We start from the raw sequence: 105,252 nt of genomic DNA on the forward strand, positions 1-105,252 counted from the left end.
AGGCGGTCCCGGAACGGTGATGGAAATAGCCGTGCCCACGGCCACTTCGTGACCGTGGCTCCGCGTTCCCGGGCTGCGGGCACCACCACCGCGCGTCAAGCCTGTCCGCTCTTCGCGAGGGCTACCCCCGCAGCCCAGCCCGGGGCCCGTCCGGGTCTGTCCGTTCCTTTGTGTATGGGGCTTCGGCTTAGTCCGGAGCGACCACCGCATCGGCCCGAGACCGGGTGGCGGCGACCCGGCGAGCATTCGCCTCGTCGGGTCCGAGCGCCCAGTCCCGGGCCGCCGCGGGCGGCTTCCCGAACCGCTCGTGGCGGGCGATCAGCCGTGCGTGCCGCAGCCCCTCGTCGACCTCGACGAACCAGCAGGCGTCCAGCAGGGTCCTCACCTGCGCGAACGGCCCGTCGTCGAGCAGCAGGTAGTTGCCCTCGGTGATCACCAGCGGCACCGAGGCCGGCACCTCGAGCGCCCCCGCGAGCGGCTGCTCGAGATCCCGCTCGAACATCGGCGCCCAGACCGGCGGATCCTGCGGTCGCGCGCTGCGCAGCCGCTGCAGCAGCGCCACGTAGCCGGCGGCGTCGAAGGTGTCCGGCGCCCCCTTGCGGTCCCGGCGCCCGAGCCGCTCGAGCGCCACGTCCGCGAGATGGAAGCCGTCCATCGGCACCAGCACCGCCTGCTCGCCGAGCTCCGCGACGAGCCGCGCGGCGAGCGTCGACTTGCCTGCCCCGGGCGCCCCGGCGAGGCCGAGCAGTCGCCGCGATCCGCTGCGCAGCGCCTCATCGAGCAGCGCTCGCGCCGCCTGCACCGGGTCGATCATGCGAGTTCGACCTCGAGCACCTCGCCGCGCAGCGGCAGGTGGATCAGCACCCGTGAAGCCGGGAGCCCGGCCGCCGCGAGCGCCCGCGCGTAGGTCGCCATCTGCCCCAGATACCGCTCGCGGACGTGCTGTTCCGGATGCTCGCCCGGATACGACTTGTGATCGACGAGCACGATCTGGCCGTCCGGCAGACGCAGCAGGGTGTCGATCCACCCCTCCATGACCTGCGCGTCCTCGTTCCACCAGCTGATCGGCTGCTCGGTGAGCTCCTCGGCGCCGGGGAACTCGGCGGCGAGGAACGCGGCCCACGCCTCCCCGGCCTCGAGCAGCACCGACGGTTCGACGGCGCGGGCGACCGACCAGCGCTCGACGAGCCGCGCCGCGGCTGCCTCCCGCTGCGCCGCGGCCATCTCCGCGAGCGGCAGCGCGAGATATGCGTGCACCGCCTCGCCGACCCGTTCCCACTGCGGGCCGCCGCTCGTCACCAGCCGACGGCCGATGCTCCGCGGCGCGCCGACGCGGCCCAGCGCGTCGTCGGAGGTGACGCCGGAGGCCTGGAAGCGGGCGGCGCGCTGCGCCGCGCTCTCCTGCTCCGGCCGCAGCGGGATGTCGGTCGCCGCGAGCGGATCCGCGACGACGGGCAGGGCGGTGATCTCCTGCCCCATCAGCTCGTCGACGTTCACCCGGGTGACCCGGGCCGGCACGGGATCCGGTGCCCCGTCGACGAGGATCGCGTCGTCGGTCCAGCGGAGCAGAGGCGCCTCGCCGTCGATCAGGGCGTTTAGCGCACTGCGCGGGCCGCCGATCGCGAGCACCGAGGTGCTCGCCGCCCGGGTCAGGGCGACGTACTGGAGCCGCCCGGCCTCATCGGCCTCCGAGGAGGCCCTCCGGCGCGCGAAGTCGGAGTCGGCCAGGCGCTCGGCCGCCTCCTCGGGGACGGCCAGCTTCGGCCAGAACAGCAGCTCGCGACCCGCGAGGGGCGCGGTCACGTCGACCTCGTCGGGGGAGCGCACGAGCACGCCCCAGGTCTGGTCCCACTCTTTTGCGTCCCGGGTCAGGTGGGTGACCACGTGCTCCCATTCGAGACCCTTGGCGGAGTGGATGGTGCCCACCCACACCGCGTCCGGCAGGCCCGACAGGTCCGGCCCCTCCTCCCAGGCGTCGAGATCCGCGCGCAGCCCGGTGAGGGTGATGGGGGAGCCCTCGGCGCGACGGCGCGTGGTCGTCTCCCGCGCGAGTGCCCTCAGCGCGTCGAGGGAACGGCGACGGGAGCCCTGCCCGCTCCAGCGCTTGATCCGCTGCGCCAGGTCGAGGGCGTCGACGAGCGCGCTGATCATCTCCTCGGGCGTGTAGGCGACGCAGGCCCGGCGCACCGCGTGCAGACCGGCGAGGGTCGGGTCCTCCCACCAGCGCGCGTACACCCCCCGACGAGCCTCCCGGTCCGGGGCGGCCGTGAGCTCCTCGAACCAGGTGCGGTGCGCCGCGTGGTCCTCCAGCAGCGTCACCAGCTCGGTGAGCGCGAGGGTGTCGGAGGCATCGAGGGTCACCGCGAGCGCGGCGCGGACCAGCTGCGCCTCCCGGGTGGCGAGCAGGGAGTGGGCCGCGCCGGCGGTCGGCACGCCGCGGGCCTGCAGCGCCGCGACCACGGCCTGCTTCTGCGTATGGGTCCGCACCAGCACCGCGGTGGTGCCGGGGGTGAAGACGCCCTCGTCGATGCGCTCCCGGATCTGCTCGCCGATCATCGCGGCATGCTTCTCGGCGGAGACCACGTGGTTGTCGTTCTTCGTCGCCTCCCACACCTCGAGCACGCCGCCGACGGCCTGCTCCCGCCGCTGCTCGGGGATCTCGAGGGTGATCTGCTCCGCGCCGGTCCCCTCCGGATCGAAGACCCGCGTGAACACCGCATTGGTGAGCTCCACGAGGCGCTCCGACGAGCGCCAGGAGTGGGAGAGGTTCCGGATCTCTCCCGTGCCGAACCCGGTGTCCCCGCGGCCGAGGGCCGCGATGATCTTCTGCATCAGCCGCGGATCGGCGTCGCGGAAGCCGTAGATCGCTTGCTTCGGGTCGCCCACCCAGATCTTGTCCTCGATCAGCTGGGACAGCTCGAGGAACAGGGCGAGCTGCACGGGGGAGGTGTCCTGGAACTCGTCGACCGCGAGCAGGCGGAAGCGGGAGGCGACGGACTCGCGGACCCGCGTCGACCCCTGCAGCAGGCGGAGCGCCCGCACCTCCTGGTCGATGAAGTCGATCAGGCCCAGGTCCCGCTTGTGCTGCTCGTACGCGTCCAGGGACTCCGCCGCGGTGTCGAGGACGAGGGCGATGAGGTCCTGCACGTCCCGCTGCCAGGCGCCGCAGGCGGTGAAGGACTCGGAGATCTCCTCGCTGAGCGGGGCGAGCGTGCGCTTGGCGACGGCGCCGAACGAGCCGGCGGCGATCTTCATCCACTCCGACCAGGGTGCCCGGTCATGGTCGGCGAGGGTGCGTCGCGACCGGCGCAGGGACTCGAGGTCGTTGCCCGTCTTGTTCAGGCTCCCCTTCGCGATCGGTCCGCCGGCGATCGGCTGCCCGTCGGGGGTGCGGGAGGCGTCGAGATCGGCGGCGAGCTCCTGGATCCGGGCGTCCAGCAGGTGCAGCCAGCGGGGTCGCTCGTCGGGGCCCGGCGCGGGCAGTCCGGCGCTGTCGCGGAACTCCTGCCAGGACGTCCCGATCGCCCCGCGCAGCGCCTCGGCGCCGAGGAGGTTCGTGCGGGCGGCGTTGGCGAGGATCCGCACCTGCCCGCGCCAGGACGGTCGGGGGCGATAGCTCGTGTCGTCCTCGTCGCCGTCGTGCTGGGTCCGGGCCAGCAGGTCGCTGTGCTCCTCGCCGCGCGCGGCGGCGGTCCGGGCGATCGCAGCGGAGAAGGCTGCCTTCTGCGTCGTGTCGTCGAGGACCTCGACCGCGGGGGAGATCCCGGCGTCCATCGCGTAGTCCGTCACGAGCCGGCCGGCCACGGAGTTCACGGTGCCGATCACGGCCGAGTCGATCCCGCGCGCCTCCTCCACCAGCGCCCGATCCAGCAGGGTGGAGCGGACCCGGGAGGTGAGCTCCTCGGCGGCCTTCACGGTGAAGGTGGTCGCGATGACCTCCGACGGATCGAGCCCGTCGGCGATGAGATCGGCCAGTCGCTGGGTGAGCGCATAGGTCTTGCCCGACCCGGCCGAGGCGTTGATCAGGGTGAAGGTCATGAGACGTCGCCTCTCATCCCGCACAGCAGCGAGAACTCGCAGTAATCGCATCGGGCGTCGACGACCAGGGAGCCCTGGGCCCGGGCCGCCGCGCGCGCGCTCGCGTAGGTCTTCGCCGCGTCCGACCTCGGGGTGGCCAGGTCCTGGCCCGCGTCGAGCAGGATCTGACCGCTGCGCGCGTCGACGCGTCCGGCGCCGATCTCGTCCAGCGCCTCGGTCATCCCGGCGGTGCCGCGGGACCAGAGGTCCTCGATGTCCAGGGTGGGGCGGCCGTGGGGGTCGAGCGCGGGATTCGCGGAGACGAACTCGCCCTGCGAGAGCAGGAAGTAGCCCACGTCCGTCCCCTCCTCGTGCAGCGAGTGCGCGTAGGCGGCGAGCTGGAGGGCCTCGCCGGCCTCGAAGAGCTCGGGGTACTTGCGGGCGGCGTAGGTCCACTTCAGGTCTATCACGGTGGGACGGCCCTCCCCGTCCTCGGCGTCCACGTCCCGGTAGCCGATGAAGGGCACCGTCACGTCCCCGCGCTGCAGGTGCAGCACGAGCGGCTCCTCGAAGCGGGACTCGACGGAGGTGATGACCAGGCCCGCCGCACCGAGCCGGTCGAAGAACTCCAAGAGCGAGCGGACGGCCCGCTCCCGCAGCCCGGCGAGCTCGACCTCGCGGCCGGGCAGCAGCAGCTCCGAGGCCAGACGCGGCACCTGGGTCTCGATCTCCTCACGGATCCGTGCGGCCGACGGGGTCCTCTCGCCGCTGCCGACCAGCTGCTCGACCACGGCGTGGACGAGCGTGCCGATCATCCGGTTCCCGGTGGGGACGGAGGCGACCGAGGCCGCGCGGATCTGCAGACCGTTCTTGTACGTCCACTTCTGCCGGCACCCCAGCAGGTCCTCGGCCTGGGAGTACGAGAGTCGCGCGGGCAGCAGATGCGGTGCGGGCGCCACGACCCGGGTGAGGTCCGACGGGAGCGGAGCGATCCGCGAAGGTGCCGGGACCGTGACCTCGCGCCGGGCCCCGGCCAGGGCGAATCCTTCCGCCCCGAGCGTCTCTGCGGGGGAGAACGTCAGCTCCTCGAGCACGTCCGCGACACCCTGCCCGGGGGCGGCGCGTCCTGCGGCGAGGTGCGCGAGCAGGGCGTGCGGTGCCGTCGGCTCCTCGGCGCGGCGCCGGGTGCGCACGACGACGATCCGCTCGGCGCCGTGCAGTCCGCGCAGCCCGGCGTCGGTGTCGAGGGCCGCGAGGCGCGCGGGCGGCAGGATCCGGGCCCCGAGACGCGTCAGCGCCCCGGCCTCCGCCGTGTCCCAGGCGATCCCCGTGGCGGCATCGTCCCGATCCGCTCCCCACCACAGCACGTCGCCGCCGACGGGCAGCAGCTGCGCCGACCGCGAGCAGGTGCGCCACCGCGAGGTCGCCTCGGGGCGGGCGAAGGGGGACCCGGCGCGCCCTCCGGCGGACGCGACGATCTGGGCCAGCTCCCGCTCGCGGAGCACGCGGGTCGGCTCGAATTCCTCGAGCACCTCGAGGAGCACCTGCAGGTGCGTCGAGGCCCTGGTCAGCGAGGGATCGCCCTGTCCCAGCGCCCGGAGCCGCGTCCCCAGCGGCGCGGTCACCTCGCGCACGCGCGCCGGGGTGAGATCCTCCGGCGCGAGCGGAGAGATGACGAGCGCGGAGAGGGCGCGGACCATCTCGAGCCCGCTCACGGAGAGCTCGTCGTCGGCCTCGAGCGCCGCCATCGCCTGCTGCCAGGCGGTCCCGCCGGTGCCGGGCTCCTGGGCGAGCGCGTCGAGCAGCACGCGGCGTGCGCGCGAGGGGACGAGACCCACCTGATCCCGGCCGTCCTCGGGCACGTCCAGCACCCGCAGGTCGAGGAAGGCGGCGAGCAGCTGCACGTCGACGGGGGCGACGGCGAGGGACAGATACAGCGGCAGGATCTGCAGCGCGGTGCGGTGCGCGGCGGAGTCCGCCACGCCGACGGCGGGCAGTCCGCGGCGGTGCAGCTCCTGGTCGAGGAGCACGGTGTCCGCCCCAGCGAGCAGCTGCAGCGGGGCGCCATCGCGTCCGGCGAGCAGTCGGGCGGCCGTCTCCGCGGCGGTCCACTCGTCCTCCGCTTCGACGAGGACCAGTTCGGGGCGGACCGCCTGCTCCGCGGCCCCGGGTCTCTCGAGCGTCACGCCGGACGCCTCGAGCAGCTGGAGCAGCCGGGGCCACAGGCCGGGCAGGGACGACGGGTCCTCGTGGCAGAGCAGGGAGTCGACGCCGAGCGGCCACGTGACCTCGTCGGCGAGGGCGTCGACGAGCTCGCGCAGGTCGTCTGCCGCCCCCGGCGCGAGGTCGGGCCCTGCGTTCTCGACCGCGCACAGCGCCGCGATCCGATCCGGGGCGCCCTCTGTCGGCTCGAGCCGTGCGCCGGCGGTGACGGCGGCGTCCCGCCACGACAGCACCGTCGAGCCCGTCGCCCACGGGTCCGCGGCGAAGGACGCGCGGAGCCAGGGATGGTCCGCCGCGGCGATCCGACGCTGGTACTGCGCCACCCGCACCGCCGGTTCGACCTCGGGTCTGGTCAGCCCGAGCCGTGCCTGCAGCAGCCGCACCAGCCCGCGCGGGCCGAGCCGCGGGCCGCCGTCGGCCCAGCTCGCGCCGTCCAGGGACCACCCGAACTCGATCTTCATGCGCTCACCCTAGGGGAGGGGGCGGACAGCCATGGCCCCGACCACCAGCTCGACGATGCGGAGCGCCGGCCCGAGGAGGAACAGGATCGTCCCCGCGAGCACTCCCAGGAAGGAGGAGGCCTCGCCCCATCCGGCATATTGCGCGCCGATGGCGGCTGCCGTCGGCAGCACCACACCCAGTCCGCCGATGCCCACCGACACGAGCGCGATCACCCCCGCCAGCTCCCGCGCCCGGGGGACGGCGAGCACGGTCGTGACCACGTCGAGCAGCAGGCCGGCTACCGCCGCGATCCCCGTGAGCACGAGCCCGAGCAGCGTGACGTTCGTGAGCCGCCGGTTGTCCTCCACCCCGGTGGGGGTGGGCGTCAGCACCTCACCGATTCCGTGCAGGACGGTGATGCCGGCGATCACCGCGGTGATCGCGGCGAGGATGGGCACCACGAGCCACACCAGGGACCCGCAGATCATCGTCACGCCCAGTGGCCTCATGGCCTCCCCCTCATCGGTTGAAGGGATCATCCCCCCGGATCCCCCAGCTGAAACCGCGATCGTAGAGCATCCTGCCGGACTCGTCCGGGGCGAGCACCAGGTCCTGGCCCTCGCCGGTGACGTGCAGCGTGCCGTCTCCCTGCTCCTCGACCGTGAGCACGAGCGTCTCACCTTCCGCCGCGAGGTACTCCTGGATCGGCTGGCCCTCCTCCCGCAGGTCCAGCAGCGTCAGCTCGATCTGCGAGCCGTCCAGCCGCCGCCAGGTGCCGGTGAGCAGGGTGCCGTCGGCCTGGCGCAGCTGGGCCCGCGCCTCGCCGCCGCTGGAGATCGACCCCAGCGCGAGGGCGCTCCACCGGGTGTCCTCGGAGAGCTGGGCGGCGGGCTCGGCGGTGTCCGACGCGACGCTCCACACGCCCGCGGGCACCGATTCGTCCACCGAGCGCGGGGCGTAGTGCCCCGAGATGCCCCACAGGCACAGCCCCGCGAGAGCCAGGGCCGCGATCGGGCCGGCGATCGACCCGACCCGTTCGGCGGGCCGCCAGGGGATCAGCCGCGGGGACGGGCCCTGGGGGATCTCGCCGCTGGTCAGGAAGGCCCGCGTGAGCCGCGGCAGCCACGGGATCAGCACGATCAGCGAGAGCACCAGGTAGATCAGCGTCGGCGTCTTCACCATCACGTCGTAGCCGAGGTTGAGCACCAGCACGAGCGACATGGAGGCCGCGCCGAGCAGCGCCCCGAGCGGGACCGAGCGCCGCCACAGCAGGGCGAGCCCGGCGCCGAACTCCGCGAGCCCGGCGAGGAACTGGAACAGCGGCGAGAAGGCGACCATCCGCCACAGCAGCCCCATGGGGCTCATCTCGCCGTGGGCGATGAGGGCGTCGCCGGTGTCGGAGAACCCGAACTGGCCGAACACCAGCTTCGCCCCGCCGTAGTAGAAGAACACCACGGCGAGCAGCAGGCGGATCGCCGCATGGGCCCACCAGGCGATGGTGATCCCGACGTTCCGGGCCAGCTTCTTCTCCGCGGTGTAGTCGCTCATGCCCCCACCTCAGCGCAGGAGCGACCCCGCGCGACTCACCCGCTGGTCGCGACCTGCTCCGACGAGAGTCGGATCTCCCGCACCCAGCTCGCCTCGGACTGCAGCGGCCGGCCGGGGACCAGCTCGCCGTCGGCGACGAAGCCTTCCTCCCGGCCCTCGAGCTCAGCGACCAGCAGCGCCCGATGCCGCGCGAGCTCCGCGGCGGCCGACGGATCGGCCGCCAGGTCGTGCTCCTCCCGTGGATCGGACCCGAGGTCGAAGAGCTGCTCGTGGCCGTCGCCCGAGAACCACAGGTACTTGTGCCGCTCCGAGCGGATCCAGTGCAGGCCGTGGTGGCCGAGCGAGCTGATCAGGTGCTCGCCGTGGAGGTGCTCCCGCACGGGCCGGCCGTGGCTCGCCGCGCGCAGGTCCTTCCCGTCGACCCCCTCGGGCACCGGCACGCCGGCCAGTCCCAGGAGGGTCGGCATCAGGTCGCGCAGCTCCGCGATCGGATCGACCTCGCCACCCTCGCCCCAGCCGTCACGGAACCTCTCGGGCACGTGCAGCAGCAACGGCACCCGCGCCGAGCCCTCGTAGCCGACGGACTTGCGGTACATGTCGTGGTCGCCGAGCATCTCGCCGTGGTCGGAGACCACCGCGATCACGGTGTCCTCGAGCAGCCCCTGGTCGGAGAGGGCCTCCCGCAGCCGGTTCAGCTGCAGGTCGATGAACTCGATGGAGCCGTAGTAGCCGGCCCGCACCTGCTCGTGGGTGCTCTCCTTCTGCGCCCCGAACTCCGACTCGGAACCGAAGTCCCGCCGGTGCTCGTCGAAGCGGGAGACCCACTCGCCGTGCGCCCGCGGCGGACCCGGCCGGTCGCGGTACTTGTCCCACAGCCAGGCCGGCGGATCGAAGGGCGCATGCGGCCGATGGAAGGACATGTACAGCAGGAACGGCTTCGTCGGATCGCGTCGCTCGAGGAAGCGCAGCGACTCGTCCGCCACCCAGCGGGTGGGGTGCAGCCGCTCCTCCCGCTCCCACGGCCGAGCGGTCATCGCATTGCAGCCGATGCCGGTGTCCTGGTAATCCGCCCGCGGATCACCGGTCTCCCGCCGCAGGAACTCGACGTAGTCGTCGCCCGGACCGCGCGCCGCGCGGCGAGCCGCGTGCAGGAAGCCGTCGTGCAGCAGCACCTCGTCGAAGCCGCAGCGCGCCCGATCGGGGAAGACGTGCATCTTCCCCACCGCGAAGGTCTGGTACCCGTGGTCGCGCAGCGTGGACTGCAGCGTCACCGGGTCGGCGTCGGGGAAGGGCACGCCCTCCCGGTAGCCGTAGCGACCGTGCAGGTCCGGCGACTTCCCGGTGAACAGCCCTGCCTCAGCCCTGCCTCAGCCCTGCTCGGCGCTGCCCGGCCGCGCCCACGGCGGCACCGAGCCGCCGGGGTAGCCGGGCACGCGCCGCTGCTGCTGCTGCGCCTCGGCCTGGGCGCGCTGCGCCTCCCGCTGGGCCTGCTCGGCCTGGGAGCGGGCCTGCTCGCGGCGCCGCTCCTCCTGGGCGCGCAGCTGCTCGGCGGAGATCCGCTGCCGCTCCTGGTGCTCGTCCGCATCCGCGTCCTGGTCGGCCTGGTGCGCGGCCTGGGCCTGCAGCATGGCGGAGCGGATCTCGTCGCCCATCGAGCCGACGGCCCCGGGGTTGCTGGGCAGGTACAGCACGTTGGAGCGGCCGTTGCGGGCCACGTCCTGCATGGTGTCGAAGTACTGGGTCATCAGCAGCAGCTGCTCGGCCGAGTTCTCGATGCCGACCTTGCGCAGCATCTCGTACTGCTCGGCGATGCCCAGGGCGATCGCCTTCCGCTGGGCGGCGACGCCCTCACCCTGCAGACGCTTGGACTCGGCCTCGGCCTCGGCCTGGGTGACGCGCTTGATCTTGTCCGCCTCCGCGAGGGACTGCGCGGCGACGCGGTCGCGCTGGGCGGCGTTGATGGAGTTCATCGAGTCGCGGACCCGCTGGTCCGGGGAGATGTCCTGCACCAGGGTGTTGATGATCCGGAAGCCGTACTCGAGCATCCGCTCGGAGAGGGTCTGCTCGACGCTGCGGGCGATGTCGTCCTTCGACTCGAAGGCCGCGTCCAGCTCGAGGCCGGAGAGGGCCGAGCGCACCGTGTCGAAGACGTACGAGCGGATCTGCGCCTCGGGGTTCGACAGCTTGTAGTACGCGTCGACGACCTGGTTCTCCTGGATCTGGTACTGCACCGCGACCGGGACGGTCACGAACACGTTGTCCTTGGTCTTGGACTCGATGTTCACCTCGAGCTGCTGGACGCGCAGCGAGATGGGGCGGGTGATCGAGTCGACGAACGGGGTCTTGAAGTTCAGACCTGCCGAGGCGACCCGCTTGAACTTGCCGAAGCTCTCCACGATCACCGCCTCGGAGGAGTGGACGGTGAACATGATCGACGTGCGCAGACCGCCGAAAAGCAGCGCGAGGATGACGATCAGCACCACCACCACGACGGCGATGACGATCAGAGTGACGACGATGCCTTCCACGAAGGCCCCCTATCTCTTCGGTGCGGACTGTGACCCACGCTACCGGAGGTCGGCTGAGAGGCGGCGGGCGATGCGCGCCGGCGGCACCGGCGGTGCGTACCGCCGCAGCACCTGGCCGTCAGGGCCGATGAGGAACTTGGTGAAGTTCCAGGAGATCCGGCCGCCCAGCACCCCGGCCCGCTGCGCGACGAGCCACTGCCACAGCGGATCGGCCGACGGCCCGTTGACCTGCACCGCGGAGAACAGCGGGAAGGTCACGCCGTAGCCCGTGGAGCAGCGCTCGGCGGTCTCCGCGTCGCTGCCGGGGTTCTGGCGGAACTGGTCCGACGGGAAGCCGAGCACCGTCAGCCCCTGCTCGTGCAGCTCCTGCAGCCCCGCCAGCTGCGGGGTGAACGCGCATTCGGTCGCGATGTTGACGACCAGGACGTGCTCGCCGCGGTGGCGGCTCATCGCGTACGGCTCGCCGTCCGCGGTGAGCGCGGTGAAGTCGTGGAAGGAGCTCACGCCAGGAACTCGTCGACCTCGGCGCGGGTGGGCGCCGACTCGGTGCCGCGGCGGGTGACGGCGATCGCGGCCGCCGCATTGGCGCGCGTCGCGGCCGACTCCCAGTCCGCCCCGAGCGCCCGCTCCGCGAGCAGCACCCCGGTGTGGGTGTCGCCGGCCCCGTTGGTGTCCACCGCCGTCTGCGGGAAGGCGGGGATCTCGGTACCGCGGCCGTGGTGGAAGACGAGGCAACCGCGATCGCCGTCGCGCACGATCACCACCGCATGGGATCCGATCCGTCGACGCAGCGCCTGTGGGGTGTCCTCGAGGGCGTCCAGCCCGGTCAGCGCCCGCGCCTCGTCCGCGTTCGAGGTCCACACCGTGGTCCGGGCCAGCACCCGGTCCTGCAGGTCACGGGGGAACTCGGCGAAGGGCGCACCCGGGTCGAGCACCACCTCGACCCCGTCCGGCAGCGACTCGAGGAACTCCAGCAGAGGCTCCCGCGTCGGCTCGAACAGCGTGTAGCCCGAGACGCAGACGAGATCGCCCGGGGCGGGCGCGAGACGGGCCAGCGACTCGGCGCTGACCTGCCGCTCCGCCCCGTAGACGGTGAGGAAGGTGCGCTCGGCGGAGGGCTCGAGCATGACGATGCAGTAGCCCGTGTCGGCGTCCTCGCGAGGCACGTCGCTGAGGGCGACCCCGTCGGCCGCGAGCCGCTCCCGCACCAGGTCGCCGTGGCGGCCGACGCCGTGAGCGCCGCCGTGCACCGCCTCCGCACCGGTCCGCGCCGCGGCCAGCAGGGTGGTCACCGCCCCGCCCGCGTACCACTGCTCGCGGCGGACGTTCGCGTTCCCGCCGCGCGGCGGCAGGGCGTCCACCTCGACGACGACGTCGACCAGGGCCTGGGCGGTGTGGAGCACGCGGGGCATGCTCCCGAGTGTAGGGGCCCGGTCACAGCGCGGAGGCGACCTCGACGGCCTGCCGGATGGCGCGCTCCGCATCGAGCTCGGCGGCGAGGTCCGCCCCGCCGACGACGTGCACCCGGGGCGAGGTGCGCGAGGCCCCGGCGCCCAGCTCGGCGGCGAGGTCGGCGACGCTCTCCTGACCGGCGCAGAGCACCACGGTGTCCACCTCGAGCACGCGCGCCTCGCCGTCCTCCACCAGGTGCAGGCCCTGCTCGTCGATGCGCTCGTAGGTGACGCCGCGATGCTGGATCACGCCGGCGCGGCGCAGCTCCGCCCGGTGCACCCAGCCGGTCGTGCGCCCGAGGCCCGCGCCGATCTTCGTCTCCTTGCGCTGCAGCAGGTGCACCTCGCGGGCGCGTCGGCCGTCGTCGGCCTCGGTGCGCTGCGGCGCGGCCGTGACGCCGCCGCGCACGGCCGAGGGGTCCGTGACGCCCCAGTGCTCGCGCCAGGCACGCGCGTCGAGGGTGGGGGAGGGGATCGCGGAGGTGAGGTACTCGGCGACGTCGACGCCGATCCCGCCCGCGCCGATGATCGCGACGCGCTCGCCGGCGACCGCCCGCTCCTCGAGCAGGTCCTGGTAGGTGACGACCTGCGGCCCCGCGGCGGGCGGCTCGGCCGACGGGGCGAAGCCCGGCAGGTCCACGGGGCGAGGGGCGACGCCGGTCGCGACGATCACGTCGTGGAAGCCCGCGAGGTCCGCGGGGGTGGGGCGCATCCCCAGCCGGATGCCGACGCCGGCCGCGGCGAGCCGCATCCTCCAGGAGCGCAGCGCGAGCGCGTAGTCCTCCTTGCCGGGGATGCGGGCGGCGAGGCGCAGCTGCCCGCCGAGCTCCTCGGTCGCCTCGAAGAGGGTCACCACGTGCCCGCGCTCGGCGGCAGCGAGGGCCGCCTCGAGACCCGCGGGACCGCCGCCGACGACCGCCACCTTCCGCACCCGTCGCGGGGCGACGGGGGTGAGCACCAGCTCCGTCTCGTGGGCCGCGCGGGGGTTCACCAGGCAGCTCGCCCGCTTCCCGACGAAGACCTTGTCGAGGCACGCCTGGTTGCAGGAGATGCACGCGACGACCTGCCCGGAGCGGCCCTCGGCAAGCTTGCGCGGCAGATGCGGGTCGGCGAGCAACTGGCGGGCCATCGAGACCAGGTCGGCCTCGCCGCGGGCGATGACCTGCTCGGCGAGGTCGGGATCGTGCAGCCGGTTGGAGGCGATGACGGGCACGTCTACTTCGCTCCGCAGCTGGGCGGTGAGCGGCACGAAGGCCCCGCGCGGCACCGAGGTGACGATGGTGGGGACGCGCGCCTCGTGCCAGCCGATGCCGGTCGAGAGGACGTCCACGCCGCGCTCGGCGAGGCCCTTCGCGAGCACCACGGTCTCGTCCCAGGTCTGCCCGCCCGGGACCAGGTCGAGGAGGGAGATGCGATAGCTGAGCAGGGCGTCCTCGCCGATCGCGTCGCGGACCGCGGCCGCGATGGCGAGCGGGAGAGCGCGCCGGCCCTCCGCGCCCCGGCCGAAGCGGTCCCGTCTGCGGTTCGTGGCGGGGGCGAGGAACTGGTTCAGCAGATAACCCTCGGAGCCCATCAGCTCGACCCCGTCGTAGCCGGCGTCGACCGCGCGCCGGGCCGCGAGGGCGAACTGCTCGACGGTGCGTCGGGTGCCACGCCGGGTGAGGCGCCGGCTGCGGAAGGGGGAGAGCGGGGAGCGGCCGCCGCTGGGGGAGGCGGCGAGGGGCTGCGCGGCGTAGCGGCCGGCGTGGAGCAGCTGGAGGATGATCCGCCCGTCGGCGTCGTGCACCTCGCGGGTGATCACCTGGTGGCGGGTCATGGTGCGCTCGTCGGCCTGTGCCCCGCCGGCGGTGAGGCGGCCGGAGCGGTTGGGGGAGTGGCCGCCGGTGACGATGAGTCCGACCCCGCCGCGGGCACGCTCGCCGAGGAAGGCGGAAAGGCGGGCGAGATCCCCCGGATGGTCCTCGAGGCCCACGTGCATGGACCCCATGACGAGACGGTTCTTCAGGGTGAGGCGACCGAGGTCCAGCGGGGAGAGCAGGGACCGGTACCGCGACGCTGCGGACGACGGGTGCGGGGAAGTCATGCCCGCGATTGTGCCAGGCCCGGTCAGTACGGCGGGTCGCCGGGCGGGGGCGTCGACCGCGGGATCACCCGGCGGCCCCGGTGGCGGTCCAGCAGAGCACGTCGCTGCTGCGCGATCCCTTCGCCGGGGGGCCTGCTGCTCTCTGCCGCGTGGAGGGCGCGAGCCTCGGCGGCGCGGCGCTCGTGCTCCTGCCGGGCGTGCTCGAGCAACCGCACGGTGTGCGGGGTGAGCAGGTCGACGGCCTCCTCGCTGCGGGTGCGGAGCTGGTCATCGAGGGTCCAGGTGGTGCGCAGGGGCATGCCGGTCTCTCCCGGGTCCCGGGTGGGATCGATCCCGCCGGCGGTCTTCAGCCGGTGGTGCGTGCGGCACAGGCGGTGCAGGTTCTCCAGGGCGGTCGGCCCGCCGCGGGCGGGATCGGCATGGTCGAACTCGAGGACGTGGTCGTCCTCCGCGGCGAGCGCGGTGGAACGGGAGCAGCCGGGCACCGCGCAGACGGGGTGGCGCAGCCGCAGCTGGAGCCGCATCTGGGCGGAGGGCCGATAGGTCGTCGCGCTCGCGGGGAGATAGGCGCCGGTCACGGGGTCGGTGAGGATCCGGGTCCAGGTGGCCTCCCCGGCGGCGAGGTCGCGGGCCAGCTCCGCGGGGAGAGGTGTGGTGCCCTCGACCAGGGCGGGGGCGTCGTCCCGGCCGAGCAGCGTCATGACGGGAACCGTCACCAGGAGGCGGTACGGCGAGGCGGTCTCCTGCACCGGATCCGTGTCCAGCACGGTGTGGGTGAGGATCGCGTAGCGGAGCGTGTTCAAGGAGTGGGGGCGACCGCGCGCGGCGAGGTCCTGGTCGAGGTCGAAGGGGAGCGGCCCCTCGGCCCCCTCCTCGAGGGCGTGGCGCTGGGCTTCCTGGACGGCGCGCGCGGCGACGTCGAGCCGGTGCGCGAGCCCCTTGATCTCGAGGATCGGCCCGGTGACCAGCAGGGAGGCCGTGCCGGAGGCGGTGTCGACGTCGACGATCTCCACGCCCCGGCTCTCGGAGTGCGGGGCGGGGAGGGCGCCGGCGGTCGCGAGGTCCACGGCGAGCCGGAGGTGCCGGGTGAAGGTGTCCACCGAGACCGAGGGCAGCTCGAGGGTGGCCAGGTGCGCGTCGACCTCGGCGGCCTGCTCGTCGGTGAGGCGGCGCACCGCGCGCAGGAGGCGGTGGTGCATCGACTCCGGGAGCTCCCCGCGGCGCACGTACTCGAAGGTCAGCGGCATGACCTCGACCGCGGTGCGGGCATCGCGCACCTGGCCCCAGGCCTGGTCCAGGGTGAGCCGCAGCCCGACCGCGACCTTGAGCGCGCTGAGATCCGCGTCCTCGGGGCGGCCCTGCACCTCCGGATCCTCCCGGAAGAAGGTGGCGAGCAGGCGCAGATGGTGGGCGTACATCCGGGTGCGGGCGAGCGACGCACGGTGCAGCGCGAGCACCCGGCCGGCCTCGACGCTGCCCGATGCGACCTCCTCGAGCATCCGCTCCGCGGTCAGCGGCCGACGCGCCCGCACCGTCCACTCGGGCAGCGCCGGGCGGGCGACGGGAGGCAGGAGCGAGCTCGCGTCGTGGTCGTCCACGAAGTCGCCCATCCGCCCCACCTCCCCTCACCCCTGCGGGCCGCTGGTGCCGGCCCGATCGATGCTCCCAGGATATAAGCCGAGAAAGCCCGACGGAAGGCCGATCGCCGAATGGGGATGAATATGTGGATAACCCTGTTGTGGGGAGGAACGGTTGCCCCGAAAATCGCATTCTGTGGACGGGCGAACTCGTCTGTCGGACCCCTGTGCGAGGATGTCGTCGCAGGTGGTGGGCGTGGAGTCCGGGGTCGGCCAGGGGTCGGGGGCGGGGTGGGGCGGAGGGAAATTCCCCAAACTCCGAGAACTCCGGAGAATTCCTCCGCGCCCCGACATCACGCCCGCGCCAGGGCCACCCCCACATTGTCCGGGCCGCCGGCGTCCAGTGCGAGATCGACTAATCGCGTCGCGAGGGATTCCAGATCCTCTCCTTCCGCGGCCAGCGCCTCCGCGAGGTCCGCCGGATCCACCACGGCGTGCAGGCCGTCGGAGGAGAGCAGCACCAGATCGCCCGGCTCGAGCCGGCGCACCAGCAGGTCCGGAGCCGTCGGGGCGCCCGCGGCGAGCGCCCGGTTCAGCAGGCGTCGGTCCGGATGCGCCGCCGCCTCCTCGGGAGAGAGCCGGCCCGCCTCGAGGAGCGAGCGCACCTGGGTGTGGTCCTGGGTGATGTGCTCGAGGCGTCCGGCGCGCACGAGCGAGATCCGGGTGTCGCCCAGGTGGGCCACGTGCAGGCGGTCGCCCTCCAGCAGCGCGGCGGAGAGGGTCGAGCCCGCGGCGTCGGAGGTCGGGACCAGCGCTTCCACCGCCATCCAGGCCGTCTCGAGGGCGGCCAGGGGCGGGGCCGAGGCGGCCGCCTCGACCGCGTCGGCCAGGGTCCGCAGCAGTCGCGCGGACAGATCGTCGGCCCCGCCGAAGCCGTCGGCCACGGCGAGCAGCACCCGGCCGCCCGGCAGCTCGCGGATCAGCACGGCGTCCTCCTGGGTGGGCCGCTCGAGGCCCTGGTGCAGGGCGAAGGCGGTGCGCGGGGTGGTCGTGGACGTGGTGGTGGAAGTGGTCATGATGTCCTCCGAGTGATGCTTCCCGAGGTCACGGACCAGGTCGGCGACGACGGCGGCGCGGGAGAGGGCGTCGGCCTCCTCCTGTCGCCACCAGGAGCGCAGCTCCGCGGCGGCGGCTGCGTCGTCGTCGAGATCGCACACCACGCGGATGCGGGCCAGGCCCATGCCCAGCCCCCGGAGCGCGGCGATGCGCCGCGCCCGATCGATCTGATCCGGTCCGTAGGAGCGGTAGCCGGTGAACGGGTCCACCCGACGCGGGGGCAGCAGCCCCGACTCGTCGTACAGGCGCAGCGCCTTGGGGCTGAGACCGCTCGCGGCGGCCAGTTCCCCGATGCTCAGCAGTGTCCCGTCCATCGGTTCTCCTTCCGGGCGCCGAGTCCGTCCCGGCAGTGACCACCCTCCGGATTGTCCCCGGGGGAGGGTCAAGGGTGCCGGGAAAAACGCTCGCGCCGTCCCTCGTCGGCGTGGTCGACTGCCCCCATGTCTGTCACGATCCGTCTTCTCGACACCGCCTCCGACGCCGAGCTCGAGCAGTTCAACGCCCTGGACGACGCCCTGGACCTCGACGCCTTCGGCGGCGTCCAGCCGTACTCCGTCGCCGAGCGCCGACTGGCCTGCGAGGACACCGAGTACTCCCGCGCCCAGCGCTGGGTCGCCGTCGCGGAGGGGCTCGAGGGCGGCGAGATGATCGTCGGCCGCGGGTCGGTGCATCTCCCGCTGCAGGAGAACACCGAGCTGGTCGAGGTGGGGCTGAGCGTGCATCCGGCCCATCGCGGGCGGGGGATCGGCACCGCGATCGTCGAGGAGGCGCTGCGGCCCGCGATCGCGGAGTCCGGGCGGCCGCTCGTCGGCGCGTGGGGCGAGATCCCGGCCGACGGGGATCCCGACGATCCCGCGCTGCCGGTCAACCGCCTCGCCGCCCGACTGGGCGTGAGCCGGAAGAACATCGGGGTGTGCCGTCGGCGCGACCTGCCGCTGGAGGCCGCGCTGCTCGACACCCTCCGCGCCGAGGCGGAGGAGCGGCAGGGCGGGTACCGGATCGAGATCTGGGACGGCCCCGCCCCCGAGGAGCACCTGGCCTCCTACGGGGCGCTGCTGCGCCAGCTCGACCTCGACGACCCCGACGAGGACATCGAGTACGAGGCCCCCGAATACACGCCCGAGCGGATCCGCACGGGGGAGCGGCGGCTCGCCGAGCAGGGCATCACCCAGTTCCAGTCGGTCGCCGTCGCCCCCGACGGCACGATCGCCGGGAACTCGGTGGTCCACGTGAAGACCGCCCCGGGGGCGAGCCTCGGCTGGCAGGAGAACACGCTGGTCATGCCCGATCATCGCGGGCATCGCCTGGGTCTCGCGCTCAAGGTCGCGACCCACGCGTTGCTCGCCGAGCGGGCGCCCGAGGTGCGCAGCCTGGTCACCTTCAACTCGCACGTGAACCCGTGGATGATCTCGATCAACGAGAAGCTCGGCTACCGGGTGTCCCACCGGGAGGTGGGCTACCAGGGGAGAATGGGCGCATGAGCACCCTGCGCACCGCCTCCCGCGAGATCGCCGCCCCCGCCGCCGCCCTCTTCGAGCTGATCGCCGATCCCGCCCAGCAGCCGCGCTGGGACGGCAACGGCAACCTGGCCGAGGCCCCCGAGGGGCAGCGGGTCACCGCCGTCGGCGACGTCTTCACGATGCGCAACACCTCCGGGAAGCAGAAGGACAACCACGTCACCCGCTTCGTCGAGGGGCGCGAGATCGCGTGGCTGACCGCGCCGGCGGGCGAGGAGCCGCCCGGTCACGAGTGGATCTGGCAGCTCGAGCCGCTCGCGGAGGACCGCACCCTCGTCACCCACTCCTACGACTTCTCCCGGCTGGTCGACGAGGCGCGGATCGCCCGCTCCTCCCGCACCACCTCCGAGATGCTCGCCGCCTCGATCGAGAACCTCGCGGCGCTCGCCGAGGGCCGGTGATCCGCCGCCTGCTGCTCGTCGGGCTCGGCGCGACCGGGCTCGTGCTCGCGGCCGGACAGGTCGCCGCGGGCCTCGGGGCGCGGCGCGTGCGCGCGGCGCTGCGGCCGACGGATCCGACGGGGCGGGAGGTGATCGTCGTCCTCGGCTACGGCAACGACGGCACCGAGCTCAATGCGGTCAACCGCTGGCGCCTCGACGTGGGGCTGCGCTCCCGCGACCCTCGGGCGTCGTCCTCGCTGCTGGTCCTCAGCGGCGGGGCGGTGCGCGGGGCGCATTCGGAGGCGGGGCTGATGGCGCGGCACCTGCGGGAGCACCTGGGCTTCGAGGGGGAGGTCGCGCTCGAGACCCAGAGCCGGTCCACCTGGGACAACATGGCGTGCACGGTGCCCTTCCTGGAGGACGCGGATCGGATCGTGATCGCCTCGGATCCGCTGCACGAGCTGCGCGCCCACGGCATGCTGCGCACGCAGCGCCCGGACCTCGCCGCCCGCCTCGCGGCGGCCGACAACTGCCGGCCCGGCGAGCAGCTGCTGCGCGGGCCGTGGACGACGGTGATCGGCCTCGAGGGGCTGCGCCGGGCCCGACGGGACGGGCAGATCCGTGGCTGATCCCGATCCCTTCGACCTCGCCGGCTCGCCGCTCGCGGGGAAGCCGCTGCGGCTGCCGGAGACCCACGACCCCGACTGGTGGGTCAAGCAACGCCTCGAGAGCGGGGACATCGACCCCGAGGCGGTGCTGCCCGTCGTCGTGCTGCTGCGCCGCGAGTTCGAGCGTCGCGCGGAGACCCTCGCGGAGCTGCGCGACGAGGAGGCCGTGCGGGAGTACGCCGCGGACTTCACCCGCCGGGTCCACCAGGACCGGCGCGAGCACCCCTTCCAGCGGATGCTCGCCCCGGCCTGGGACGGGGACGACGCCGTCGAGGAGTGGCGGCGGCTGCGAGAGGGCTGATCAGGGCATCCAGTCCTCCGGATCGGTCGCCGACTCCGGAGCGCCGTGCGCCCGCAACCAGGTGCAGAGCGTGCGGCAGTCGCGCTCGAGGAACTCCCGGCCGTGCGGATTCGCGATCAGGTCGATGACCTGCGGGACGTCGATGATCACCGGGTCCGGCTCCGTCTGCCGGGTGTCGATCAGGACGTTGTAGGGCGAGAGGTCGCCGTGGACCAGACCCATCCGGGCCATCTCCGCGACGGCCTCGCGCAGGTGCCGGGCCCAGCGCTCCGCCTCGTCGGCCGAGGGGCGGGTCTCCTGCAGCCGGGGAGCGGCGACCGCGCCGCGCTCGTCGTCGGTGCCGATGAACTCCATCAGCAGCTCTGTGCCCTGGATCTGCACCGGATAGGGGACGGGGATGCCCGCCTCCCACAGCCGGCCGAGGGCGTCGAACTCGGTGCGGGCCCACTGGCCCGCGGCGGCCTTACGGCCGAAGGCGGTGCCCTTCGCGATCGCGCGGGCCTCGCGCGAGTCCTTGGTGCGGCGGCCCTCGGTGTAGGCGCTCGAGCGGTGGAAGGTGACCTGGTCCGGGTCGCGGTACCGCTTGGCGACCAGCAGCGTCACCTCGCCGGGGGCGCCGGTGCACAGCTCCTGCGGGAGGCCGCGCTCGAGCAGGAAGGCGTCGGCCTCCTTGCCGGTCTTGAGGATGCCGAGCTCGGTGTCGATCGCGCCGTCGTGCTGCACCACCCAGGCGGGGAAGGGCTGCGGGCCGCGGTCGAGGGTGTGCGCGGTCTCGGGCCAGGTGGACCAGCGCTGGTCGTCGTCGAGCTCGGGAAGGAAGAAGTCGATCGGGGTCATGGATTCTCCTGAGGGAAGGGGCGGACGGCAGGGGTCAGCACGGTGACGCTCATCAGCTCCTCCTTCCCTCAGGGGCGGCCCGATCGGGACGCGCTGGGAGCACCGTAGGCGGGGTGCCGGCGTCGACGCCACTGATTAACCGGTCCAGTTCCTCCCCTTCCCACGTTGCGGTCGCCGTGGTTAGGGTGCAGGTCCCATCCCCGATCCAGGAGTCGACGATGACGTCCGACCTGCATCACCCCCTCTCCCGACGCACCCTTACCCGCCGCGGGCTCATGGCCGCCACCGCCGGCGCCGCGGCCCTCGGTGCCCTGACCACGGCCCCGGCCAGCGCGGAGGGTCCACGGCCCGGCCGCGGCGTGCGCTGGAAGGACGGGCGGGTGTTCCCCTCCTTCAGCGGTGCCGGGAAGATCACCGTCGCCGACCTGCGGGAGCTCGACGGCTTCGACCGGCTGCTGCTCATCACCCTGCAGGGCCTCGTCAACCGCGACCGCCCCGAGGTGTACGTGATCCTCGACGACGTCGACGAGACCTGGCTGCCCGACCTGCCGGTGCGAGCCCGCCGCCTCGAGGACCCCTTCGCGCTGGTCGAGGAGCATCGCGACCGGATCACGGGCGCCGTCGTCTACGACCTCGCGTCCCCGCACACCGTCAACCTCGCGACCACCCTCGCGGGCCTGCGGGGCGGCGTCGTGGCGAGCGCCGAGCAGGCCGAGCGCTTCTCGCTGCCGATCCTCGAGGACCTCAGCGGGCGCTTCGCCGACGACCCCGCCGCCGTCCACGACTGGGCGATGGCGAATCTCTGGCCCGAGTGCACGCACGAGATCCTCGTCGGCCTGCCGCCCACGCAGACCGTCGCCGTCGCCGGCATCGAATGGACCGAGCTGCTGCGCGAGCCGGAGCACGTCACCGACTCCTCGAACCTCGACACCTACACGGTGGACCTCTCCGGCGCGCTCGGCACCGGCGAGGTGTTCGTGCGCCTCACCGACGGCTTCACCAGCGACGGCTGGGGTCCGGCGCTCACGGGCGTCGAGGTCACGGCCGACGGGGAGGTGATCGCCTCCTTCGTGCCGAACACCCCGGGCGAGGAGGGGTTCCTCTTCGACGGCAGCGGCTCCTCCACCAAGGAGGGCCTGCGCTTCGCCGACGGCGGCGGGCGGATGATCTACCGCTTCGCGGTCCCCGAGGGCACGGCGGCGTTGAGCGCCGCGCTGACCCTGGAGAACCAGTTCGTCGTCTCCGCGACCGATCAGGCGCCGACGCGCGTCGAGCCCTTCGCCTCCTTCCGCGACTTCTCGGTCGCCACCGGGGCCCTGGTCAGCTGGCTCCCGCCCTCGGGAGACAGCGGCAGCCAGTTCGAGGAGCTGCTCGCCCAGGTCGAGCCGGGCACGGTCTACGCGGGCTGGTTCAGCAACGACGTCGCCGGCGAGTGGTCCGGGGTCGAGCTGTGCAGCCGCGCCTCCGTGATCGTCGTGGCCGCCGACTTCTACGTGAATGCGACCGTGCTCTCCGCGATGCGCGCGAACACCCGGGCGAAGCCCGCGAAGCCCTCGCAGCGCTCGGTCGAGGACCGCACCTATCTGACGCTCACCATCGGCGAGGGCGACAACATCCAGTACTGCCAGCGGCACATGCGCGAGCTGTGGGACGACGCCGGGCGCGGGGCGGTGCCGATGAACTGGACCGTCTCCCCGCTGCTGGAGGACATCGGCCCGGCGATCCTGAAGCACTTCCAGGACACCGCGACCGAGAACGACCTGCTGGTGTGCGGACCCTCGGGGGCCGGGTACACCTACGGCGACTCGTGGCCGCAGGAGGACTGGGGCGTGTTCACCCGGCTCTCCGGCGACTACCAGCGGCGCACTGGCCTCGACGTCGTCTACGCGTACTCGACCCCGCGGCCCGGGGAACCCGCCGAGCCGCTGCCGGACTGGGTGCTCGAGCAGTACGCGGCCGACGTCGACCTGCGGGGCATCCTGCAGACCGACGAGTCCGGGGCGATCAGCGAACCGGGGGCGGCGGTGCCGCTGATCGGCATCCTCTACCCGGCCGGATCGGTCGATGTGTACGTGAACGCGATCCTCGAGCGGATCGAGGCGCACGACGGGAACGGACCCCTGTTCCTCGCCGGGCTGATCAACGCCTGGAGCTGGACGCCGAGTGATGTGGTGGCCCTCGTCGAGGCGCTGCCGAGCGACGTCGAGGTGCTGCTCGCGGACGAGTTCTTCGACCTCTTCGCGCGGAAGGCCTGAGGCCCCTCAGCCCCTGGCGGCCACGATGGTCGCCAGGGGCCGCACCTCCCTGAGCCGGGCCGCCGCCTCGCGGGCCGCGGCGGCACTGGGGACCTCCTCGAAGGGGTCCTCCGCGAGCAGCACCACGTCCGCGGGGCCGCCGACGCGCAGCGCGTCGATGCCGTCGGTCGAGGCGAGGAGGGCCTCGTGCGGCTGGAGGGCCTGCTCGGGGTGCCAGGCCTCGCGCTCGTCGGCGCTGCGGTGCACCGCGGCGGCCATCGCGAGCCAGGGGTCGACGGGCGCGACCGGGGCGTCGGAGCCGAAGAGCAGCGGGACGCCGGCGGCGAGCAGGTCCCGGAAGCGGTAGGCGAGGTGGGCCGCGCCGGGCATCAGCTCCTCCGTGGGGTCGCGGTCGTCCAGCAGGTGCGCCGGCTGCACCGACGCCCGCACCCCGAGCCTCGCCATCCGGGCCACGTCCTCGTCGGCCAGCAGCTGGGCGTGCTCGATCCGACCCCTCGCCCCCGTGACCGCGAAGGCGTCGAGCACCACACCGACGGCCGCGTCCCCGATCGCATGGATCGCCGGCTCGAGGCCGAGCTGCGCCGCGCGGGTCAGCAACTGCGGCAGCTCGAGGGCGTAGTCGCTGAGCACGCCGACGGGTCCGCCCGCATGCCGGCAGTACGCGGAGCGGGAGCCGAGGGAGCCGTCGGCGATGACCTTCAACGGTCCCATCGTCACCAGGCCCGAGGGACCGAGCACCGTGCCCGTCGGCCCCGGGACGGCAGGAAGCCCCGAGGCGTAGGTCGCGGTGCGCACCCGCATCCGCACCCGGCCCTCCTCGTCGCGGCGCCGCCACAGGCTCCAGGTCTCGCCCCACTCCATGTCGGTCAGGCCCACGAGCCCCCGGGAGAGGGCGTCCTCCTGCAGCCGGTCGATCCCCGCCTCGAGGCCCGCGGCGACCCCCGGCAGCTCCTCGAGCCGGGCGACCGCGTCGAACCACTCGTCCTCGGCGACGATGCCCGCGCGCGGCGGCAGGCCCAGGGCGGCGAGCGCCGCGGAGCTCATCCACGCATGGTGCGCATCGCCGCCGATCAGCACCACCGGCACCCGGTCGCCGCCGACCGCGTCCAGGGCCGCGACCGTCGGCTCGCCCGCGAGATCCACCAGTCGGTGCCCGAAGCCCACCAGCACCGGGTCCGCCCCGAGCACCGCCGCGACGCGCGCGACGATCTCCGCCGTCGAGGCGGCCCCCGCGGTGTCCAGCCGGGCGTAGCCCTGCGCGGTCTGCCCCGCGTGCACGTGCTGATCCCACAGCCCGGGGATCGCGAGCGCGCCGCCCGCCTCGTGGACCTCCTCGCCCGCGCGCCGAGGGAGGGACGGGCCGATCTCCACGATCCGGCCCGCAGTCGCGCGGAGATCCGTCGGCGCGTCCGCACCGCGCAGCATCACCTGTCTGATCAGCATCGACACAGCATGACAGCTGTCATGGGACCGGGGCGGGATCCGCCCGCACAGTAGGGGCATGACCTCGAGCACCCCCGCCCTCGACCTCCGCGGCGTCCGCCGCACCTACGGCCCGGTGACCGCCGTGGACCACCTCGACCTCACCGTGCCGCGCGGCCAGATCCTCGCCCTGCTGGGCCCCAACGGAGCCGGCAAGTCCACCACCGCCGAGATGATGCTGGGCCTCGCCACCCCGAGCGCGGGCACCGTCCGGGTGCTCGGCGTCCCGCCCGCCGAGGCCGCCCGGCGCGGGCTGATCGGGGCGATGCTGCAGAACGGGACGCTGCTCGAGGACGTGCCGGTGCGCCTCCTGCTGCGGCTCGTCGCCGCGGTGTGCGCGCACCCTCTGCCGATCGACGACGTCGTGGAGCGGGCAGACATCGCGCCCCTCCTGCGCCGGAACACCTCGAAGCTCTCCGGCGGCGAGGCGCAGCGGGTGCGCTTCGCCCTCGCCCTGCTCCCCGACCCCGAGGTGATCCTGCTGGACGAGCCGACGGTCGCGATGGACGTCGGGACCCGGCACCGCTTCTGGGAGTCGATGCGAGCCGTCGCCGTCGAGGGCCGCACCATCGTCTTCGCCACCCACTACCTCGAGGAGGCCGACCAGCAGGCGGACCGCGTGGTGGTGATGAGAGCCGGGAGGCTCGTCGCCGACGGCACCGGGGCGGAGATCAAGGAACGCATCGGCGGACGGGTCGTGACCCTCGCCCTCGGCTCGGGGGCCACGGGCGATGACCTCGAGCGCCTGCCCGGGGTGGGCGGCACCGAGCTGCTCGAGGACGGCCGGATCCGCCTCGCCACGAGCGACTCCGACGCGACCCTCGCCGCCCTGTTCGCCCCCGGCGGGCCCGACGTGCGCGACGTGCTCGTCGGGACGCCCTCCCTCGAGGACGCCTTCCTCCAGCTGACCACCAGGAGCACTTCATGACCGCCACCGCCACCACTGCCGATGTCCCGCAGCTCACCCGCACCGTCCGCTACACCCTCGCCGACATCCGCCTCACGCTCCGCAACGTGCTCTTCGTGTTCTTCACGGTCGGTCTGCCGGTGATCATGTTCCTGCTCTTCGACCAGATCTACGGCGGCCAGCAGCTGCCCGGCGGGGCCACCGTCGGCACCTTCATCATGGTGAACATGGCGTCCTACGGCGGGCTCACCGCCGCCCTCAACACCGGCTCGCTGATCCAGGTCGAGCGGACCAACGGCTGGCTGCGCCAGCTCATGGTCGCGGGGCTCGAGCCGCGCAGCTTCGTAACCGGCAAGCTGATCGCCGCCCAGGTCGTCGTGCTGCCCGCACTGATCGGCGTGATCCTCGCGGGAGTGCTCCTCGCCGGGGTGGAGATCACCGCCGGTGAGGCGCTGCGGGTGCTCCTCGTGCTCTGGATCAGCATGGTCCCGATGGTGCTGCTCGGCCTCGCCGTGGGGCTCGCGCTGAAGCCCAGCGCCGTCGGCCCCGTGGTGACCATCGGCACGATGCTGCTCGCCGTCGCGGGCGGGCTCTGGTTCCCCTTCGAGATGTTCCCCGACTGGCTGCAGCAGATCTCGGTGCTGCTGCCCACCTACTGGCTCGGGGAGATCGGCGCCTGGGGGATCGTCGGCGGGGACCTGCCCCTGCGCGGACTCGCGGTCCTCGCGGCCTGGACCCTGGGCCTGGTGCTGGCCTGCGCCCTGCTGCTGGGCAGCGCCGCCCGCCGCGCCTCCCGCCGCTGAGGCCTGCGAGGATGCTCCCGTGACCGACATGCCGCCGCCGCCCCCGCGCACGCCGCGCGGGGTGCACCGCGCCGCGCTCGACAGCGGCTCGCTGTTCTACAACGTGCCCTCGCTGCTGTTCCTGCTGTACATCCTGATCCCGGCGTGGACCGAGCTGAGCGTGCCGCGGGCGCTCCTGGTGACCCTGATCTGCGCGCTCTACGCGGTGCTCTTCGCCTACACCGCGGGGCTGCGCGCCTATCCGGTCCGGGACCGGCTGGTGTGGCTCGCCGCGGCCTGGGCCCTCCTCGGCGCCCTCTGGGGGGTGATCGGCCTCGAGGTGCTGAACATGGTGATGTTCCAGCAGGTCATGCACGGGATCATCCTGCCGCTGCGCTGGGCGCGGGTGACGGTCCCGGTGATCGCCGTGGCCGTGCTCGTCGGCGCCGCGACGACCGACCGGCCGATCGCCGCGGTGCTCGCCCTCGTCGGCCTGGTGCTGTCCCTCGGGCTCGCCGAGGGCATCGAGCGCGGGATCCTGCAGGAGCGGCTCGATGAGGCCGAGCGGCGCAACGCCCATCTCGCGGTCGCCGTCGAGCGCGAGCGGATCGGCCGGGACCTCCACGACATCCTCGGGCACTCGCTGACCACGATCACCGTCACCGCCCAGCTGGCCCAACGGCTGCTGCCCACCGACCCCGAGGCCGCCCGCGCCCGGCTCGGCGAGATCGAGCGGATCTCCCGCCAATCCCTAGCCGACGTGCGCACGACCGTCTCCGGCATGCAGGAGGTGCGCGCCGCGCACGAGATCGCCGCGGCCCGCAGCGTGCTCGGCGCCGCCGGGATCGAGGCGGTCACGCCCACCGCGCTGCCCGAGCTGACCGAGGAGCGCTCGGAGCTGTTCGGCTACGCGATCCGCGAGGGGGTCACGAACGTGGTGCGGCATGCGGGCGCGACCCGCTGCACCCTCACCCTCGAGGAGGATGAGGTGCAGGTGCTCGACGACGGGACCGGCCTGCCGCCGTCCCGTGCCCTCAGCGGGCTGGCCGGTCTGCGCCGGCGCCTCGAGGCGGCCGGAGGCAGCCTCGAGATCGTCTCGCCCCCGCCGAGCGGGAGCGGCACCCTGCTCATCGCCCGCCTGCCCCCCGACAGGAGCCGGGCATGAGCGCCCCGCTGCGCGTGCTGCTCGCCGACGACCAGGCCCTGCTGCGCAGCGGCCTCGCCGCCCTGCTGCGCCTCGAGAAGGATTTCGAGGTCGTCGGCGAGGCGGCGACCTGCGCCGAGGCCCTCGACCTGGTCGAGCGGGAGCGTCCCGATGTGCTGCTGCTCGACGTGCAGATGCCCGCCGGCATGCGGGGCGGAGGCCAGTCCGGCCCCGCCGACGGCCTCGAGGTCGCCGAGGCGCTCCGCGGGAGCGGCGTCCGGATCATCGTGCTGACCACCTTCGGCCGCGCCGGCTACCTGCGGCGCACGCTCGCGGCGGGGGCCGACGGGTTCATGGTCAAGGACGCCCCCGTCGACCGGCTCGTCGACGCGATCCGCCGCGTGCACCGGGGGCTGCGCGCGGTGGACCCCGAGCTCGCCGCCCAGTCCCTCGCCGTCGGCCCGAACCCGCTCACCGCGAAGGAGACCGAGGTTCTGCGCGCCGCGGCCCGCGGCGGCACGACCGCCGACATCGCCGCCCGGGTCTTCCTCTCCGAGGGGACGGTGCGCAACCACCTCTCCGCCGTCATCGGGAAGCTCTGCGTCGCCAACCGGGCCGAGGCCGTGCGCACCGCGACCGAGCACGGCTGGATCTGAGGCCACCGGCTCCGCGTAGGCTTCTGCGGTGCACACCCTCGAATCGGTCCTGGTGGCGCTGATTCACATCAGCGTGCCGATCTTCGCGATCGCCTCGATGCTGTCGATGGGCCTGCGCACCCCGATCCACGCCTTCGCCGCCCAGCTGCGGGACCGCCGCACGGTGCTCGCCGTGCTCGGCGCGAACTTCGTCGTGGTCCCCGCCGTCGGCACCCTGATCCTGATCCTGGTCAGCCCGCTCCTGCCGGAGAAGGCGGGGGAGGGGTTCATCATCGCGCTGTGCGCCGCGGGCGCCCCCTTCGTGCTGCAGCTCGGGGCGATGGCGAAGATCCCCTACGGGGAGACCGCCGGGCCGATGGCGGTGCTGCTGCTCGGCTCGATCGTGTTCATGCCGCTCGTGGTCCCCGTCCTGCTGCAGGACGTGCAGGTCGACGGCTGGGCGGTGGCCCGCCTCCTGGTCGGCACGATGCTCGCCCCGATGGTCGCCGGCATCGTGATCGCCGCGGTCTTCCCGGCGCGCGCCGATCTGCTCGCCCGCATCGCCGGGAGCGTCGCGGCGGTCTCCGCGGTGCTCATGTTCCTCTCCGGCTTCGGGTCGAACAGCGCGCTGCTGCTGAACCTGCTGCTGTCCCCGGCGATCCTGGTCGCGGTGGGCCTGGTGACCCTCGCCTTCTTCGCCGGCCGCTCCGCGGGGGACCTCGCCGGGGAGACCCTCACCGTGCCCGACGGGCCCGCGATCCTCACCAGCCAGCGGAACATCGCCGCGGCGCTGCTGGTGGCCCGCACCGGGGCCAACGACGGCTCGATCGTGGTCCCCATCCTGCTCGTGAGCGCCGTCGGCTTCGTGCTGCTGGTGCCCTACGCGCTGATCACCGGGGCGGTGCGCCGCCGCCGCGTGGGGGAGCGGGTCACCGTCGGGGTGCTCCTGGGGATCGTCGGCCCCAAGGCGGACTGAGGCGGCCCGCGAGCCCCTAGGCTTGCTGTCCGTGTCCTCCCTGCTGCGCATCGTGCGCTTCACCCGCTCCCTCGCGCCCCTGTACACCGCGGTCATCATCTGCTCGGTGCTGACCTCACTCGCGGCGCTCGCCGTCCCCTTCCTCATCGGCCGGGCGACCGACACGGTGGCGGGCGCCGTCTCGGACGCGACCGGGGCCGGCGCGGCGGTGCGCACCGTGCTGCTGCTGGCCGGGGCGGTGCTGGTCGCCGAGCTGCTGAACACCGTCGTCTCCAACATCGGCGGCTGGTACGGCGACGTGCTGAGCAACCGGATGCGCACGATCCTCTCGACCCGCTACTACGAGAAGCTGCTGCACCTCCCGCAGAGCTGGTTCGACGGGGAGATCACCGGCACGATCGTCGCCCGGCTGAACCGCTCGATCGCCGAGATCTCGCAGTTCACCAAGACCATGTCCAACTCCTTCGCCGCGATGCTGATCACCACCGCGGCGGTGCTGGGCATCAGCGCCTACTACGCCTGGCCGCTCGCGCTGCTGCTGCTGATCGTGTTCCCGGTCTACGTGTGGCTGACCTCCCTCACCTCCGTGAAATGGCAGCGGCTCGAGGGCGAGAAGAACGAGCAGGTGGACATCGCCTCGGGGCGCTTCGCCGAGGTGATCGGCCAGATCCGCGTGGTGAAGTCCTTCGTGCGCGAGCGCGGGGAGCTCGCCGACTTCTCCCGCCGCTTCGGCGCGACCGACGGCCTCACCCGCGCCCAGTCCACGCACTGGCACACCATGGACGTGCTGCGCCGGGCGGTGCTGAACCTGGTGTTCTTCGCGATCTACGCGATCATCTTCGTGCGCACCGTGCAGGGGCAGTTCACGCTCGGCGAGATGGTGCTCCTGGTGCAGCTGATGAGCATGGCCAAGGCCCCGGTGGAATCGATGAGCTGGGTGATCGACTCCTCGCAGCGGGCGATCGCCGGCAGCCGCGACTACTTCCGGGTGATGGCCACGCCGGTCGACCCGCGCACCGCCGCGATGCTCGCCGCGGGCGAGGACGGCGCCCCGGCGCAGGACCTCGTCGAGCCGGTGCCGGGGGCGCCGGTGGTCGCCTTCCGCGAGGTGTCCTTCGCCTACGAGGACGGCGAGGACGTGCTCCACGGGATCGACGTCGAGATCGCCCGCGGCGAGAAGGTCGCCCTGGTGGGCGAGTCCGGCGGCGGCAAGTCCACGATCGTGAACCTGCTGCTGGGCCTCTACGAGCCGCGCGAGGGCAGCGTCGAGGTGGTGGGGCGCTCGAGCACCGAGCTGCCGCTGGACCAGCTGCGCTCGCGGATCGGCGTGGTCTTTCAGGACGCCTCCCTGTTCTCCGGGACGATCCGCGAGAACATCGCCTACGGACGACCCGGCGCGAGCGACGAGGAGGTCGTCGACGCCGCCCGGCGCGCGAACGCCGACGCCTTCATCTCCCGCTTCGAGCACGGCTACGACACGGTCATCGGGGAGCGCGGCCTCAAGCTGTCCGGCGGGCAGCGCCAGCGGGTCGCGGTCGCCCGCGCGATCCTCAAGGACGCCCCCGTGCTGGTCCTCGACGAGGCCACCTCCGCTCTCGACACCCGCGCCGAGCGGCAGGTGCAGAAGGGCCTCGACGAGCTGATGGAGGGGCGGACCTCGCTGATCATCGCCCACCGGCTCTCCACCATCGCCACGGTGGACCGGATCATCACCCTCGAGGACGGCCGGATCGACGAGATCGGCACCCCCGCCGAGCTCGCCGCCTCCGGCGGGATCTACGCCCAGCTGCTCGACCTGCAGAACGCCGGGGATCGCAAGCGCCTCGCGCGCTTCGACATCACCGGCTGAGGGTCATTCGCTCCGCTCCGGCAGCAGGCGCGGCAGCACCCGGTGAGGGCGCGGGCGGTGGCGCGGTGCATCAGGTCTCCTCGGGGAGGGCGCGGTTCTCGCGGGCGAGCTCGGTCTCGAGGGCGTCCAGGCGCTGCGGCCACAGGCGCGAGTAGCGGTCCACCCAGGCGGCGACCTCGTCGAGGCCGCCCGGGCGCAGGCGGTAGATGCGGTGGGAGCCGGACGGCTCGACCTGCACGACATCGGCCTCGCGCAGCACCCGCAGCTGGTTGGAGACGGCCGGCTGGCGGATGTGGAACTCCGCGGAGACGGCCTCCCCGATCATGCCCGCCGACTGCTCCCCGTCGCTGAGGATCTCGAGGATCCGTCGGCGCACGGGGTCGGCGAGCAGGGCGAAAGAATTCACGTGGTGATGATATCAGCGAAGGATGAAATAGGGAAGGAAATCGGGCCCAGCGAAGGGTCGGGGAGGGGCGGTAGCATGGCACCGATCACACGCTCGGGGGCTTCGAAGGAGCTGACATGGGATTCATCCAGGCATTCAAGGGCGCTGTCGGCGGCATGCTCGCCGATCAGTGGAAGGACTTCCTCACCGTCCCGTCGGGACTGCAGCAGACCGCGGCGCTGTTCCCGGCGGTGCCGCAGGGGACCAACTCCGGTCGCGGCTCGAACACCCGCGGCTCGGAGAACGTCATCACCAACGGGTCGAAGATCATCGTGCCGCAGGGGTACGGGCTGATCACCGTGGTCGATGGGCGGGCCACGGGCCTGGTCACCGAGGCCGGCGGCTACGAGTTCACCGACTCCTCCCCGGACTCCCGCTCCGTCTTCGCGGGCGACGGCATGCTCGCCTCGACCGTGCAGACCTCCTGGGAGCGCTTCAAGTTCGGCGGCCGCCCCTCCTCGCAGCAGCTCGCCTTCTTCGTCAACCTCAAGGAGATCCCCGACAACCGCTTCGGCACCCAGTCGGAGATCTACTGGGACGACGCCTACCTGAACTCGCAGGTCGGCGCGGTCACCCGCGGCTCGTACACGCTGCGGATCGTGGACCCGCTGCTCTTCGTGCACAACTTCGTGCCGGCCACCTTCATCTCCGCGAACGCCGGGGTGTTCGACTTCTCCGATCCGGACAACGCCGCGGGCAACCAGCTGTTCCGCGAGGTCGTCGGCTCCCTCGCCGCCGCCTTCTCGCGCTACACCAACGATCCCGACAAGGGGAACCGGATCACGAAGATCCAGGGCGACTCCGTCGGCTTCGCCCAGTCCCTCTCCGCCGCCGTCGAGGAGGGCTACCGCTGGTCCACCGACCGCGGCCTCGCGATCGTGAAGACCGCGATCGTCTCCATCGAGTACGACGCGAACACCCGCGCCCTGCTCACCGAGGTGCAGAAGGCCGACGCCCTCTCCGGCGCCCGCTCGCAGTCCTACCTCAACCAGTCCGTGGCCCGCGGTGTGCAGGCCGCCGGCGAGAACGGCGGCGGGACGGGCCTGGCCATGTTCGGCGCGGGTGCGGGTGCCGTCGGCGGCCTCGTGAACCCGGTCCAGCAGACCGGCGCCCCGCAGCAGCAGGCGGCCCCGGCCGCTCCGGCGGCCCCCGCCGCGGAGGACCCGGTCGCGAAGCTCGCCCAGTACAAGCATATGCTGGACCAGGGCCTCATCTCCGAGGCGGACTACGAGGCGGCGAAGAAGGCCGCGCTCGGCCTGTGACCGACGACCGCATCGTCGACACCAGCTCCGGCAGGGACGACGGCCTCGACAAGTGCCCGCGGTGCGGGTCGGCCGAGATCCATTACGAGATCTCGGTCGGCTCGCTCGTGTGCGGGTACTGCCGCTTCCAGTGGAACGAGAAGGTCGCCGAGACCGCATTCGGGCTCGACTCCGCGATCGCGGAGCTGCGCGGGCACACCATGGCCTCGGGCACGGCGGACGTCCGCGAGGACCTCTCGGTCGTCACCTTGAAATGCCAGGGCTGCGGGGCGGAGGTCGTGATCAACGCGGCGGAGCAGGTGCAGTCGCGGTGCCACTGGTGCCGCCAGACCCTCTCGCTGAACACGCAGATCCCCAACGGGGCGATCCCCGATGCGGTGCTGCCCTTCGCGCTCACCCGGGAGCAGGCGATCGCGCAGATCGACGCCTTCGTCGCGAACCGACGAGCCTTCGCGCACGCCCGCTTCAAGGAGCAGTACGTGCCCGACAACGTCATGGGCGTGTACATCCCGTACCTGGTGGTCGACGGGAACATGCACGCGGTGCTGCAGGGCACCGGCGAGGTCACCACGAGGCAGTACACGGTGACGGTCGGCAGCGGCGACAACAAGCGGCGCGAGACCCGCTACGACGCGGACGTCTACCGCGTCCAGCGGGCCTTCGACCTCCTGGTCGACGACCTCACGATCGAGTCGGCGCAGCGCTTCTCCGCCCAGGACAACCGCTCGGCGACCAACAACGTGCTCAACGCCGTGCAGCCCTATGACACCGAGAAGGCCGTCACCTACAACGCGAACTACCTCAAGGGCTTCACCTCGGAGCGCCGTGACCTGAACGTCCGCGATCTCGACGGCCAGGTGGAGGAGAAGTTCCTCGCCATCGCCCGGGCCAAGGCCCAGCCGACCGTCCGCGGTCTCGACCGCGGCGTGCGCTGGGAGCGGGAGGGGGTGGCCGTGCACGGCACCCGCTGGGTCGCGGTGTACGTGCCGGTGTGGCTGTACTCCTATGCCGACTCCGCGCTCGACGGCAGCTCCCTCACCCACTACATCGCGGTCAACGGCCGCACCGGGACGACGATGGGCTCGGTTCCCGTCTCCCATCCGAAGATCTTCGCCGTCGCCTGCGTCTCGGGGGTCGTCGCGACCGCCGTGGCCGCCGCGCTGTCCCTGGCCTTCTTCTTCGTCAGCTGAGGAGCATCCGATGATCGAGCTCTATCCCCTGCTGCTGGCCGGCTCCGGCGACTCCTCGGCGGCCGGTTTCCTGTTCCCGCTCCTGGCGGGGCCCGCGGTGTTCGCCGCCGTGTACGGGCTGATCTACCGCTACTACCGCAACACCGACAAGCGCCACGTCTTCGAGAAGGAGACCGAGGTGCGCGTCGGGAACCTGCGCAGCAACGACCGCAAGGTCGGCGAGAACAACCGCCAGAGCAGCGCCCGCATGAACGGCGACAACACCGGGGACCACCTGCGGCGCGTGCAGCGCATCCGGGTGGAATGACGTGCTCGCGGGCCTGCGCCGGCGCTGTCGCCGATCCCCGGGAGCGTGCACAATGGAGACCATGTCGCCGAGAATCAGCCGTCGTGGAGCCCTCGTCGCCGCCGCAGCCGCCGGTCTGGGGGTGCCCGCCGCCGCGGAAGCCGCCCCGCAGCCCGCCCGGCGCGGCGGAGGCACCACCAGGGTGCGGGTGGCCACCTACAACGCCTCCCTCAACCGCGCGACCGAGGGGCAGCTGCTCGCGGACCTGGCCACTGGCGAGGACCCCCAGATCCGCGCCGTCGCGCAGGTCATCCAGCTCAACAACCCCGACGTGCTGCTGCTCAACGAGGTCGACTTCGACGAGGACGGCCGCGCGATCGACCTGCTGCGCGAGAAGTACCTCGAGGTCAGCCAGAACGGCGCGACCCCCGTCCACTACCCCTACGCCTACACCGCCCCCGTCAACACCGGGGTGCCCTCGGGCCTGGACCTGAACCGCGACGGGACCGTCGGCGGGCCCGATGACGCCTGGGGCTTCGGCGCCTTCCCCGGCCAGTACGGGATGGTGCTGCTGTCCCGTCATCCGATCCTCACCGGGCAGATCCGCACCTTCCAGAACCTGCGCTGGGCGGCGATGCCCTCGAGCCTGCTGCCCGTCGAGTTCTACGGCGAGGAGATCGCCGAGCAGCTGCGCCTGAGCTCGAAGTCCCACTGGGACGTGCCGGTGCGGATCGGCTCGACCACCGTGCACGTGCTCGCCGCGCACCCCACCCCGCCCAGCTTTGACGGCCCCGAGAAGCGCAACCAGCGGCGCAACAACGACGAGATCCGTCTCTGGGCGGACTACCTCAGCCCCGGCCGGCGCTCCCGCTGGATCACCGACGACGCCGGCGTCGTCGGCGGCCTCGCCCCGCAGGAGGAGTTCGTGATCCTCGGGGACTACAACTCGGATCCGGCCGACGGCGACTCCTGGCCCGGCGCTATCGACCAGCTGCTCACCCACGCCCGCGTGCGCGACACCCGACCGAGTTCCGAGGGCGCGGAGGAGGCGGCCGCGCAGGGCGGGGCGAACGACTCCCACCGGAGCGATCCTCGCTTCGACACCGCCGACTTCGGCGACAGCCCCTCCCCGGGCAACCTGCGCGTGGACTACGTGCTGCCCGCCAAGACCCTCCAGGTGGTCTCCTCGGCGGTCTTCTGGCCCCGCTCCGGGCGCCCCGGCAGCGAGCTGACCGGCACCTACCCCTTCCCCACCTCCGACCATCGCCTGGTCCGCGTGGACCTCGAGGTGCGCTCCTGAGCAGTAGGCTCGCCACCATGGCTGCTGCGCTCGACCCGATCATCGACTCCGCCCGCCTCCACGAGCTGCTGGAGGGCGAGGCCCCCGTGCGTCTGCTCGACGTGCGCTGGGCCCTCGACGGCTCCACTGGGCGCGAGGCCCATCTCGCCGTGCACCTGCCGGGCGCCCACTGGGTCGACCTCGACACCGAGCTCGCCGCCCCGGCGGGCCCCGCCGTCGGCCGCCATCCGCTGCCGGAACCCGCCGACTTCGCCGCGACCCTGCGCCGCCTCGGGGTGGACGAGGACACCGTCGTCGTCGCCTACGACGACACCGACGGCGCCCCCGCGGGCCGACTGGTCTGGATGCTGCGCGCCGTGGGGCAGGAGGCCGCGCTGCTCGACGGCGGGATCGCCGCCTGGGACGGGCCGCTCGAGAGCGGCGAGACCCCGCCGCCGGCCCCCGGCAGCGTGCCCGAGCGCCCCTGGCCCGCTGACCGGATCGCGACGATCGACGAGGTCGCCGCCGGGGGAGCGCTCCTGATCGACGCCCGCGCGCCCGAGCGGTACCGCGGCGAGGTCGAGCCCGTGGACCCGCGCGCCGGCCACATCCCCGGGGCCGTCAACCTCCCCTACGCCGGGAACCTCGACGCCGAGCGGCGCTTCGCCGCCCCTGAGGCGCTGCGCCAGCGCTTCCTCGCCGCGGGCGTCGACCCCGACGGGGAGACCGTCGTGTACTGCGGCTCGGGGGTCACCGCGACCCATGACCTGCTCGCCCTCGAACGGGCCGGGATCCACGGGGCGCGGCTCTTCCCCGGCTCCTGGTCGCAGTGGAGCAGCGATCCGCAGCGACCCCTCAGCCGCGGGGATGCACCCGCCTGATCGCCTCGGTGATCGCCTGGTGGCGACGGCGCTGCACCAGGGTGAGCGCCCCGCCCGCGTCCTGCCCCAGGACCGCGGCCCAGATCGGCACCATCTCCTCGTGATACGAGTGGCCGTGCCCGCCGGACGCCTTGATCGACAGCGGCATATCGGCCGCGACCTGCCAGAACGTGATCCACGGGAACCAGCGCATGGCCGGGGTGACATCGTGCCCCACCCGCTCCCGCAGCCATCGCGGCTCGTCCCACAGCAGCGCCGGCTGCCACCACACCACCGGGTCCGAAGGGTGCTGGGCGTAGACCACCCGCGGGCTCTTCCACTCGGCGTAGAGGCCGCCGTGGTAGTTGCGGTGCAGATCCGCCTCACGGGTGACCACGCGGATGTGCCGGCCGTCGTCGAGGATCGGGGCGATCGCGGGCGCACCCTCCCGGCTGCGCGAGACCAGCTCGCGCCACAGCGGGGTGAAGCTCGGGGTGCCGGTCCACACGGCGCCGTCGACGCTCGCGAGCATCTCCTGCAGGTCGCGGAAGGCGGCCTGCCCGCCGAAGGAGCCGAGCGATTCCCCGGCCACGAACAGCCGCGGCCGCTGCCCCGGCGGCAGCGACTTCAGGCGCCGGCGCACCGCGTGCAGCAGCAGGTTCCCGGCGCGGCGCGGCGAGCGGTGGTCGACCAGGTAGCTCAGCGCGCTCGTGTACACCGAGTACTGCAGGGAGGCGGTCGCGCAGTTCCCGCCGGTGAGGAACTCGATCGCGGACAGCGACCACTCCTGCAGCCAGCCGGTGCCGGTGCCGGTGAACAGCACGAGCACCTCGCGCTCCCAGGCGCCGGTGCGGTCGAGCTCGGCGATCACCGCCTCGACGGTCTCCTCGAGGGAGCGCGCGGAGGACTTCCCGGCGTACACCCGGATAGGTTCCTGCGCGTCCTCGCCCGTGGCCGCGGCGATCTGCTCGGCGCTCGCCCCGGAGGAGACGATCTTGCGTCCCGGGGCGCCCAGGGACTGCCAGGTCTCGTGCGAGGCGGGGCTGCCGGAGCGCAGCGAGGAGACGGGGCGGGGGACGTCGGGCGAGATCAGCCGGTTCGCGGCCTCGGCCCGCTCGATCATCTGCTCGAGCAGCCGCCCCCGGATCAGGCGCTCCACCAGCACGCCCACCGTCACTGCCGTGAGCACGAGCGACACGGCGCCCACGATCCGCGGCGGCAGATAGGGACGGAGCATCGCCCGGTACAGCTGCGCCGTGGAGCGCACCGCGCGGACCGCGACCAGCGCCGCGGCGGAGAAGGCGACCCCGCCGACGGTGCCCACCGCAGCGGTCGAGAGGCCCTTCGGCTCGGCGCGCACCAGATGGCTGATCTCCCGCTGGCGCATGACGCCGCGCACCCAGGAGTAGGTCGAGATCCCGATCAGCGCCGCGGCGCCCGCCCAGCGGGCCCGCCGCCGGTGATCCGGGGCGATCGACATCTCCAGGCCGATGCCGGCGATCGCGCGCCGCACCACCTTCCCGGCGAGGACCCCGGCGGCGTAGCCGTAGATCTGCGAGAGGCCGATGTTCGCCGACCACATCCACCAGGTGCGGGGCAGGAAGCTGGGCGAGGTCGAGATCCAGCCGGTGACCGAGGCGCCGAGGAAGCCCCCGGTGTCCAGGGGCTTACCGATCTCGGCCCGGCGCACGCGATGACCGGCGGTCGAGGTGGTGCGGCGCACGATGCGCAGGGTCGCGCCGAGAAGGCGCCGGACGGCGGACGGAGAGTGGCCGGATCCCATGGGTCGAGCGTATCGGAGCGGGGCAGGAGCCGGTTCCGTAGCCTGGAGCCATGAAGCTCCTGCTCCCCGACACCATCGCCCTGTCCCCGCAGCTGCCCGAGGGGTGGGAGGCCGTCGTCGTCGACGCCCGCGCCGCGATCCCCGCCGAGCACCACGACGCCGCGGCCCTCGTGGTCTGGGGCGCCTCCCGCGCCCACCTCGCCTCCGCCGCCGAGCAGCTGGGGGAGCTGCGCCTGGTGCAGTCGCTCTCCGCCGGGGTCGAGGGGATACTCGCCGCCGGCTTCGCCCCGGACGTGGTGATCGCGACCGGTGCGGGCCTGCACTCGGTCACGGTGAGCGAGCACGCCCTCGCCCTCCTGCTCACCCTCGTGCGGCGCCTGCCCGAGGCGGCCGCCGCCCAGGAGCGCCACGAGTGGTCCGCCGAGCTCGGCGGCCTGCAGCCCCTCCACCCCGAGGACCGGATCACCACGCTCCTCGGCGCCCGAGTGCTCATCTGGGGCTTCGGCGAGATCGGGCAGACCCTCGGCCCGACCCTGCGCGCCCTCGGCGCGCAGGTGCGCGGGGCCGCTCGCTCGGCCGGGACCCGCGCGGGCTTCGAGGTCATCGCCGAGAGCGACGTGCTCGCGGCCCTGCCCGAGACCGACGTCCTCATCGACATCCTCCCCGCCACCGAGGCGACCCGTCACGCGGTGGACGCGGAGGTGCTCGCGGCGCTGCCCGATCACGCCCTGCTGATCAACGTGGGCCGCGGCGCGACCGTCGACCAGGTCGCCCTCCGGGAAGCGCTCGAGGCCGGCACCCTGGGGGGTGCCGGCCTCGATGTCACCGATCCCGAGCCGCTCCCGGCCGGGGACCCGCTGTGGGACGCGCCGCGCCTGCTGATCACCCCGCACGGGGCGGGCGGGCGGCCCGTCGGCGCCGAGGAGCGGATCGCCGCGAACCTCCGCGCCCTCGCCGAGGGCGCGGAGATCGCGCACGTCTCTTCCCGCTGAGCCCGCTGAGCGTCAGCCGCGCTTGGAGTCCGCGTCCAGGTGCTCCTGCACCTGCTCGCTGACCTGCTGGCTCAGCTGCGCCTGGAACTGCTGGCCGACCTCGCCCTCGAGCTGGGTGGCGACGGTCTCCTCGACCTGCGCGGTGAGGGTGTCGGAGTAGCGCTCGAGGAACTCGCGCTGACGGATGCGCAGCTCGAGGCCCTCGATCACCTTCACCTCGCGGGACAGCGAGCGCCACAGCGAGATCATCATGCCGATCATGACGATCGAGAAGGGCAGCGCCGAGAGCAGCGCGAGGGACTGCAGCGCGGTCATGCCCGAGGTGGCGTCCCCGGAGGCGGCGCCCGCCCAGATCAGGGTCGCAGCGATCACGCCGGAGGAGGCGGCCCAGAAGATGCGGGTCAGGCGCGGCGGGTTCGGATCGCCCTTGTGGGCGATCATGTCCATCACGAAGGCGCCCGAGTCGGCGCTGGTGATGAAGAAGATCGACACCAGGATCACCGCGATGCCGGAGAGTAGCGCGCCCGCGGGCAGGTGGGAGAAGGTGTCGAACAGGGCGGTGTTCGCGTCGATGTTGCCGTCGGCGTCGGTGAAATCGACCCCGCCGATGACCGACTTGTAGAGGGCGGTGCCGCCCATGATGGTGAACCACAGGAAGGTCACCGCGGTGGGCACGAGCAGCACGCCGGTGACGAACTCGCGGACCGTGCGCCCCTTGGAGATGCGCGCGATGAACACGCCCACGAAGGGCGACCAGGAGATCCACCAGCCCCAGTAGTAGGTGGTCCAGCCGTTGAGCCAGCCGGCGCCCTCCTCGCCCCGGAAGGGGAGCGTCTGGAAGGACAGCTGCAGGATGTTCTGCAGGTAGTAGCCGATGTTCGAGACCACGTCGCGCAGCAGGAAGAGGGTCGGCCCCAGGATCAGCACGGCCACCAGCAGCAGGGCGGCGAGGCCCATGTTGAGGTTCGAGAGGATCTTGATGCCCTTGTCCACGCCGCTCGCGGCGGAGAGGGTCGCGAGCGCGGTCACCACGAGCACGATCGTCACCTGCACGACCGTCGAGTTGGGCAGCACCCCGAGGTGGTCCAGGCCCGCGGCGATCTGGTTCACGCCGAAGCCGAGCGAGGTCGCGATGCCGAAGAGGGTGCCGACGATCGCGATGATGTCCACCAGGTCGCCGATCCAGGAGTCGGTGCGCTTGCCGAGAACCGGCTCGAGCGCCCAGCGGATCGAGATCGGGCGGCCCTTGCGGTGCACCGCGTAGGCGACGGCGAGACCGACGACCACGTAGATGCCCCAGGCGTGCAGACCCCAGTGGAGGAAGGTCTGGCCCAGCGCCCGCTCGGCCCGGGCCGGATCATCCAGGTCCGCGGCGTTCGGCGGGATGCCGGGGACGTCGCCGCCGGTGTCCGCGAAGAAGGTGAGGGGCTCGGCGGCGCCCCAGAACACAAGGCCGATGCCCATGCCCGCGGCGAACAGCATCGAGAACCAGGAGAACAGCCCGTACTCCGGCTCCTCGTCGTCCTTGCCGAGCTTGATGTTGCCCATGCGGGAGACCGCGACGATGATGCCGAAGGCGACGAAGGCGGTCACGACCAGGACGAAGTACCAGCCCACCGAGCTCACGACGGTCGCGTTGAGCGTCGAGATGACGCTGCTGAACTGCGCCGGGAGGATCAGCGCGAAGAGCACCGACAGCAGGATGATCCCGCCGGCGACGAAGAACACCGGCTTCGACAGGGAATAGGAGTGCGGCGGCGACTGGGCCGTGGAGGCTGACACGATTCCTCGTTCCGAGGTGGGGGATGGGACGTGACCGCGTCGCACCTTCGGAACCCCGGATCCTGCGGTGGGGACTCCACGGGCGGACGGGCCGTGGGGCACCCTACCCGTCCCCGGAGCGGGAGAAAAGGCCTCCTACCTCGGGTGATGCGCTCCAGGTGGGGAGATCTCCGCGCTGACCTGCGCTTCGGTCAGTCCGACAATCCGGCGACGAGAGCCTCCACGGCCGTGGCCGAGATCTCAGCGACGACGTCGATCTCGAGGCGGAACTGCTGGCCCGCCGCCGGTCCGCAGAGGTCCGACACGGCGCGCAGGGCGACGAAGGGCACCCCCAGCGCCTCCGCGGTGCGCGCGCTCGCGGTGGTCTCCATGTCCGCGCTGAGCGCCGCGGGGAAGCGCACCCGCATCGGCTCCGCGAGGGGTGCGGTCACGAAGGCATCGCCCGCGAGCATCAGCCCGCGGCGCCAGCCGCGCGCCGCGACCGCACGGGCCGCGGACTCTGCCGCGTCCACCAGGGCAGGGTCCGCCCGGTGCCGCTCGGGGCCTCCGGGCACCTGTCCCGGGGCGTAGCCGAAGGCGGTCGCGTCCGCGATCGACCAGGTGAACTCCTCCCCGACGATCAGCGTGCCCACCTCGACGTCGGCCGCGAGCCCTCCGCAGGAGCCCGCGGAGACCACGGCGCGCGGCCGGTGGGCGAGGATGCCCCAGGTCGCGGCGGCGGCCGCGGCCGCGACCCCGATGCCGGTGGTCACCACGATGGTGTCCTGCCCCGAGAGCAGACCCCGCCGGGCCGTGACGGGGGCGGCGAGCGGGGTGGTCAGCTCCTCGGCGGCGACGAGGCGCGCGTGCAGCGGCGCGGACTCCTCGGGCATGGCGGCGAGGACGAGCAAGGGTGCGGGGGCGGAGGTCATGGCCGCAGGGTACCGCCGCCCCCAGGCCCGTTCGTTAGGCTGGCGGGACCCGCAGCGAGGGCGGCCCCCGGGGCCGCAGGAGGAGGCAGTCATGGGTCGTGTCCGCGAAGCCGTCGTCACCGGAGCCCGTGCGGTGAGCCGCATCCCCCTGCCCTCGACCCTCACGCATCAGGCGCTGCGCGAGGCGCGCCGCCCGAACCCCCCGTCGGCGGTGCTGAAGTCGCACGCCGTCGAGCACGAGATGATCGGCCGCACCCGCACGGTGTGGCTCGACGGGCACCGCGGGGATCGTGGCCTGATCGTCTTCCTGCACGGGGGCGCGTACGTCTCCGGCCCCTTCGCGAGCGACTGGCTGTGGCTCTCCCGCCACATCGACGCCCTCGGCTGCGCGGGGCTCATGGTCGACTACCGCAACGCCCCCGACCACCAGCACCCCGTCGCCCTCGACGACGTGGAGGCGGTGCTCGCCGCACTGCGGGCCGACGGCCGCCTCGCCGGTCAGCCGTGGGTCCTCGCGGGCCAGCATGCGGGCGGCGGACTCGCGCTGACCGTCGCGCGCCGGCTGCGGGAGTCGGGGGAGGTGCCCGCGCCCGCGGCGCTCGTGGCCATGTCGCCCTGGCTCGACCTCGAGCTCGCCAACGCCGGGATCACCGAGACCGACCAGGCAGATCCGGTGCACGAACGGCGCCTGCTGCGCGATGCGGCGATCCGCTACGCGGGCCGCACGCCGCTCGAGGACCCGGATCTCTCGCCGCTGAACGCCGATCTCTCCGGGCTGCCGCCGCTGCACCTCTCGGTGGGGATGCGCGACCTCTTCCTCGCCGAGGTCCGCATCGCCCGGCTGCAGCTCGAGGAGAACGGCGTCGAGGTGGCCTATCGCGAGATCAGCGGCCGGCTCGGCCTGCAGCTGCGGGTGCGCCGCGGCGAGGACATGGAGCGGCTGCATCGCGAGCAGGCGGCACTGATCACGCGCGCACTGCGGGGCTGAGGCTCAGCTCTCGACGATCACCAGGGCGGCACCCGCGGGCGCCGTCGCCCAGCGGCGCTGCGGCAGCGCGCGGAGCAGGCCCGCCACCAGCAGGGCCTGGCCGATGATGTAGGTGACCATCACCCAGACGGTGCTGTACAGGATCGCGGCGCCCGGCAGGAACCAGGTCATCGCCAGCAGCGAGCTGGACAGCAGGAACAGCGTCCCTCCCGACCAGGTCAGCCCGTTGCCGCCCGCGGAGAGGAAGGCCGTCACGGCGAGGGCCACGGCGTAGGCCGCGACGAGGGGGAGCATCGGTCCGGCCCCGTCGGCGCAGGCGACGAACAGGCCGATCACCACGCCGCCGTAGGGGATCGCCAGCGCGATGCGCATGGGGTCCCGGTTGCGCCGCCACAGCGGGGCGAGGGCGCAGGAGTAGGCCACCAGCGCCCCGAGGAAGAACAGGGCGGAGATGGTCTCGACCTGCTCGGGCGCGATCTGGCTGAAGAAGTCCCCGCACCAGGCGCACAGCAGCCCGATGAGCAGCAGTCGCGAGGTCCGTGTCAGGTGCGGGACGGCGGTCAGCACCACGCCGATCAGCAGCGGGGCGAGCAGCGACTGGGTGACGCGCTGCAGCCCCTCGACCTGGGCGAACATCGCGGTCAGGTGCAGGCCGCCCACGAGGGCATAGGCCACCCAGAGCAGGGTATGGGCGGTTCGGGACGGCTGCACCGTCTCAGGCTAGGAAGCGGACCCGGCGGTGACCAGCGGTATGACGGAGCATTCGGGCACGATCGGGTAACGCTCGGTCACATCTGCGCGGGAGCGTCCACCCCGAGGGCGTCCAGACCCTCCATCAGCACCCGCTCGGTGAGCTGGGCGAGGGCGAGCCGTCCCGCGCGCAGAACCTCGTCGCTCTCCTTGAGGATGGGGGAGGCCTCGTAGAAGGCGGTGAAGGCCTGGGCGAGGGAGAACAGGTAGGCGCACAGCCGATGAGGCTCGTAGTCCTCGCCGGTCTGGGAGAGCACCGGCGCGAACTCGAGCAGCGCGAGGGCCAGCGCCCGCTCCGCGTCGTTCTCGACCAGCGGCGCCGCGGCGGCGGTGACGCCCTCGGCCGCGGCGCGGCGGGAGATGGACCGGATCCGGGCCACCGCGTACTGCAGGTACGGCGCGGTGTTGCCGGTCAGGGCCAGCATCCGGTCGAGGTCGAAGGTGTAGTCCGAGTCGTGCGCGGTGGAGAGGTCCGCGTACTTCACGCCGCCGATGCCGATCGAGCGCGCGATCTGCGCCCGCTCCGCCTCGGGCAGGTCGGGGCGCAGCTCGTCGATGACCGTGCGGGCCGTGGTCACGGCCTCCTCGAGCAGCGCCATCAGCCGCAGCGAGGCGCCGGAGCGGGTGCGCAGGATCTTGCCGTCCTCGCCGAGGACGGAGCCGATCTTCACGTGCTCGGCGCGCACCTCGGCGGGCAGCCAGCCGGCCTCCCGCGCGATCGCGAAGACCATCTGGAAGTGCAGCTCCTGCGCGGAGCCGACCACGTAGGCGATGGCGTCGGCGCCGAGATCCCGCACGCGGTGGCGCACCGCCGCGAGGTCGGTCGTGGCGTAGCCGTAGCCGCCGTCGGACTTGCGGATGATCAGCGGCAGCGGCTGCCCGTCGCGCCCCGTGAACCCCTCGGGGAAGACGCACAGCGCGCCGTCGGAGATCCGCGCGATGCCGGCCGCCTCGAGATCCGCGCAGACCGCCTCGAGCTGATCGTTGTAGGAGGACTCGCCCGCGAGATGCTCGTCGCGCAGCGTCACGTCGAGCAGGTCGTAGATGCGGTGGAAGTACTGCTTCGACAGCTCGACGAGGTCGGTCCAGATGCGCAGCGACTCCGGATCACCGGACTGCAGGGTCGCGACCCGCCGACGGGCGCGCGCGGCGAAGTCGCCGTCGGACCCGCTCTCTGAGGCGTCGAACTTGGCGCGCGCCGCCTGGTAGAAGGCGTTCGGGTCCGTGCGCAGCAGATCCGCCTCGGGGCTGTCCTCGCCCACCTCGAGGAGGTGCTCGATGAGCATGCCGAAGGGGGTGCCCCAGTCGCCGATGTGGTTCTGGCGCACGGGCGTGTGACCCAGCTTCTCCAGGGTGCGCGCGATCGAGTCGCCCACCACGGTGGTGCGCAGGTGGCCGACGTGCATCTCCTTGGCGACGTTGGGCGCCGAGTAGTCGATCACGACGGTCCGCGGCCGCTCGGGGAGGGGCAGTCCGAGCCGCTCGTCGGCCGCGAGCTCGGCGGCCTGCGAGGCGATCCAGTCGGTGCGCAGGCGGATGTTCAGGAAGCCCGGGCCCGCGATCTCGGGGGTCTCGGCGATGTCGTCGAGCTCCACGGCCGCGAGGATGTCCGCCGCGATGTCGCGCGGCTTGCGGCCGAGGGTCTTCGCGAGCCCCATCGCGGCATTGCACTGGAAGTCCGCGAACTGGGAGGGGCGGATGATCGGGTCGGCCTGCGCGTGCTCGGGCCCGAAGGCGGCGGCGAAGGCGGACTGGAAGCGCTCGGTGAGCGCGATCTCGGGTGCAGGCATGGGGACCAGGGTAGTCGCGCGCGGACGGGGGGACAGCCCCCTGGCCCCGGGGTGCGACGGACCCTACGCTGGCGGCATGCGCTCCCTGATCTCGCTGATCCTCAACGTCATCTGGCTGCTCACCGCGGGCTGGGCCCTGTTCCTGGGGTACGTCGTGGCGGGACTGCTGGCCTGCCTGCTGATCGTCACCATCCCGTTCGGCCTCGCCTCCTTCCGCATCGCGGGCTTCGTGATCTGGCCCTTCGGCCGGGAGGTGGTGGACACCGGGCGGGTCTCCGCCGTGGGTGCCCTCGGCAACGTGATCTGGTTCGTGGTCGCCGGCTGGTGGCTCGCCCTGGGTCATGTGGCGACCGCCCTCGCCCAGGCCATCACGATCATCGGCCTGCCCCTCGCCTGGGCGAACCTCAAGCTGATCCCGGTGACCTGCTTCCCCTTCGGCAAGGAGATCGTCGACTCGGACGACGCCCGCGCCCGCATGCTCCCGACCGCCCGGTGAGCACGCCCGTCGACGTCGAGGACTACCGGCGCGCGAGCGATCTGATCGCTGCGGGCCTCGCGGTGCTCTCCACCCGGCAGGGCCCGCACGACCTGCTGGTGACCGTCGACTCGTATCTCGACGTCTCCTATGACCCGCCGACCATGCTGGTGGCGCTCTACGGCATGGGCCGCGCCGCGGAGGCCGCCGAGGAGGCGGGGCACCTGTGCCTGAACGTCCTCGCGGAGGACCAGCAGCATCTCGCCGACCGCTTCGGCACCCCGGGCGCCCCGCTGCAGGGGATGCTCGCGGGCCTCGAGGTCTCCCGCACGGCCGACGGCGACGCGATCCTGCCCGGGGCCCTGGCCCATTTCGCGCTGCGCGTCGAGCAGGCGGTTGACGCCGCGACCCACCGCCTGCTGATCGGCCCCGTCGTGGAGATGGGGGAGGGGCGCCCCGGGCCGGGTCCGGCGATCCGCTTCGCGGGGGAGCGCCGCGCGCTGCGCTGAGAGCGACGGCGCATCCGGCCTGCGGCGCGCCGACCGTCCGCGGCGTCCCGGCGTCCTTATCATCGAGACCGCCTGCGCGCACAGGGCGAGCAGGTCAGCAGGGCAGGAGAGCCGGGGAATGGACAGGCACCCAGGGGACGCGGACCCCCAGGACGCGGACTGGATCTTCGCCTCCGACGACCCCCGCACGCTACCCACCGATCGGCTCCCGGACCGTGCCGAGTTCGACCGCTACTCCGCGCCGCTGCTCGCCGAGCGCGAGGAGCGGCGCGCCGCCGCCCGGCCCGCCCCCGCGAGCTACGCCCGCTCCGGCACCACCCCCAACGCCGAGCACGACGAGCTGCCCGCCCTCGGCTTCACGGTCCCCGCGCGCTTCGCCGACCTCGGCATCTTCGACGCCCTGCGGGACGTGATCGCCCTGGTCTGCCTCAGCGCGGCGATGACCACGACCTTCACCGCCGCGCCGGGCCACTGGCTCGCGGGCCTCGCCCCCTGGGCGATCGGGCTGGCCCTGGTGTCCCTGGTGGTGGTGCTGCTGGTCCGCTGGCTGCCGCCGGACCCGCCGCTGGCAGCGGTCCGCTCGGTGCGCGTGATCGGCCTCGCCCCCGCGCTGCTCGTGGGTCTGCTCGCGCTCCTCGTCGACCTGGTCTCCTCGCTGCCGGTGCTCTTCGCCTCGCTGCCCGAGGGTCCCCCCGTCGGCATCGGCGTGGGGGTCGCCCTGCTGCTGCTCGGCGCGATCATCGGCATCGAGCCGCGCGCCCACGAGGGGTATCTGCCGCAGGCTCGCGCCCGGCGCACGGCCCGGCTGATCCTCGTGGGCGTGGGCGTCGCCGCCGCGGCCCTGCTGCTCCTGGCGCTGGTGATGCTCATCGGGCGGCTGTTCACGACCGGCTGGGGATACTCGCTCGTGACCTTCGCGGACACCTTGGTCTCCGCGCTGCTGCTGGGCATCGTGCTGGCCTCGGCGCTGCTCCGGGAGCGCTCCTGGTTCGTGTTCTCGACCGCGGTCACCGCGGGCCTGGTGCTCGCGGCCCTCGCCGACAACTCCCTGCGCCTGCAGTTCGCCGCGCCCACCAGCGTGGCCACCGGCTACGTCTACCTGCCGCTGCTGTTCATCGCCTTCGGGGTGATGATCTCGCGCTCCTTCGTGCGCACGATGCCGGTCACCTTCCGGCGCACCGACTGGCTCGTCTACACCGTCCGCGCCTTCGAGTTCTCCGCCGTGATGCACGTCGCCGCTGTCGTGTGGCACCTGCTGACCGCGATCGCCGCCCCCACGGGGCAGGCGCCCGGCGGTGTCGCGATCCACCTCATCGACGCGGGCGTGTGCGCCTGCCTCGCGGCGATCTCCCTCTTCGCGCGGCACACGCTCCTCACCCGTCCCGCCGGGCCCGCGCGCAGCACCGGCGTGATCGCCGGTCTCGCGCTCGTGGTGATCGGCTTCCTCGACGTGATCGTCAACTCCCTCGCCCTCGGCGCGGGCGCGGGCCTGGTCACGGGCGGGCTCGCGGTCGCCTCCGGCATCGCCGCCGCGCTCATGCTCACCGTCCCCTCGCCGGTGCGCGACGAGCACGGCGCCCCGGACCTCGCCCGCATGTTCGCCGACTTCCGCCACCGTGACGGCGGCCGCGTCTCCCTGCTGAGCCTGGTCCCCGACGTCACGGTCGAGACCGCGCGCCGCAAGAACTTCCCCGGCGCCTGAGGCGCCCCGCATCCCTCCCAGGAGAGCCCATGTTCCGCTGGACCCTGCACGGAGACGGCCGCACCGTCGCCCCCGACGCGATCGTCCGCCCCGAGGAGCGGCTCGCCTGGCCGCTGACCATCGGGATCGGTGCCCAGCACGTCATCGCGATGTTCGGCGCCACCTTCCTGGTGCCGCTGCTGACCGGGTTCCCGCCCTCGACCACGCTGCTCTTCTCGGGCATCGGCACGCTGCTGTTCCTGGTGATCACCCGGAACCGGGTGCCCAGCTATCTCGGCTCCTCCTTCGCGTTCATCTCCCCGATCATGGCCTCGACCCAGGCCCACTCGATGGGGGCCGCGCTCGGCGGCGTGCTCGTGACCGGTGTGCTGCTGGCCCTGCTGGGGCTGCTCGTGGGGCGGATCGGCACGGGGTGGATCCGGGCGCTCATGCCGCCGGTGGTGATGGGCTCGATCGTCGCGCTGATCGGCTTCAACCTCGCCCCGACGGCCTATGACAACTTCCAGCAGTCCTCCGTCACGGCGACGATCACGCTCTTCGCCGTGGTGCTGTGCACGGTGCTCTTCCGCGGCCTGCTCGGTCGGATCTCGGTGCTGCTGGGCGTGCTGGTCGGCTATCTCGTGGCCGTGGCGCGGGGCGAGGTCGACTTCGAACCGGTGCGGGAGGCCGACTGGCTCGGCCTGCCCGAGTTCCACCACCCCACCATCGAGCTCGGCCTGCTGCCGATGTTCCTCCCGGTCGTGGTGGTGCTGCTCGCCGAGAACGTCGGCCACGTGAGCAGCGTGGGCCTGATGACCGGCCGGAACCTCGACCACATGGTCGGCCGCACCCTGGTCTCCGACGGCCTCGCCACGACGCTCTCCGCCGGCTTCGGCGGCTCGCCGACCACCACCTACGGCGAGAACATCGGCGTGATGAGCGCGACCCGCGTCTACTCGACCGCGGCCTACTGGGTCGCGGGCATCGTCGCGATCCTGCTCTCCCTCTCCCCGAAGGTCGGCGCCCTGATCTTCACCATCCCGCCGGGCGTGCTGGGCGGCGTCACCTTCGTGCTCTACGGCCTCATCGGCATCGTCGGCGTGCGCATGTGGGTCGATGCGAAGGTCGACTTCTCCCGTCCCAAGAACCAGATCACCGCGGGCGTCGCCCTCGTGGTCGGCATCGCGAACGTGACCTGGACCATCGAGGGCGTGCAGCTGACCGGCATCGCGCTCGGCACCCTCGCGGCGCTCGCGATCTACCACCTCATGGACCGGCTGGGCCGGCTCACGGGCACCGAGACCGAGACCGAAAGGGAGCCCGAGCCCGCTCCCGTCGATTAATGCGCGGACGCCGTTTCGGAATCTAATGAGGTGAGGCTAAGCTTCGGCGCGTGCCACTTCAGCTCGTCCCCGCGACCGACCTCCCCGCGCCCTCGCTGCGCGGCGCCGACCTGCGCCTCGGCTACGGCAAGGACGAGGTCGTCCACGGCGTCGACCTCGTGCTCCGGCCCGGCGAGGTCACCGCTCTGCTGGGCCCCAACGGCAGCGGCAAGTCGACCGTGCTGCGAGCCCTCGCCCGCCTCCACCCCGTCGGCGGTGGTGAGGTGCTGCTCGGCGGCACGAGCGAGCGCGGCACGGCGCTGCTGTCCGCCCGCGAGCTCGCCCGCGAGCTGACCCTCTTCTCGCAGACCCGCACCGCCCCGCAGGGTCTCAGCGTGCGCGAGGTCGTCGCCTTCGGCCGCCATCCGCACCGGCGGCGCTTCGCGGGGCTCACCCCCGCCGATCAGGCCTCGATCGACCGCGCCATGGAGCTGACAGGTGTCAGATCCTTTGCCGCCCGCGGCGTCGACGAGCTGTCCGGCGGCGAGATGCAGCGCGCCTGGCTCGCCTCCTGCCTCGCCCAGGACACCGCTATCGTGCTCCTCGACGAGCCCACCAACCACCTCGACCTGCGCTACCAGATCGAGACCCTCGACCTCGTGCGCGACCTCGCCGAGGAGCACGGCGTCGCCGTCGGCATCGTGCTGCACGACCTGGACCACGCCGCCCGCATCGCCGACCACGTGGTGCTGCTGCACCACGGTGCCGTGCACGCGGCCGGGCCCGCCGCCGCGGTGCTCACGAGCGAGCACCTCACCGAGGTCTACGGCCTCCCCCTCACCGTGACGCGGGAGGCCGACGGCCGCCTGCGCATCGACGCCCGCGGTCGCCATGAGCGCCGCGTGCAGCCCGACCGGGCATCCGCCATCTGACCGAGGACCCCATGCACACCATCACGCGCCGCCTCGCGGCCACCCTCACCGCCGCCGCCGCGACCCTCGCCCTCGCCGCCTGCGGTACGACCGAGGTCCCCGAGACCGCCGAGCCCGCCGGGGACGCCGCCGCGATCTCCGAGTCCTGCGCCGCGGACACCACCGCCACCTCGACCGACCCCGTCACCCTCACCGACGACCTCGGCCGCACCGTCGAGCTCGACGCCCCCGCCGAGCGGGTCGCCGTCCTCGAGTGGCAGCAGACCGAGGACCTGCTCACGCTGTGCATCGCGCCCGTCGCCGTCGCCGACGTCGAGGGCTTCTCCACCTGGGTCAGCGCCGAGACCCTGCCCGAGGGCACGACCGACGTCGGCACCCGCGGCGAGCCGAACCTCGACGCCCTCGCCGCCGCCGACCCCGACCTGATCATCGTCGAGGTCAGCTCGCCCGATGACGAGGTCGTCGCCCAGCTCGAGGCGCTCGGCGTGCCCGTGCTCGCGACCATCGGCGCCGACGCCGCCGACCCGGTGCAGAACATGAAGGACCTCTTCGCCCTGATCGGCGAGGCCACCGGGCGCAGCGAGCGCGCCGAGGTCGTCCTGGGCGAGTTCGACGCCCACGTGGCCGAGGCGAAGGCCGCGGTCGAGGGCGCGGGCCTGCCCACCACCGACTTCGTGTACTTCGACGGCTGGGTCGACGGCGGTAACGTCACGCTGCGCCCCTTCGGGAAGGGCGCGCTGTTCACCGCCCTCGGCGAGGAGGTGGGCCTCACCTCCGCATGGACCGAGGAGACGGACGCCGTCTACGGCCTCGGCCAGACCGACATCGAGGGTCTGACCACCGTGGGCGACGCGACCCTCTTCTACACCAGCACCGACGACCCGGCCGGGAACTACGTCACCGAGCTCGAGAAGAACGAGCTGTGGACCTCCCTGCCCGCCGTCGAGGAGGGTCGCGCCTTCGGCTTCCCCGCCGGCATCTGGACCTTCGGCGGCCCCCGCTCCTCGGAGCAGGCGATCGACGCCTACGTCGACATCTTGACCGCCCAGTGACCATCGCCCCCGAGGACGCCCCCACCGGCGATGCCGCGCCCGACGGCGCCGGCCCGCCCGACGGCGCCGCCCCCGCCCGCGGCGTCCGTGAGGCGCTGCGGGTGGGGGCCGGGGGCCTCGTCGGAGGAATCGCGGCCCTGGTCCTGCTGGCCCTCGCCGTCGTCGTGGTCGGGGCCTGGCACCTGACCCAGGGCACCTCGGGCGTCGGCCTGCAGGACCTGCTCGCGTACCTCGCCGGGGCCGACGACACCGTCGGCGGCGTCGCGATCTCGGACATCGTCGCGGCCTCCCGCCTGCCGCGCCTGCTCGCGGGCGTCGCCGTGGGCGTCGCGCTCGGCAGCGCCGGCGCGCTGCTGCAGTCCGTCTCCCGCAACGCCCTGGCGAGCCCCGACACCCTCGCCGTCACGGCGGGCTCCTACTTCGCGCTGTGCCTGGTCGCCGCGTTCAACATCGCGGTGCCGCTGTGGGCGTCCAGCGGCGTCGCCTTCCTCGGCGGCCTGCTCGCCGCCGGGATCGTGCTGGCGCTGTCGGGCGGGGCGGGCTCCTCCACCACGCGGCTGATCCTCGCCGGCTCCGCCGTCGCCATGGCGCTGCAGTCCGGCAGCTCGATGCTCCTGATCCTCTTCCAGGCGGAGACGACGGGCCTGTACGCCTGGGGCAGCGGCTCCCTCGCGCAGCTGAACATCACCGCCTCGCTGCGGGCCCTGCCCGTGATCGTGCTGGTCATCCTCGTGGCGCTCGTGCTCTCGCGGCGGCTCGACGTGCTGGGCCTCGGCGACGACGCCGCCTCGAGCCTCGGCGTGCCCGTACGCTCCACCCGCGTCGTCGCCGTGCTCGCGGCCGTGCTGCTGACCTCGACCGCGGTCACCGTCGCCGGTCCCATCGCCTTCGTCGGGCTCGGCGCGCCCGTGCTCGCCCGCCTGCTCGGCGGCCTCGTGCGGCCCCTGCACCGTCATGCGCTGCTGATCCCCGCCTCGGGCCTGATCGGCGCGCTCGTCGTGCTCCTCGCTGACGCGACCGTGCGCGCGATCCTCGGCCCCCGCGGCGCGACCGCCGTGCCCACCGGCATCCCCACCGCCATGCTGGGCGCGCTCGTCATCATCCTTATGGCGCGCCGGCTCCCGGACTCCGGGCCCGCGAAGCAGCCGCCGCAGGCCCGCACCGGTCTGCGCACCCGACGCCGCTTCCTGATCGTCCTCGCGCTCAGCGCCGCGGCCCTCGCAGGGATCGCCCTGCTGGGACTGCTCTCCGGCAGCATGTGGCTGCGCACCGGGGACATCGCGCTGTGGAGCCAGGGCGAGGCGCCCCGCCTCGTCGGCCGCGCCCTCGGCGAACGCCTCCCGCGCACGACCGCGGCGATCCTCGCCGGCGCGGCCCTCGCGCTCACGGGCTGCATCGTGCAGTCCACCGTCCGCAACCCCCTCGCAGAGCCCGGTCTGCTGGGCATCACCGCCGGCGCGGGCCTCGGCGCCGTCGTCATCGTGACGCTCGTAGGGGCGAACCGTCCGCTGATGATCGTCTGCGCGGTGCTCGCCGGCATCGCCACCTTCGCCCTCATCGGCCTGCTGGCCTGGCGGGGCGGGCTCGCGCCCGAGCGCTTCGTGCTGGTCGGCATCGGCGTCGGCTACGGGATGAGCGCTCTGACCTCGTTCCTGCTGCTGCAGGCGAACGCCTGGGACACCCCCAGCATCATGACCTGGCTGTCGGGCACCACCTACGGCAGGCGCCTGACGGACGTGGTGCCCGTGCTGATCGTGCTGGTCATCGCCGCGCCGCTGCTGATGGCGCTGCACCGCGAGCTCGACCTCCTGGCGATCGACGAGGACTCCCCGCGGATCCTCGGCGTCCGCCTCGAGCGGACCCGCATGCTCGTGCTCGGCATCGCCGCGGTGCTCTCGGCGATCAGCGTGATCGCCGTGGGCGTCGTCGGCTTCGTCGGCCTGGTCGCCCCGCACCTCGCGCGCGCCCTCGTCGGCGGACGCCACCTGCGCGCGATCCCCGTGGCGATGCTGCTGGGCGGCGTGCTCGTCGGCCTCGCCGACGCCCTCGGCCGCACGCTCATCGCGCCCTCGCAGGTCCCCGCCGGCCTCATGGTCTCGCTGATCGGCGCGCCCTACTTCGTCTGGCTGCTGTGGAGGTCGCGGGCCTGAGCCGACGGCCGACCCGGGCTCGTCGGCCGACCCGGGCCCGTCGACCGGTCCGGGGCCGCTCGCGGATCCGGCCCGCCCGCTCCGGCGGCGGCGTCAGCGCAGCAGCGAGAACAGGTCCTTCGGGTCCGACGGCGCGGCCACCAGGTCGAGCGGTCTGACGAGGTCCGTGCCGGCGGTCGCCGCATGCGCGAGGCGTAGCACGGAGAAGTCCGCGAGCGCGAAGCCGACGGAGTCGGAGAGCGTCACCTCGTCGGCGTCGGCGTCAGGGACTCGCGCAGTCCGGCCTGAAGGGCTGACCGGCAGGGCCGACGGGCGGGGCCGGGAGAACGGAGGAGGGGCAGGGCCGATGCGGAACCTCCACCCCCGCCCTGTTCGAGTCCCTCGGTAAGCGGGGGTCCCGAGGATCAGCCGTCGTCATCGCCTCCCTCGGACTTCGCCGCCCGGAGGCTCCGGGCCCGGGCCACGAGGCCCACGCCCAGGGCGATCGCGGCTGCGCTCATCCCGACGACCGGCAGCAGGTCGAGGCCCGTGCGTGCCAGCGGCCCGCCGTCCTCCTGGCCGACCTCAGCGGAGGCATCGCCATCGGTGGTGCCATCGGAACCGGCGTCGCCGTCGGAACCGGCGGTCCCGTCCGTCGTCGTGCCGTCGCCGGGCTGCTCCGTCGTCGTGCCGTCGCCGGGCTGCTCCGACGAGGTGCCGTCGCCGGGCTGCTCCGAGCCGTTCCCGTCACCGGGCTCCTCGGTCGGGGTGCCGTCACCGGGCTCCTCGGTCCCGGTGCCGTCACCGGGCTCCTCGGTCCCGGTCCCGTCGCCGGGCTCCTCACCGTCATCGCCGCCGCCGGCCTGCGGGGCCACGAACACGGCGACCGTCGCGGCGGGCACCGTCGCGGTGCCGGTCGAGGCGTCCCAGGTCGATCCCTTCACGACCTCGTCGGACCCGTCGGCCTGGATCGGCGAGAGCTCGTAGTCGAGGCCCTCCATGCCGTCGATGGCCTCGGTGATCGGCTCGCCGGAGGCGTTGAAGACCACCACGATGCCGTCGAGCGCGGAGTCGGCGTCCTCGCCCACGGTGTCGTCGATCCGCATGACCAGCAGGCCTGCGGTGGCGTCGGCGCCCGCGTTGGGGAAGGTGACCTTCTGGGTAATCAGGTCCGCGTCGCCGAGGGTGAACAGGTTCGACGAGGAGCGCAGGCGCAGCAGGTCCAGCGACACGTCGCTGCTCAAGGCGATGTCCTCGGCGCTCGGCGTCAGGGACTCGTCCTCGAGCATCGGGGTGATGAGGTCCCACGCCTCGCCGTTCTTCTCCTCGACGGGCAGGCCGTTGCCGAAGCCGTTGGTCGTCTCCGACCAGTCGATCGTGTTGAAGTGATCGCCGGAGTTGTAGCTGTCGCGGTCCATCGACTTCGAGCGCAGCAGGTCGGTGCCGCCGGCCCAGAACGAGGGAGACTGGCCGAGGGTCACGGTCGCGAGAGACAGGTTGTTCATGCGCACCCGGGTCTCCATGCTCGCGTCCTCGGGCAGCTTCCACACGTTCACGTCGTACAGCGCCTCGTTGTCGTGCGCGTCGACGTAGTTGACCGACTCCTCGGGACGCGTCGCGAACCCGGCGGGGGCGCCGTTGTAGTCGAGCGCGTCGCCGCGGGTGATCTCGCCGTCGGAGGCGAGCAGCTCGTAGTCGGCGAGGTTGCCGGCCAGGCCCAGGCGGATCAGGTCGGTCTGGTGCAGCAGCGTCCGGTACTGCTCCTCCTCGCTGGCCTCGGAGTGGCCGTTGGGCATCGTGGACGAGCCGTTGCCGAAGCCCTGGTTCGTCCGCTTGTCGGTGTCGAACGGGCTGCCGCCGTGGACGGCGTCGCGCTGACGGTCGTTGAAGGCGCCGATCGAGGTGCCTCCCAGCTGGCCCTGCGTGGCCTGCGTGAAGCGGGCGTTGTCGGCGACCTCGCCGAAGTTCCAGCCTTCGCCGTAGAGGTAGATGGCGGAGCCGTCGACCCCGTCGTTCTCGAGGGTCAGCTCGTCGAGGGCGGCGCGCACGGCCAGCATGTTCTCCACGGAGCTGTGCCCCATGAGATCGAAGCGGAAGCCGTCGACGTGGTACTGCCGGGCCCACAGCACGGTCGAGTCGACCATGAGCTTCTGGGCCATGGCGTTCTCGGTCGCGACGTTCGAGCAGCAGGTGGAGGTCTCCACCGTGCCCTGGAGGCTGAGCCGCTGGTAGTAGCCGGGGACGATTCGGTCCAGCACGCTGTCCTCGTCCTGCCCGGAGGCGGCGGTGTGGTTGTACACCTGGTCGAGGACGACCTGCAGGCCCATGTCGTGGAGGTTGCCGACCATGGAGCGGAACTCGCTCGTGCGGTCGCCGCCGACCTGGTTGCCCTCGGTGGCGTAGGAGCCCTCGGGGGTCATGTAGTGCAGCGGATCGTAGCCCCAGTTGTAGGCGTCCTGGTCGGCGACCGCGGAGACCGCGGCCTGCTGCTCGGTCGACGCCGGTCCCGCGTCCGACGGGATGTCGGGCACGGCCTGCTCGGCGCGGTCCTCCTCGATCGTGGCGATGTCGAAGGTCGGCAGCAGGTGCACCGTCGTGATGCCCGCGTCGGAGAGCTCCTGCAGGCGGTCGGTGCCGGCGGAGTCCTCGGCGCCGAAGGCGGCGTAGGTGCCGCGCAGGTCCTCGGAGAGGGCCTCGTCGCCGGCCGAGAAGTCCCGGACGTGCAGCTCGTAGATCGTCTGGTCGGCGAACTGCTCGACGACGGGCGCCGCGGTGCCGGACCAGATCTCGGGGGCCCAGCGCGGGTCGTCGAGGTCGAGGAGCACCGAGTGCGTGGAGTTCAGCGTCAGGCCCGTGGAGTACGGGTCGGTGACGAGGTTGGTCTCCACCGCGCCGGTCGAGGGCACGTAGACCTCGACCGCGTAGCGGTAGGCGAGATCCTCCCAGTCGGCCGGACCGCTCGCGGTCCAGACGCCGTCCTCGCCGCGCTCCATCACGACCTCAGTGGGGGTGGCCGCCGCGAGCTCGGCGGAGAGCTCGCTCGCGGTGCGGTCGGCATCGGAGGTGACCGCGCCGACGCCGTCGAACAGCTGCAGGGTGACGGTCGTGGCCGTCGGCGCCCACAGCGAGAGCGTCACGGAGCCGTCCTCACCGAAGACCGGCCCGAGGGCGGCGCCCTCGGCGGCGTTCGCGTACAGGGCGTCGAGGACGCCGGGGATCTGCAGGCCGGTGAAGGCCTCGATCGTGCCGTCCTCGGCGATCTGCGCGACCATCAGTTCGCCGCGTAGCGCCTCCTCGAGCTCGGCGTCGGTGACGCCCTCAAGGTCGAGGGCGAGGAACGAGGCCAGGTGGGCCCGGTTCGTGAGCTCCTCGTCGGTCAGGGAGCCGTCGCGCAGGGAGAGGGTCCCGAGCTGCTGGCCGCCGGTGATCGCGCCGTCGGCGATTCCGAGCCCGCCGGTGGGGGCGGACCACAGCTGGAAGCTCTTGGCGTCCGCGCCCTCGCTGGCGAGGTAGTCGGGCCAGGCGATGGTGTCGGCGTCCACGAAGTGCGCCAGCTGCTTGCCCTCGCCCGCGGTCAGCGGGTCCTCGGACTCGATGGTCAGCACGTGGGTGGAGATGTCGTAACTGAAGGTGACGACCTCCCCGGCCTGCGTCGAGAAGCTGTAGTTGGCGCCGTCGGGCGCGCCGTCGATTCCGTAGTTCTCGCTCCAGGAGCCGCCGTGGACGACCTTGGTCTCGTAGGAGCCGGAGGGGATGGCGTCCGTCGTGAAGGTGTAGATCCCGTCGCCGTCGGCGTCCTGCATCCAGGAGCGCATGCAGGAGGGCATCCAGTCCTCGGGGCAGCCCAGCGCCGCGTTGAAGGAGCCGGGGAGGGTCACGAAGGGACCGTCGGCGCTCGAGGCGACGACGTGGGTGGTCGGGTCGTACCAGAAGGTGACGTCACCGCCCTCGGACGTGTAGGTGATGTTGTCACCGCCGGGCACGCCGCCCGCGCCGTAGTTCTCGTCCCAGGAGCCGCCGACGGCGACCTTGTACTCGTAGGAGCCGGCGGGGATCGAGAAGGTGCCGGTGTACAGGCCCGAATCCGCATCGAGGCTCAGGGCGGCGGCGGTGCAGGAGGGGTCCCAGTCGCCGGAGCAGCCCATGGCCGCGTTGTGGCTGCCGGGGAGGGTCACGAACGCGCCCTCGCCCTCGGAGCCGGAGCCGTCGTCGGAGGAGCCGGCGGCCGAGAGATCGGCGCCGACGACCGCGGTCGCGGAGGCGGCGACGTGGTTCCCGGCGGCGTCGGTGGACACCGCGCGGTACTCGACGAGAGCGCCGGTGGGCAGGTCCGAGACGTCGTGGAAGACGCGCGGGCTGTCGTCCTCGGCGGTGCCGAGCGAGGTCCACGTCGGGTCCCCGGCGAGGCGGTAGCTGAAGGTCGTCTCCGCCCAGCGGTCGTCGGCGACGTCCGCGGTGATCGGGGCGGTGCCAGAGACCTCTGCGCCGTCGGCCAGGCCGAGGCTGATCGACTGCGCGTCGCCGGCGGCGGCGACCTGCTGGTCCGCCACGAGCACGACGGCGCTCAGCGCCGGGACAGTGAGGGTGACGGATCCGTCGGCGTCGGCGGTGACCGTCTGATCGGTGCCGTAGAGCGTCGTGTAGGTCGCGCCCGGGGTGAGGGTCGTCAGGGTGACAGTCTTCTCCGCGGAGGCGTTGTTGAGGGCGACCAGGTGCTCGATCTTCTCGTCGCGGTCCACGCGGGAGAAGGCGTAGATGCCCGCGCCGTCCTCGGCGTAGAGCTCGATCTGCGCGCCCGTGGAGAGGGCCGGCGTCGAGGTCCGCAGGGAGGCGAGCTCGCTGATCAGGGTGTACAGCGCGGCCTCCTCGTCGAAGTGGTCGCCGGAGCCGTAGGCGCTGCCGTCCACGAGGGTGTCGTCGAGATAGGAGCCGACCTGGCTGGCGAACATGGACTGGCGCGCGTCCTTGTCGACGCCGTCGCCCGCGAAGCCCTGCTCGTCACCGTAGTAGATGACGGGCTGGCCGCGGGTGAGGAGCATCGTCTCATTGGCGAGCGCGGTGCGCTCGTCGACGCGGTCGGAGTCCTTCAGGAGGTAGCCGATGCGGCCCATGTCGTGGTTGCCGAGGAAGGTCGGCAGGTCCGCGGACGAGGAGCTCGCGGTCGTGTACAGGTCGTCGTCGGCGTAGAGGGAGGCGAGGCCCTGGGCGGTGTAGCCCTTGGCCCAGTTCGTCGCCGCCGCCTGGAAGGCGAAGTCGAGGACGGAGTCCATCTCGGTGTCGCGCACGTACGGGGAGAGCAGCTCGGCGTCGGCGTCGTAGACCTCGCCGAAGGTGAAGAAGTCCTCGCCCGCGGGGGTCGCGGCCTGGTGGTCGACGAGCGTCTGCGTGAAGTGCTGCCAGAAGGAGAAGTCGGCGTGCTTGACGGTGTCGATGCGGAAGCCGTCGATCCCGAAGTCCATCCAGGTGGTGTAGATGTCCTCCATGGTCTCCAGCACGACCGGGTCCTCGGTCATGAGGTCGTCCAGGCCGTCGAAGTCGCCGAAGGTGACGGACTCGCCGGTCCAGGTCGAGTTGCCGCGGTTGTGGTAGAGCGTGACGTCGTTGAGCACGCCCGGGACCATCACGGTGTTCTCCTCGGAGCGCACCGGCGTGTACGGGAAGGAGGTCGCGGCGTCGAGCTCGGGGAAGTCCGAGGACTGCGCGAGGGCGGTCACGTCGACCGGGTCGCCGTTCGCATCGAGATAGGGGGAGGTCGCCTGGTCGACGTAGGAGTAGGTGCCCTCCTCGTAGTCGATGAGGTCCGCGGTGTGGTTGGTGATGATGTCGAAGTAGACCTTGATGCCGCGCGAGTGCGCGTCGTCGATGAGGTCCTTGAGCTCCTGGTTGGTGCCCAGGTGCGGGTCGATCGTGGTGAAGTCCGTGATCCAGTAGCCGTGGTAGCCGGCGCTGGCGTTCTCGCCCTCGCCCTGCACGGGTTTGTTGGTGAAGGACGGGGTCAGCCAGATCGCCGAGACCCCGAGGCCCTCGATGTAGTCCAGCTGCGAGCGCAGGCCCGCGAGGTCGCCGCCCTGGTAGAAGCCCTTGTCGGTCGGGTCGTAGCCGGTCGAGTGCTTGTCGCCCTCGAGGCCGCCCTCGTCGTTGGAGGTGTCGCCGTTCTCGAAGCGGTCGGTCAGCACGAAGTAGAAGACCTGGCCGTCGCCGGGATGCCGGTAGGGCTCCTCGGCGAGGTCCGCGTCGGCGTCGGTGTAGTCCCCGGACGCGTCCGCGAGGGCGACCGAGAGGCGGTGCGTCGCGGCGTCGAAGCGGAAGGTGACCTTCGTGGGGGCGGCGACCGCCAGCGGGATGTTGTCCTCGCCGCCATCGAGGCCGTAGGACTCGTCCCAGCTGCCGCCAACGGCGACCTTGAGCTCCCACTGACCGGCCGGCACCTCGAAGGTCGAGGCGTAGACGCCCTCGTCCCCGGTCGGCGCGAGCTTCGTGGCCTCGCAGTCGGCGATCCAGTCGTCGTCGCAGCCGAGCTCCGCCTGCAGCGACCCGGCGAGCACCGGGTCGTTCGGGCCGACGGCCCGAACCATCGGCGCGGTCCCCAGCAGGCTGGCGCCCGCCAGCAGCAGGGCGCCGATGACGGCAATCGCGCGCACGCGCGCGAGATGCGCGTCCGCGGAGCGGGCCGAGCCCGCGGAGCGCGGGCTCGGCAGGGGGTCGAGAGAGCGTGACCTCGAGGGGGGCATGCGGGACTCCTTCGTCCGGGCGGGGGTCGGGGGACGGGCGGGGCTCGGGACGCCGACGGCCGGAGGGGGACTGCCGGATCGGACTGGTTCAGCGGTGGATCAGTGTCTTGCAGTTCTTGCAAGCTCCCATGGCGCCTCCGTGCGCAGGGTAGCTCGCGCCGACCATACGAGGCACGGTGAATCGGCTCAAGCGGTTCGGCAGGATCTGCAAGATCTTTCAGTCACGAGTCGGTCACGGACGGGGGGCCGGGTGAGTAGGGTGCGACCCATTTCGTCGACACCCCCAGCCCCCGCGCCCGACGCTCCGGACACTCCCGCGGCTCCGAATGCGCCCGACGCACCCGGGGCGGTCGGCGCGCCCGACGGCGCGGATGCGCCCGTCGTCCACGGCACCGTTGACACCCGCACGGGCGGACCGATGCTCGGCGGCGAGCGCGAGCAGCTCGACGCCTGGATCGCGGAGTACCGCCTGGCCCTGCTGCTGAAGATCGACGGCCTGACCCCGGCGTAGCTCGCCGAGCGCTCGGCGCCGTCGGCCCTGAGCCTCGCGGGGATCGTCCGGCACCTGGCCGAGGTCGAGGAGTACTCGCTGCGGGACCCTGCGCTGGATTTTCACGCACCTCATCGAGGAGTACGCCCGCCATCTCGGGCACATGGACCTGCTGCGCGAGCGCATCGACGGCGCGACCGGCTACTGAGCGCCGGCCGACGGGCGGGTCGGGCCGACGGGCGGGTCGGTCGACGGGTGATCCGGCCGACGGGCGCCCCGGGCCCCTCAGCTCGACGTGGAGATCGCCAACAGCGCGTTCGGCGAGGCGAACAGGCTGGTCAGCATCGTGATGGCGGCGTAGGCCGTGAGCACGGTGCACAGCAGCCATTCGCGCTTCGAGCCGGCGTCGCCGAGGATCGGCAGGGCCACGTCGCCGCTGCGCTGCCAGACGTCGGAGGCGAGGCCCTTCGGCGGCTTCGCCACGAGCGGCCAGGTCGGGAAGGGGATCCCGTCGGTCGTCAGGAGATCGCCGACGAGGTGGGTCACGCAGCCGACGGCGACGGCGGCTGGCAGCCAGAACGCGGGGTCGGGCGCGATGACGGCGATCATGAGGGCGGCGACGATGCCCACGATCCACGGCAGCAACAGGCCGTCGACCATCTTCAGGGTCCGCGTGCCGAAGGCGCACATCGCCCCCACCAGGAGCGCGGCCCCCGTCTGCACCTCGCCGAGGACCGGCAGCCGCAGCGCCCAGTCCACGGTGTTCACCAGCATCGCGAGGCCCGTGAACACGGCGACGGCGAGGAGGGTGTGGGTCGCCCCGCGATGCCCCGCGAAGGAGCTGACCGTGCGGGCGATGGCCTTCGTGAAGCCGCCGGCGGAGCGTGAGATCGTCGCGCTGGGATGGTCGACGTCGGGCAGCAGCGCCGCGCCCGTCGCGACGACGGCGCCGGAGATCACCTGACCGCTGTCCAGGTCCCACAGGCCCAGTCCGATGGGGTGCCCCAGCACCTGCACCGAGCCCGCCAGAGCCATCCATGCCGCCGTGCCGCTGATCGCGTGATGTCCGCCCATCATGGGGCATCGTCCTCCTCGGGAACCGGTCCAATGCGCCCCCACCAAGGGAAGGTCGCGGATGAAACCGCTGGTGGGACGCAGGATGTCGCCGGGCAGGAGGGGCCGTCGGCAGAGTACTGGCGGGAGCCGACAGGCCAGAGCCGAGAGCGCTCCTCGGCGCGCCCTACTTCCTCTGGCTGCTCTGGCGGTCGCGGGCCTGAGGGGTCCCCGCGTCACCGCCACGGTACCGTCGGGGCGTGACCGACGCGCAGACCTCCCTGACCCGGTACCTCGACCGACTACTGGCGGCGCTCGCGACCGCGACCGCGAGCGGCGACCCCGACGCGGTGCTGCCCGATCGCGGGATCATCGGCAGCGCCGAGGCGGACGGCGAGATCCCGGCGCTCTCCCGCCTCTCCGGGGCTCGCGAGGACCACCTCGGGGCGGCGGTCTGCGATGTCGACGGCGAGATCAGCGCAGCCGGCAGCGACCACCCCTTCCCGCTGCAGTCCATCTCCAAGGCCTTCGCCTACGGCGCCGCGATCGACCTCCACGGCATGGAGTACGTGGACTCCGTCGTGGACGAGGAGCCGACGGGGGAGGAGTTCAACGCCCTCAGCATCGACCGCCACACCCGCAAGCCCAAGAACCCGCTGGTGAACATCGGTGCGATCCGCACCCACGCGATGCTCGGCACCACCCGCTCCGAGCGCGCCGAGCGGCTGCGCGCGATGCTCGACGCCGCCGCCGGGCGGTCCCTGGACCTGCATCGCGAGACCGTCGACGAGGAGCTCGCCACCTCGGACCGCAACCTCGCGCTCGCCTACATGCTGCGCGCGGCGGGGTCGATGGACGAGGACGCGGTGGAGGTCGTCGAGGGATACGTCGAGGGCTGCGGCGTGCTCACCACCGTCACCGACCTCGCCGTCATGGCCGCGACCCTCGCCGCGGGCGGCCGCAACCCCCTGACCGGGGAGCGGGTCTTCTCGCGCATCGCCGCCCGGCAGGTGCTCTCGGTGATGATGACCTGCGGCATGTACGACAACGCGGGGGACTGGGTGAGCGATGTCGGCCTGCCCGCGAAGTCCGGGGTGGGCGGCGGCATCATCGCGGCGCTGCCCTCCCGGTTCGGGGTCGCGAGCTACGCCCCGCAGCTGGACCTGCACGGCAATTCGGTGCGGGGCACCCTGTTCTTCGAGCGGCTCAGCGCCGATTTCGACCTGCACATGCTCGACGGGACCGCGGCGCTGGATCTCGAGGAGCGCGCCCGGGAGCTGCTCGCGGCGGGGGAGGCGCGGTGATCCTCGTCCGCTCCCTCGAGCCCGCCCAGTGGGCGATCTGGCGGCAGCTGCGGCTGCGCGCGCTGAAGGACTCCCCTGAGGCCTTCGGCAGCTCCCTCGCCGCCACCCTCGAGCGGGAGGCGCGCGAGGGCGAGGCGTTCTGGCGCGGCTACTTCTCCGAGACCGGTCCGGTCCTCATCGCGGAGCTGGACGGCGTGCCGGCCGGGATGGCCCGCCTGGTGGTGGAGGACCCGGCCGACTCCGCCCACCTCTACTCGCTGTGGGTGGCCCCCGAGGCCCGGGGCCGCGGCGCGGGCGAGCAGCTGCTCCGGACCGCCGCGGACTGGCTCGCCGCCCGGCATCCGGGGACGGCGCTGCGCCTCGACGTCGTCGCGACGAACCGGCCCGCGCGACGCCTCTACGAGCGCCTGGGCTTCACCGTGCTCGGCCCGAACCCCGAGGACGACGCCGAACTGGTGATGGAGCAGCGCCTCGAGCCCCGCCCCGATCGGTAGACTCCCCGCCATGAGCTCCACCTCCGGCAACGCCCTGGTCCGCCGCCCCTTCGAGGGCCTCCCCGTCGAGCAGGAGCTGGTCGCCATGCGCCAGCTGATCCCCGCCGCGACCCTGCGGGCCCGCACCACCGCCGAGCACGGCGGCCTCGACGTCCAGCTCGCGACGGTCCTGCCGATGGCCTGGCCCGGCGTGCGCCGCACCGACGGCACCGTCACCGTCGGCGTCCAGGCGCCCTACCCGGGCGGGGACCTCTCCCGCGGTCTCGGCGCCGCGATCGTGCAGGCCGCCGCGCTCGAGCCGGGCAACGCCGTCACCTCCGTGACCGTCGAGGACGACTCGCCGCGGCTGCAGGACGTCCTCGACCTCGACGGCGAGTTCGCCTTCGAGATCCACGACACCTTCGACTTCTGGCTCGACCCCAGCGCCGAGCGCACCGGCGAGATCCAGCAGGCGATCGAGCAGGCGAACGACGCGATCATGACCACCCGCGCCGTGACCGGCCTGGACCACGCCTACTGGGTCGACGCGGGCGCCAAGGACCATGTGCGCTGGGTGCTCGACGCCGACGAGGACCGCGTGATCGACGCCGTGACCCGCCTCCACGCGCGGCGCCAGTCGGCGATCTGCGAGGGCTCGAAGTACGTCGGCTCCTTCCGCGCGGAGGGCCTCGCGATCCCCGTCTGGGACATCGACAAGGGCCTCGGCGTCGAGGCCGTCGACGCGGCGGCCGAGGAGTTCCGGGCCCGTTTCGAGGAGGCCCTCGCCTCGACGGAGCCGCTCACCCCCGCCGAGCGCCGCGCCCGCGGCGGCATCGTCGCCCGTCAGGTGACCCTGCGATGAACGGCGCGGGGCCCCTGACGACCCTCCGGCCCGAGCGGGTCGCCGTCGTCATCCCCGCCAAGAACGAGGCGGAGCGGATCGAGGCCACGATCCGTTCCGCGCGCGAGATCCGCGGTGTGGATCTCGTGGTGGTCGTCGACGACGGCTCAACCGACGCCACGTCCGCGGTCGCCATGGGGGCTGACGCCCTGGTCGTGCGCCACCGCTCGAACCAGGGCAAGGCCGCCGCGATGGCGACCGGGGCCCAGATGGTCGCGATCCGCGACGGCGCCGAGCGGGCCGAGGGCGGGGAGCGCTTCCGCGAGGAGCTCCACGCCGAGCCCCGCACCCCGGGACACACCGGCCCCCTCCCGGCGATCGACCCGGGCACCGACGTGCCCCGCGCCCTGCTCTTCCTCGACGCCGACATGGGTTCCTCCGCCTCCGCCGCCCAGGGGCTCGTGGACGCGGTGCTCGACGAGGGCGTCGACATGGCCATCGCGCTGCTGCCCCCGCAGGAGGGCGCCGCCGGGATGGGGATCGTGGTCCGCACCGCCCGCCGCGGGATCGAGCGCGCGACCGGCTGGCGCCCCGAGCAGCCCCTCTCCGGGACCCGCTGCATCACCCGCGAGACCTGGGAGGCCTGCCAGCCGCTCGCCCCCGGCTGGGGCGTCGAGACCTCCCTCAGCATCGACGCGCTGAGCAGCGGCTTCTGGGTCAAGGAGATCCCCGCGGACCTCCATCACCGCGCCACCGGCAAGGACCTCTCGGGGCAGCTGCACCGCGCCGCCCAGCTGCGCGACGTGCTGCGGGCCCTGGCCCGCCGGCGCCACACCATCGCGGACCTCGAGGAGTCGCCGGAGCCCGTCGGCGGCGAGGAGACCGAGGTGTGGACCCCGGAGCCCGAGTCCACCACGAGCCTCGCGCCCAGCGAGACGGCCCCCGCCGGCCCGACCTCCGATGCGTCGGCCGAGGAGCGTGCCGGCCGACGCCGCGCCACGCTCGCCGACCTCCCCGTCGACGGCGCGTTCAGCGACGACGAGACCCGCGCCCTCGGCGACGTCGACGCGGACGAGCTGGATGCGGCGCTGCGCGCCCTGCCCGTGGACGGTCGCTTCGCGCCCGACGACGTCGTCTTCCTCGCGGGGACCGACCTCGCCCGGCTCGCGCAGCGCCTGGGCCGCGCCCCGGTCGACGGTCGCTTCACCCCCGAGCAGGCGGTCATCATCGCCTCGCACTTGGGGACTCCCGAGCCCGAGCTGCCGGAGGGCCTGCGTCCGCCGATCAGCCCCGACGAGTACGCCTCCCTCGTCGTGCACGCCGCGGTCGAGGCCGAGAACTCCTGATCAGACCCGCTCGGGGTCCGGCAGCACCGCCGGCAGCAGCACCAGCCACACGCCGAGCATCGCCGCGACCAGCACCGGCCCGGTGTCGTTGACGGCGTAGCCGACCCACGCGCCGACCACGAGCGCGATCCGCACCCGGTGGGCGACGGGGTGCGCCGCATCGAGCGCCGCGAGCCGCCGCCAGCGGATCCGGCCCGGCAGCAGGATCGCGACCGAGGCGAGGACCGCGAGCACCAGGACCACGGCGAGCGCCCAGTAGCCGGTCGCCATCGCCACGTTCTGCGCCAGCTTGCGCACGACCACGGAGACCAGCTCACCGCTCAGCAGCTCGTCGATGAAACGCCCCAGGTGGGTGCGGTCCTCCGGGGGCCGCAGCCAGTCCAGGAAGGACACGCTGAGCACCGCCGCCGCCCCGCCCGCGCCGAGCGCCAGCACGTGCCACACCCGCAGCCGGATCCCGGAGACCAGCAGCGCCAGCAGCCCGAAGGCCGGGATGGTCGCGAGGCCCGAGCCGAAGTCCGCGCCCATCGAGGGGGCGACGCACACGGCGGCCGTCACCAGCCCGACGCCGACGGTCCACAGCACGCGCGCCCGCGGCGAGCGCACCACCGTGAACAGGCACAGCAGCGCCATCAGCGCCGCGGCGAGCACGAGGCCGAAGAGGTGGTTGGACAGCCCGTAGAAGCGCCCGCCGGAGATCGGTTGCGCCCCGAGCGGGGAGGAGAGCTGCAGGCGCGACCCGGTCGCCGACTCGAGCAGCACGATCCCCGCGATGAGCGCCGCGGAGACTCCCGCCGGTCCGAAGCGGCTGCGCCGCCAGGGCCCGCCGAGCACGAGCACGGACAGCAGCGCGCACCCGCCCCAGACCACGCCGGCGAGGGCGAGGGTGGGGTGCTCGGCCCGCCACCACGGGACCAGGGAGGCGCACAGCCCGACGGGCAGGGCGAGCGGGGCGATGGCAGCGAGCGCGCGGCCGGCGGCGGCGAGCCGCGGGCGCCGTGCAAGCGCCGGGACCAGCACGATCACGAGGCCGACGACGCCGAGGGCGAGCCAGGAGCCGAGCGCGGGGAGGGTCGCGGCATCGACGAGTCGCCCCGCCTCGGAGCGGTCCCAGGCCAGCTGCTGCGGATCGGCGTGGTCCGCGCCGCGGAACGGCTGCCCGGGGATCAGCCCCTCGGGGCTCGCCCCGTGCGAGTCGAGGATCGTGGCGAGCACGTCGGTGAGCACGACGACTCCGGTCTGCTTGGTCGCGCCGCTGGTCAGGGCCTGTCCGGTCAGTCCCGTGTCCATCGCGACCTGCAGGCCGACGGTGCGGGAGGCGACCGCTCCGGTGCGCTCGACCTCCTCCGGATGCGCAGGGTCGGTCGCCGCGACGGAGACGAGGAGGGTGCGGGGGAGGTCCGCCGCCGCACAGCCGCCGAGGTCCTCGAGCGCCGCGGCAACCGTGCCGTCGAGCGCGGTGAGGGCCTCCGCGCGGGCGGGGTCGTCGTGGTCGGGGATCGACGGGGCGAGCAGCTCGACGAGGTCGCCGTCCGCGAGGGCGCCCGCGACGGCGGCGGGGTCGTCCGTGGAGGTCACGTCGACCGGGAGCTGCTGCCACTGGTCCGTCGGCGGGGTGGGGATGCCGCTCGTGCGCGGGGCCTCCTCGGCGAGGCCCCGGTAGCCGGTGCGCAGCGTCTCGAGCCCCTGCCGCTTGGTGGAGACGACGGTGGTGGAGGTGGTGTTCATCGCGCCGACGCCCGCGCGGTCCGCCAGGCACTGCAGCGTCGGCGTTCTCTCGGCGTCGATGTCCTCCCAGGTCAGACCTGCGGTCGCGATCACCAGGCGCACGGGTGCGTCGGTCGTCTCCGGGGCGTCGGCGCGAGCGGCGGCGGAGGAGGGGACGAGCAGCAGCGCACCGAGCAGCGCGAGCAGCACGGCGCGGAGGACGTGGGGGAACGGGCGAGCGGGCACGTCCCGATGCTACGGGGCGGGTCATGCGGCAGCGGTGGAGAAGTTGTGTCGGGGTCTTGACACAAGTGTGGGGACCGGCGCATTGTGTCATCACGTCGGTACAAATCGGCGTCGTCGGGCATCGCCGCCCGTTCCTCACGGAGGTCCTCATGGTCGTCGGCCCGCTCCTGCCCCTGATGATGCTGGTCGCGCTGCCCGTCGTGCTCATCGCGCTCCTGCTCGCACGCGCTCTCGGCGCCGAGCGCACGGGCCTGCACCGCGGCGCGCTCGCCGCCCGCTGGGTGGGCCTCCTGCTCGGCATGGTCGTGATGATGCTGGTCATCGTCGCCGCCGCGTCGGGGCGGTCGGCCGACGCAGGGTCCCTCGCCGCGCTCGGACCCGCGGCGGGCGGCATCGTGCTCCTCCTCGCGATCGCGGCCGGCGAGCTCACCCTCCCCGCCCCGCAGGTCGCGGTGCGCCGGGCCTCCCTGCGCCGACGCACCCTGGGCACCCTCCTCCCACGGGCCGCCGCGGTGCTCGTCGCCCTCACGCTCGCCGTCCTCGCCCTCGTGGCCCTCACCGGGCTGCTGCTCGCGGCCGACGGGTCCACGTTCGCGATCGAGGCCCCGCCGTCGGGCGACGACCTCGGCCACGGCGTGGCCTACGGCCCCTTCCCGGGCGGCGACTACACCGTGACGATCGCCGCGGGGATGCTGATCCTGGTGCTCGTCGCCGGTGGAGCGCTCGCGCTGATCCTCCGTCGCCGGCCGAGCGACGACGCGCACGACCTGCTGCTGCGCCGCCGCTCCGCGACCTCCGTGGCCGGGGCCGTGGTCCTCGCCGCGGCTGCCTGCACGGTGCCGGTCGCGCTCGCGCTCCTGCGTCCGCTGCTGCTGGTGCGCGGCGAATACGCGATCACCGCGGGGATGCAGGCCGGCACCTGGATCGCCGCGAGTGGGATCGTCGTGGGCCTGCTCGCCCTCCCGCTCGGCCTCGCGATGGTGATGGTCCCGGAGGTCCTCGCCCGCTCGGGGCCGCGGGCTCGAGCATCGGCTGCGACCGTCGCGGTCGAGGGGGTCGCGGGATGACCCATATCGTGGTCGACATGGACAATCCCACCCCGCCCTACGAGCAGGTCCGTCGCGAGATCCTCGAGCAGATCCGCGGGGGAGAGCTGCGCCCCGGCGACCGCCTCCCCGCGATCCGCGTCCTCGCCGGCGACCTCGGCCTCGCCGCCGGCACCGTCGCCCGCGCCTACAAGGAGCTCGAGGAGGCCGGTATCGTCAGCACCCGCCGCGGCGCGGGCACCACCGTCGCCGCGGGGGCGGAGAACGAGGCCCGCCGGCAGCTCGGCGCGCTGCGCCTCCCGGCGGCCGGCGCGGCGGATCCGACCCTCGTGGAGCTGCTGACCGCGCCGCTCGAGGAGGCCCGCGCACGCGGGGCCGACGACGCCGCGATCCTCGCCGCCGTACGGGCGGTGCTGGCCCACCGACGGTGAGGATCCGCCTCGAGCCCCTCGGCCCGCAGCACGGACCGGAGATCCTCGCCGGTCAGGACGAGGCGCTGGCCCTCGAGATCATCGGGCGGCCCTGGACCGCCGCCTCGCTCGAGCAGTTCCTGGCCCGGTGCGCGCGCTGGCGGGCCGACGGGCCGCTCCGCGAGCTCGCCGCGCTCGAGGAGGGCAGCGGCCGGCTGCTCGGCGGGGGAGGGCTGAACCGCCTCGCGCCAGGACTCGGACCGGGCCAGGTGGCGCTGACCTACTGGCTGTTCGCAGAGGCCCGGGGAAGCGGTCTCGGCGCGCCTCTGGCGGCGGCACTGGCCGACCGGGCGCGGGACCTGCCTGCAAGGCGCGGGACGGCGACGTCCGAGGCCGTGCTCCTGATCGCCCCGGACAACACCGCCTCGCAGACCGTCGCCCGCACTCTCGGCGCCCGGCCGACGGGCGAGCTCGTCCCGCACCCCGCGGGCGGCACCCGTCGGGCGCAGCGCTGGGTGCTGGATCTGCGGGAGAGCTGACCTCGGTCAGCGCTTCGACCGTTCCTCCACATCGCCTCCGGATCCACATCTCCCGTCGGTCCGTGGCGGTCGGGCGCTTCGAATGTCAGGGTGGGTCCGTAGGGTGATGACCAGACGGAACACCCAGCACGGCGGCATCGACGACGAGTCCACGAGGAGGTGGGGGCGATGACCACGACGGACCACCGCTCCGTGCCGTCCCCCGCCTCTGCGCTGTCCTCGCGCAGCTCGTCGGCCCGACCGTCGGCCTTCCGCGCTCCCGCCTCACGCGGCCCTGTGCCGCGCACCGCCACGGCCCCTCCCCGTGCCCGCGTGCGGGCACGTGCACGGCTCACCGAGGACACCCTCCTGCGCCGTGGCGGCGTCGAGCCCGGCGCCGACGCTCGCACCATCGCGCGCCTGCTCGAGGAGGAGCGAGAGGACTCCCGGCGCCACGCGCGCCGGCTCGCCGACCTCGCCCCCTTCTGGATCGACCACGAGGACCCCGACCTCGACGACGACCGCGAGGAGCGCAGCCTCGCCGTCGCGATCGCGACCCGCACCACCACCGCGATCGCCTCCTATCGGATCGCGGACGCGCACACCGCCGTGACCGAGATGCCCGCGACCTTCGAACGACTCACCGCCGGGGACATGCCCGTTGAATGGCACACGCGCATGCTGAAGGCGGTCCGCGACCTCACCGCCGTCCAGCGCGCCCAGGTCGACGAGATCGTCGCCTCCTGGGATCTCGCCTCCGTGCCTGCGGACCGCTTCCGTGACGAGCTGCGCCAGTTGCGCTCCTGGTTCGACCGCGAGATGAGCGCCCCGCGGCCCGAGTCGCTGCGCGACGTGTCCCTCGAGAACTCCCTGCACGACGACGGCACCGCCTGCCTGCGCATCACCGGCCCGATCCCCGAGATCCTCGACCTCGCCCGGCGCCTGGACCGCTCCGCGAAGACCGTCCAGGCCCGGCAGCGCCGCGCCCTCGAGCAGGGCGAGCCGATCCCCTTCGACCTCGACGGGGACGTGGCCCGCGACGGGAAGGCCATGAGCCAGGCGGCGCTGCGCTACGCGATCCTCCTGCGCACCCAGCTCGACACCGGCGGGGTCGAGATCCCCGCGCCGCGGCACCGCGTGAACGTCGTCGTCCCCGTGCTCACCCTGATGGGCCTCAGCGACACTCCGGCCCTGTACGACGGGATCCACCCGCTGCCTGCACAGATGGCCCGCGACCTCGCCGCCGCCGAGCCCGTCTGGCACCGCGTCTTCGCCGACGCCGCGGACGGCGGATTCCTCCCGCTGCCCGCCGAGCGCTACCGCCCCTCCGCCGAGCAGGTGGAGCACCTGCGGCTCCTGCACCCGCGCTGCGCCGCCCCCTGTTGCACGCACACCACCACCGACGACGCCGAGAACGACCACATCGAGGAGTTCGACCACGCCGATCCGGCCCGCGGCGGACCGACCAGCCTCCACAACCTCCACCGCCTCGACTGGAGGCACCACGATCTGAAGACCGCCGGGCGCATCGATCCCGTGCGGGAGCCCGACGGCGCCACCACCTGGACGGTCGGCTCCCCGGCCCTGATCACCACCCGCGTCGCACCCCGCGGTGACCTCGCCGCGCCCCATCACGCCAAGGCGCTCATGGAGTCGTGGGAGGAGTTCTGCTGGCGCCGGGACCTCGACCAGATGCAGGCGAACGGCGAGATCGACCGGATCCTGCAGGAATGGGGACCGGCGGACCCCCTGCACGACCCACCGCTCGACCCCGACGAGGAGAACCGCGAGTACTGGGAGCAGGGCCCGCCGTTCTGACCCCGTACGATCATCCGATGCCTGTGGACATCGAGCTCGTGCCACCGACCCTCGCCCTGCGCGACGAGGTCGCGGACTGCTTCGCCGACTTCGCCGGGACTGCCGTGGACGGCTCCGGTATCACCGACCCCTCTCGCACGCCGCGGACCGACGACGAGCTCAGCGAGTTCGTCGCCCGGCGCCTGGCGGAGGAGGACCCCGCCACGGAGCTCGCCGACGGGTGGGTCCACTGCACGAGTCGCTGGATCCGAGAGTCCGGAACCGGGCAGGTGCTCGGCTTCCTCGCCGTCCGCCATCAGCTCACGCCGTTCCTTCTCGAGGTGGGAGGACACATCGGCTACTCCGTTCGCCCCGGCGCCCGCTGCAGGGGCGTCGCCACCGCGGCCCTCGCTCAGGGTCTTGAGATCGCGGCCGGGCTCGGCATCGACCCGGTGCTGATCACCTGCGACGCCGACAACACCGCCTCGCGCCGCACCATCGAGGGCGCGGGCGGCACCCTCGAGGACATCCGCGACGGGAAGCGCCGCTACTGGATCGGCGACGGTGAACGGCCCGTGCGGCGCTGACACGGGCCGCGGCGCGCCCCGGGGCGCCGAGTACCCTTCCCCCATGCGGTACGGATTCCTCGGCCCCGAGACGACCTTCACCCACCAGGCCCTCCTGCAGGCCCTCGCCGAGATCCCCGCGGAGCCCGGCGCGTCGGCCCCCGAGACCGTGCCCTTCTCCTCCGTGGCCACTGCGACCACCGCCCTGCTCGCCGGGGACGTCGACGCGCTCATGGCTCCGATCGAGAACTCCGTCGAGGGCGGCGTCTCCGGCACCCTCGACGTGCTCGCCGCGACGGACTCGATCACCATCGTCGCCGAGCAGACCGTGCAGATCACCTTCGTCCTGGCCGCGCGCGAGGACACGCCGCTCGACGAGCTCACCACCGTCTCCTCCCACCCGCACGCCCAGGCGCAGGTGCAGGGCTGGCTCCGCGCGAACGTGCCGACCGCCCAGGTCGCCGCCTCCTCCTCGACCGCCGCCGCGGCCCGCGACCTCGCCGCCCTCGACGCCGAGTCCGCTCGGGGCCGGGCCGCCGTCTGCTCGCCGCTCGCCGCCGAACACTTCGGCCTCACCGTCCTCGCCGAGGGCATCGAGGACCACGAGGGGGCGATCACCCGCTTCGTGCTCGTCACCCGGGAGGGCCGCATCCCCGCCCGCACCGGGGCCGACAAGACCACGGTCGTCGTCCAGCTGCCGCACAACCGCTCGGGCGCCCTGCTCGAGGCGCTCGAGATCCTCGGGTCCAACGGGGTGAACATGTCCCGGATCGAGTCCCGGCCCGTCGGCGACTTCCTCGGCCGCTACTCCTTCTCGATCGACCTCGAGGGCCACCTCGAGGACCGCCGGGTCGCCGCCGCTCTGCGCGCCCTGCACCGCCTCTGCCCCGTCGTGCACTACCTCGGGTCCTACCCTCGGGTCGACGGCACCCAGCCCGAAGTGCGCGAGGACTTCGTCGACCACGCCTACGACGAGGCCCACGCGTGGCTCGAACGGCTCAGCGGCATGATCACCCCCGCCGATCCCGGGGCGGCGATCTGACATGGCGGCCAAGGCCCCCGTCACTGTCACCGGCCGCGCGACCGTGCGCGCGATCGGCGAGCGGCTGATCCTGCCGCTGCCCGAGGACCTCAGCGCGAAGCTGCCCTCCCGCGGTCAGGTCGCCGTGGAGGGCACGCTCGAGGAGTATCCGCTGACCACCGTGCTCGAGCCCGACGGCCGCAAGGGCCACTGGATCGACCTCGACACCGCGCTCATCGACGAACTCGACCTCACCGAGGGCACGAGCCTCGCCGTCACCCTCACCACCCGCGCCGAGTGGCCCGAGCCCGAGGTCCCCGAGGACCTCGCCGCCGCCCTCGAGGAGGCGGACGACCTCGCGGACACCTGGCCCGCGCTCACCCCCATGGCCCGTTGGGAATGGGTGCGCTGGGTCCGCGCCACCCGCAGCGAGGACACCCGGGCCCGCCGCGTCGAGGTCTCGATCGACAAGCTCCGCCACGGCTCCCGCCGCCCGTGCTGCTTCGACCTGTCCTCCTGCACCGACCCGGAGCTCGCCCGCAGCGGCAAGCTCCCGGAGTGACGGGGCGGCGTCAGCCCGCCGTGCCGTCCAGCCCCTCCGGCACCCGCAGGTGCAGCGCCCCGGGGTCGACGGTCGCGATCAGGTGGGTCGCCTCGACGTCCGTGTCCCCGTCGAGCTGCACCGGCTGCGGCTTCGCGGTCGTGACCTTCACGCCGGTGGTCAGGTAGCGCTCGACCGTGGAGAGCTTCGGCCCGAAGGTCGGGCGCAGCTTCGGGTTCACCACCTGCGCGGCGACCTGGCTGAAGCCCGCCGCCCCGCGCCAGCCGGCCACGACCACCTCGAGGCGGCCGTTGTCGATCGTCGCATCGGGCATCAGCACGAAGCCTCCGGGCAGCTTGCCGACATTGCCCAGCAGCACCGTGCGGGCCTTGTGGGCGTGCCGGGTCTCGTCCGGCAGCTGCACCACCACATCGACCGAGCGGCCCATCACGGTGCGGATCCCGCCGAAGATGTAGGCGATCCAACCGATCCGTTTCTTCATCTGCGGATCGGTGTAACCGATCATCTCGGCATCCGCGCCGAAACCGGCGATGACCAGGAAGATCTGCTTCTGCGCCGAGCGGGCCGCGCTCGCCGAGCCGCCCACGCGCAGCCAGCCGACGTCCACCGGGTGGTCCTCGCCGGTGAGGGCCGCGACCATCGCCGCCGTCGGATCCTCGAGCGGGATCGACACATTGCGCGCGAGCAGGTTCCCGGTGCCCGCCGGGATGATGCCCATCGGGGTGTCGGTGCCCGCGAGCACGGAGGCGACCATGCGCACGGTGCCGTCGCCGCCCGCCGCCATCACCAGGTCCGCCCCGTCGGCGAGGGCCTGCTCCGTCTGCCCCCGACCGGGGTCGTCGATCGTGGTCTCGTAGAACGCGGTCTCCGCCCCCTCGATCCGCTCGACCGCCTCGGTGATCTGGCGGCGGAAGGCGTCGGTGCCGGAGAACTTCGAGGGGTTCAGCACGACGGCGACCCGGCGCAGCCGGTCCGTCGGGCCGCTAATGCCGGAGGCGCCGGCGACTCCAGTGTCTGAACCACCCTCCGTCGGAGGCTCCTCCCGCCCTGCGCTGCGACGCTCGGCGGCGGACTTCAGGGCGGCGAGCTCCCGACGGTGGCGGCCGAGGCGGCGCAGCACGACGACGAGCAGGGCGATCGTCACGATGGTCGTGACGACCGAGACGATGCTGAGGGCGAGCAGGGTGACGTCCATGCGGTCAGGGTAATCGCGAGCGGGGCCTTGGGTACCCTGGGGGAATGATCGATCTGCGGCACCTGCGCGAGAACCCCGAAGCCGTCCGCGACGCCCAGCGGGCCCGTCGTCGTGACCCCGAGACCGTCGACGCGGTCCTCACCGCGGATTCCCGCTGGCGCGAGGCGACCACCGCCTTCGAGAACGCGCGGGCCCAGCAGAAGGCCTTCGGCAAGCAGGTCGCCCAGGCGACGGGCGAGGAGAAGCAGGCGCTGCTCGGCGAGGTCAAGCAGCTCGCGGCCGACGTCAAGCGGCTCGAGGCGGAGGCCGCGGAGGCCGCCGTGACCCGCGACACCGCGCTGCGCGCCATCCCCAACCTCGCCGAGGGCGCCCCCGAGGGCCTCGAGGAGGACTTCGTGGTCCGCGAGACCGTCGGCGAGATCCCGACCTTCGAGGCCCAGGTCAAGGACCACCTCGAGATCGCCGAGGGACTGCGCGCGATCGACATGGCGCGCGGCGCGAAGGTCTCCGGCAGCCGCTTCTACTTCCTCACCGGCGTCGGCGCCCAGCTCGAGCTCGCGGTCCTCAACGCCGCGATCGACCAGGCCACCCAGGCCGGCTTCACCCCGATGATCACCCCCACCCTGGTGCTGCCCGAGTCGATGGAGGGCACCGGCTTCCTCGGCGAGCACGCCGACGAGGTCTACCACCTCGACAAGGGCGACGACCTCTACCTCGTCGGCACGAGCGAGGTCGCGCTCGCCGGCTACCACAAGGACGAGGTCCTCGACCTCTCGGACGGACCGCTGCGCTACGCCGGCTGGAGCGCCTGCTACCGCCGCGAGGCGGGCAGCTACGGCAAGGACACCCGCGGGATCATCCGGGTGCACCAGTTCCACAAGGTGGAGATGTTCTCCTACTGCCGCATCGAGGACTCCTACGCGGAGCACGAGCGGCTGCTGGACTGGGAGCGGCAGATGATGGCGAAGATCGACGTGCCCTACCGGATCATCGACACCGCCGCCGGCGACCTGGGCACCTCCGCGGCGCGCAAGTTCGACTGCGAGGCGTGGATGCCCTCGCAGGAGACCTATCGCGAGCTGACCTCCACCTCGAACACCACCCAGTTCCAGGCGCGGCGGCTGAACATCCGTGAGCGCACCGAGGACGGTCTGCGTCCCGTCGCCACGCTCAACGGCACCCTCGGCACCACCCGCTTCCTCGCGGCGATCCTCGAGAACCACCAGCAGGCCGACGGCTCGGTCGTCATCCCGGAGGGTCTGCGGCCGTACCTCGGGGGCCGCGAGGTCTTCGAGGTCGTCGCATGATCCGACGGCTCCTGCAGGCCCTGCGTCACCGCAGGTTCACCCGGGCGTCAGATCGGCCTGGGACAGTGGACGGCATGACTCTCCCCGCCGCCGCCCCCACCCGCGATCTGCTGCGCGAGCATCTCGGGGAGCTCTCCGGGGAGCAGCTGCTGATCGGTCTCGACGTCGACGGCACCCTCGTGGACCACGACGGCACCATGTCGCCCGCCATGCGGGAGGCGCTGCGCGCGGCCGCCGCGGAGCACACCGTGGTCATCGCGACCGGTCGCTCGCTCGGGGCGACCGTACCGATCGTCGAGGCCGCCGGCATCACCCGCGGCTTCGCCGTCTGCTCGAACGGGGCGGTCATGCTCGAGATGGATCCGGAGGCCGACGGCGGCCATCGCGTGATCGGCACCCGCAGCTTCCAGCCCGGCCACGCCCTGCGCACCCTGCGCGAGGTCGCCCCGGACGCCCACTACGCGGTCGAGATGGCCGACGGCACCTTCCACGCCACCGCCGGCTTCCAGGACGCGAGCTTCGGCGTCGAGGCGATCGAGAGCGACCTCGACACGCTGCTCGAGCTCGAGGCGGTGCGGGTCGTGGTCCACGTCCCCGACCTCTCGCCGCAGGAGTTCAGCGAGGTCATCGCGGAGTCCGGGGTGCACGGCGTCGAGTACTCGATCGGCTGGACGGCCTGGCTGGACATGGCCGCGCCCGGCATCTCCAAGGCGAGCGCCCTCGAGGAGCTGCGCGAGCGGCTGGGCATCGATCCGAGCCGCACGGTGGCGGTCGGGGACGGGTTCAACGACGTCGAGATGCTCGCCTGGGCGGGCGTGGGGGTCGCGATGGGTCAGGCGCCGCAGGGCGTCAAGGACGTCGCGGACGTCGTCACCGAGTCGGTCTACCAGGACGGCACGGTGCTCGTGCTCGAGTCGCTGCGCGGCTGATCGTCCGGCGGGGAGCCCAGCATCCCCCAGGCCATCGCCTGCGACAGCGCCTGCTCCCGGTTCGTGGCCCCGAGCTTGCCGTACAGCGAGCGCAGCTGCGTCTTCACCGTGTTCGGCGAGACGAACAGCCGTTCCGCGATCGTCGCCCGGCGCTCGGTCTGGACCAGGAGGTCCAGCACCTGGCGCTCGCGCGGGGTGAGCTGGGGCGGGGAGGCGAGGAGCAGGCCCGTGCCCTCGCTCCGGGGCGGGATCAGCGTGTAGTTCTCCCGGAGCACCCGATGCGGCTCGAGCTGCCCGGCGGCGAGCAGCGTTGCGAGGGTCGCCTCGCGGACCGGCTGGGGGGTCATCGCGAGCAGCCAGCGCGGGCTCGTGCCGTCGAGCAGGTCCGCCAGCCGGGTGGCGTGGCGCACGAGCTCGGCGTCCCCGCGGTACCGCTGGGCGATCAGCACCGAGCCGAGCACGGCCGAGATCCGTTCGAGCGGCGAGTGCGCCGAGGCCTCGGCGCGCACCAGCAGCGACAGTGCCTCGTCGACCCGTCCCGCGGCGGCCTCGCCGGCTGCGAGCAGCGAGACGCGCATCGACGGCGCGCCGCGGAGGTCCTCGCCGCGCGGACGAGCCGGGGCACGGCCCTCCATCACCTCGAGCAGGGTGCTGACCACGGCGACGCGCCGACGGACCGAAGGCAGGGAGTGGTCGGTGATCCGCTCGCCGACGATCCGATGGTGCTCGAGGCCGGCCTCATGGGCGCGGCCCTCCATCGCTTTCGCGACCGAGCGGACCCCGCTGGCCAGATGCCACAGCTCGGAGGCCGCCAGATGGGGTTCGAGCGGTGCGAGGGCCTCGAGCGCCTGCGCGGGCTGCCCGTCGTCGAGGTCGACCCAGGCCTGGGCGATGTGCTGGGACGTGCTGCTGTGGTCGAAGGCCCAGTCGGCCGGCCAGTCCGCGGGGCGGATCCCCGCGAGGGTCGCGCGTGCGAGGTCGATCCGCCCCGCGAGGGCCTGGATCAGCGCGATGTTGGCGAGGGCGTCGTTGTGCAGGTGTCCGTCTCCGAGGTCGGCCGCGAGCTGCAGCTGGAGCCGGCGCGCCTCGAGCGAGCGGGTGTGCTCCTCGGCGAGCAGGAGGCTGGTCGCGCACTCCGCGAGGGCCGCAGGAATGCGGAACTGTCCTATCGTATGTGCCGAGCCTCACAGGGTGAAAGAGGGGGTGAGGTTTGTGGATACCTGTCGGAAACCATTGGTTTCCGAGGCATTGTTGTCGGGCCGAGAAAACCGGATGGCGACGACCCAGGATCGAGGACCACCTCCATGGCAGAGCAGAACGAGCCGCGCGAGAGCCGCGGAGCCGCGGCGACCGCGCATCGTCGTTCCGCGCACTGCCGGGACCGCCTCACCAGCGTCTGCCGAGAACCCCTCCCGCATCCGACGTGTCGGCGCCGTCCGGAGGACTCCGCCGCCCGCGTCGCCTGGAGCTCGGTCCGCTTCACCATGCGCCGCTGAGATCCACCTCGAGGATCACCTTGCCGAGGTGGCCGCCGCGGCGGAGCATCCCGTGAGCCTCCTCCGCCTCCTCGAGCGGGAGCCGTGCGTGCACCGGCACGCGGACTGAGCCGTCCGCGAGGAGCGGCCACACCAGGTCCTGGGTGCGCGCGAGGATCTCCTGCTTCTCCGCGGCGGGTCGTGAGCGGAGGGTGGTCCCGAGGATCCGGGCCCGGCGGCCCATGAGGAGGCCGATCGGCAGCTCGCCCCGTGCACCGCCGAGGGTCCCGATGATCACCAGGCGGCCCCGCTCGCGCAGCATCGCCACGTTCTCGGCCAGCAGCGACCCGCCCACCACGTCGAGGATCACGTCGGCCCCGCCCTCGGCGGCGACGGCCGCGGGGAGATCCGTGGTGCGGCGGTCCCAGGCGGCGTCGGCCCCGAGAGCGCGCGCCGACCCGCAGGCCTCGGGGGAGCCGGTCACGGCGAGCACCCGGGCACCCAGGCGGTGGGCGATCTGCACCGCGGCGGTGCCGATGCCGCCCGAGGCCCCGTGGATCAGCACGGTCTCGCCCGTGCGCAGCCCCGCCTCGAGGACGAGGTTCGAGACCACGGTCGCGGCGACCTCGGGCACCCCGGCCGCCGGGACCGCCTCCACCCCGGCGGGAGCGGGGAGGAGCTGGCCCTCGGGAACCGCGACGACCTCGGCGTAGCCGCCCCCGGCGAGGAGCGCCACGACCGGTGCCCCGGTGTCGCGGCGCCGACCGGCGACCTCGAGCCCCGGCAGCTCGGAGGCTCCGGCGGGCGGCGGATAGCCCCCGGCGACCTGCAGCAGATCGGCACGGTTCACCCCGGCGGCGACCACGTCCACGAGCACCTCGCCGGGGGCCGGGGAGGGCTCCGGGAGGTCGGTGAGGAGGAGGCGGTGCTCGGGGGTGATCGTCATCGCGCGCATGGGGCCACGCTACGGCCGCCGCGGGAGGCTTGACCCGATGCCGGTTCCATGGTTCATTAGTCGAGTAATGAACCGATGAAGGTGTTCCGGGAGGTGCCGTGGTCGACGAGAACCGACCGCTCTTCGTGGTCGTCGCCGAGCAGATCGAGGACGGCATCCTCGACGGCAGCCACCCCGAGGGCACCGCCGTCCCCTCCACCAACGAGCTCGCCGGCTTCCTGCGGATCAATCCCGCGACCGCCGGCAAGGGCCTGAACCTCCTGGTCGACGCCGGCGTGCTGGTCAAGCGCCGGGGGCTGGGCATGTATGTCGCCGACGGGGCCGTCCAGGCCCTGCGCGCCCGTCGTCGCGAGGACTTCGCGAGGACCTACCTCGACCCCCTCCTGCGCGAGGCGGACCGGCTGGGGATCACCCCCGCCGAGCTCGCCCGCCTGATCACGAAGGGACCCACCGCATGACCGCCCTCCAGACCCACGACCTGACCAAACGTTTCCGCGACGTCCTCGCCGCGGACCGCATCACCCTCTCCCTCGAGCAGGACCGGATCCACGGTCTGCTCGGTCGCAACGGCGCCGGGAAGACCACCCTCATGAAGCTCGTCACCGGGCAGCTCTTCGCGAGCTCGGGGCGGATCCGGCTGCTCGGCGAGGACCCGCTCGAGAACGTCGCCGTGCTCTCGCGCACCTGCTTCATCCAGGAGAGCCAGTCCTACCCGGACGGCTTCCGCCCGCTGGACCTGCTGCGCATCGCCCGCGATCTCCACCCGGCCTGGGACGAGGCGCTCGCCCGGGAGCTCGTGGCCGACTTCCGCCTCCCCGAGAAGCGCCCGATCAAGAAGCTCTCCCGGGGTCAGCTCTCCGCCGTCGGCATCATCGTCGGCCTCGCCTCGCGGGCCCCGCTGACCTTCTTCGACGAGCCCTACCTGGGGCTCGACGCCGTCGCCCGCCGCCTCTTCTACGACCGGCTGCTGGCCGACTACGCCGAGCACCCCCGCACCGTCGTGCTCTCGACCCATCACATCGACGAGGTCGCGAACCTGCTCGAGCACGTGGTGGTCCTGGACCAGGGCCGCGTCGTGATCGACGACGACGTCGACACCCTGCGCGCGGCGTCGCTGCAGGTCTCGGGGCGGGCGGGCGATGTCGCCGACTTCGTCGCCGGGGCCGAGGTGCTGCGTCTCGACGAGCTCGGTGCCCTCGCCACCGCCACCCTGCACCGCGACGCGCTGCACGACGAGGAGGGCGCCCGGCGCCGGGGCCTCGACGTCACGCCCGTCTCGCTGCAGGACTACATCGTCCACCGCACCGCCGCCTGAGAGGACCCGCCATGCGTCACCGCAGCGTCATCCGGATGCACACCGTCAACACCATGCAGGCCATCGGCTGGCCCGCGACAGCACTCGTCCTGTCCCTCGCGATCGTGCTGGTGATCGGGGCGATCGTCGGCGCGATCGGCCCCGAGGCGCGGGTCGGCATGCACGAGGGCATGCGCTTCAACGGGGCGATCTTCGCGATCCTCGGCCCGCTGATCGGCTACGGGTTCACGTCGATGGGGCAGTTCTTCCCCCTCGCCCTGGGCCTGGGGATCACCCGTCGCGAGTACGCCCTGGGCGCCGGGCTGCTGTTCCTCGCCAACGCGGTGCTCTACACCGGCGTCATCACGGTCGGCAAGGCGATCGAGGTCGCGACCGACGGTTTCGGGCTCGGCGTGCGCTTCTTCGACGTCGTCTACGTGGGGACCGGGCCGCTGTGGCAGACCACGATCCAGTCCTTCCTGGTGATCACGGCGATGCTGTTCCTCGGCGCGGCGATCACCGCCGCCTTCCTCCGCCTCGGCCAGCCCTTCCTCTGGACGCTGGGCGGAGCGCTCGGCGTGATCGGGGTCGCGATCTTCGCAGGGCTGGTGCTGATCGACGGCCTCGGCGCGGCGCTCCTGCGCGTCCTGACCATGGGATGGGGCCCGTGGATGGGCGTGACCGCGGGGATCGCGCTCCTCGCCGCGGGCGTCTGGCTGCTGCTGGTGCGCCGCACCCAGGTGCGCTGAGCGCAGCGGCTCAGGCCCGCACGTCCACGACGGTCCGGCCGCTCACCTGTCCGGCGAGGATCCGCTCCGCGAGCGGCAGCACTCCGGCGAGCCCGACGGTCGCCGTCAGGGAGTCCAGCAGGGCGAGGTCGAGCTCCGCGGCGAGCCCTGCCCACGCCCGCTCCCGGACGGCGCGGGGGGCGTCCACCGAGTTCACGCCCGCGAGCGTCACCTGGCGCAGGATGAAGGGCAGGACCGTGGTCGGCAGATCCGGGCCCTGGGCGAGGCCGTAGGCGGCGACCGTCCCGCCCCAGCGGGTCTGCGCGAGGACGTTCGCGAGGGTCGCGGAGCCGACGCCGTCGACCGCGGCGGCCCAGCGCTGTGACTGCAAAGGCCTCCCGTCGGCCGCGAGCAGCTCGTCGCGGTCGATCACCTCCGCGGCGCCGAGCGCGCGCAGCAGCTCGCCGTTCTCCTCCTGCCGTCCGGTCGCCGCGACCACGCGGTGCCCGCGGGCGGCGAGCAGCGCCACCGCGATCGACCCGGCCCCGCCCGAGGCGCCCGTGACCAGCACGTCCCCGTCCTCCGGGGACAGCCCCGCGTCCTCCAGGCGGTGCAAGGCGAGCATGGCGGTGAAGCCCGCGGTGCCGATCGCCGCGGCGCGAGCGGGGGAGATCGCCTCCGGCAGGCGCACGAGAGCGTCGGGCCGCACCCGGGCGCGGGTCGCGAAGCCGCCGTGCCGCGTCTCGCCGATCCCGTCGCCGTTCAGCACCACCGCATCGCCCGGCGCGAAGCGCCCGTCGGCCGACTCCGTGACCGTGCCGACCAGGTCGATGCCCGGGATCAGCGGGTGGCGGCGCACGATGCCCCGCCCCGCGAGGGCCATGCCGTCCTTGTAGTTGAGGGAGGAGTACTCCACGTCCACGGCGACCGCGCCGTCCAGCAGCGACTCGTCGGCGTCCTCGAGCAGACGCGGGGTCGCCCCCTCGGACTCGATCAGGATCGCGCGCATCGGGTGCTCCTCGTGCTCGGGGGAGGGGTCGGCACCAGCGTATGCCTCCGTCGCGCGGCGCCCCGCCGAAGGTCCCGGCCGGGGCGAGGCTCGCGGGGGGAGGATGACAGGACGATGCACAGCGAGCCCGCGAGCCCGAGCCCCACCCGTCCCGCCGACCGCGCCGCGCCCCATGCGCTGACCGGGGAGGAGGTGCTGGAGGCCTTCGGCTCCCGGCCCGCCGGTCTCTCCGCCGACGAGGCCGCCGAGCGCCTCGAGCGGCACGGCCCGAACGCGTTGCCCGCCGGCGAGCGGGAGTCCCGGGTGGTGCGCTTCCTGCGCCAGTTCCAGGACCCGATGATCTACGTGCTGCTCGGCGCGGCGGTGCTGACCACCGTCATGGGGCACCTGGTCGACACGATCGTGATCCTCGCCGTGGTGCTGGTCAACGCGGTGATCGGGGATGTCCAGGAGGGGCGGGCGGCCGATGCGCTCGAGAGCATCCGCTCGATGCTGTCGCTCGACGCGCAGGTCCGCCGCGACGGCGCCTGGCGCACCGTCCCCGCGGAGGAGCTCGTGCCCGGGGACGTGGTGCGGCTCGGCGCGGGCGACCGCGCCCCCGCGGACCTGCGCCTCCTCGAGGCGAACAGCCTCGGCGCCGAGGAGTCGGCGCTGACCGGCGAGTCCCTCGCGGTGGAGAAGTCCCCGGCGCCGGTGGCCGCCGACGCCCCGCTCGGCGACCGCAGCGGGATGGTCTTCTCCGGCACCACCCTCACCTCGGGCTCCGGGCGCGGCGTCGTGGTCGCCACCGGCACGGCCACCGAGATCGGGCACATCACCTCGATGCTCGACGAGGTCGAGGCGATGGAGACCCCGCTGACCCGGCAGATGAGCGACTTCTCCACGAAGCTCTCGGTCGTGGTGGTCGCCGCCGCGGTGCTCATGTTCGTGCTCGGGTGGGTGCTGCACGACCAGGGGCTCGGGGAGCTCGCGATCGCCGCGATCGGCTTCGCGGTCGCCGCGATCCCGGAGGGACTGCCCGCGGTGCTGACCATCACCCTCGCCCTCGGCGTCCAGGCGATGGCCCGGCGCAGCGCGATCACCCGCCGCATGAACTCGGTCGAGACCCTCGGGGCGGTCACCGTGATCGCCTCGGACAAGACCGGCACGCTCACCCGGAACGAGATGACCGTGCGCACCGTGGTCACGCCCGAGGGCACCTACGAGGTGACCGGCACCGGGTACGCCCCCGAGGGGGAGATCCGCTCCGCGGGCCGGGTGGTGACGGCGCGGGAGCACCGCGACCTGCGCCTGCTCGCCGAGGTCGCGGCGCGCACCAACGACTCCTCCCTCAGCTGCACCGCCGAGGGCTGGGCGCTGTCGGGCGAGCCGACCGACGGCGGACTGCGCACCTTCGCGATGAAGGCCGGGAGCGCGGGGGAGGACGAGCACCGCCTCGCCGCGGTGCCCTTCGACTCCGCGTACAAGTACATGGCGACCCTCGACCGGGTCGACGGCGTCGGGACGCTCGTGCACCTCAAGGGCGCGCCCGACCGGCTGCTGGACCGCTGCGACCTCGCGCCGGGCGAGCGGGAGCGCTGGGAGCGGCGGATCGACGAGCTCGGTGGGCAGGGGCTGCGGGTGCTCGCGGCCGCCGTACGCCGCGCCGAGGACGATGCCCGGACCCTGGGCGCCGCGGACGTCGAGGACGGAGGCTTCACCTTCCTCGGCCTGTACGGGATCATCGACCCGCCCCGCGAGGAAGCCGTCCGCGCGATCCGCACCGTGCAGCGCGCCGGGATCCGGGTGCTCATGATCACCGGAGACCACGCCGGGACCGCGACCGCCATCGGACGCGAGATGGGCATCACCGACGAGCTCGGCGCCGTCACCGGCGCGCAGCTCGACGCCGCGGACGACGAGGAGCTCGCCGAGCTCGTGCGCACCCGCACGGTCTTCGCCCGCACCAGCCCCGAGCACAAGCTGCGGCTGGTCACCGCCCTGCAGGGGCAGGGCGAGGTGGTCTCGATGACCGGGGACGGGGTGAACGACGCCCCGGCGCTGAAGAAGGCCGACGTGGGCGTCGCGATGGGCATCAAGGGCACCGAGGCCACGAAGGAGGCGGCCGACGTGGTGCTCGCCGACGACGACTTCGCGACCATCGGCGCCGCGGTCGAGATGGGTCGGACCATCTATGACAATCTCCGCAAGGCGATCGTGTTCATCCTGCCCACCAACGGCGCGCAGGGCCTGGTCGTCCTGGTCGCGGTGGTGCTGGGGATGACCCTGCCGCTCACCCCGGTGCAGGTGCTGTGGGTCAACACCATCACCGCCGTCACCCTCGCGCTCGCCCTCGCCTTCGAGCCCGGGGAGCCCGACGTCATGGACCGCCCGCCCCGCCCGCCGGGCGCCTCGATCCTCTCGCGCGCGGGCGTGGTCCGGATCGTGTACGTCTCGCTCCTGCTGGGCGCGGTGACGATCGCGGTGTTCCTGGGGGGCCAGGCCGCGGGCGTGGCCCTCGAGGTCTCCCGCACCACCGCCGTGAACACCCTCGTGGTGGGTCAGATCTTCTACCTGCTCGCCTCCCGCTTCAGCGCCGGCACGAGCCTGCGCCGGGAGCTGCTGACCACCAACCCCGTCTCCTGGCTGTGCATCGCGGTCATGCTCGTGCTGCAGCTCGCCTTCGTGCACCTGCCCCCGCTGCAGGCGGCCTTCGGCTCCGCCCCGGTGGGCTGGGCCGGCTGGCTGATCCCGCTCGGCGCCGGGCTGCTGGTGCTCGCCGTGGTCGAGGTCGACAAGGCGCTGCGCCGCAGGTCCCGGTAGACTCCCGCGGGTGCCTCCGGGCACCGGGAGGGTTGTCAGAGCGGCCGAATGAGATGGTCTTGAAAACCATTGTGCAGTGACCCTGTACCGCGGGTTCGAATCCCGCACCCTCCGCTCACCGCGCCACCTCCGCCCGCGCCCACGCGGCGACCCGTCGGGCCAGGTCGCGGTCCAGCGCGGCCACGGAGCGGCGCAGCAGCGTCGGCCGCCCCCGCAGCGCCCCGCGCCCGTCGGGCCCGATGTAGGAGCCGGGCGGGAGCGGCTGGGTCGCGGCGAACAGCACCGCGGCGGCGCCGTCCGACGGGGACATCGCGAAAGGGCGGCTCGCGGCGGTGACCACCCGGTCCAGGCGAGCCGAGCCGGTCGCGTTCTGCAGGTTCGTCAGCACCCAGCCCGGATGCACGAGCTGCAGGTCCACGGAAGAGCCAGCCTCCTGCAGACGCTCGGCGAGCTCGAGCCCCCACAGCATCGTCACCAGCTTTGAACGCCCGTAGCCGGCGCGCAGCGACCAGCCGCCCCGGGCGAAGTGGGGATCGGCGAGGTCGATGGCGCCGAAGGTGTGGGCGTGCGAGGCGGTGACCACGATCCGCTCCCGCACGATCTCCCCCTTGGCGCGGCTGCGCACTCCGAGCACCAGATCGGCGCCCCAGCGGGCCAGCTGCAGCGCCGCCTCCCGGCCCAGCCCGTCGCTCGCCCCGGTCATCACCACGGTCCGGCCCCGGAGGTCGGGCTCGCGGAGGTGCTCCCACGCCATCGCCGTCATGCGGCCATCGTAGGAGGTGGTCAGGCCGCGCGCGTACGATGGGAGGGCAGGTCCCGCGCCGTCGTCGCACCGAGGAGAACACCGCAATGGCCCAGTACACCGGCGTCCCCGTCAGCCCCGGCCGCGTGGTCGGCACGATCCGCACCATGGCCCCGCCGGTCGCCGAGCCCGCCGCCGATGCGACCCTCCCGGAGGGGGCCGACGCCGCCGCCGAGGCCGAGCGCATCCCCGCCGCCGCCGCCGCGGTGCAGGCCGCTCTCACCCGGCTCGCCGAGCGCGCCAGCGGGGACGGGAAGGCGATCCTCGAGGCCACCGCGCAGATGGCCGCGGACCCGTCCCTGACCACCACCGCCAAGGGCCTCGTCCTCAGCGCCGGCAAGAGCGCCGAGCGGGCCGTGTGGGAGGCCGGGGACCAGGTCGCGACGATGCTCGAGGGCCTCGGCGGCTACATGGCCGAGCGCGCCACCGACGTGCGCGACGTGCGCGCCCGCATCGTCGCCGAGCTCCGCGGCGAGCAGGCTCCGGGCATCCCCGACGTCGACGAGCCCTTCATCCTCACCGCGATCGACCTCGCCCCCGCCGACACGGCGACCCTCGACCCGGAGCGGGTCCTGGCCCTGGTCACCTCCGACGGCGGCCCGCAGTCCCACACCGCGATCCTCGCCCGCCAGCTGGGCCTGCCGGCGATCGTCGCCGCCAAGAGCATCCACGAGTTCGCCGACGGCACCGAGGTGTTCGTCGACGCCGGCTACGGCACCGTCACCGACGAGGTCACCGAGGAGCACCACCGCTTCGCCGCGGCGTGGAGCGAGCTGCAGAAGAACCCGCTGACCTACGAGGGCGGCGGCGGGGTCCTCGCCGACGGCCACACCGTCCAGCTGCTCGCCAACATCGGCGGCGCCAAGGACGCCGAGAAGGCGGTCGCCGCACACGCCGACGGGGTGGGCCTGTTCCGCACCGAGTTCCTCTTCCTGGACCGCGAGGACGAGCCCACCGTCGAGGAGCAGACCGCCGCCTATCGCGAGGTCTTCACCCTGTTCCCGGGGAAGAAGGTCGTGGTGCGCACGATCGATGCCGGCGCCGACAAGCCGCTGCCCTTCCTCACCGACGCCGAGGAGCCCAATCCCGCGCTCGGCGTGCGCGCCTACCGCACCAGCTGGGAGAAGCGCTCCGTGCTCACCAACCAGCTCGACGCGATCGCCGCCGCGGGCGCGGACACCGAGGCGACCCCGTGGGTGATGGCCCCGATGATCTCGACCGTCGAGGACACCGAGGACTTCGCCGCGCTGTGCGCCGAGCGCGGCCTCAGCCCCGCCGGGATCATGGTCGAGACCCCGTCGGCCGCGATCACCGCGGACCGGCAGCTCGCCGCGTGCGACTTCGCCTCGATCGGCACCAACGACCTCACCCAGTACACGATGGCGGCCGACCGCATGCTCGGCTCCCTCGCGCACCTCAACAACCCGTGGCAGCCCGCGGTGCTCGCCCTCGTCGAGGCGACCTGCACCGGCGCCGCCACGGCGGGCGGCAAGCCCGTGGGCGTGTGCGGCGAGGCGGCGGGCGACCCCGGCCTCGCGGTCGTGCTCGTGGGCCTCGGCGTGACCTCCCTGTCGATGACCCCGCGCTCCCTGCCCGCGGTCGCGAAGGTGCTCTCCACCGTGACCCTCGAGCAGGCGCAGGAGCTGGCACGGGCCGCCGTCTCCGCCCGCACCGCCGAGGAGGGCCGCGACGCGATCCGCGCGGGCCTCCCGGTGCTCGGCGAGCTGGGTCTGTGACCAGCCACTGACCGCAGGACGCGCGAAGGGCGCCCCACCGCGAGGTGGGGCGCCCTTCGTCTGTCGTGCGCGGGGCTCTCAGGCGCCCGCGTCGAGATCCGTCTCGAGCAGGTCGCCGAGGGCCTTGAGGGACTCCTCGGCGCCCTCGCCCTCGGCCCGCAGCACGACCTGGTCGCCGTTGCCGGCACCGAGGGTCATGAGCATCAGCATCGAGGCGGCGGGGACGGGGTTGCCGCCGACCTTCTCGATGGTGACCTGGGCGGGCTGCTCGCCGGCGGCCTTGGAGAAGATGGTGGCCGGACGGGCGTGGAGCCCGGAGGCGCTGGCGATGGTGACGGTGCGCTCTGCCATGGGATGGCCTTTCAGTCGGGGTGGTGGTGGCGGGTGCCTACGGGATGGGACCTTAGCGGACCCGTCCCGTCAGAGCTGAACCTTCCGGGCAGCGATCGCGTCGCGCACGGCGGGGAACAGCGGGTGGTCGGCGGCGAGGATGCCCCACGCGATGAGCGCGGGGATGTTCGGCATCACCATGTTCGACAGGGAGGTGCCGACCTTCTGCAGCGCCACGCGCGGGGAGAACCCGCGAGGCGCCTCGGCCGCTGTAGTCATGATTCGTCCTCGACTCCGGGGGCCGCGGCGCACCGAGCGGGACGCCGGGAGCCCGGGATCGGCACTGACCATGAGGGGATGGGATCGCCACAGGCTCAGGAGCAGTCTAGGACGGTCCCGCAGGTCAGCACAGGAGGACGAGGGTCCCGGAGCGAACACGCGGCGCGTGCCGCGCGGGGCGAGCGGTTGCCCGGGGAGAGGAGAGTCACCCTCGGGGAGGGGTCAGAGCTGGCCCTGCGCCTCGGTGCCCGCGGGGATCGGGGTCATGCGGGTGACCGTCGCCGGCTTCGCGACCAGGTCCTTCACGTCCGCGCGGAGGATCTCGACGACGCTCCCCGAGCCGTGGGCGTCGAGGTCCTCGACCGTCGTCCACTTCTCGATCATGGTGATCGTGCCGTCCTCGGAGTCGTGGATCGCGTAGAGCTCGCAGCCCTGCTCGCCGTGCACGGCGGCGATGCCGCGCTGCATGGCGTCGGCCAGCTCCTGCTTGCGGTCGGGCAGGGGGTAGAACACGGCGGTGACGACGACGGTCAACGGAACTCCTTCGAACCAGCGGCGGGGTCGGTCATCTCCGAGGCTACCGGCGCGCGGTGTCCGTGCCCCGCATCGTCCACCCCTCGACAGATCTATCGAGAAACGATAGATTTCTGTCGTTCATCGAGAGAAGGAGGGGTCATGAGAGCCTCCACCATCGTCATCCTGCGGATCATCCTGTGGATCTCGCTCGCGGGGAGCGCCGTCGTGCAGCTCGCCGTGATCACCTCCCCCTGGTGGGACCAGGACGCCCCCGACCGCGTCGACGGCATCACGGTCGCGCTGATCGTCCTCGCGGTGCTCGGGATCCTCGCCCTCCAGGTCGTGGCCGTGAGCATCCTGCGCCTGCTCACCCTGGTGCGGAAGGGCCGGGTGTTCTCCGCGCGCTCCTTCCGCGAGGTGGACCGGATCGTCGCCGCCGTGCTCGCGCTCGCCGCGGTGGTGCTCGGGGTGCCGATCGTCGGCGCGATCGCCAACCGCCTGCACCCGGGGGATGCGATGGCCCCCGGCATGGTGCTCGTGCTCGGCGGACTGGCCCTCGTGGTCGCAGGGGTGGCGCTGGTGATCCGGGTGCAGCGCCAGCTGCTGGTGCAGGCCACCGAGACCCTCACCCGGGCGGAGCACCTGCAGTCCGAGCTCGACGAGGTGATCTGAGTGGGCATCGTGGTGGACATCGACGTGCAGCTCGCCCGTCGGCGGATGACCGTGGGCGAGCTCGCCGAGCGGGTCGGGATCACCCCGGCCAATCTCGCGGTGCTGAAGAACGGTCGGGCGCGGGCGGTGCGCTTCACGACCCTCGCTGCGCTGTGCGAGGCGCTCGACTGCCAGGTCGGGGACCTGCTGCGGCACGAGCCCGACGGGGAATGAGAGCGGGCGCACACTCCGCCGTCCACAACGCGGTGTCGCATGTCGGCTCGGTGCCGTAGGCTCGACGAGGTCGCTCCGGCGACTGCGCCGCACCTGCGGCGGATCTCCCGTCGGCACCTTCGACGGGGGCAACGGACCACTGAAGTGGTTCACGACCGAAGGAATATCGCCATGGCAACTGGCACCGTCAACTGGTTCAACTCCGAGAAGGGCTACGGCTTCATCGCCCCCGAGGATGGCAGCGCGGACGTGTTCGCGCACTTCTCCGCCATCGTCGGCACCGGCCGTCGCGACCTGGTGGAGAACCAGCGCGTCGAGTTCGACGTGGAGCAGGGCCCCAAGGGCCTGCAGGCGTCGAACATCCGCCCCCTCTGAGACCTCCCGCCCGTCCCTGATCAGGGACCTGCGGATCGCGCCCGTCGCCCCGGCCCAGTGCCGGAGCGGCGGGCGTTCCTCATGCCCTCACCAGTCTCACCAGGCTCACCAGTCCAGGGCGTGCTCCCCGGGCCCGAGCTGCCGGTCCGTGCCCGGGAGCAGCACGCGGGCACGGGTGCCGCCCGGGACGGTGAGCCGGAGCGTGCGCGCCTCCCGGTCCACCGCCAGCGCGATCTCGCCCGCCCGCGTGCGGCGCGTCATCGTGATCCGGCCGACGGGGACGTCGGGATCCGGCGCCACCAGGAAGTTCCCCCAGCCGTCGGGTCCGCGGCGCAGCCCGGCCACGTTCTCGTGCAGCCAGGTCGCCGGGGTGCCCATGAAGTAGTGCGAACAGGATCGAGGGTCCTCCCACATCTCCATGAAGGTCGAGTTCCCGGCCTCGAGCCAGGCACGCCAGCCGGGTGCCGTGGGATTCGCGAGCACCCGCCAGGCAAGCGCCCCCTGCGCGGCCGCGGAGAGCACCGGGAGCAGGAAGCGCACGCCCAGGTGGCCGCAGTCGTGGTGGTCCCCGGCCCCCTCGATCGCCCGCACCAGGTTCTCCTGCACCGCCGCGACGTGCTCGGCGGGCACCGTGCCGAGCGCAAGGGGGAGCAGGTTCGAGGTCTGCCGGTAGCCGGTGCCGGGGCCGGTGCCTGCGGGGTCGCGGTAGAGGCCGCGCTCGGCATCGAGGAAGACCCGGTTCACGGAGTCCTCGAGCTCCTGGGCGGAGGCGCGCAGCTCCGCGCCGCCGGCGAGGTCCGCCAGCTCGAGGGCGTGGGCGAGGCGGCGCTGGGCGCTCGCGACCATCAGGGTGGCGCTGAGCCGCTTGTCCTCGGGGGCGGGGCCGGGGCTTCCGGGGGTGAGGTAGTCGCCGAGCACCCCGGAGATCAGGCCGTCGCCGTCGCGGCGGGACAGCTCGTGATCGAGATATCGCCGCGCCGCGGCCTCGTGGGTGCGGACCGCCTCGAGATCCCCGTACTCGCAGGCCAGCTCGTCGAGCAGCACCGGCATCAGGGTCGTCCACTCGGGGGCGGGGGAGAGCTCCTCATAGCCCCAGCCGGGGTTCGGCGAGATGACCGAGAGGGAGCCGTCGGCGCGCTGCGCGTCGACCTGGTCGTCGAGCCATTTGCGCAGCATGCGGTGCATGTCGAAGCTCGTGGCCATCGCCGCGAGCGCGGTCAGCGCGTCGCCGGTCCAGCCGTTCTTCTCGTGCATCGGGGTGTCGGTGGGGACGTGGTGCATGTTGTTGGCGAGCGAGGCGCGCATCGCCGCGTCGAACCGCTCGACGAGGGGCTCCGAGCTGGTCAGGGTGCTCGCCGGGGCGAGATCCGCATGGGCGAGCAGCCCCGTCACCCGCACGTCGGCGAGGTCCCCGGTGACGGCCTCGAGCTGCACGTAGCGGAAGCCCTTGTAGGAGTGCTGCGGCTCGAAGGACTCGGCGATCCCGGGGCGCAGGCGGACGTCGTCGCGCTGGAAGCGGTCGCCGCGGATGTGCTCGTTGTCGTCGTCGACCGTGCCGTCGGCCCGCAGCTTCTCCCCGTGCCGGGCGCGGAAGGCGACCGGCTCGGCGAGGGCATCGACATGCTCGGCGAGCTCGAAGCGGCACCAGCCGGCGATCACCCGTCCCAGGTCCAGCACGATCCGCTCGGGCCCCGCGGAGACGGTGCGGGGGGCGATCTCCTCGCGCACCACGACCGGCTCCTGGGCCTGGAGCTGCAGGATCGGCTCGTCGCCGTCCGCTCGTCGGCGGGAGGCGGGGCGGTCCGGCTCGACGAGCACCGGGTCCCAGGTGGCGTCGTCGTAGCCGGGCAGGCGCCAGGCGGCGGGGTCCTCCCGGGGGTCGAAGGTCTCGCCCGCGTACATCGAGTCGTGCGTCACCGGCCCGGGGGCGGTGCGCCACTCGGGCCCGGTCGCGAGGACCCGCGAGCTCCCGTCGGCGAGGTCCACGCGCAGATGCGCCCAGGCCCGCACCGGTCCCCGCCAGGGCGCCTGCTCCCAGCGCCACACGTTCTCGGTGGTGAGGGCGTGGAAGCCTCGACCCAGGTCCAGACCCAGCACGTTCTCGCCCGCCCGCAGCAGCGGGGCGATGTCGACCTCGAGGACCTGCACGCGGACCCGCGGATCGGTCAGTCCCGGATCCAGACGGGAGGCGGACGCGGGGGAGCCGTTCACCCAGGCCCGCACCGTGCCGAGCCCCGTGTACCGCCAGCGCGCGGACAGCGGCGGGGCGGGCAGGTGCAGCACGGCGCGCAGCAGCGGGTTCTGGGGGTCGTCCCCGGGGGCGGTGATCCATCGGGCATCGAGCGGATCGAGCGCTGCGGACATGGCTGCCACCTGGTTCTCTGTGCGACGTCGGCGTCGGAAGCAGTCTGTCACGCAGAGAGCGGGGCGCGGGGCGGCTCAGCTCCCCAGGTGGCCCGAGAGCAGCTCCATCCGTCGGGCGCTCTCGCCCTCCAGACCCACGATCCGTGCCTCCTTGCCGCGCTCGGCGTACTTGCCGCGGACCGCGTCGAGGGCCGCGACGCTCGAGGCGTCCCAGACGTCCGCGCCCGTGAGGTCCACGATCACCACCTCGGGGTCGCCGGCGTAGTCGAAGCGGTAGACGAGATCGTTGCTCGAGGCGAAGAACAGCTGGCCGTGGACGAGATAGCGGCGCACGTCGACCGTGCCGTCGCCGTCGAGGTCGCTCTCCCACACTGCCTCGATGCTCACCAGGTGCGCGACCCGGCGGGCGAAGGCCACGATCGCGGTGAGCACCCCGGCGATCACGCCCACGGCGAGGTTGTGGGTCGCGACGGTCGCCACGACGGTCACCACCATCACCAGGGTCTCCGAGACGGGCATGCGGCGCAGGGTCGCGGGGCGCACGCTGTGCCAGTCCACCGTGGCGACGCACACCATGATCATCACCGCGGCGAGGGCCACCATCGGCACCCGGCCCACCACGTCGCTCAGCAGCATCACCAGGACCAGCAGGAACACCCCGGCGCTGAGGGTCGAGAGCCGCGTGCGGCCCCCGCCGTCCTTCACGTTGATCATGGTCTGGCCGATCATGGCGCAGCCGCCCATGCCGCCGAAGGCCCCCGCGGCGAGGTTCGCGACGCCCTGCCCCCAGGCCTCCCGGGTCTTGTCCGAGTGCGTGTCGGTGAGGTCGTCGACGAGCTTCGCGGTGAGCAGAGATTCCATCAGGCCCACGAGCGCCATCCCCACGGCATAGGGCGCGATGATCCGCAGCGTCTCGAGGGTGAGCGGCACATCGGGGATCATCAGCGCGGGCAGCGACTCGGGCATCTCGCCCTGGTCGGCGACGTCCGGGACCTGCCATCCGGTGACCACGACCAGGACGGTGAGCACCGCGATCGTGATCAGCGGAGCGGGGATCACGGTGATCAGCCGCGGCACCACGATCAGCAGGGCGAGGGCCAGCGCGAGCAGCGGCAGCACCACCCACGGCACGTCCCCGCCGAACAGGTGGGGCAGCTGGGCCGTGAAGATCAGGATCGCGAGCGCGTTGACGAAGCCGGTCATCACCGAGCGGGGGATGAAGCGCATCAGCCGTGCGACGCCCAGCAGCGCCAGCACGATCTGCAGCACCCCCGCCAGCAGCACGGCGGCGATCAGGTGGTCCATGCCGTGCGAGGCGACGAGCGGGGCGATCACCAGCGCGGTCGCCCCCGCCGCGGCCGAGACCATGGCGGGCCGCCCGCCGACGATCGCGATGGTGATCGCCATGATCACCGCCGTGAACAGGCCCACCCGCGGATCCACCCCGGCGAGCACGGAGAAGGACACCACCTCGGGGATCATCGCGAGCGCCACCACCAGCCCGGAGAGCAGCTCGATGCGCAGCAGCCGCGGGGAGCGGAGGGCGGAGAGCATCGAGGGCGGGCTCGCCTGGGAGTGGGCGGGGGCGTCGGGGAGGACGGGGGATCGGGTCACCGGGACATGATCCCAGGCTCCGTCCCGGGGCCGCTGGCACGATGGTCCGATGGACATCCCCGGAGCGCTCGCGGCCGTGTGGCGGCGGATCCCGCCCGACGCGGCTCCCTCGCCCGGCTGGTGGCTGGTGCTCGCGCTCGTCGCGACCGCGCTCGCGGTGAGCGTGCCCCTGCTGTGGCGGCTGACCCGCCCGGCCGTGACGATCGTGCACGAGCTCGGCCACGCCGTCGTCGGCGTGCTCTGCGGTCGCCGCTTCACCGGCTTCGTGGTCAGCGCCGACATGTCCGGGCACGCGGTGACCGTCGGGCCCTCCCGCGGGTTCGGCCGGATCGCGTCGACCTGGGCGGGCTATCCGGCGCCCGCGATCCTCGGCGCGCTGCTGGTGCAGATCGCGCTCGCCGGCTGGGGGCGCACGGCGCTGTTCGCGGCACTGCTCGCGCTCGTCCTCGCCCTGGTCTTCTCCCGGTCGCTGCACACCGTGCTCGCCGTGCTCGCCACCGCAGCGGGCGTCGGCGCCCTCTGGTGGTGGGGCGGCCCGGGACCGATCGCGCTGCTCACCCTCGCCGCGGGCGCCTTCCTGCTGCTCGGTGCCTGGCGGCACCTCGGGGCGGTGATCGCCTCCGGTCGCAGCGGCGACGATCCCGCGCAGCTCTCCCGGCTCACGGCTCTGCCCGCCGGGGTGTGGTCGGCGAGCTTCGCGCTCGTCCTCGCCGCCTGCACGCTGTGGGCGGGCGCGGTGCTCGCCGGACCACTGGGCGACCTGCTCTGAGGTCGCGGGTCGCGCCTGGTCTACGCTGGGCGCTTCCGCCCGCCGACCAGAGGAGCCCCATGTCCGCGATCGCCGTCCCGGCCCGCCGTCCCGTCCTGGCCGATGCGCTGCCCGCGCACCGCACCCTGCTGACCGATGCGGGGCTGATCCTCGCCGGCGTCGTCGTGCTCGCCGCGCTCGCGCAGGTGACGATCCCGCTGCCGCTGGTGCCGATCACCGGGCAGACCCTCGGCGTGATCCTCGTGGGCGCGTCCCTCGGCTCCCGGCGCGGCGCCCTCTCGATGCTCGCCTACCTGCTCGTCGGCCTCGCGGGCGCGCCGGTCTTCGCCGAGTTCTCCGGCGGCCCGGCCATGCTGCTCGCCCCGAGCTTCGGCTTCGCGCTGGGCTTCGTGCCCGCCGCCTTCGTCGCCGGCTGGTTCGCGGAGCGGGCCTGGGACCGACGGCCGCTGCTGGCGCTGGCCGGCTTCCTCGCCGCGAGCGCGGTGCCCTTCCTGCTCGGCGTCCCGTACCTCGCGATGATCCTGCACTCGGTGATGGGCATGGAGATCACCGTCGGCTCGGTGCTCGCCGCCGGCCTGTGGCCCTTCCTGCCGGGCGGCGTGGTGAAGGCCGCGATCGCCGCGGTGCTCATCCCCGCCGCCTGGCGCGGGGTGCGGGCGCTCGACGCGCGCCGCTGACCCCGCGCCGCGGGGACCCTCAGGCTCCGGCGCCCGCGCTGAAGGGCGCCAGGTGTCGACCGATGTGCTCGGCGACCACCGCGGTGTGCTCCTCCTGATGCGCGGCGACGACCCGCAGGAAGCGGTCGTGGATCGACTCGCCGGAGGGCAGAGCGGCGTTGAGCGAGTCTCCGTAGCCGACGTGGAGGATCTGCCGGGCATCGTCCGAGCGGATCAGCTCGGTGAGGTCGACCCCCTCGAGGGTCGTGGGGGTGCGGTCCTCGTGCGCGGAGACCTGGTAGCTCGCGCGGGCCTTCACATAGGAGGCGCGGGAGATCTCCCAGATGGTGGCGAACAGCTCCGGGTCGTGGGCGGCGATGACCTCGAGGGCGCACAGGTAGCTGGTGCCGGAGGTCTTCAGGTGCACGTGGCCCTGCGTCGCCTCGACGCACAGCGGGTAGATCGAGAACTTGTCCGAGCCCGAGTGCAGCGAGATGCGGTAGCCGCCGAACTGCTCGGAGATCGCGTGATGGGCCTCGAGGTTCCGGCGCAGCTCCTCGGGATCGCCGAGGAAGTCCAGGCCCTTCTCGAAGCCGTCCACGTAGCGCGGGGCGAAGCTGAACCAGCTCGCCCCGAGGCGCTTGAGCTCGGTGGCCAGGTAGAAGTGCTCGAAGAAGGTGGTCAGCCAGGCCGTCTCGTCGACCGCGAACTCGATCTCGATCTCGTGCCGCGCGTTCTCCATGGCGTGGCGGTACAGCCGGATCGCCTCGGCGACCGCCGCCCCGTACTTCACGGCCGCGGTGATCACGTCCTGCTCGGTGACCTCGATCCGCGAGTGGCCGACGTCGAGGGTGAGGTCGGCGTAGCGGGCGAGCGTCTGCTCGAGGGTGTCCTCGAGGGCGTCCCAGGGCAGCGAGGCGGCGTCCGCCGCGGTGACGCCGCCGGTGACGTCGGCGACGTGATCGCCCGGGTCGAGCGTGAACATGACGAATCCGGCCTCGAGGCCGCGGTCGATGCCCTCGGTGGTCTTGATGTGGTCGCAGTCCGCGCCGAAGCCGCCCTCCCAGCCGGCCTCGAGCAGGCCGAAGACCGCCTCGTCCATGACGGTCCGGGCCGAGCGGCCCAGACGGTCCATCTCGCGGATCGACTGCTGGGCCAGCACCGGCATGACCCCCTGGCCGTGGGCGGCGAAGGCCGCGGCCTGCCCGGGACCGGCCAGGCCGATGCGGTCGCCGGTCCCGACCGAGGTGCGGTGGCGGCTGATCAGCTGCGGGCGCAGCACCTCGAAGGCGTCCTGCAGGGCCTTCGCGTTGGCGGTGCTGAGAGGGCCCTCGAGCAGATGGGCCTCGCCGTCGGGGCGGATCTCGCCCTCGAAGGGGGCGAGCGCGTCCGCGGCGGCGGCGCGCACGTGCAGGGAGCGGACGGCGCCGTCGTAGTGGATGTCGGCCTCGAGCGCGTCGGTGCGCAGGGTCATGGATCTCTCCGATCAGAAGGGGTCTGAGGTGGGGTCTGTGCGGGGTCGGGTCAGCGGGCCAGGTCAAGCAGGATCTTGAGGTCGGCCGTGGCGCCCTCGGCGGCCGCGCGCAGCACGGCGGGCGCCTCGGCGAGCGGGACCGTGCGGGTGCGCAGCGGGGAGACGTCCACGGCGCCGCCGGCGATCAGCTCGATCAACTCCGGGAAGACATGGCGGCTGTTGCGGGAGCCGAGCACGTCCAGCTCCTTCTTGATCAGCGCGGACTGATTGAAGGTGACCTCGCGGGTGCCGTTGCCGATGAGCACCAGCCGGGCGCCGACGGCGGCGGCCTCGATCGCGCCGAGGAAGGAGACCGGGAGGCCGGTCGCCTCGAGCACCACGTCGAAGCCGTCCCCGTCGGTGGCGCGGGCGACGAGGTCGGGGATCTCCTCCGTGCGGAGATCCGCGGTGCCCTCGGCGCCCAGGGAGGCGGCGAGCTCGAGGCGGTCCGGGAGGATGTCGGCGCTCCAGACCCGCGCCCCGTGCGTCCGCGCGGACAGCAGGGTGAGCTGGCCGATCGCCCCGGCGCCGAGGACCAGCACCCGCTCGCCCTCGCGCACCCCCGCCCGGCGCACGGCATGGTGGCCGATCGAGAAGGGCTCCACCAGCGCGAGGTCGCGGGGGTCGAGGCCGCGGGCGGCGTGGAGCCGGTCGACGGGCAGGGTGATCAGCTCCTGGAAGGCGCCGTCGCGGTGCACGCCCAGGGTCTCGTTGTGCACGCAGGCGTTGATCAGCCCTCGGCGGCACGAGGAGCAGGTGCCGTCCTGCAGGTAGGGGACGCCGGTGACCACGTCGCCCGGGGCGAAGCCGCCCGGATCTCCCTCGATGCGCACGATCTCGGCGGAGAACTCGTGGCCGGGGACGCGCGGGTAGCTCGCGAAGGGCTGCGTGCCGCGCAGGACCTGGAGGTCGGAGCCGCAGATCCCGGCGTAGAGGATGCGCAGCAGGGCCTCGCCCGCCGCCGGGACGGGGTCGGGGACCTCCTCGACCTGGACCTCGCCCGGTGCTCGCACGCGCAGCGCTCTCATGGTGCTCCTCTCGGCGCCTTCGCCCTGGGAATTCGCTTGCCGGAAACGATTGCATATCTTCGGCCTGCATGGAAGAGTCGGCCCACGCCAGATTCGCACCGGGATCATGCAACTGTTGCAGTGGGGAGGTGGGCATGTCCGTGACCCTGCGGGACGTCGCGGAGCGCGCCGACGTCTCCGTCGCGACCTGCTCCCGCGCCTTCCAGCGCCCCGAGCTCGTCGGCGAGGCCACCCGCGAGCGGATCCTCGCCGCGGCGTCGGCCCTCGGCTACCGGCCCAACCGCAGCGCCCGCGCCCTCATCACCGGGCGCACGGGCGTGTACGGCGTGATCGTGCCCGACCTCGAGAACCCCTTCTTCGCCGCCGTCCTCAAGGGGGCGCAGGCGCGGGCCCACGAGCTCGGCACCCAGCTGCTGATCACCGACGCGGGGGAGGCCCCGGAGGGCGAGCTCCCCCTGGTGCGGACCCTCGCCGCCCAGGTCGACGGGATCGTCCTCTGCTCGAGCCGGATGGACGAGACATCCCTGCGCGAGGCCGTCTCCCTCACCCCGCTGAGCCTGGTCAACCGCATCTCCCCGGACCTCTCGGGGGTCTACGCCGATCCGCTGCCCGGCATCCCCACCGCGCTCCGCCACCTGCGCCGCACCGGGCACACCCGTATCGGATACGTCGGCGGCCCGCCCGCGAGCCGCTCCGACGCGGTGCGCCGCGAGGTCATCGCCGAGCAGTGCGCCGCCGCCGGGATGGACTGGACGGACATCGGCGCCTTCACCCCCGACGTCGACGGCGGCCGCCGCGGCGCCGAGGCGGTGCTGCTCAGCGACGTCACGGCGGTGCTCGTCTACAACGACCTCATGGCCCTGGCCCTGCTTGAGCGGCTCGCGGGCTTCGGGGTCGACGTCCCCGGGGAACTCTCGGTCGTGGGCTGGGACGACATCCCCTTCTCCTCGCTGCTCCATCCCGGACTGTCCACGGTGCAGGTGCCCCGCTACGACATGGGCGTGACCGCCGTGGACCTGCTCCACGACGACGCGACGAGGCCCCGGCGCGAGGATCCCGTGCGCACCCGCATCGGCCTGCCCACCACCTTCGTGCCCCGCGGCACGACGGGACGCGCCCGCGCCGTCGACCCCGCCGGTACCCTCACCCCATGACCGCCGCCGACGCACCGCTCAGCACTCCGCTCGCCGAGCTCCCGGGCGTGGGCTCGCCCGCCTCCCGCGCCTTCGCCGAGCAGGGGCTCCGCACCCTCGGTGACCTGGCCGGGAAGGACTGGACGGCCCTCGCCGCGCTGCACGGCGTCGGCCCCGCCTCCGGCCGACGGATCCAGGCGGCGCTCGCCGCCCACGGGGAGAGCCTGCAGAACCCGCCCGCCCCGGACACCCGTCGGGCGAGCGTGACCGCGGGGAGCACCGGCGTCGGTGCGAAGGACATCAAGACCCACGCCACCACGGTGACCCCCGAGGAGTACCTGGCGACCGTGACCGGGCGCCGCCACGAGGAGGGTCTCGTGCTGCTCGAGCTGTTCCGCGCGGCGACCGGCGGCGCCGAGGCCGTGATGTGGGGCCCGAGCATGATCGGCTTCGGCGAGGTCCACTACCGCTACGCGAGCGGACGCGAGGGCGACACCTTCCACCTGGGCTTCAGCCCCCGCTCCTCCGATCTCTCGCTCTACGGGCTCACCGGCACCCCGCGCGCCGAGGAACTGCTCGCGCGACTGGGAAAGCATCGCCTCGGGAAGGCCTGTCTCTGGGTGAAGAAGCTCGAGGACGTCGACCAGGACGTGCTGCGGGAGATGGTCGAGCACGCCTGGGGGACCCCGCCCGAGGCCTGCTGACCCGGATAGCATCGTCTCCGACCCCGCCCCCTCGGAGAGGACCCCATGATCACGAGCCCCGCGACCGCCGCCCGCCCCTGGGACGAGATCCCGGCCGGGGCCGCCGACCTCCGCCTGGTGGTCAGCGACATGGACGGCACGCTCCTCACCCCCGACGGCGAGCTGCCCGCGGGATTCTGGGAGCTGATGGGGACGCTGCAGGAGCGAGGCATCGCCTTCGTCCCCGCGAGCGGCCGCCAGCTCGCGACGCTCCAGGCCATGTTCGGCCCCGATCCGGCCAGCGGCCGGGAGGGCGTGCCCAGCTACATCGCGGAGAACGGCACCCTGGTCCTGCACCAGGGCGAGGTGGTCGAGACGACGCCGGTGGGGGAGGGGACCACCGCCGAGGTCATCGAGCTCGTGCGCGCCCTGAACGCCGACGGCGCCGGGCTGGGCCTGGTGCGCTGCGGGGTCGAGGCGGCCTATGTCGAGGGCGAGGATGAGTACTTCCTCGCCGAGGCGCGCACCTACTACCACCGCCTCACCTCCGTCCCCGACCTCACCGCCGTCGAGGGGCCCACGCTCAAGCTCGCCGTCTTCGACGCGGTCGACGCCGAGGCGACCGCCCCCGCCTTCGACCGCTTCACGGCGAGCGAGCAGGTGGTCGTCTCCGGGCGGCACTGGATCGACGTCATGAGCCCGACGGTCGACAAGGGCCGCGGAGTCCGGGCCCTGCAGGCCGCGCTCGACGTGACCCCGGCCCAGACCGCCGTCTTCGGCGACTACCTCAACGACACCGGCCTCTATGCGACGGCCGACTGGTCCTTTGCGATGGCCGACGCCCACCCCGGCATCACCGAGCTCGCCCGCTACATCGCCCCCGGCAACGACGAGCGGGGCGTGCCGCGCGTGCTCGAGCACCTGCTCGGTCTCGGCCGCTGACCCCGCCCCCAGGAGAGACATGACCGAGAACGTGACGCTCGCCGTCGGCGACCCAGCCCCCGACTTCGACCTGCCCACCGCGGGCGGCGGCCGGGTGAGCCTGGCCGAGCTCCGCGGCGCCCCCGCGCTGCTGTGGTTCTACCCCGCCGCGAACACCTCCCTGTGCACCCGGCAGGCCTGCGACCTGCGCGACCACCATCGGATGTTCGCCGATGCCGGTTATCGTGTCGTCGGCATCTCCCCGGATCCGGTCCCCGAGCTGGACCGCTTCGTGGCCGAGCAGGGCCTGCCCTACACGCTCGCCGGCGACGAGAGCCACGAGACCATGGCGGCCTACGGCGCCTGGGGCGAGAAGAACATGTACGGGAAGGTCGTCGAGGGCGTGATCCGCTCGACCTTCGCCGTCGATGCCGACGGGATCCTCACCCTGGTGAAGTACCGCGTCGGCACCCCCTCGCACATCACGCTGCTGCAGAAGCGCCTCGGGCTCACGGCCGACGGGTGAGCGGCCGGGTGTGACGTGATCCGCCCGGGCTCGCTTTGGCGCACCCCGCGCCAGCCCGTATGCTGTATCGGCGTGCTGCGTGCGAGCGCAGCGCCAGGAGACGTGGCAGAGCGGCCGAATGCGCTCCCCTGCTAAGGGAGTAGGTGGTGATAAACCGCCTCGGAGGTTCAAATCCTCTCGTCTCCGCCGTAGCAGACAGCCCCCGGCAGGGTTCTCCCGCCGGGGGCTGTCTGCGTGTGTGTTTCGGGGCCGCCGGCGCTCAGCCGTCCTCCGACAGCGTGGACCACTCCGGGCCCGTGCTCTCCCGCAGCTCCGGGTCGCGGAGCACCTCGGTGCCCTCCCCGGTCAGCAGCCGGTGGGCGAGCTCCCGCAGGGAGAGACGCAGCAGCGCTCGGGCCCGCGAGTCGTCGCCCGCGGCGAGGGCCTCGAGCAGCTCGTCGTGCTTCTCGGGGAGATCGGCGCGGACCCCGAAGCCGAGCGGATCCGAGAAGGAGCCCATCCGGGTGAGAATCACGATCGTGCTCATGGCGGAGGCGAGGAAACGGTTCCGGGCGATCTCCGCGAGCTGCTGGTGGAGGTCCAGATCGGCGTTCCCCGCCTCGATGACCTCCTCGGCCGCGAGGGAGGCCGCGCTGCGGGCCGCGCACTCGCGTAGCGGGGCGAGCAGCTCGCGCACCCCGTCCTCGTCCCCGTCGGCCCGCAGCTGCGCGGCGCGATCGGCGACGATCGTGGCCGCCTGCATCTCGATGCCCAGGCGGTAGTCGATGAACTCCGACATCGTCTCGGGGTCCATGCGGGTGACGAACAGGCCGCGGCCCGGGAACTGGGTGAGTAGGCCGTCGCGCACCAGGCGCTGGCAGGCCTCGCGCAGCGAGGAGCGGGAGATGCCCATCTGCTTGGACACCTGCACCTCGGGGATCCCGTCACCGGGGCGGAGGTCGCCGTAGTAGATGGCGTTGCGCAGCTCCAGCTCGACCTGGTCGATGATCGAGGGCCGCCGCAGCGGCTGCATCATCGGCAGCTGGACCGTGTCGCGTCGCGGGGTCATCCGGTTCCTCCAACAGCTCGGGCGCGATGGCGCGGGGGCGACCTGCAGTATTCCACCGCTGCGTCCGCTCCGCGATCGGTGCGGGGGTCCCGCGATCCGCCCCCTGTACCCTGGGCCCGTTCGTCCCGCGCCGACGCGGTCGCCCTTCACTGTCGGCGGCCGTCGTTCGGCGCCGACTCCCAGGAGGCCCCGTGCCCGAATACGACGCCCTCGTCGTGCCGACGCTGACCAGCGAGTTCCCCGTCGTCGGCGACGACCCCCATATCGACGCCCCGCTCCGTGCGAGCGTGCGCCGGCTGTCCACCCTGCTGGGCCGCACTCTCGCGGACCAGCACGGCCCCGAGCTGCTCGAGCTCGTGGAGCAGGTGCGCCAGCTGACCAAGTCCGCGAAGTCCGAGGACACCACCGCGAGCGCCCGCGACGTGCAGGCCCGCCTCGCGGAGCTGCCCCTCGAGCAGGCCACCGCCCTCACCCGCGCCTTCACCCAGTACTTCCTGCTGGCCAATGCGGCCGAGCAGGTCTACCGGGTGCGCGCGCTGCAGGAGCGGCCCGCCGCCGAGTCGTGGGTGCCGCGCGCCGTCGAGGGCGTCGTGGAGAAGGTCGGGGCCGACGGGCTGCAGAAGGCCGTCGACTCGCTGGACGTGCGCCTCGTGTTCACGGCGCACCCCACCGAGGCCAGCCGCCGCGCCGTGCTGACCAAGCTGCGCCGCATCTCCGACCTCCTCGCCACCGAGACCGAGGAGGGGACGGTCGAGCGCCGCCGCCAGGACCACCTGCTGTCCGAGGCGATCGAGGCGCTGTGGCTGACCGACGAGCTGCGGCGCACCCGCCCCACCCCGCAGGACGAGGCGCGCAACGCTCTCTACTACCTGCGCCAGCTCTACCTGCACACGATGCCCGGCTTCCTCGACGACCTGCGCGAGGAGCTGCGGGCCAAGGGCGCCGACCTCACCGAGCGCCAGGTGCCGCTGCGCTTCGGCTCGTGGATCGGCGGCGACCGCGACGGCAACCCCTTCGTCACCGCCGAGGTGACGCGCGAGGTGCTGCAGCTGCAGTCCGAGGCCGCGATCGACATCGCCATCGAGATGGTCGGGGAGCTGATCGCGGACCTGTCGATCTCCAGCGCCCTGGCCGGCGAGGACGAGGAGCTGCGCGGGTCCATCGCCGCGGACCTCGCTTTCGAATCCGAGGTCGACCAGACCCAGCAGGAGCTCTTCGACCAGGAGCCCTACCGCCTCAAGCTCGGCACCATGCGCGCCAAGCTCCGCGCCACCCGGGATCGGGTGCGCAGCGGCGAGGCGCACGTGCCCGGGCAGGACTACCGCGACGGCGAGGAGCTGCTCGGCGACTTCGACGTGCTGCGCGAGTCGCTGCGCCGCCACGGCGCTCATCGGGTCGCCGACGGGGCGGTCGCCATCGCCCAGCAGGTGCTCGCCGGCTCCGGGCTGAACCTCGCGACGCTCGACATCCGCGAGCACTCCGAGAAGCACCACCACGTGCTCGCGCGGCTCTTCGACCGTGTCGGCGAGCTGGACCGCCCGTACGACGAGCTCAGCCGCGCCGAGCGCAGCGAGGTGCTCGGTGCCGAGCTGGCGAGCCGTCGGCCGCTGGTCGGCACCTCGATCAGCGAGGACCCCTCGATCCTCGACGACGCCACCCGCACCACCTATCGGGTGTTCGGCGAGATCCGCGACGCCCACCGCCGCTACGGACGCAGCGTCATCGAGACGTACATCATCTCGATGACCCACGGCGCCGACGACGTCCTCGCCGCCGCGCTCCTCGCCCGCGAGGCGGGCCTGGTCACCCTCGCCGGCGGTCCCGGCGCGGAGGAGAACCGGGCCGACATCGGCTTCGTCCCGCTGCTCGAGGAGGTCGCCGAGCTGCGCCACGCCGACGAGATCCTCGAGGCGCTGTTCTCCGACCCCTCCTACCGGGAGATCGTGCGCCTGCGCGGCAACCGCCAGGAGGTCATGCTCGGCTACTCCGACGGCAACAAGGACGCCGGCGTCATCACCAGCCAGTGGGAGATCCACCAGGGCCAGCGCCGGCTGCGCGACGTCGCGGCCCGCCACGGCGTGACCCTGCGGCTGTTCCACGGCCGCGGCGGCTCCGTGGGCCGCGGCGGCGGCCCCACCTACGACGCGATCCTCGCGCAGCCCTACGGCGTGCTCGAGGGCGAGATCAAGTTCACCGAGCAGGGCGAGGTCATCTCCGACAAGTACATGCTCCCCACGCTCGCGCGGGAGAACCTGGACCTGTCGCTCTCGGCCGTCATCGAGGGCTCCGCGCTGCACACCGCGCCGCGCACCAGCCCCGAGCAGCTCGAGCGCTTCGGCAGCGTGATGGAGACGGTCTCGGATGCGGCCTTCGCCCGCTACCGCACCCTCGCCGACGATCCCGACCTGCCCGAGTACTTCGTGACCTCGACCCCCGTCGAGCAGCTCGGCGACCTCAACATCGGTTCGCGGCCCTCGAAGCGCGCCACCTCGGACAAGGGCCTCGACGGCCTGCGCGCCATCCCGTGGGTGTTCGGCTGGACCCAGTCGCGCCAGATCGTGCCCGGCTGGTTCGGTGCGGGCTCCGGTCTGAAGGCAGCGCGCGAGGCCGGCCTCGAGCCGGACCTCCACGAGATGCTCAAGCACTGGCACTTCTTCCGCAGCCTCATCAGCAACGTGGAGATGCAGCTGGCGAAGACCGACCTGCAGATCGCCGCGCACTACGTGCACTCCCTCGTGCCCGAGCGACTGTGGCCGCTGTTCGACCGCATCAAGGAGGAGTACGAGCTCTCGGTCGCGGAGATCGAGCGGCTTACGGGCGTGCTCGAGCTGCTCGACGGGCAGCCGGTCCTCAAGCGCACCCTCGCCGTGCGCGACCGCTACCTCGACCCGATCTCCTACATGCAGGTCGCGATGCTGCAGCGCGTGCGCGCCGCCGCGGCGGCCGGCGAGGAGCCCGACCCCGAGCTGCAGCGGGCCCTGCTCACCACCATCAACGGCGTGGCCGCCGGCCTCAAGAACACCGGCTGACCCGCCCGCAGGAGAGCCTCCCCACCCCGCCCCGGCGCGGTTACCGGCGGGGGGGGGGGGGGGGGGGGGGGGGGGGGGGGGGGGAAGAACTGTCCCAACGCGAAC

92 protein-coding genes, 2 tRNA genes and 2 pseudogenes (1 of these 96 running past the window's edge) are annotated in these 105,252 nt (G+C 73.1%); 59 read left to right on the forward strand and 37 right to left on the reverse strand.

Going from position 1 to position 105,252, the window contains the following annotated elements:
- A protein-coding gene (locus tag V1258_RS12930; protein WP_329750070.1) for a hypothetical protein crosses the window boundary here: on the forward strand, positions 1-52 show its 3' portion. The gene continues 347 nt to the left of window position 1, outside the view; 52 of the gene's 399 nt are visible here — the last part of the coding sequence; its start codon lies off the left edge, out of view; its stop codon occupies positions 50-52.
- Between the two features lie 135 nt (positions 53-187).
- Here V1258_RS12930 and V1258_RS12935 read toward each other — a convergent pair whose 3' ends face one another.
- From V1258_RS12935 to V1258_RS12990, 12 genes are all read right to left on the reverse strand, one after another.
- Entirely contained in the window at positions 188-814 is a 627-nt protein-coding gene (locus V1258_RS12935) for a nucleoside/nucleotide kinase family protein (RefSeq protein WP_329750071.1), read from the reverse strand.
- Positions 811-4,038 carry a UvrD-helicase domain-containing protein gene (locus tag V1258_RS12940; protein ID WP_329750072.1) on the reverse strand — a complete coding sequence of 1,076 codons (3,228 nt, stop codon included), beginning with the start codon at positions 4,036-4,038 and terminating at the stop codon, positions 811-813. Before V1258_RS12940 ends, V1258_RS12935 begins: the two co-directional genes overlap by 4 nt.
- A complete protein-coding gene (locus V1258_RS12945; protein ID WP_329750073.1) occupies positions 4,035-6,701 on the reverse strand; it encodes a PD-(D/E)XK nuclease family protein in 2,667 nt (888 codons plus the stop codon). The genes V1258_RS12940 and V1258_RS12945 overlap by 4 nt, the downstream gene beginning before the upstream one ends.
- A 9-nt stretch (positions 6,702-6,710) precedes the next feature.
- Positions 6,711-7,190, reverse strand: a complete 480-nt coding sequence (locus tag V1258_RS12950; RefSeq protein WP_329750074.1) for a hypothetical protein — start codon at positions 7,188-7,190, stop codon at positions 6,711-6,713.
- Positions 7,191-7,200: 10 nt separating this feature from the next.
- Positions 7,201-8,229, reverse strand: a complete 1,029-nt coding sequence (locus V1258_RS12955; RefSeq protein ID WP_329750075.1) for a DoxX family protein — start codon at positions 8,227-8,229, stop codon at positions 7,201-7,203.
- A gap of 35 nt (positions 8,230-8,264) precedes the next feature.
- Positions 8,265-9,578 (reverse strand): sulfatase-like hydrolase/transferase, encoded by a 1,314-nt coding sequence (locus V1258_RS12960; RefSeq protein ID WP_329750151.1) that lies wholly within the window; start codon positions 9,576-9,578, stop codon positions 8,265-8,267.
- Positions 9,579-9,596: 18 nt separating this feature from the next.
- On the reverse strand, positions 9,597-10,757 hold the full coding sequence (locus V1258_RS12965; RefSeq protein ID WP_329750076.1) for an SPFH domain-containing protein: 1,161 nt from the start codon (positions 10,755-10,757) through the stop codon (positions 9,597-9,599).
- Between the two features lie 39 nt (positions 10,758-10,796).
- Positions 10,797-11,261, reverse strand: coding sequence for a glutathione peroxidase (locus tag V1258_RS12970; protein WP_329750077.1), 465 nt, complete (start codon positions 11,259-11,261; stop codon positions 10,797-10,799).
- Positions 11,258-12,169 carry a PfkB family carbohydrate kinase gene (locus V1258_RS12975; protein WP_329750078.1) on the reverse strand — a complete coding sequence of 304 codons (912 nt, stop codon included), beginning with the start codon at positions 12,167-12,169 and terminating at the stop codon, positions 11,258-11,260. Before V1258_RS12975 ends, V1258_RS12970 begins: the two co-directional genes overlap by 4 nt.
- 22 nt (positions 12,170-12,191) lie before the next feature.
- Positions 12,192-14,291: an NADPH-dependent 2,4-dienoyl-CoA reductase gene (locus V1258_RS12980; protein WP_329750079.1), complete on the reverse strand. Its 2,100-nt coding sequence runs from the start codon at positions 14,289-14,291 to the stop codon at positions 12,192-12,194.
- A 23-nt stretch (positions 14,292-14,314) separates the two neighbouring features.
- A complete protein-coding gene (locus tag V1258_RS12985) occupies positions 14,315-15,901 on the reverse strand; it encodes an HNH endonuclease signature motif containing protein (RefSeq protein ID WP_329750080.1) in 1,587 nt (528 codons plus the stop codon).
- A 320-nt stretch (positions 15,902-16,221) separates the two neighbouring features.
- On the reverse strand, positions 16,222-17,298 hold the full coding sequence (locus tag V1258_RS12990; RefSeq protein ID WP_329750081.1) for a MerR family transcriptional regulator: 1,077 nt from the start codon (positions 17,296-17,298) through the stop codon (positions 16,222-16,224).
- Positions 17,299-17,424: 126 nt separating this feature from the next.
- On the opposite strand from V1258_RS12990, the gene V1258_RS12995 reads away from it, so the two are divergent.
- Genes V1258_RS12995 through V1258_RS13010 form a run of 4 tightly spaced genes read left to right on the forward strand, consistent with a single transcriptional unit; the run spans position 17,425 to position 19,850 of the window.
- Positions 17,425-18,465, forward strand: coding sequence for a GNAT family N-acetyltransferase (locus V1258_RS12995; RefSeq protein ID WP_329750082.1), 1,041 nt, complete (start codon positions 17,425-17,427; stop codon positions 18,463-18,465).
- Entirely contained in the window at positions 18,462-18,902 is a 441-nt protein-coding gene (locus tag V1258_RS13000) for an SRPBCC family protein (protein WP_329750083.1), read from the forward strand. Before V1258_RS12995 ends, V1258_RS13000 begins: the two co-directional genes overlap by 4 nt.
- Positions 18,899-19,510, forward strand: a complete 612-nt coding sequence (locus tag V1258_RS13005; RefSeq protein WP_329750084.1) for a YdcF family protein — start codon at positions 18,899-18,901, stop codon at positions 19,508-19,510. Before V1258_RS13000 ends, V1258_RS13005 begins: the two co-directional genes overlap by 4 nt.
- On the forward strand, positions 19,503-19,850 hold the full coding sequence (locus V1258_RS13010) for a DnaJ family domain-containing protein (RefSeq protein ID WP_329750085.1): 348 nt from the start codon (positions 19,503-19,505) through the stop codon (positions 19,848-19,850). Before V1258_RS13005 ends, V1258_RS13010 begins: the two co-directional genes overlap by 8 nt.
- Here the strand turns inward: V1258_RS13010 and V1258_RS13015 are convergent, their stop codons facing one another.
- Positions 19,851-20,687 (reverse strand): serine protein kinase RIO, encoded by an 837-nt coding sequence (locus tag V1258_RS13015; protein WP_329750086.1) that lies wholly within the window; start codon positions 20,685-20,687, stop codon positions 19,851-19,853.
- A 218-nt stretch (positions 20,688-20,905) separates the two neighbouring features.
- On the opposite strand from V1258_RS13015, the gene V1258_RS13020 reads away from it, so the two are divergent.
- Positions 20,906-22,942 carry a GxGYxYP domain-containing protein gene (locus V1258_RS13020; RefSeq protein WP_329750087.1) on the forward strand — a complete coding sequence of 679 codons (2,037 nt, stop codon included), beginning with the start codon at positions 20,906-20,908 and terminating at the stop codon, positions 22,940-22,942.
- A 6-nt stretch (positions 22,943-22,948) separates the two neighbouring features.
- On the opposite strand, the gene V1258_RS13025 is transcribed toward V1258_RS13020, so the two are convergent.
- Positions 22,949-24,385, reverse strand: coding sequence for an amidohydrolase (locus tag V1258_RS13025; protein ID WP_329750088.1), 1,437 nt, complete (start codon positions 24,383-24,385; stop codon positions 22,949-22,951).
- A gap of 58 nt (positions 24,386-24,443) precedes the next feature.
- Between V1258_RS13025 and V1258_RS13030 the strand changes: the two genes are divergently transcribed.
- The 6 genes from V1258_RS13030 to V1258_RS13055 are packed head-to-tail and all read left to right on the forward strand — an operon-like array spanning position 24,444 to position 30,717.
- A complete protein-coding gene (locus tag V1258_RS13030) occupies positions 24,444-25,352 on the forward strand; it encodes an ABC transporter ATP-binding protein (RefSeq protein WP_329747022.1) in 909 nt (302 codons plus the stop codon).
- Positions 25,349-26,134 (forward strand): ABC transporter permease, encoded by a 786-nt coding sequence (locus tag V1258_RS13035; RefSeq protein ID WP_329747023.1) that lies wholly within the window; start codon positions 25,349-25,351, stop codon positions 26,132-26,134. The genes V1258_RS13030 and V1258_RS13035 overlap by 4 nt, the downstream gene beginning before the upstream one ends.
- Before the next feature lie 28 nt (positions 26,135-26,162).
- Positions 26,163-27,278, forward strand: coding sequence for a sensor histidine kinase (locus V1258_RS13040; protein ID WP_329750152.1), 1,116 nt, complete (start codon positions 26,163-26,165; stop codon positions 27,276-27,278).
- On the forward strand, positions 27,275-27,913 hold the full coding sequence (locus V1258_RS13045) for a response regulator transcription factor (protein WP_329750089.1): 639 nt from the start codon (positions 27,275-27,277) through the stop codon (positions 27,911-27,913). The genes V1258_RS13040 and V1258_RS13045 overlap by 4 nt, the downstream gene beginning before the upstream one ends.
- A 28-nt stretch (positions 27,914-27,941) precedes the next feature.
- Entirely contained in the window at positions 27,942-28,868 is a 927-nt protein-coding gene (locus tag V1258_RS13050) for a Na+-dependent transporter (RefSeq protein ID WP_329750090.1), read from the forward strand.
- A 31-nt stretch (positions 28,869-28,899) separates the two neighbouring features.
- Entirely contained in the window at positions 28,900-30,717 is a 1,818-nt protein-coding gene (locus V1258_RS13055) for an ABC transporter ATP-binding protein (protein WP_329750091.1), read from the forward strand.
- Between the two features lie 70 nt (positions 30,718-30,787).
- Here the strand turns inward: V1258_RS13055 and V1258_RS13060 are convergent, their stop codons facing one another.
- A complete protein-coding gene (locus V1258_RS13060; protein WP_329750092.1) occupies positions 30,788-31,123 on the reverse strand; it encodes an ArsR/SmtB family transcription factor in 336 nt (111 codons plus the stop codon).
- Between the two features lie 116 nt (positions 31,124-31,239).
- Here V1258_RS13060 and V1258_RS13065 point away from each other — a divergent pair, with 116 nt between their 5' ends.
- From V1258_RS13065 to V1258_RS13085, 5 genes are all read left to right on the forward strand, one after another.
- Positions 31,240-32,424, forward strand: a complete 1,185-nt coding sequence (locus tag V1258_RS13065; RefSeq protein ID WP_329750093.1) for an SPFH domain-containing protein — start codon at positions 31,240-31,242, stop codon at positions 32,422-32,424.
- The gene (locus tag V1258_RS13070) at positions 32,421-33,614 is read left to right on the forward strand and encodes a TFIIB-type zinc ribbon-containing protein (protein ID WP_329750094.1); all 1,194 of its coding nucleotides are present in this window, start codon (positions 32,421-32,423) and stop codon (positions 33,612-33,614) included. Before V1258_RS13065 ends, V1258_RS13070 begins: the two co-directional genes overlap by 4 nt.
- Before the next feature lie 10 nt (positions 33,615-33,624).
- Positions 33,625-33,921: a hypothetical protein gene (locus V1258_RS13075; protein WP_329747029.1), complete on the forward strand. Its 297-nt coding sequence runs from the start codon at positions 33,625-33,627 to the stop codon at positions 33,919-33,921.
- 61 nt (positions 33,922-33,982) lie between these two features.
- The gene (locus V1258_RS13080) at positions 33,983-35,200 is read left to right on the forward strand and encodes an endonuclease/exonuclease/phosphatase family protein (RefSeq protein ID WP_329750095.1); all 1,218 of its coding nucleotides are present in this window, start codon (positions 33,983-33,985) and stop codon (positions 35,198-35,200) included.
- 17 nt (positions 35,201-35,217) lie between these two features.
- The gene (locus V1258_RS13085) at positions 35,218-36,060 is read left to right on the forward strand and encodes a sulfurtransferase (RefSeq protein ID WP_329750096.1); all 843 of its coding nucleotides are present in this window, start codon (positions 35,218-35,220) and stop codon (positions 36,058-36,060) included.
- On the opposite strand, the gene V1258_RS13090 is transcribed toward V1258_RS13085, so the two are convergent.
- Positions 36,035-37,822 (reverse strand): alpha/beta hydrolase, encoded by a 1,788-nt coding sequence (locus V1258_RS13090; RefSeq protein ID WP_329750097.1) that lies wholly within the window; start codon positions 37,820-37,822, stop codon positions 36,035-36,037. The two genes, V1258_RS13085 and V1258_RS13090, sit on opposite strands and share 26 nt — an antisense overlap.
- A 50-nt stretch (positions 37,823-37,872) precedes the next feature.
- Between V1258_RS13090 and V1258_RS13095 the strand changes: the two genes are divergently transcribed.
- Complete coding sequence (locus V1258_RS13095; protein ID WP_329750098.1) at positions 37,873-38,814, forward strand: NAD(P)-dependent oxidoreductase; 942 nt, start codon at positions 37,873-37,875, stop codon at positions 38,812-38,814.
- A 12-nt stretch (positions 38,815-38,826) separates the two neighbouring features.
- Here V1258_RS13095 and V1258_RS13100 read toward each other — a convergent pair whose 3' ends face one another.
- Positions 38,827-40,596, reverse strand: a complete 1,770-nt coding sequence (locus V1258_RS13100) for a BCCT family transporter (protein WP_329750099.1) — start codon at positions 40,594-40,596, stop codon at positions 38,827-38,829.
- Between the two features lie 191 nt (positions 40,597-40,787).
- Positions 40,788-41,507 carry a 5'-methylthioadenosine/S-adenosylhomocysteine nucleosidase gene (gene mtnN / locus V1258_RS13105; protein WP_329750100.1) on the reverse strand — a complete coding sequence of 240 codons (720 nt, stop codon included), beginning with the start codon at positions 41,505-41,507 and terminating at the stop codon, positions 40,788-40,790.
- A 91-nt stretch (positions 41,508-41,598) separates the two neighbouring features.
- Here mtnN and V1258_RS13110 point away from each other — a divergent pair, with 91 nt between their 5' ends.
- Positions 41,599-42,495 carry an alpha/beta hydrolase fold domain-containing protein gene (locus V1258_RS13110; RefSeq protein ID WP_329747036.1) on the forward strand — a complete coding sequence of 299 codons (897 nt, stop codon included), beginning with the start codon at positions 41,599-41,601 and terminating at the stop codon, positions 42,493-42,495.
- A gap of 3 nt (positions 42,496-42,498) precedes the next feature.
- On the opposite strand, the gene V1258_RS13115 is transcribed toward V1258_RS13110, so the two are convergent.
- Positions 42,499-43,206, reverse strand: coding sequence for a lysoplasmalogenase family protein (locus tag V1258_RS13115; RefSeq protein ID WP_329750101.1), 708 nt, complete (start codon positions 43,204-43,206; stop codon positions 42,499-42,501).
- 77 nt (positions 43,207-43,283) lie between these two features.
- The gene (gene argS, locus V1258_RS13120; protein ID WP_329750102.1) at positions 43,284-45,035 is read right to left on the reverse strand and encodes an arginine--tRNA ligase; all 1,752 of its coding nucleotides are present in this window, start codon (positions 45,033-45,035) and stop codon (positions 43,284-43,286) included.
- A 76-nt stretch (positions 45,036-45,111) separates the two neighbouring features.
- Here argS and V1258_RS13125 point away from each other — a divergent pair, with 76 nt between their 5' ends.
- The 7 genes from V1258_RS13125 to V1258_RS13155 all read left to right on the forward strand — a co-directional run bounded on the left by V1258_RS13125 (position 45,112) and on the right by V1258_RS13155 (position 53,156).
- Positions 45,112-45,531, forward strand: coding sequence for a YccF domain-containing protein (locus V1258_RS13125; RefSeq protein ID WP_329750103.1), 420 nt, complete (start codon positions 45,112-45,114; stop codon positions 45,529-45,531).
- On the forward strand, positions 45,528-46,019 hold the full coding sequence (locus V1258_RS13130) for a flavin reductase family protein (RefSeq protein ID WP_329750104.1): 492 nt from the start codon (positions 45,528-45,530) through the stop codon (positions 46,017-46,019). Before V1258_RS13125 ends, V1258_RS13130 begins: the two co-directional genes overlap by 4 nt.
- Positions 46,020-46,137: 118 nt before the next feature.
- Positions 46,138-47,721, forward strand: coding sequence for a DUF7937 domain-containing protein (locus V1258_RS13135; RefSeq protein ID WP_329750105.1), 1,584 nt, complete (start codon positions 46,138-46,140; stop codon positions 47,719-47,721).
- 29 nt (positions 47,722-47,750) lie between these two features.
- Positions 47,751-49,043 carry a uracil-xanthine permease family protein gene (locus V1258_RS13140; protein WP_329750106.1) on the forward strand — a complete coding sequence of 431 codons (1,293 nt, stop codon included), beginning with the start codon at positions 47,751-47,753 and terminating at the stop codon, positions 49,041-49,043.
- Positions 49,044-49,093: 50 nt separating this feature from the next.
- Positions 49,094-49,954, forward strand: a complete 861-nt coding sequence (locus tag V1258_RS13145; RefSeq protein WP_329750107.1) for an ABC transporter ATP-binding protein — start codon at positions 49,094-49,096, stop codon at positions 49,952-49,954.
- Positions 49,955-49,965: 11 nt separating this feature from the next.
- Positions 49,966-51,006 (forward strand): iron-siderophore ABC transporter substrate-binding protein, encoded by a 1,041-nt coding sequence (locus V1258_RS13150; protein ID WP_329750108.1) that lies wholly within the window; start codon positions 49,966-49,968, stop codon positions 51,004-51,006.
- Positions 51,003-53,156: an iron ABC transporter permease gene (locus tag V1258_RS13155; RefSeq protein ID WP_329750109.1), complete on the forward strand. Its 2,154-nt coding sequence runs from the start codon at positions 51,003-51,005 to the stop codon at positions 53,154-53,156. The genes V1258_RS13150 and V1258_RS13155 overlap by 4 nt, the downstream gene beginning before the upstream one ends.
- Positions 53,157-53,249: 93 nt before the next feature.
- Here V1258_RS13155 and V1258_RS13160 read toward each other — a convergent pair.
- Together V1258_RS13160 and pulA are read right to left on the reverse strand one after the other, a co-directional pair.
- Positions 53,250-53,408 (reverse strand): annotated as a pseudogene (locus V1258_RS13160) (ornithine cyclodeaminase); the annotation flags it as partial.
- Positions 53,409-53,560: 152 nt separating this feature from the next.
- Positions 53,561-59,866 carry a pullulanase-type alpha-1,6-glucosidase gene (gene pulA / locus V1258_RS13165; RefSeq protein WP_329750110.1) on the reverse strand — a complete coding sequence of 2,102 codons (6,306 nt, stop codon included), beginning with the start codon at positions 59,864-59,866 and terminating at the stop codon, positions 53,561-53,563.
- A 259-nt stretch (positions 59,867-60,125) separates the two neighbouring features.
- On the opposite strand from pulA, the gene V1258_RS13170 reads away from it, so the two are divergent.
- A complete protein-coding gene (locus V1258_RS13170; protein WP_329750111.1) occupies positions 60,126-60,377 on the forward strand; it encodes a hypothetical protein in 252 nt (83 codons plus the stop codon).
- Positions 60,378-60,462: 85 nt separating this feature from the next.
- A pseudogene (locus V1258_RS13175) lies at positions 60,463-60,564 on the forward strand (mycothiol transferase); the annotation flags it as partial.
- 77 nt (positions 60,565-60,641) lie between these two features.
- Here V1258_RS13175 and V1258_RS13180 read toward each other — a convergent pair.
- The gene (locus V1258_RS13180) at positions 60,642-61,433 is read right to left on the reverse strand and encodes a metal-dependent hydrolase (RefSeq protein ID WP_329750112.1); all 792 of its coding nucleotides are present in this window, start codon (positions 61,431-61,433) and stop codon (positions 60,642-60,644) included.
- Between the two features lie 236 nt (positions 61,434-61,669).
- On the opposite strand from V1258_RS13180, the gene glsA reads away from it, so the two are divergent.
- From glsA to V1258_RS13200, 4 genes are read left to right on the forward strand one after another with little or no spacing between them, the layout of a single operon-like run.
- Entirely contained in the window at positions 61,670-62,713 is a 1,044-nt protein-coding gene (gene glsA, locus V1258_RS13185) for a glutaminase A (RefSeq protein WP_329750113.1), read from the forward strand.
- Positions 62,710-63,207, forward strand: a complete 498-nt coding sequence (locus V1258_RS13190) for a GNAT family N-acetyltransferase (protein ID WP_329750114.1) — start codon at positions 62,710-62,712, stop codon at positions 63,205-63,207. The genes glsA and V1258_RS13190 overlap by 4 nt, the downstream gene beginning before the upstream one ends.
- 10 nt (positions 63,208-63,217) lie before the next feature.
- Complete coding sequence (locus V1258_RS13195) at positions 63,218-64,048, forward strand: DUF5926 family protein (RefSeq protein ID WP_329750115.1); 831 nt, start codon at positions 63,218-63,220, stop codon at positions 64,046-64,048.
- On the forward strand, positions 64,045-65,373 hold the full coding sequence (locus V1258_RS13200; protein ID WP_329750116.1) for a glycosyltransferase family 2 protein: 1,329 nt from the start codon (positions 64,045-64,047) through the stop codon (positions 65,371-65,373). The genes V1258_RS13195 and V1258_RS13200 overlap by 4 nt, the downstream gene beginning before the upstream one ends.
- Here the strand turns inward: V1258_RS13200 and V1258_RS13205 are convergent, their stop codons facing one another.
- Positions 65,374-67,326 (reverse strand): hypothetical protein, encoded by a 1,953-nt coding sequence (locus V1258_RS13205; RefSeq protein ID WP_329750117.1) that lies wholly within the window; start codon positions 67,324-67,326, stop codon positions 65,374-65,376.
- Positions 67,327-67,475: 149 nt separating this feature from the next.
- Between V1258_RS13205 and V1258_RS13210 the strand changes: the two genes are divergently transcribed.
- From V1258_RS13210 to V1258_RS13240, 7 genes are all read left to right on the forward strand, one after another.
- Positions 67,476-68,393: a hypothetical protein gene (locus tag V1258_RS13210; protein WP_329750118.1), complete on the forward strand. Its 918-nt coding sequence runs from the start codon at positions 67,476-67,478 to the stop codon at positions 68,391-68,393.
- On the forward strand, positions 68,390-68,803 hold the full coding sequence (locus V1258_RS13215) for a GntR family transcriptional regulator (RefSeq protein WP_329750119.1): 414 nt from the start codon (positions 68,390-68,392) through the stop codon (positions 68,801-68,803). Before V1258_RS13210 ends, V1258_RS13215 begins: the two co-directional genes overlap by 4 nt.
- The gene (locus tag V1258_RS13220) at positions 68,800-69,321 is read left to right on the forward strand and encodes a GNAT family N-acetyltransferase (protein WP_329750120.1); all 522 of its coding nucleotides are present in this window, start codon (positions 68,800-68,802) and stop codon (positions 69,319-69,321) included. Before V1258_RS13215 ends, V1258_RS13220 begins: the two co-directional genes overlap by 4 nt.
- A gap of 168 nt (positions 69,322-69,489) precedes the next feature.
- Positions 69,490-71,118: an HNH endonuclease gene (locus V1258_RS13225; RefSeq protein ID WP_329750121.1), complete on the forward strand. Its 1,629-nt coding sequence runs from the start codon at positions 69,490-69,492 to the stop codon at positions 71,116-71,118.
- Positions 71,119-71,135: 17 nt separating this feature from the next.
- Positions 71,136-71,684, forward strand: a complete 549-nt coding sequence (locus tag V1258_RS13230; protein WP_259881637.1) for a GNAT family N-acetyltransferase — start codon at positions 71,136-71,138, stop codon at positions 71,682-71,684.
- A 43-nt stretch (positions 71,685-71,727) separates the two neighbouring features.
- Positions 71,728-72,705, forward strand: coding sequence for a prephenate dehydratase (pheA, locus tag V1258_RS13235; protein WP_329750122.1), 978 nt, complete (start codon positions 71,728-71,730; stop codon positions 72,703-72,705).
- Between the two features lies 1 nt (position 72,706).
- Positions 72,707-73,246: a YdeI/OmpD-associated family protein gene (locus V1258_RS13240; RefSeq protein WP_329750123.1), complete on the forward strand. Its 540-nt coding sequence runs from the start codon at positions 72,707-72,709 to the stop codon at positions 73,244-73,246.
- 10 nt (positions 73,247-73,256) lie between these two features.
- Here V1258_RS13240 and V1258_RS13245 read toward each other — a convergent pair whose 3' ends face one another.
- Complete coding sequence (locus V1258_RS13245; protein WP_329747057.1) at positions 73,257-74,441, reverse strand: diacylglycerol/lipid kinase family protein; 1,185 nt, start codon at positions 74,439-74,441, stop codon at positions 73,257-73,259.
- 44 nt (positions 74,442-74,485) lie between these two features.
- Between V1258_RS13245 and serS the strand changes: the two genes are divergently transcribed.
- Both serS and V1258_RS13255 read left to right on the forward strand, forming a co-directional pair.
- A complete protein-coding gene (serS, locus tag V1258_RS13250) occupies positions 74,486-75,748 on the forward strand; it encodes a serine--tRNA ligase (RefSeq protein ID WP_329750124.1) in 1,263 nt (420 codons plus the stop codon).
- A 74-nt stretch (positions 75,749-75,822) separates the two neighbouring features.
- A complete protein-coding gene (locus V1258_RS13255) occupies positions 75,823-76,677 on the forward strand; it encodes an HAD family hydrolase (protein WP_329750125.1) in 855 nt (284 codons plus the stop codon).
- Here V1258_RS13255 and V1258_RS13260 read toward each other — a convergent pair.
- Entirely contained in the window at positions 76,632-77,435 is an 804-nt protein-coding gene (locus V1258_RS13260) for a helix-turn-helix transcriptional regulator (RefSeq protein ID WP_329750126.1), read from the reverse strand. The two genes, V1258_RS13255 and V1258_RS13260, sit on opposite strands and share 46 nt — an antisense overlap.
- 546 nt (positions 77,436-77,981) lie before the next feature.
- On the opposite strand from V1258_RS13260, the gene V1258_RS13265 reads away from it, so the two are divergent.
- A complete protein-coding gene (locus V1258_RS13265; protein ID WP_329750127.1) occupies positions 77,982-78,173 on the forward strand; it encodes a hypothetical protein in 192 nt (63 codons plus the stop codon).
- Here the strand turns inward: V1258_RS13265 and V1258_RS13270 are convergent.
- Entirely contained in the window at positions 78,157-79,107 is a 951-nt protein-coding gene (locus V1258_RS13270) for an NAD(P)H-quinone oxidoreductase (RefSeq protein ID WP_329750128.1), read from the reverse strand. The genes V1258_RS13265 and V1258_RS13270 overlap by 17 nt on opposite strands.
- A 98-nt stretch (positions 79,108-79,205) precedes the next feature.
- Between V1258_RS13270 and V1258_RS13275 the strand changes: the two genes are divergently transcribed.
- Genes V1258_RS13275 through V1258_RS13285 form a run of 3 tightly spaced genes read left to right on the forward strand, consistent with a single transcriptional unit; the run spans position 79,206 to position 81,150 of the window.
- Complete coding sequence (locus V1258_RS13275) at positions 79,206-79,565, forward strand: GntR family transcriptional regulator (RefSeq protein WP_329750129.1); 360 nt, start codon at positions 79,206-79,208, stop codon at positions 79,563-79,565.
- The gene (locus V1258_RS13280) at positions 79,562-80,422 is read left to right on the forward strand and encodes an ABC transporter ATP-binding protein (protein ID WP_329750130.1); all 861 of its coding nucleotides are present in this window, start codon (positions 79,562-79,564) and stop codon (positions 80,420-80,422) included. The genes V1258_RS13275 and V1258_RS13280 overlap by 4 nt, the downstream gene beginning before the upstream one ends.
- Before the next feature lie 11 nt (positions 80,423-80,433).
- On the forward strand, positions 80,434-81,150 hold the full coding sequence (locus V1258_RS13285; RefSeq protein ID WP_329750131.1) for a hypothetical protein: 717 nt from the start codon (positions 80,434-80,436) through the stop codon (positions 81,148-81,150).
- 10 nt (positions 81,151-81,160) lie between these two features.
- On the opposite strand, the gene V1258_RS13290 is transcribed toward V1258_RS13285, so the two are convergent.
- The gene (locus tag V1258_RS13290; RefSeq protein ID WP_329750132.1) at positions 81,161-82,138 is read right to left on the reverse strand and encodes an MDR family oxidoreductase; all 978 of its coding nucleotides are present in this window, start codon (positions 82,136-82,138) and stop codon (positions 81,161-81,163) included.
- Positions 82,139-82,252: 114 nt separating this feature from the next.
- On the opposite strand from V1258_RS13290, the gene V1258_RS13295 reads away from it, so the two are divergent.
- Positions 82,253-84,940, forward strand: a complete 2,688-nt coding sequence (locus V1258_RS13295; RefSeq protein ID WP_329750133.1) for an HAD-IC family P-type ATPase — start codon at positions 82,253-82,255, stop codon at positions 84,938-84,940.
- Between the two features lie 26 nt (positions 84,941-84,966).
- Positions 84,967-85,054: transfer RNA gene (locus V1258_RS13300), tRNA-Ser, on the forward strand.
- Between the two features lies 1 nt (position 85,055).
- On the opposite strand, the gene V1258_RS13305 is transcribed toward V1258_RS13300, so the two are convergent.
- Positions 85,056-85,703: a hypothetical protein gene (locus tag V1258_RS13305; RefSeq protein ID WP_329750134.1), complete on the reverse strand. Its 648-nt coding sequence runs from the start codon at positions 85,701-85,703 to the stop codon at positions 85,056-85,058.
- Between the two features lie 86 nt (positions 85,704-85,789).
- On the opposite strand from V1258_RS13305, the gene ptsP reads away from it, so the two are divergent.
- Positions 85,790-87,478: a phosphoenolpyruvate--protein phosphotransferase gene (gene ptsP / locus V1258_RS13310; protein WP_329750135.1), complete on the forward strand. Its 1,689-nt coding sequence runs from the start codon at positions 85,790-85,792 to the stop codon at positions 87,476-87,478.
- Between the two features lie 78 nt (positions 87,479-87,556).
- Here ptsP and V1258_RS13315 read toward each other — a convergent pair whose 3' ends face one another.
- The 3 genes from V1258_RS13315 to V1258_RS13325 form a co-directional block, all read right to left on the reverse strand.
- Positions 87,557-87,829, reverse strand: coding sequence for an HPr family phosphocarrier protein (locus tag V1258_RS13315; protein ID WP_329750136.1), 273 nt, complete (start codon positions 87,827-87,829; stop codon positions 87,557-87,559).
- A gap of 69 nt (positions 87,830-87,898) precedes the next feature.
- Entirely contained in the window at positions 87,899-88,087 is a 189-nt protein-coding gene (locus tag V1258_RS13320; RefSeq protein WP_329750155.1) for a hypothetical protein, read from the reverse strand.
- A 222-nt stretch (positions 88,088-88,309) separates the two neighbouring features.
- Entirely contained in the window at positions 88,310-88,621 is a 312-nt protein-coding gene (locus V1258_RS13325; RefSeq protein ID WP_329750137.1) for a putative quinol monooxygenase, read from the reverse strand.
- Between the two features lie 141 nt (positions 88,622-88,762).
- Here V1258_RS13325 and V1258_RS13330 point away from each other — a divergent pair, with 141 nt between their 5' ends.
- The 3 genes from V1258_RS13330 (at position 88,763) to V1258_RS13340 (ending at position 89,863) form a co-directional block, all read left to right on the forward strand.
- Entirely contained in the window at positions 88,763-89,275 is a 513-nt protein-coding gene (locus V1258_RS13330; protein ID WP_329750138.1) for a DUF2975 domain-containing protein, read from the forward strand.
- On the forward strand, positions 89,276-89,488 hold the full coding sequence (locus V1258_RS13335; RefSeq protein WP_329747071.1) for a helix-turn-helix domain-containing protein: 213 nt from the start codon (positions 89,276-89,278) through the stop codon (positions 89,486-89,488).
- A gap of 171 nt (positions 89,489-89,659) precedes the next feature.
- Positions 89,660-89,863 carry a cold-shock protein gene (locus V1258_RS13340; RefSeq protein ID WP_329747072.1) on the forward strand — a complete coding sequence of 68 codons (204 nt, stop codon included), beginning with the start codon at positions 89,660-89,662 and terminating at the stop codon, positions 89,861-89,863.
- 105 nt (positions 89,864-89,968) lie between these two features.
- Here V1258_RS13340 and V1258_RS13345 read toward each other — a convergent pair whose 3' ends face one another.
- Together V1258_RS13345 and V1258_RS13350 are read right to left on the reverse strand one after the other, a co-directional pair.
- Entirely contained in the window at positions 89,969-92,227 is a 2,259-nt protein-coding gene (locus tag V1258_RS13345) for a family 78 glycoside hydrolase catalytic domain (protein ID WP_329750139.1), read from the reverse strand.
- A gap of 75 nt (positions 92,228-92,302) precedes the next feature.
- Positions 92,303-93,898, reverse strand: a complete 1,596-nt coding sequence (locus V1258_RS13350) for a SulP family inorganic anion transporter (RefSeq protein WP_442878626.1) — start codon at positions 93,896-93,898, stop codon at positions 92,303-92,305.
- Here V1258_RS13350 and V1258_RS13355 point away from each other — a divergent pair.
- Positions 93,891-94,610 carry a M50 family metallopeptidase gene (locus tag V1258_RS13355; RefSeq protein ID WP_329750140.1) on the forward strand — a complete coding sequence of 240 codons (720 nt, stop codon included), beginning with the start codon at positions 93,891-93,893 and terminating at the stop codon, positions 94,608-94,610. The genes V1258_RS13350 and V1258_RS13355 overlap by 8 nt on opposite strands.
- A gap of 59 nt (positions 94,611-94,669) precedes the next feature.
- Entirely contained in the window at positions 94,670-95,287 is a 618-nt protein-coding gene (locus tag V1258_RS13360) for a biotin transporter BioY (RefSeq protein ID WP_329750141.1), read from the forward strand.
- Between the two features lie 19 nt (positions 95,288-95,306).
- Here V1258_RS13360 and V1258_RS13365 read toward each other — a convergent pair whose 3' ends face one another.
- Complete coding sequence (locus V1258_RS13365) at positions 95,307-96,740, reverse strand: tagaturonate epimerase family protein (protein ID WP_329750142.1); 1,434 nt, start codon at positions 96,738-96,740, stop codon at positions 95,307-95,309.
- Positions 96,741-96,790: 50 nt separating this feature from the next.
- On the reverse strand, positions 96,791-97,807 hold the full coding sequence (locus tag V1258_RS13370; protein WP_329750143.1) for a zinc-binding alcohol dehydrogenase family protein: 1,017 nt from the start codon (positions 97,805-97,807) through the stop codon (positions 96,791-96,793).
- 134 nt (positions 97,808-97,941) lie between these two features.
- On the opposite strand from V1258_RS13370, the gene V1258_RS13375 reads away from it, so the two are divergent.
- The 5 genes from V1258_RS13375 (at position 97,942) to V1258_RS13395 (ending at position 101,256) form a co-directional block, all read left to right on the forward strand.
- A complete protein-coding gene (locus V1258_RS13375) occupies positions 97,942-98,961 on the forward strand; it encodes a LacI family DNA-binding transcriptional regulator (protein WP_329747079.1) in 1,020 nt (339 codons plus the stop codon).
- The gene (locus V1258_RS13380; protein ID WP_329750144.1) at positions 98,958-99,644 is read left to right on the forward strand and encodes a DUF1801 domain-containing protein; all 687 of its coding nucleotides are present in this window, start codon (positions 98,958-98,960) and stop codon (positions 99,642-99,644) included. The genes V1258_RS13375 and V1258_RS13380 overlap by 4 nt, the downstream gene beginning before the upstream one ends.
- Before the next feature lie 45 nt (positions 99,645-99,689).
- On the forward strand, positions 99,690-100,565 hold the full coding sequence (locus tag V1258_RS13385) for an HAD-IIB family hydrolase (RefSeq protein WP_329750145.1): 876 nt from the start codon (positions 99,690-99,692) through the stop codon (positions 100,563-100,565).
- Between the two features lie 19 nt (positions 100,566-100,584).
- Positions 100,585-101,070, forward strand: a complete 486-nt coding sequence (locus tag V1258_RS13390; RefSeq protein WP_329750146.1) for a peroxiredoxin — start codon at positions 100,585-100,587, stop codon at positions 101,068-101,070.
- Positions 101,071-101,166: 96 nt separating this feature from the next.
- Positions 101,167-101,256: transfer RNA gene (locus V1258_RS13395), tRNA-Ser, on the forward strand.
- A gap of 73 nt (positions 101,257-101,329) precedes the next feature.
- Here V1258_RS13395 and V1258_RS13400 read toward each other — a convergent pair.
- Positions 101,330-102,118, reverse strand: a complete 789-nt coding sequence (locus V1258_RS13400; protein WP_329750147.1) for a GntR family transcriptional regulator — start codon at positions 102,116-102,118, stop codon at positions 101,330-101,332.
- Positions 102,119-102,309: 191 nt separating this feature from the next.
- On the opposite strand from V1258_RS13400, the gene ppc reads away from it, so the two are divergent.
- The gene (ppc, locus tag V1258_RS13405; protein ID WP_329750148.1) at positions 102,310-105,147 is read left to right on the forward strand and encodes a phosphoenolpyruvate carboxylase; all 2,838 of its coding nucleotides are present in this window, start codon (positions 102,310-102,312) and stop codon (positions 105,145-105,147) included.
- Positions 105,148-105,252: the final 105 nt, after the last annotated feature.

The organism is Brachybacterium sp. J153, from assembly GCF_036311905.1.
Lineage (GTDB): Bacteria > Actinomycetota > Actinomycetes > Actinomycetales > Dermabacteraceae > Brachybacterium.

Coding starts and splice junctions, on each gene's coding strand:
- pheA (WP_329750122.1), top strand. CDS start 71,728: ATGCGGTACGGATTCCTCGGCCCCGAGACGACCTTCACCCACCAGGCC.
- V1258_RS13295 (WP_329750133.1), top strand. CDS start 82,253: ATGCACAGCGAGCCCGCGAGCCCGAGCCCCACCCGTCCCGCCGACCGC.
- V1258_RS13140 (WP_329750106.1), top strand. CDS start 47,751: ATGTTCCGCTGGACCCTGCACGGAGACGGCCGCACCGTCGCCCCCGAC.
- V1258_RS13095 (WP_329750098.1), top strand. CDS start 37,873: ATGAAGCTCCTGCTCCCCGACACCATCGCCCTGTCCCCGCAGCTGCCC.
- V1258_RS12950 (WP_329750074.1), bottom strand. CDS start 7,190: ATGAGGCCACTGGGCGTGACGATGATCTGCGGGTCCCTGGTGTGGCTC.
- V1258_RS13320 (WP_329750155.1), bottom strand. CDS start 88,087: ATGACTACAGCGGCCGAGGCGCCTCGCGGGTTCTCCCCGCGCGTGGCG.
- V1258_RS13030 (WP_329747022.1), top strand. CDS start 24,444: ATGACCTCGAGCACCCCCGCCCTCGACCTCCGCGGCGTCCGCCGCACC.
- V1258_RS13260 (WP_329750126.1), bottom strand. CDS start 77,435: ATGGAGGGCCGCGCCCATGAGGCCGGCCTCGAGCACCATCGGATCGTC.
- V1258_RS13255 (WP_329750125.1), top strand. CDS start 75,823: ATGACTCTCCCCGCCGCCGCCCCCACCCGCGATCTGCTGCGCGAGCAT.
- V1258_RS13065 (WP_329750093.1), top strand. CDS start 31,240: ATGGGATTCATCCAGGCATTCAAGGGCGCTGTCGGCGGCATGCTCGCC.
- V1258_RS13075 (WP_329747029.1), top strand. CDS start 33,625: ATGATCGAGCTCTATCCCCTGCTGCTGGCCGGCTCCGGCGACTCCTCG.
- V1258_RS13230 (WP_259881637.1), top strand. CDS start 71,136: ATGCCTGTGGACATCGAGCTCGTGCCACCGACCCTCGCCCTGCGCGAC.
- V1258_RS13350 (WP_442878626.1), bottom strand. CDS start 93,898: ATGTCCATCGGACCATCGTGCCAGCGGCCCCGGGACGGAGCCTGGGAT.
- V1258_RS12975 (WP_329750078.1), bottom strand. CDS start 12,169: ATGCCCCGCGTGCTCCACACCGCCCAGGCCCTGGTCGACGTCGTCGTC.
- V1258_RS13245 (WP_329747057.1), bottom strand. CDS start 74,441: ATGGACGTCACCCTGCTCGCCCTCAGCATCGTCTCGGTCGTCACGACC.
- V1258_RS13290 (WP_329750132.1), bottom strand. CDS start 82,138: ATGCGCGCGATCCTGATCGAGTCCGAGGGGGCGACCCCGCGTCTGCTC.
- V1258_RS13210 (WP_329750118.1), top strand. CDS start 67,476: ATGGTCGTCGGCCCGCTCCTGCCCCTGATGATGCTGGTCGCGCTGCCC.
- V1258_RS13035 (WP_329747023.1), top strand. CDS start 25,349: ATGACCGCCACCGCCACCACTGCCGATGTCCCGCAGCTCACCCGCACC.
- V1258_RS13270 (WP_329750128.1), bottom strand. CDS start 79,107: ATGCGCGCGATGACGATCACCCCCGAGCACCGCCTCCTCCTCACCGAC.
- V1258_RS13085 (WP_329750096.1), top strand. CDS start 35,218: ATGGCTGCTGCGCTCGACCCGATCATCGACTCCGCCCGCCTCCACGAG.
- V1258_RS13400 (WP_329750147.1), bottom strand. CDS start 102,118: ATGACCCCGCGACGCGACACGGTCCAGCTGCCGATGATGCAGCCGCTG.
- V1258_RS13045 (WP_329750089.1), top strand. CDS start 27,275: ATGAGCGCCCCGCTGCGCGTGCTGCTCGCCGACGACCAGGCCCTGCTG.
- V1258_RS13215 (WP_329750119.1), top strand. CDS start 68,390: ATGACCCATATCGTGGTCGACATGGACAATCCCACCCCGCCCTACGAG.
- V1258_RS13380 (WP_329750144.1), top strand. CDS start 98,958: ATGACCGCCGCCGACGCACCGCTCAGCACTCCGCTCGCCGAGCTCCCG.
- V1258_RS13040 (WP_329750152.1), top strand. CDS start 26,163: ATGCCGCCGCCGCCCCCGCGCACGCCGCGCGGGGTGCACCGCGCCGCG.
- V1258_RS13315 (WP_329750136.1), bottom strand. CDS start 87,829: ATGGCAGAGCGCACCGTCACCATCGCCAGCGCCTCCGGGCTCCACGCC.
- V1258_RS13090 (WP_329750097.1), bottom strand. CDS start 37,822: ATGGGATCCGGCCACTCTCCGTCCGCCGTCCGGCGCCTTCTCGGCGCG.
- V1258_RS12995 (WP_329750082.1), top strand. CDS start 17,425: ATGTCTGTCACGATCCGTCTTCTCGACACCGCCTCCGACGCCGAGCTC.
- V1258_RS12985 (WP_329750080.1), bottom strand. CDS start 15,901: ATGGGCGACTTCGTGGACGACCACGACGCGAGCTCGCTCCTGCCTCCC.
- ptsP (WP_329750135.1), top strand. CDS start 85,790: ATGGCCCAGTACACCGGCGTCCCCGTCAGCCCCGGCCGCGTGGTCGGC.
- V1258_RS13265 (WP_329750127.1), top strand. CDS start 77,982: ATGGCAGAGCAGAACGAGCCGCGCGAGAGCCGCGGAGCCGCGGCGACC.
- V1258_RS13200 (WP_329750116.1), top strand. CDS start 64,045: ATGAACGGCGCGGGGCCCCTGACGACCCTCCGGCCCGAGCGGGTCGCC.
- mtnN (WP_329750100.1), bottom strand. CDS start 41,507: ATGACCTCCGCCCCCGCACCCTTGCTCGTCCTCGCCGCCATGCCCGAG.
- pulA (WP_329750110.1), bottom strand. CDS start 59,866: ATGCCCCCCTCGAGGTCACGCTCTCTCGACCCCCTGCCGAGCCCGCGC.
- V1258_RS12955 (WP_329750075.1), bottom strand. CDS start 8,229: ATGAGCGACTACACCGCGGAGAAGAAGCTGGCCCGGAACGTCGGGATC.
- V1258_RS13360 (WP_329750141.1), top strand. CDS start 94,670: ATGTCCGCGATCGCCGTCCCGGCCCGCCGTCCCGTCCTGGCCGATGCG.
- V1258_RS13225 (WP_329750121.1), top strand. CDS start 69,490: ATGACCACGACGGACCACCGCTCCGTGCCGTCCCCCGCCTCTGCGCTG.
- V1258_RS13345 (WP_329750139.1), bottom strand. CDS start 92,227: ATGTCCGCAGCGCTCGATCCGCTCGATGCCCGATGGATCACCGCCCCC.
- V1258_RS13125 (WP_329750103.1), top strand. CDS start 45,112: ATGCGCTCCCTGATCTCGCTGATCCTCAACGTCATCTGGCTGCTCACC.
- V1258_RS13365 (WP_329750142.1), bottom strand. CDS start 96,740: ATGACCCTGCGCACCGACGCGCTCGAGGCCGACATCCACTACGACGGC.
- V1258_RS13330 (WP_329750138.1), top strand. CDS start 88,763: ATGAGAGCCTCCACCATCGTCATCCTGCGGATCATCCTGTGGATCTCG.
- V1258_RS12980 (WP_329750079.1), bottom strand. CDS start 14,291: ATGACTTCCCCGCACCCGTCGTCCGCAGCGTCGCGGTACCGGTCCCTG.
- V1258_RS13195 (WP_329750115.1), top strand. CDS start 63,218: ATGAGCTCCACCTCCGGCAACGCCCTGGTCCGCCGCCCCTTCGAGGGC.
- V1258_RS13025 (WP_329750088.1), bottom strand. CDS start 24,385: ATGCTGATCAGACAGGTGATGCTGCGCGGTGCGGACGCGCCGACGGAT.
- V1258_RS13390 (WP_329750146.1), top strand. CDS start 100,585: ATGACCGAGAACGTGACGCTCGCCGTCGGCGACCCAGCCCCCGACTTC.
- V1258_RS13375 (WP_329747079.1), top strand. CDS start 97,942: ATGTCCGTGACCCTGCGGGACGTCGCGGAGCGCGCCGACGTCTCCGTC.
- V1258_RS13150 (WP_329750108.1), top strand. CDS start 49,966: ATGCACACCATCACGCGCCGCCTCGCGGCCACCCTCACCGCCGCCGCC.
- V1258_RS13305 (WP_329750134.1), bottom strand. CDS start 85,703: ATGACGGCGATGGCGTGGGAGCACCTCCGCGAGCCCGACCTCCGGGGC.
- V1258_RS13020 (WP_329750087.1), top strand. CDS start 20,906: ATGACGTCCGACCTGCATCACCCCCTCTCCCGACGCACCCTTACCCGC.
- V1258_RS13015 (WP_329750086.1), bottom strand. CDS start 20,687: ATGACCCCGATCGACTTCTTCCTTCCCGAGCTCGACGACGACCAGCGC.
- V1258_RS13355 (WP_329750140.1), top strand. CDS start 93,891: ATGGACATCCCCGGAGCGCTCGCGGCCGTGTGGCGGCGGATCCCGCCC.
- V1258_RS13135 (WP_329750105.1), top strand. CDS start 46,138: ATGGACAGGCACCCAGGGGACGCGGACCCCCAGGACGCGGACTGGATC.
- V1258_RS13110 (WP_329747036.1), top strand. CDS start 41,599: ATGGGTCGTGTCCGCGAAGCCGTCGTCACCGGAGCCCGTGCGGTGAGC.
- serS (WP_329750124.1), top strand. CDS start 74,486: ATGATCGATCTGCGGCACCTGCGCGAGAACCCCGAAGCCGTCCGCGAC.
- V1258_RS13280 (WP_329750130.1), top strand. CDS start 79,562: ATGACCGCCCTCCAGACCCACGACCTGACCAAACGTTTCCGCGACGTC.
- V1258_RS13370 (WP_329750143.1), bottom strand. CDS start 97,807: ATGAGAGCGCTGCGCGTGCGAGCACCGGGCGAGGTCCAGGTCGAGGAG.
- V1258_RS12935 (WP_329750071.1), bottom strand. CDS start 814: ATGATCGACCCGGTGCAGGCGGCGCGAGCGCTGCTCGATGAGGCGCTG.
- argS (WP_329750102.1), bottom strand. CDS start 45,035: ATGCCTGCACCCGAGATCGCGCTCACCGAGCGCTTCCAGTCCGCCTTC.
- V1258_RS13340 (WP_329747072.1), top strand. CDS start 89,660: ATGGCAACTGGCACCGTCAACTGGTTCAACTCCGAGAAGGGCTACGGC.
- V1258_RS12945 (WP_329750073.1), bottom strand. CDS start 6,701: ATGAAGATCGAGTTCGGGTGGTCCCTGGACGGCGCGAGCTGGGCCGAC.
- V1258_RS13385 (WP_329750145.1), top strand. CDS start 99,690: ATGATCACGAGCCCCGCGACCGCCGCCCGCCCCTGGGACGAGATCCCG.
- V1258_RS13000 (WP_329750083.1), top strand. CDS start 18,462: ATGAGCACCCTGCGCACCGCCTCCCGCGAGATCGCCGCCCCCGCCGCC.
- V1258_RS13080 (WP_329750095.1), top strand. CDS start 33,983: ATGTCGCCGAGAATCAGCCGTCGTGGAGCCCTCGTCGCCGCCGCAGCC.
- V1258_RS13285 (WP_329750131.1), top strand. CDS start 80,434: ATGCGTCACCGCAGCGTCATCCGGATGCACACCGTCAACACCATGCAG.
- V1258_RS13180 (WP_329750112.1), bottom strand. CDS start 61,433: ATGATGGGCGGACATCACGCGATCAGCGGCACGGCGGCATGGATGGCT.
- V1258_RS12940 (WP_329750072.1), bottom strand. CDS start 4,038: ATGACCTTCACCCTGATCAACGCCTCGGCCGGGTCGGGCAAGACCTAT.
- V1258_RS13240 (WP_329750123.1), top strand. CDS start 72,707: ATGGCGGCCAAGGCCCCCGTCACTGTCACCGGCCGCGCGACCGTGCGC.
- V1258_RS12990 (WP_329750081.1), bottom strand. CDS start 17,298: ATGGACGGGACACTGCTGAGCATCGGGGAACTGGCCGCCGCGAGCGGT.